The sequence below is a fragment of the Quadrisphaera sp. RL12-1S genome (assembly GCF_014270065.1).
GTDB lineage: Bacteria > Actinomycetota > Actinomycetes > Actinomycetales > Quadrisphaeraceae > Quadrisphaera.
The window spans coordinates 626,566-738,544 of sequence record NZ_JACNME010000001.1 but is presented as its reverse complement, the minus strand read 5'-3'; the positions used below and the strand labels follow the sequence as shown (position 1 = coordinate 738,544).

General features: G+C 75.6%; 107 protein-coding genes, 4 tRNA genes and 2 riboswitches. Of the genes, 71 read left to right on the top strand and 40 right to left on the bottom strand.

Features of this window, described 5'->3' with window-relative positions; genetic code table 11:
- Nucleotides 1-230: 230 nt before the first annotated feature.
- On the bottom strand, nt 231-905 hold the full coding sequence (locus H7K62_RS03530; protein WP_186716326.1) for a TetR/AcrR family transcriptional regulator: 675 nt from the start codon (nt 903-905) through the stop codon (nt 231-233).
- A gap of 186 nt (nt 906-1,091) precedes the next feature.
- Between H7K62_RS03530 and H7K62_RS03525 the strand changes: the two genes are divergently transcribed.
- From H7K62_RS03525 to H7K62_RS03495, 7 genes are all read left to right on the top strand, one after another.
- Nucleotides 1,092-2,879 carry an ABC transporter ATP-binding protein gene (locus tag H7K62_RS03525; RefSeq protein ID WP_222436922.1) on the top strand — a complete coding sequence of 596 codons (1,788 nt, stop codon included), beginning with the start codon at nt 1,092-1,094 and terminating at the stop codon, nt 2,877-2,879.
- A 53-nt stretch (nt 2,880-2,932) separates the two neighbouring features.
- Nucleotides 2,933-4,651 carry an ABC transporter ATP-binding protein gene (locus H7K62_RS03520; protein WP_186716575.1) on the top strand — a complete coding sequence of 573 codons (1,719 nt, stop codon included), beginning with the start codon at nt 2,933-2,935 and terminating at the stop codon, nt 4,649-4,651.
- Between the two features lie 32 nt (nt 4,652-4,683).
- The gene (locus H7K62_RS03515; protein WP_186716322.1) at nt 4,684-5,385 is read left to right on the top strand and encodes an MptD family putative ECF transporter S component; all 702 of its coding nucleotides are present in this window, start codon (nt 4,684-4,686) and stop codon (nt 5,383-5,385) included.
- A 125-nt stretch (nt 5,386-5,510) separates the two neighbouring features.
- The gene (locus H7K62_RS03510; RefSeq protein WP_370591600.1) at nt 5,511-6,245 is read left to right on the top strand and encodes an energy-coupling factor transporter transmembrane component T family protein; all 735 of its coding nucleotides are present in this window, start codon (nt 5,511-5,513) and stop codon (nt 6,243-6,245) included.
- Nucleotides 6,246-6,277: 32 nt separating this feature from the next.
- A complete protein-coding gene (locus H7K62_RS03505; RefSeq protein WP_186716321.1) occupies nt 6,278-7,762 on the top strand; it encodes an ATP-binding cassette domain-containing protein in 1,485 nt (494 codons plus the stop codon).
- On the top strand, nt 7,759-9,036 hold the full coding sequence (locus H7K62_RS03500) for an MFS transporter (RefSeq protein ID WP_186716320.1): 1,278 nt from the start codon (nt 7,759-7,761) through the stop codon (nt 9,034-9,036). Before H7K62_RS03505 ends, H7K62_RS03500 begins: the two co-directional genes overlap by 4 nt.
- A gap of 411 nt (nt 9,037-9,447) precedes the next feature.
- On the top strand, nt 9,448-9,774 hold the full coding sequence (locus tag H7K62_RS03495) for a DUF1905 domain-containing protein (protein WP_186716319.1): 327 nt from the start codon (nt 9,448-9,450) through the stop codon (nt 9,772-9,774).
- A gap of 266 nt (nt 9,775-10,040) precedes the next feature.
- Here H7K62_RS03495 and H7K62_RS03490 read toward each other — a convergent pair whose 3' ends face one another.
- Nucleotides 10,041-10,229, bottom strand: coding sequence for a hypothetical protein (locus tag H7K62_RS03490; protein WP_186716318.1), 189 nt, complete (start codon nt 10,227-10,229; stop codon nt 10,041-10,043).
- Between the two features lie 133 nt (nt 10,230-10,362).
- Nucleotides 10,363-10,944 carry a helix-turn-helix domain-containing protein gene (locus H7K62_RS03485; protein WP_186716317.1) on the bottom strand — a complete coding sequence of 194 codons (582 nt, stop codon included), beginning with the start codon at nt 10,942-10,944 and terminating at the stop codon, nt 10,363-10,365.
- A 46-nt stretch (nt 10,945-10,990) separates the two neighbouring features.
- Here H7K62_RS03485 and H7K62_RS03480 point away from each other — a divergent pair, with 46 nt between their 5' ends.
- From H7K62_RS03480 to H7K62_RS03455, 6 genes are all read left to right on the top strand, one after another.
- Nucleotides 10,991-11,731, top strand: coding sequence for an AzlC family ABC transporter permease (locus H7K62_RS03480; protein WP_222436918.1), 741 nt, complete (start codon nt 10,991-10,993; stop codon nt 11,729-11,731).
- Nucleotides 11,728-12,060, top strand: a complete 333-nt coding sequence (locus tag H7K62_RS03475) for an AzlD domain-containing protein (protein ID WP_186716316.1) — start codon at nt 11,728-11,730, stop codon at nt 12,058-12,060. The genes H7K62_RS03480 and H7K62_RS03475 overlap by 4 nt, the downstream gene beginning before the upstream one ends.
- A 74-nt stretch (nt 12,061-12,134) precedes the next feature.
- Complete coding sequence (locus H7K62_RS21915; protein ID WP_186716308.1) at nt 12,135-13,229, top strand: DNA polymerase domain-containing protein; 1,095 nt, start codon at nt 12,135-12,137, stop codon at nt 13,227-13,229.
- Between the two features lie 113 nt (nt 13,230-13,342).
- Nucleotides 13,343-13,564, top strand: a complete 222-nt coding sequence (locus H7K62_RS03465; protein ID WP_186716306.1) for a DUF6458 family protein — start codon at nt 13,343-13,345, stop codon at nt 13,562-13,564.
- 92 nt (nt 13,565-13,656) lie between these two features.
- The gene (locus tag H7K62_RS03460; RefSeq protein WP_186716304.1) at nt 13,657-14,421 is read left to right on the top strand and encodes a hypothetical protein; all 765 of its coding nucleotides are present in this window, start codon (nt 13,657-13,659) and stop codon (nt 14,419-14,421) included.
- A gap of 39 nt (nt 14,422-14,460) precedes the next feature.
- Nucleotides 14,461-15,642, top strand: a complete 1,182-nt coding sequence (locus H7K62_RS03455) for a carboxylesterase family protein (protein WP_186716302.1) — start codon at nt 14,461-14,463, stop codon at nt 15,640-15,642.
- A 63-nt stretch (nt 15,643-15,705) separates the two neighbouring features.
- On the opposite strand, the gene H7K62_RS03450 is transcribed toward H7K62_RS03455, so the two are convergent.
- Nucleotides 15,706-15,776, bottom strand: a tRNA-Gly gene (locus tag H7K62_RS03450).
- 52 nt (nt 15,777-15,828) lie between these two features.
- Nucleotides 15,829-17,238 (bottom strand): TonB-dependent receptor, encoded by a 1,410-nt coding sequence (locus H7K62_RS03445; protein ID WP_186716300.1) that lies wholly within the window; start codon nt 17,236-17,238, stop codon nt 15,829-15,831.
- Nucleotides 17,239-17,463: 225 nt separating this feature from the next.
- Here H7K62_RS03445 and dcd point away from each other — a divergent pair, with 225 nt between their 5' ends.
- Both dcd and H7K62_RS03435 read left to right on the top strand, forming a co-directional pair.
- Nucleotides 17,464-18,066, top strand: coding sequence for a dCTP deaminase (gene dcd / locus H7K62_RS03440; protein WP_186716298.1), 603 nt, complete (start codon nt 17,464-17,466; stop codon nt 18,064-18,066).
- 14 nt (nt 18,067-18,080) lie between these two features.
- Entirely contained in the window at nt 18,081-19,088 is a 1,008-nt protein-coding gene (locus H7K62_RS03435) for a hypothetical protein (protein ID WP_186716296.1), read from the top strand.
- A 145-nt stretch (nt 19,089-19,233) separates the two neighbouring features.
- Here the strand turns inward: H7K62_RS03435 and H7K62_RS03430 are convergent, their stop codons facing one another.
- A complete protein-coding gene (locus tag H7K62_RS03430) occupies nt 19,234-19,401 on the bottom strand; it encodes a hypothetical protein (protein ID WP_186716294.1) in 168 nt (55 codons plus the stop codon).
- 34 nt (nt 19,402-19,435) lie between these two features.
- Complete coding sequence (locus H7K62_RS03425; protein ID WP_186716292.1) at nt 19,436-19,717, bottom strand: DUF4235 domain-containing protein; 282 nt, start codon at nt 19,715-19,717, stop codon at nt 19,436-19,438.
- A 54-nt stretch (nt 19,718-19,771) separates the two neighbouring features.
- Nucleotides 19,772-19,884: riboswitch (TPP riboswitch) on the top strand.
- 70 nt (nt 19,885-19,954) lie between these two features.
- Between H7K62_RS03425 and H7K62_RS03420 the strand changes: the two genes are divergently transcribed.
- The 9 genes from H7K62_RS03420 to H7K62_RS03380 all read left to right on the top strand — a co-directional run bounded on the left by H7K62_RS03420 (nt 19,955) and on the right by H7K62_RS03380 (nt 29,056).
- Complete coding sequence (locus H7K62_RS03420; RefSeq protein WP_186716290.1) at nt 19,955-20,755, top strand: ECF transporter S component; 801 nt, start codon at nt 19,955-19,957, stop codon at nt 20,753-20,755.
- Between the two features lie 7 nt (nt 20,756-20,762).
- A complete protein-coding gene (locus H7K62_RS03415; protein WP_186716289.1) occupies nt 20,763-22,394 on the top strand; it encodes an ABC transporter ATP-binding protein in 1,632 nt (543 codons plus the stop codon).
- Entirely contained in the window at nt 22,391-23,197 is an 807-nt protein-coding gene (locus H7K62_RS03410; protein WP_222436917.1) for an energy-coupling factor transporter transmembrane component T family protein, read from the top strand. Before H7K62_RS03415 ends, H7K62_RS03410 begins: the two co-directional genes overlap by 4 nt.
- A gap of 189 nt (nt 23,198-23,386) precedes the next feature.
- Complete coding sequence (locus H7K62_RS03405; RefSeq protein WP_186716287.1) at nt 23,387-24,028, top strand: GNAT family N-acetyltransferase; 642 nt, start codon at nt 23,387-23,389, stop codon at nt 24,026-24,028.
- A 170-nt stretch (nt 24,029-24,198) separates the two neighbouring features.
- Nucleotides 24,199-26,073 (top strand): molecular chaperone DnaK, encoded by a 1,875-nt coding sequence (dnaK, locus tag H7K62_RS03400; RefSeq protein WP_186716285.1) that lies wholly within the window; start codon nt 24,199-24,201, stop codon nt 26,071-26,073.
- Nucleotides 26,070-26,705 (top strand): nucleotide exchange factor GrpE, encoded by a 636-nt coding sequence (grpE, locus tag H7K62_RS03395; RefSeq protein WP_186716277.1) that lies wholly within the window; start codon nt 26,070-26,072, stop codon nt 26,703-26,705. Before dnaK ends, grpE begins: the two co-directional genes overlap by 4 nt.
- Before the next feature lie 70 nt (nt 26,706-26,775).
- Nucleotides 26,776-27,831: a DnaJ C-terminal domain-containing protein gene (locus H7K62_RS03390; protein WP_186716268.1), complete on the top strand. Its 1,056-nt coding sequence runs from the start codon at nt 26,776-26,778 to the stop codon at nt 27,829-27,831.
- A 6-nt stretch (nt 27,832-27,837) separates the two neighbouring features.
- A complete protein-coding gene (locus H7K62_RS03385; protein ID WP_370591588.1) occupies nt 27,838-28,305 on the top strand; it encodes a heat shock protein transcriptional repressor HspR in 468 nt (155 codons plus the stop codon).
- 268 nt (nt 28,306-28,573) lie between these two features.
- Entirely contained in the window at nt 28,574-29,056 is a 483-nt protein-coding gene (locus H7K62_RS03380) for a DUF4262 domain-containing protein (RefSeq protein ID WP_186716264.1), read from the top strand.
- Between the two features lie 29 nt (nt 29,057-29,085).
- Here the strand turns inward: H7K62_RS03380 and H7K62_RS03375 are convergent, their stop codons facing one another.
- Entirely contained in the window at nt 29,086-30,030 is a 945-nt protein-coding gene (locus H7K62_RS03375) for an aldo/keto reductase (protein ID WP_186716263.1), read from the bottom strand.
- Between the two features lie 65 nt (nt 30,031-30,095).
- Here H7K62_RS03375 and H7K62_RS03370 point away from each other — a divergent pair, with 65 nt between their 5' ends.
- Complete coding sequence (locus H7K62_RS03370) at nt 30,096-30,881, top strand: isocitrate lyase/PEP mutase family protein (RefSeq protein ID WP_186716255.1); 786 nt, start codon at nt 30,096-30,098, stop codon at nt 30,879-30,881.
- 14 nt (nt 30,882-30,895) lie between these two features.
- Here H7K62_RS03370 and H7K62_RS23475 read toward each other — a convergent pair whose 3' ends face one another.
- Nucleotides 30,896-32,413 carry a diguanylate cyclase domain-containing protein gene (locus tag H7K62_RS23475; RefSeq protein ID WP_186716253.1) on the bottom strand — a complete coding sequence of 506 codons (1,518 nt, stop codon included), beginning with the start codon at nt 32,411-32,413 and terminating at the stop codon, nt 30,896-30,898.
- Between the two features lie 116 nt (nt 32,414-32,529).
- Between H7K62_RS23475 and gndA the strand changes: the two genes are divergently transcribed.
- From gndA to clpB, 3 genes are all read left to right on the top strand, one after another.
- Entirely contained in the window at nt 32,530-34,035 is a 1,506-nt protein-coding gene (gndA, locus tag H7K62_RS03360) for an NADP-dependent phosphogluconate dehydrogenase (protein WP_186716251.1), read from the top strand.
- A 138-nt stretch (nt 34,036-34,173) separates the two neighbouring features.
- Nucleotides 34,174-35,664 (top strand): DUF2786 domain-containing protein, encoded by a 1,491-nt coding sequence (locus tag H7K62_RS23470; protein WP_186716250.1) that lies wholly within the window; start codon nt 34,174-34,176, stop codon nt 35,662-35,664.
- Between the two features lie 111 nt (nt 35,665-35,775).
- The gene (gene clpB, locus H7K62_RS03350) at nt 35,776-38,496 is read left to right on the top strand and encodes an ATP-dependent chaperone ClpB (RefSeq protein ID WP_186716249.1); all 2,721 of its coding nucleotides are present in this window, start codon (nt 35,776-35,778) and stop codon (nt 38,494-38,496) included.
- Between the two features lie 103 nt (nt 38,497-38,599).
- Here the strand turns inward: clpB and H7K62_RS03345 are convergent, their stop codons facing one another.
- The 5 genes from H7K62_RS03345 to H7K62_RS03325 all read right to left on the bottom strand — a co-directional run bounded on the left by H7K62_RS03345 (nt 38,600) and on the right by H7K62_RS03325 (nt 42,858).
- On the bottom strand, nt 38,600-38,965 hold the full coding sequence (locus H7K62_RS03345; protein WP_186716245.1) for a hypothetical protein: 366 nt from the start codon (nt 38,963-38,965) through the stop codon (nt 38,600-38,602).
- The gene (locus H7K62_RS03340; protein WP_186716243.1) at nt 38,962-39,255 is read right to left on the bottom strand and encodes a DUF4190 domain-containing protein; all 294 of its coding nucleotides are present in this window, start codon (nt 39,253-39,255) and stop codon (nt 38,962-38,964) included. The genes H7K62_RS03345 and H7K62_RS03340 overlap by 4 nt, the downstream gene beginning before the upstream one ends.
- Before the next feature lie 142 nt (nt 39,256-39,397).
- Complete coding sequence (locus tag H7K62_RS03335; RefSeq protein ID WP_186716240.1) at nt 39,398-40,498, bottom strand: alpha/beta fold hydrolase; 1,101 nt, start codon at nt 40,496-40,498, stop codon at nt 39,398-39,400.
- 9 nt (nt 40,499-40,507) lie between these two features.
- Nucleotides 40,508-41,308, bottom strand: coding sequence for an exodeoxyribonuclease III (locus H7K62_RS03330; protein ID WP_186716238.1), 801 nt, complete (start codon nt 41,306-41,308; stop codon nt 40,508-40,510).
- 80 nt (nt 41,309-41,388) lie between these two features.
- A complete protein-coding gene (locus H7K62_RS03325) occupies nt 41,389-42,858 on the bottom strand; it encodes a multidrug effflux MFS transporter (protein WP_186716236.1) in 1,470 nt (489 codons plus the stop codon).
- Between the two features lie 238 nt (nt 42,859-43,096).
- Here H7K62_RS03325 and H7K62_RS03320 point away from each other — a divergent pair, with 238 nt between their 5' ends.
- The 3 genes from H7K62_RS03320 to pyrE are packed head-to-tail and all read left to right on the top strand — an operon-like array spanning nt 43,097 to nt 46,749.
- Entirely contained in the window at nt 43,097-43,786 is a 690-nt protein-coding gene (locus tag H7K62_RS03320; RefSeq protein ID WP_186716235.1) for a TetR/AcrR family transcriptional regulator, read from the top strand.
- Nucleotides 43,787-43,799: 13 nt separating this feature from the next.
- Entirely contained in the window at nt 43,800-46,112 is a 2,313-nt protein-coding gene (locus H7K62_RS03315) for an MMPL family transporter (protein WP_186716233.1), read from the top strand.
- Nucleotides 46,113-46,122: 10 nt separating this feature from the next.
- Nucleotides 46,123-46,749, top strand: coding sequence for an orotate phosphoribosyltransferase (gene pyrE / locus H7K62_RS03310; protein ID WP_186716231.1), 627 nt, complete (start codon nt 46,123-46,125; stop codon nt 46,747-46,749).
- Here the strand turns inward: pyrE and H7K62_RS03305 are convergent.
- Complete coding sequence (locus tag H7K62_RS03305) at nt 46,722-47,384, bottom strand: DedA family protein (protein WP_222436916.1); 663 nt, start codon at nt 47,382-47,384, stop codon at nt 46,722-46,724. The two genes, pyrE and H7K62_RS03305, sit on opposite strands and share 28 nt — an antisense overlap.
- A 14-nt stretch (nt 47,385-47,398) precedes the next feature.
- Nucleotides 47,399-48,139 (bottom strand): HAD-IIA family hydrolase, encoded by a 741-nt coding sequence (locus H7K62_RS03300; protein WP_186716569.1) that lies wholly within the window; start codon nt 48,137-48,139, stop codon nt 47,399-47,401.
- A gap of 154 nt (nt 48,140-48,293) precedes the next feature.
- On the opposite strand from H7K62_RS03300, the gene H7K62_RS03295 reads away from it, so the two are divergent.
- From H7K62_RS03295 to fbaA, 4 genes are all read left to right on the top strand, one after another.
- Nucleotides 48,294-48,998, top strand: a complete 705-nt coding sequence (locus H7K62_RS03295) for a TrmH family RNA methyltransferase (protein WP_370591599.1) — start codon at nt 48,294-48,296, stop codon at nt 48,996-48,998.
- A 101-nt stretch (nt 48,999-49,099) separates the two neighbouring features.
- Nucleotides 49,100-49,429, top strand: a complete 330-nt coding sequence (locus tag H7K62_RS03290) for a hypothetical protein (RefSeq protein ID WP_186716227.1) — start codon at nt 49,100-49,102, stop codon at nt 49,427-49,429.
- Nucleotides 49,426-51,114, top strand: coding sequence for a sodium:solute symporter family protein (locus H7K62_RS03285; protein WP_370591587.1), 1,689 nt, complete (start codon nt 49,426-49,428; stop codon nt 51,112-51,114). The genes H7K62_RS03290 and H7K62_RS03285 overlap by 4 nt, the downstream gene beginning before the upstream one ends.
- A 49-nt stretch (nt 51,115-51,163) precedes the next feature.
- Nucleotides 51,164-52,192, top strand: coding sequence for a class II fructose-bisphosphate aldolase (fbaA, locus tag H7K62_RS03280; protein ID WP_186716225.1), 1,029 nt, complete (start codon nt 51,164-51,166; stop codon nt 52,190-52,192).
- Nucleotides 52,193-52,280: 88 nt separating this feature from the next.
- On the opposite strand, the gene H7K62_RS03275 is transcribed toward fbaA, so the two are convergent.
- Both H7K62_RS03275 and H7K62_RS03270 read right to left on the bottom strand, forming a co-directional pair.
- Nucleotides 52,281-52,703: an STAS domain-containing protein gene (locus tag H7K62_RS03275; protein ID WP_222436915.1), complete on the bottom strand. Its 423-nt coding sequence runs from the start codon at nt 52,701-52,703 to the stop codon at nt 52,281-52,283.
- 192 nt (nt 52,704-52,895) lie between these two features.
- Nucleotides 52,896-53,252, bottom strand: coding sequence for an STAS domain-containing protein (locus H7K62_RS03270; protein WP_186716221.1), 357 nt, complete (start codon nt 53,250-53,252; stop codon nt 52,896-52,898).
- Nucleotides 53,253-53,355: 103 nt separating this feature from the next.
- Here H7K62_RS03270 and H7K62_RS03265 point away from each other — a divergent pair, with 103 nt between their 5' ends.
- Nucleotides 53,356-53,829: a DUF3151 domain-containing protein gene (locus tag H7K62_RS03265; RefSeq protein WP_255479312.1), complete on the top strand. Its 474-nt coding sequence runs from the start codon at nt 53,356-53,358 to the stop codon at nt 53,827-53,829.
- Nucleotides 53,826-54,875 (top strand): NAD(P)/FAD-dependent oxidoreductase, encoded by a 1,050-nt coding sequence (locus H7K62_RS03260; RefSeq protein WP_186716213.1) that lies wholly within the window; start codon nt 53,826-53,828, stop codon nt 54,873-54,875. Before H7K62_RS03265 ends, H7K62_RS03260 begins: the two co-directional genes overlap by 4 nt.
- Nucleotides 54,876-54,901: 26 nt before the next feature.
- On the opposite strand, the gene H7K62_RS03255 is transcribed toward H7K62_RS03260, so the two are convergent.
- Nucleotides 54,902-55,870: a diacylglycerol/lipid kinase family protein gene (locus H7K62_RS03255; RefSeq protein ID WP_186716207.1), complete on the bottom strand. Its 969-nt coding sequence runs from the start codon at nt 55,868-55,870 to the stop codon at nt 54,902-54,904.
- A 148-nt stretch (nt 55,871-56,018) separates the two neighbouring features.
- Here H7K62_RS03255 and H7K62_RS03250 point away from each other — a divergent pair, with 148 nt between their 5' ends.
- From H7K62_RS03250 to H7K62_RS03220, 7 genes are all read left to right on the top strand, one after another.
- Entirely contained in the window at nt 56,019-57,308 is a 1,290-nt protein-coding gene (locus H7K62_RS03250) for an adenylosuccinate synthase (protein WP_186716205.1), read from the top strand.
- Nucleotides 57,309-57,313: 5 nt separating this feature from the next.
- Nucleotides 57,314-58,750 carry an aspartate aminotransferase family protein gene (locus tag H7K62_RS03245; protein ID WP_186716203.1) on the top strand — a complete coding sequence of 479 codons (1,437 nt, stop codon included), beginning with the start codon at nt 57,314-57,316 and terminating at the stop codon, nt 58,748-58,750.
- Nucleotides 58,747-60,045, top strand: a complete 1,299-nt coding sequence (gene purD, locus H7K62_RS03240) for a phosphoribosylamine--glycine ligase (protein WP_186716201.1) — start codon at nt 58,747-58,749, stop codon at nt 60,043-60,045. Before H7K62_RS03245 ends, purD begins: the two co-directional genes overlap by 4 nt.
- 181 nt (nt 60,046-60,226) lie before the next feature.
- Nucleotides 60,227-61,081 carry a hypothetical protein gene (locus H7K62_RS03235; protein WP_186716200.1) on the top strand — a complete coding sequence of 285 codons (855 nt, stop codon included), beginning with the start codon at nt 60,227-60,229 and terminating at the stop codon, nt 61,079-61,081.
- The gene (locus tag H7K62_RS03230; protein WP_186716198.1) at nt 61,078-62,187 is read left to right on the top strand and encodes a hypothetical protein; all 1,110 of its coding nucleotides are present in this window, start codon (nt 61,078-61,080) and stop codon (nt 62,185-62,187) included. Before H7K62_RS03235 ends, H7K62_RS03230 begins: the two co-directional genes overlap by 4 nt.
- Nucleotides 62,184-63,125, top strand: a complete 942-nt coding sequence (locus H7K62_RS03225) for a phosphoribosylaminoimidazolesuccinocarboxamide synthase (protein WP_186716196.1) — start codon at nt 62,184-62,186, stop codon at nt 63,123-63,125. The genes H7K62_RS03230 and H7K62_RS03225 overlap by 4 nt, the downstream gene beginning before the upstream one ends.
- Before the next feature lie 54 nt (nt 63,126-63,179).
- A complete protein-coding gene (locus H7K62_RS03220; RefSeq protein WP_186716566.1) occupies nt 63,180-64,646 on the top strand; it encodes a dihydrolipoyl dehydrogenase family protein in 1,467 nt (488 codons plus the stop codon).
- A gap of 35 nt (nt 64,647-64,681) precedes the next feature.
- Here the strand turns inward: H7K62_RS03220 and H7K62_RS03215 are convergent, their stop codons facing one another.
- A complete protein-coding gene (locus tag H7K62_RS03215; protein ID WP_186716194.1) occupies nt 64,682-65,350 on the bottom strand; it encodes an MBL fold metallo-hydrolase in 669 nt (222 codons plus the stop codon).
- A gap of 54 nt (nt 65,351-65,404) precedes the next feature.
- Between H7K62_RS03215 and purS the strand changes: the two genes are divergently transcribed.
- The 10 genes from purS to purM all read left to right on the top strand — a co-directional run bounded on the left by purS (nt 65,405) and on the right by purM (nt 75,354).
- A complete protein-coding gene (gene purS, locus H7K62_RS21900; protein ID WP_186716192.1) occupies nt 65,405-65,680 on the top strand; it encodes a phosphoribosylformylglycinamidine synthase subunit PurS in 276 nt (91 codons plus the stop codon).
- Nucleotides 65,677-66,378, top strand: a complete 702-nt coding sequence (gene purQ / locus H7K62_RS03205) for a phosphoribosylformylglycinamidine synthase subunit PurQ (protein ID WP_186716188.1) — start codon at nt 65,677-65,679, stop codon at nt 66,376-66,378. The genes purS and purQ overlap by 4 nt, the downstream gene beginning before the upstream one ends.
- 64 nt (nt 66,379-66,442) lie before the next feature.
- On the top strand, nt 66,443-67,558 hold the full coding sequence (locus H7K62_RS03200) for a hypothetical protein (RefSeq protein WP_186716187.1): 1,116 nt from the start codon (nt 66,443-66,445) through the stop codon (nt 67,556-67,558).
- Nucleotides 67,555-68,115, top strand: a complete 561-nt coding sequence (locus H7K62_RS03195; RefSeq protein ID WP_370591586.1) for an RNA polymerase sigma factor — start codon at nt 67,555-67,557, stop codon at nt 68,113-68,115. The genes H7K62_RS03200 and H7K62_RS03195 overlap by 4 nt, the downstream gene beginning before the upstream one ends.
- 109 nt (nt 68,116-68,224) lie before the next feature.
- The gene (purL, locus tag H7K62_RS03190) at nt 68,225-70,537 is read left to right on the top strand and encodes a phosphoribosylformylglycinamidine synthase subunit PurL (protein ID WP_186716564.1); all 2,313 of its coding nucleotides are present in this window, start codon (nt 68,225-68,227) and stop codon (nt 70,535-70,537) included.
- A gap of 152 nt (nt 70,538-70,689) precedes the next feature.
- The gene (locus tag H7K62_RS03185; RefSeq protein ID WP_186716186.1) at nt 70,690-71,622 is read left to right on the top strand and encodes a hypothetical protein; all 933 of its coding nucleotides are present in this window, start codon (nt 70,690-70,692) and stop codon (nt 71,620-71,622) included.
- Between the two features lie 116 nt (nt 71,623-71,738).
- On the top strand, nt 71,739-72,116 hold the full coding sequence (locus tag H7K62_RS03180) for a sterol carrier family protein (protein ID WP_186716184.1): 378 nt from the start codon (nt 71,739-71,741) through the stop codon (nt 72,114-72,116).
- Nucleotides 72,113-72,529: a hypothetical protein gene (locus H7K62_RS03175; protein WP_186716182.1), complete on the top strand. Its 417-nt coding sequence runs from the start codon at nt 72,113-72,115 to the stop codon at nt 72,527-72,529. The genes H7K62_RS03180 and H7K62_RS03175 overlap by 4 nt, the downstream gene beginning before the upstream one ends.
- Before the next feature lie 26 nt (nt 72,530-72,555).
- Nucleotides 72,556-74,127: an amidophosphoribosyltransferase gene (purF, locus tag H7K62_RS03170; RefSeq protein ID WP_186716180.1), complete on the top strand. Its 1,572-nt coding sequence runs from the start codon at nt 72,556-72,558 to the stop codon at nt 74,125-74,127.
- 78 nt (nt 74,128-74,205) lie between these two features.
- A complete protein-coding gene (gene purM, locus H7K62_RS03165; protein WP_186716178.1) occupies nt 74,206-75,354 on the top strand; it encodes a phosphoribosylformylglycinamidine cyclo-ligase in 1,149 nt (382 codons plus the stop codon).
- A 40-nt stretch (nt 75,355-75,394) separates the two neighbouring features.
- On the opposite strand, the gene H7K62_RS03160 is transcribed toward purM, so the two are convergent.
- A complete protein-coding gene (locus tag H7K62_RS03160; protein ID WP_186716176.1) occupies nt 75,395-75,598 on the bottom strand; it encodes a DUF3073 domain-containing protein in 204 nt (67 codons plus the stop codon).
- A 549-nt stretch (nt 75,599-76,147) separates the two neighbouring features.
- On the opposite strand from H7K62_RS03160, the gene H7K62_RS03155 reads away from it, so the two are divergent.
- Nucleotides 76,148-76,360, top strand: coding sequence for a BldC family transcriptional regulator (locus H7K62_RS03155; RefSeq protein WP_255479505.1), 213 nt, complete (start codon nt 76,148-76,150; stop codon nt 76,358-76,360).
- Between the two features lie 26 nt (nt 76,361-76,386).
- Here H7K62_RS03155 and H7K62_RS03150 read toward each other — a convergent pair whose 3' ends face one another.
- The 5 genes from H7K62_RS03150 to H7K62_RS03130 all read right to left on the bottom strand — a co-directional run bounded on the left by H7K62_RS03150 (nt 76,387) and on the right by H7K62_RS03130 (nt 79,913).
- A complete protein-coding gene (locus H7K62_RS03150; RefSeq protein ID WP_186716170.1) occupies nt 76,387-78,783 on the bottom strand; it encodes an excinuclease ABC subunit UvrA in 2,397 nt (798 codons plus the stop codon).
- A 49-nt stretch (nt 78,784-78,832) separates the two neighbouring features.
- Nucleotides 78,833-79,456: a DedA family protein gene (locus H7K62_RS03145; RefSeq protein ID WP_186716168.1), complete on the bottom strand. Its 624-nt coding sequence runs from the start codon at nt 79,454-79,456 to the stop codon at nt 78,833-78,835.
- Between the two features lie 160 nt (nt 79,457-79,616).
- Nucleotides 79,617-79,692: transfer RNA gene (locus H7K62_RS03140), tRNA-Phe, on the bottom strand.
- A gap of 35 nt (nt 79,693-79,727) precedes the next feature.
- Nucleotides 79,728-79,804 (bottom strand) — tRNA-Asp (locus H7K62_RS03135).
- Nucleotides 79,805-79,840: 36 nt separating this feature from the next.
- A tRNA-Glu gene (locus tag H7K62_RS03130) sits at nt 79,841-79,913 on the bottom strand.
- A 154-nt stretch (nt 79,914-80,067) separates the two neighbouring features.
- Between H7K62_RS03130 and H7K62_RS03125 the strand changes: the two genes are divergently transcribed.
- Nucleotides 80,068-80,928, top strand: a complete 861-nt coding sequence (locus tag H7K62_RS03125) for an aldo/keto reductase (protein ID WP_186716167.1) — start codon at nt 80,068-80,070, stop codon at nt 80,926-80,928.
- 72 nt (nt 80,929-81,000) lie between these two features.
- Here H7K62_RS03125 and H7K62_RS03120 read toward each other — a convergent pair whose 3' ends face one another.
- Nucleotides 81,001-81,627 carry a TetR/AcrR family transcriptional regulator gene (locus H7K62_RS03120; RefSeq protein WP_370591585.1) on the bottom strand — a complete coding sequence of 209 codons (627 nt, stop codon included), beginning with the start codon at nt 81,625-81,627 and terminating at the stop codon, nt 81,001-81,003.
- A 75-nt stretch (nt 81,628-81,702) separates the two neighbouring features.
- On the opposite strand from H7K62_RS03120, the gene H7K62_RS03115 reads away from it, so the two are divergent.
- The 4 genes from H7K62_RS03115 (at nt 81,703) to H7K62_RS03100 (ending at nt 85,818) form a co-directional block, all read left to right on the top strand.
- Nucleotides 81,703-84,018, top strand: a complete 2,316-nt coding sequence (locus H7K62_RS03115; RefSeq protein ID WP_186716165.1) for a glycoside hydrolase family 3 C-terminal domain-containing protein — start codon at nt 81,703-81,705, stop codon at nt 84,016-84,018.
- A gap of 91 nt (nt 84,019-84,109) precedes the next feature.
- Nucleotides 84,110-84,697: an RNA polymerase sigma factor gene (locus H7K62_RS03110; protein ID WP_186716164.1), complete on the top strand. Its 588-nt coding sequence runs from the start codon at nt 84,110-84,112 to the stop codon at nt 84,695-84,697.
- Nucleotides 84,694-85,326: a hypothetical protein gene (locus H7K62_RS03105; protein ID WP_186716161.1), complete on the top strand. Its 633-nt coding sequence runs from the start codon at nt 84,694-84,696 to the stop codon at nt 85,324-85,326. Before H7K62_RS03110 ends, H7K62_RS03105 begins: the two co-directional genes overlap by 4 nt.
- 147 nt (nt 85,327-85,473) lie before the next feature.
- On the top strand, nt 85,474-85,818 hold the full coding sequence (locus tag H7K62_RS03100) for a metallopeptidase family protein (RefSeq protein WP_186716563.1): 345 nt from the start codon (nt 85,474-85,476) through the stop codon (nt 85,816-85,818).
- A gap of 116 nt (nt 85,819-85,934) precedes the next feature.
- Here the strand turns inward: H7K62_RS03100 and H7K62_RS03095 are convergent, their stop codons facing one another.
- Together H7K62_RS03095 and H7K62_RS03090 are read right to left on the bottom strand one after the other, a co-directional pair.
- Nucleotides 85,935-87,014 carry a DNA topoisomerase IB gene (locus H7K62_RS03095; protein ID WP_186716160.1) on the bottom strand — a complete coding sequence of 360 codons (1,080 nt, stop codon included), beginning with the start codon at nt 87,012-87,014 and terminating at the stop codon, nt 85,935-85,937.
- Between the two features lie 7 nt (nt 87,015-87,021).
- Entirely contained in the window at nt 87,022-87,369 is a 348-nt protein-coding gene (locus H7K62_RS03090) for a DUF3140 domain-containing protein (RefSeq protein WP_186716159.1), read from the bottom strand.
- Nucleotides 87,370-87,467: 98 nt separating this feature from the next.
- Between H7K62_RS03090 and H7K62_RS03085 the strand changes: the two genes are divergently transcribed.
- On the top strand, nt 87,468-87,935 hold the full coding sequence (locus tag H7K62_RS03085; RefSeq protein ID WP_186716158.1) for a hypothetical protein: 468 nt from the start codon (nt 87,468-87,470) through the stop codon (nt 87,933-87,935).
- A 35-nt stretch (nt 87,936-87,970) separates the two neighbouring features.
- On the opposite strand, the gene H7K62_RS03080 is transcribed toward H7K62_RS03085, so the two are convergent.
- On the bottom strand, nt 87,971-88,528 hold the full coding sequence (locus tag H7K62_RS03080; protein ID WP_186716154.1) for a hypothetical protein: 558 nt from the start codon (nt 88,526-88,528) through the stop codon (nt 87,971-87,973).
- A 146-nt stretch (nt 88,529-88,674) separates the two neighbouring features.
- On the opposite strand from H7K62_RS03080, the gene H7K62_RS03075 reads away from it, so the two are divergent.
- Entirely contained in the window at nt 88,675-89,070 is a 396-nt protein-coding gene (locus tag H7K62_RS03075) for a DUF6941 family protein (protein ID WP_186716153.1), read from the top strand.
- A 92-nt stretch (nt 89,071-89,162) separates the two neighbouring features.
- Nucleotides 89,163-90,461 carry a site-specific integrase gene (locus tag H7K62_RS03070; protein ID WP_186716152.1) on the top strand — a complete coding sequence of 433 codons (1,299 nt, stop codon included), beginning with the start codon at nt 89,163-89,165 and terminating at the stop codon, nt 90,459-90,461.
- Here the strand turns inward: H7K62_RS03070 and H7K62_RS03065 are convergent.
- On the bottom strand, nt 90,395-92,644 hold the full coding sequence (locus H7K62_RS03065) for a heavy metal translocating P-type ATPase (protein WP_186716151.1): 2,250 nt from the start codon (nt 92,642-92,644) through the stop codon (nt 90,395-90,397). The genes H7K62_RS03070 and H7K62_RS03065 overlap by 67 nt on opposite strands.
- A 10-nt stretch (nt 92,645-92,654) precedes the next feature.
- Nucleotides 92,655-92,939 carry a DUF1490 family protein gene (locus tag H7K62_RS03060; RefSeq protein ID WP_186716150.1) on the bottom strand — a complete coding sequence of 95 codons (285 nt, stop codon included), beginning with the start codon at nt 92,937-92,939 and terminating at the stop codon, nt 92,655-92,657.
- Between the two features lie 179 nt (nt 92,940-93,118).
- Between H7K62_RS03060 and H7K62_RS03055 the strand changes: the two genes are divergently transcribed.
- Nucleotides 93,119-94,237: a glycosyltransferase family 4 protein gene (locus tag H7K62_RS03055; RefSeq protein WP_370591584.1), complete on the top strand. Its 1,119-nt coding sequence runs from the start codon at nt 93,119-93,121 to the stop codon at nt 94,235-94,237.
- A 34-nt stretch (nt 94,238-94,271) separates the two neighbouring features.
- Here H7K62_RS03055 and H7K62_RS03050 read toward each other — a convergent pair whose 3' ends face one another.
- Nucleotides 94,272-94,577: an STAS domain-containing protein gene (locus H7K62_RS03050; RefSeq protein ID WP_222436913.1), complete on the bottom strand. Its 306-nt coding sequence runs from the start codon at nt 94,575-94,577 to the stop codon at nt 94,272-94,274.
- A 97-nt stretch (nt 94,578-94,674) separates the two neighbouring features.
- On the opposite strand from H7K62_RS03050, the gene H7K62_RS03045 reads away from it, so the two are divergent.
- Nucleotides 94,675-95,673 (top strand): cell wall-binding repeat-containing protein, encoded by a 999-nt coding sequence (locus tag H7K62_RS03045; protein ID WP_186716148.1) that lies wholly within the window; start codon nt 94,675-94,677, stop codon nt 95,671-95,673.
- A gap of 23 nt (nt 95,674-95,696) precedes the next feature.
- Here H7K62_RS03045 and H7K62_RS03040 read toward each other — a convergent pair whose 3' ends face one another.
- Nucleotides 95,697-96,839 carry an aminotransferase class I/II-fold pyridoxal phosphate-dependent enzyme gene (locus tag H7K62_RS03040; protein ID WP_186716560.1) on the bottom strand — a complete coding sequence of 381 codons (1,143 nt, stop codon included), beginning with the start codon at nt 96,837-96,839 and terminating at the stop codon, nt 95,697-95,699.
- A 252-nt stretch (nt 96,840-97,091) separates the two neighbouring features.
- Here H7K62_RS03040 and H7K62_RS21895 point away from each other — a divergent pair, with 252 nt between their 5' ends.
- A complete protein-coding gene (locus H7K62_RS21895; RefSeq protein ID WP_370591583.1) occupies nt 97,092-98,648 on the top strand; it encodes a methyl-accepting chemotaxis protein in 1,557 nt (518 codons plus the stop codon).
- Nucleotides 98,649-98,849: 201 nt separating this feature from the next.
- Here the strand turns inward: H7K62_RS21895 and wecB are convergent, their stop codons facing one another.
- Genes wecB through H7K62_RS03010 form a run of 5 tightly spaced genes read right to left on the bottom strand, consistent with a single transcriptional unit; the run spans nt 98,850 to nt 103,818 of the window.
- Nucleotides 98,850-100,037 carry a non-hydrolyzing UDP-N-acetylglucosamine 2-epimerase gene (wecB, locus tag H7K62_RS03030; RefSeq protein ID WP_222436912.1) on the bottom strand — a complete coding sequence of 396 codons (1,188 nt, stop codon included), beginning with the start codon at nt 100,035-100,037 and terminating at the stop codon, nt 98,850-98,852.
- A complete protein-coding gene (locus H7K62_RS03025) occupies nt 100,034-100,858 on the bottom strand; it encodes a hypothetical protein (protein WP_186716143.1) in 825 nt (274 codons plus the stop codon). Before H7K62_RS03025 ends, wecB begins: the two co-directional genes overlap by 4 nt.
- Complete coding sequence (locus H7K62_RS03020; protein ID WP_186716141.1) at nt 100,855-102,309, bottom strand: glycosyltransferase family 2 protein; 1,455 nt, start codon at nt 102,307-102,309, stop codon at nt 100,855-100,857. Before H7K62_RS03020 ends, H7K62_RS03025 begins: the two co-directional genes overlap by 4 nt.
- The gene (locus H7K62_RS23465) at nt 102,302-102,877 is read right to left on the bottom strand and encodes a hypothetical protein (protein ID WP_186716131.1); all 576 of its coding nucleotides are present in this window, start codon (nt 102,875-102,877) and stop codon (nt 102,302-102,304) included. Before H7K62_RS23465 ends, H7K62_RS03020 begins: the two co-directional genes overlap by 8 nt.
- Complete coding sequence (locus H7K62_RS03010) at nt 102,874-103,818, bottom strand: GAF domain-containing protein (RefSeq protein WP_186716129.1); 945 nt, start codon at nt 103,816-103,818, stop codon at nt 102,874-102,876. Before H7K62_RS03010 ends, H7K62_RS23465 begins: the two co-directional genes overlap by 4 nt.
- Before the next feature lie 231 nt (nt 103,819-104,049).
- A riboswitch (SAM riboswitch) is annotated at nt 104,050-104,160 on the top strand.
- Between the two features lie 115 nt (nt 104,161-104,275).
- On the opposite strand from H7K62_RS03010, the gene H7K62_RS03005 reads away from it, so the two are divergent.
- From H7K62_RS03005 to H7K62_RS02985, 5 genes are all read left to right on the top strand, one after another.
- Complete coding sequence (locus H7K62_RS03005) at nt 104,276-105,280, top strand: MetQ/NlpA family ABC transporter substrate-binding protein (protein ID WP_186716127.1); 1,005 nt, start codon at nt 104,276-104,278, stop codon at nt 105,278-105,280.
- A 2-nt stretch (nt 105,281-105,282) separates the two neighbouring features.
- Nucleotides 105,283-106,359, top strand: a complete 1,077-nt coding sequence (locus tag H7K62_RS03000; RefSeq protein ID WP_370591582.1) for a methionine ABC transporter ATP-binding protein — start codon at nt 105,283-105,285, stop codon at nt 106,357-106,359.
- Between the two features lies 1 nt (nt 106,360).
- Nucleotides 106,361-107,029 (top strand): methionine ABC transporter permease, encoded by a 669-nt coding sequence (locus tag H7K62_RS02995; RefSeq protein WP_370591581.1) that lies wholly within the window; start codon nt 106,361-106,363, stop codon nt 107,027-107,029.
- Between the two features lie 97 nt (nt 107,030-107,126).
- A complete protein-coding gene (locus tag H7K62_RS02990; RefSeq protein WP_186716126.1) occupies nt 107,127-108,146 on the top strand; it encodes an ATP-binding protein in 1,020 nt (339 codons plus the stop codon).
- Nucleotides 108,139-108,909 carry a phosphatase PAP2 family protein gene (locus H7K62_RS02985; RefSeq protein ID WP_186716124.1) on the top strand — a complete coding sequence of 257 codons (771 nt, stop codon included), beginning with the start codon at nt 108,139-108,141 and terminating at the stop codon, nt 108,907-108,909. The genes H7K62_RS02990 and H7K62_RS02985 overlap by 8 nt, the downstream gene beginning before the upstream one ends.
- 103 nt (nt 108,910-109,012) lie before the next feature.
- Here the strand turns inward: H7K62_RS02985 and gcvP are convergent, their stop codons facing one another.
- Nucleotides 109,013-111,925: an aminomethyl-transferring glycine dehydrogenase gene (gcvP, locus tag H7K62_RS02980; RefSeq protein WP_186716122.1), complete on the bottom strand. Its 2,913-nt coding sequence runs from the start codon at nt 111,923-111,925 to the stop codon at nt 109,013-109,015.
- Nucleotides 111,926-111,979 lie beyond the last annotated feature (54 nt).

Below are 111,979 nucleotides of genomic sequence, written 5' to 3'. Positions count from 1 at the left end.
AGTTCGCTGGGGCCTTGCGTGGCCTGCCCGGTGGCCGGCAGCTCTCCCTCGGTGACCGCTGCTGCCTCGCGCTGACCGTGCGCAGCGACCCACCATCAGTTCTCACGGCTGACCGCGTCTGGGTCGAGCTCGACCTGCCTGTCGAGGTCCGGCTGCTCCGGTAGTCGATCGACGACCGAGACGCGCTGGCTCAGTGGGCGAACGTTCGGGAGCCGACACCGGGTCTGTGCTCAGACGCTGCCAGACCCTGGCGGCACCGTCGAAGCCGGGAGCAGGCGCAGCCCGTTGATCGTGGACTCGACCACGAACCGGTAGTACCTCTCTCGCTCAGCCGCGGCGTCGACGCCGGCGAAGGGGCGCACGCCGGCCAACAGGACGCTGGCGCCGGGGCTGCTGGCGCTGTGGCGCTCCAGCTCGGCCATGATCGCAGCGTGGTCACGGGGACCGTCGTCCTCGTGCTGCAGCCGATCGTCTCCCGCTGAGACGGTCATCACCGCGTTGTTGAGGAGCAGCGCGTAGGCCATGGCGGCGTGTTCGCCGAAGCCCGCGCGCTGCAGTGCTGCGACGCCACGGTCGACGACCGGCAGGGCCGCCGGCAGCACCGGCCCGTGCACGATGAGCCACTTCGACACCCCGGGGTGCGTCGTGAAGAGGCCGTAGGAGCCCAGCAGCAAGGAGCGGAAGTACTCCTCCCAGTCCAGGTCTCCTGAGGGCACGCGCATCTGCAGCAGCACCCTCTCCACGACGCGCCGCGCGAGCAGGTCCTTGCCGCCGACGTGGTGGTACAGCACCGACGGCGCGACGTCGAGCCGACGGGCCAGGTCGCGCACGGACCAGCTGTACAGGTGGGAGCTGCGGGTGAGCTCCAGGGCGGCGTCGACGACGGTGTCGGACGTGAGGCCCACGGGGAGGCGGCTGGCTGGGCGACTCGGACGGTCGGGCACGGCGGCGGGCACCTCCTCCTGGCCGGTGCAGTGGAGCGAGTGTGGCTCCTTCTGCGGTGGGCCTTGTGGTGAGGGTCGCCTTACCTCTACGGTCAGTGCCGTTGTAGAACAGTGTTCTACGACGTCCTCATGAGGAAGGAGAGGGGTGTGCTGGCTGTGACAGGACCCGCCCAGCCCGTGGGTGGCGGGCTCTTCCGCGCGGTGCGGGGCCGTGTGCTCGTCGTCGTCACCCTCAGCGTGGTCGGTGCGCTGGCCAGCGTCGTGCCCCTGGTGGGGATCGTCGAGCTGACCAGGGCCCTGTGGCCCGCCACCTCGGGGGGTGCCGTCGACGCCGGACGCGCGTGGGCGGCGGCCGTGGGGGCGGCGCTCGCCCTCGTCGTCGCCGTGGCCGCCAACCTCGGCGCCGTCCTGCTGGCGCACCTGGCCGACAGCGACCTGCAGCTCGACCTGCGCAGGCGGATCGTGCAGCACCTGCGGGCGCTGCCGCTGGGGTGGTTCGACGCCCGGTCGTCGGGCGCCGTGCGCAAGGTCGCCCAGAACGACGTCTCCGCGATCCACCAGCTGACGGCCCACGCCCTGCAGGACGCGGTGACCACCGTCGTGGTGCCGGTCGTGGTGCTGGCCTACCTCTTCGCGGTCGAGTGGCGGATGGCCCTGGCGTGCCTTGCCCTCGTGCTGGTGGCGCTGGTCCTGTTCGCGGGTGTGATGCGCGGCAGCGCGGAGAAGTACGCCCAGTACGACGCCTCCCTCGCCGACCTCAACGCGGCCTCGGTGGAGTACGTCCACGGCATCGCGGTGGTGCGGGCGTTCGGCCAGGCGGGTCGGAGCCACCGCCGCTTCGGCGAGGTCGCTACCCGGTTCGCCGCGTTCTACGGGCAGTGGTCCCGCGAGACGGCGGGCCTCATGGCGCTCCTGGAGGTCCTCACCTCGCCGGTGGTCGTGCTCGCCGTGCTGGGCGCGGTCGGCACCTGGCTCGTCACCTCCGGGGCCGCCAGCCCCCTCGACGTGCTGCCCGCCCTGCTGCTGGGGGCCACCGTGGCGGCGCCGCTGCTCACCCTCGGCTTCTCCGGGCAGTTCCTGCGCAGCGCCGTCCAGGCGCGGGCCTCGCTGCTGGCCTTCCTGAGCACCCCCGTCGTGCCGCAGCCCGAGGCGCCCGTCGCGGCCGACGGGCACGACGTCGAGGTCACCGACCTCAGCTTCAGCTACGAGGGCGAGCACGAGGTGCTCCGCGACGTCGCTCTGCGCTGCCCGGCAGGCACCGTGACCGCGCTCGTGGGCGCCTCCGGCTCGGGCAAGTCGACCCTGGCCCGCCTGCTGCTCCGCTTCTACGACCCCACGGCCGGTGCCGTGGTGCTCGGAGGGGCCGACATCCGCCAGCTCGCCCCGGCCGACCTGTACCGCAGCGTCGCGTTCGTCCTGCAGGACGTCCAGCTGCTGCGCACCAGCATCCGCGACAACATCCGCCTGGCCAGGCCGCACGCCGATGAGGAGGCCGTCGAGCGCGCCGCCCGGCTCGCGCACGTGCACGACCGCATCCAGCGCCTGCCCCGGGGCTACGACTCCGTGGTCGGCGAGGACGCCCACCTCTCCGGCGGAGAGGCCCAGCGCCTGACCATCGCCCGGGCGCTGCTCGCCGACGCGCCGGTGCTCGTGCTGGACGAGGCCACCGCCTTCGCCGACCCCGACTCCGAGGCCGCCGTCCAGGACGCCCTGTCCTCCCTCGCGGCGGGCCGCACCGTGGTCGTCATCGCCCACCGGCTCCACACCGTCGTCGGCGCCGACCAGCTGGTGGTGCTCGACCGGGGGCGTGTCATCGAGCACGGCACCCACTCCGAGCTGGCGGTCGCCGGGGGGCTCTACCAGCAGATGTGGGAGCGCTACGCCGCCGAGGCGCCGGCACCGGCACCTCTCGCGGGTCCGGGGGTCGCGCGGTGACCGGCCAGCTGCTCGCGCTCCTCGATGCGCGCGGGGCCGCCGTGCTGCGCCGCATGGTCGCCTGGGTGGTGGTGGCGGCAGTCCTGCAGGGCCTGGCGTTCCTCGCCCTCGCGCCGCTGCTGGCGGCGCTGCTGCGCGGCGGCCCCGGGGGAGCTGCGGGCCCCTGGGGCGCCAGCGCGTGGCTCGCCGTGGTCGTGGGCCTCGCCGCGGGGTACGCGGTCGCGTTCTGGTGCTCGTCGCGGGCCGGCTCGGCCGTCGCCGAAGAGGTGCTGACGGCGCTGCTGACGCGCATCGGGGACCGGGTCGTCGAGCTGCCCGCCGGCTGGTTCACCACCGACAGGTCCGGCACCGTCGCGGACCTCACCACGCGCGGCGCCGTCTTCGCCGCCTCGGCGCCGTACGGCGTCGTCAGGCCGCTGCTCACCGCCGTCGTCACCCCCACCACCGTGCTGCTCGGGGCGCTGGTCATCGACTGGAGGCTGGGACTGGTGGTGCTCTGCACGGTCCCTGTGCTCTGGATCGTCTACCGCCGGCTGGTGGGGCGGCTCGGGGCCGCCGACGCCGAGCACGTGAGCGCCGTGGCCGAGTCTTCGGCGCGCCTGGTCGAGCTCGCACGGACGCAGTCCGCCCTGCGCGCCGCCGGTGACAGCACCATCGCCCAGCAGCTGGTCGACGACGCGCTGCAGGCCCAGCGCAGCGCCAACCGCCACGTGCACCTCACCGGTGGTGCGGGCATCGGCCTCTTCGGCGCCACCGTCCAGCTGGCCGTGGTCGGGATGCTGCTGCTCGGGACCCAGCTGGCGCTGAGCGGCGAGCTCGCGGTGGAGGAGCTGGTGCCCCTGCTGGTGCTGGCCGTCCGCTTCACCGAGCCCCTGGTCCACTCGGGGGCGCTCGGCGGCGGCGTCCGCGTAGCGGCGAACACCCTGGCGCAGGTGCGCGCCCTGCTCGAAGAGCCGACGCTGCCCGAGCCCGACCGGCCCGCCACCCCGGACGGGTACACCCTGCGCCTCGACGGAGTCACCTTCGCCTACGGCGACGCCGAGCCCGTGCTGCGCGACGTCACCCTGGAGGCCCCGGCGGGGGCGATGACCGCCATCGTCGGGCCGTCCGGCTCCGGAAAGACCACCATCACCCGGCTGATGGCCCGCACCCACGACCCGCAGGCGGGTGTCGTGAGCCTCGGTGGGGTCCCCCTGCCGCAGCTGGGAACCGTGCAGGTGCTCGCCGCTGTGGCCCCCGTGTTCCAGGACGTCTACCTCTTCGACGGGACGGTGCTGGACAACGTCTGGCTCGGCGACCCCGACGCTCCGCGCGAGCGGGTCCTGGACGCTGCCCGGCGCGCCCGCGTCGACGAGGTGGCCGAGCGCCTGCCCCAGGGGTGGGACAGCCGCGTCGGGGAGGGCGGCGCCCTGCTCTCCGGCGGTGAGCGCCAACGCGTCTCCATCGCCCGCGCGCTGCTCAAGGACGCCCCGGTCGTGCTCCTGGACGAGGCCTCCGCGGCCCTCGACGTCACCAACGAGCAGGCCGTGCAGGACGCCGTCGCCGAGCTGCGGCGCTGCCGCACCGTGGTGGTGGTCGCCCACCGCCTGTCGACGATCGCGACCGCCGACCGCATCGTCGTGCTCGATGGTCGCGGCGGCGTCGCCGAGCAGGGCACGCACGCCGAGCTGCTCGCGGCCGGCGGTACGTACGCCCGCTACTGGGCCGAGCGAACCCGTGCGGCGGGCTGGCGCCTCACCACCTCCGCCACCACCTCACCGCCCACCTCCTGACCCGAGCGCCACCACCCCCCGAGAGGTCCTGCATGTCCACGCCCGCCACCCCGCCCAGCACCTCGCCCACGCCGAGCGCCGCAGCCACCCCGTCCGCGGCGCCGGACCGGGCGCGCCGCCGCCCGAGCTTCTCCATGAGTCCCCGAGACCTCGTGGACGTCGGCGTCTTCGCCGCCCTGTACATCGTCGTGATCTTCGCCATCAACATGCTCGGGTACGTCAACCCGCTGGTGATGCTGATGGCGCTGCTGGTCAGCGTCGTCGTCAGCAGCGTGCCCTTCATGCTGCTCGTGGCGCGCACCCGCCACGCCGGCGTGCTGACGCTGTTCGCGGTGCTCGTGGCCGGTCTGCTGCTCGTCCTCGGCCACCCTCCGGTCAGCTTCGCGCTCACCGTCGCCCTCGCCGTGGTCGCCGAGGTGGTCCTGTGGCTGGGCCGCTACCGCTCGCGCGCGGCCAGCGTGATGGCGTGCGGTGTCTTCAGCGCCTGGTTCGCAGGGCCCCTGCTGCCCCTGTTCTACGACCGGCAGGGGTACTTCGCCACGCCCTCGATGCAGGCCATGAGCCCGGACTACCGGGCGGCCATGGATGCGCTGTTCTCGGTTCCGGTCCTGCTCGCCTTCGACGTGCTGGCCTTCGTCTCCGGCCTGCTGGGGGGTCTGCTCGGTCTGGCGCTGCTGCGCAAGCACTTCGTCAAGGCGGGGCTCGCCCCGGCCGGTCCGGCCCCCCGCCCGTGACGTCACCGGTGACGCCCGCGACGGCGGTGCCCGTCACGACGACGACGGCGACAGCGGCCCCGACCGGGACGACGACGGGCTCGACGTCCCAGGCCGCGGTGGCCGCGCCCGGCGCACCGCAGCCGGTGCGCGTCCGGGGCTGGCGGCTCGACCCGCGCACCCGGGTCGCCCTGGTGCTGCTCACCAGCCTCGCGGTGATGAGACCCGGCGGTGAGGTGCACGTGCCCGCCGCCGCGGGGCTGGCGCTCGGACTGGCCGTTGCCAGCCGCGCCTGGCGGCGGCTGCTCGTCGTGGTGGTCGTCCTCGGGGCGCTCACCCTGCTGGTCACCGTGCTCCCGGCGGCAGTGCCCCACCCGGTCACGGCCGCTCTCGCGGTGGCGTCCGCCTTCGCGCTGCGCTTCGCCGTGGTCGCCGGCGTGGCGGCCCACCTCGTGGCCACCACGCCCCCGGGGGAGCTGGTCGCGGGCCTGCGGGCCGCCCGTCTGCCGCGCTCGCTCACGGTGAGCGCCGCCGTCATGCTGCGCTTCCTGCCGGTGGTCGCCGCCGAGGCGGCCGCCGTGGTCGATGCGATGCGGCTGCGCGGGCTGCTCGGCTGGAGGCGCGCGCTGCGCTCCCCGGTCGCCACCTCCGAGCGCTTCGTGGTGCCGCTCGTCGCCTCCAGCCTGCGCGCGGCCGAGGACCTGTCGGCCTCAGCCCTGCTCCGCGGACTCGGCGGCGCCCACCGCCCCACGGCCCTGCGAGCTCCCCGCCTCGGACCGGCCGACGCCCTGTGCGCCGCTGCCGTCGCCGCCCTGGCGCTGTCGAGCGGCCTGGTCGGGGCCCTGGTGGGTGCCTGGTCAGGCTCGGGGACGCTGCGGTGACGGCTTCCGCTGGCGAGCGGCAGGGACGCGAGGTGACGCGCGTCGAGGCTGTCACCTGGACCTACGCCGGCGCCGACGAGCCCTCCCTGCGAGAGGTGGACCTGGTGGTGGCCGCCGGGAGCGTGACCGTCCTGTGCGGTGCCAGCGGCAGCGGCAAGTCGACGCTGCTGCGCCTGCTGAACGGCCTCGTGCCGCACTTCCACGACGGCGAGCTCACCGGAGCGGTGACCGTGGCGGGCCTCGCGACGGCCTGCGCCACCCTCGAGGACGTCGGGCGCTGCACCGGCACCGTGCTCCAGCACCCCCGCCGGCAGTTCTTCACCGATGGCGTCGAGGAGGAGGTGGCCTTCGCCTCCGAGAACGCCGGGGTGCCGCAGCCGGCGCTGGGCCAGCGCGTCTCCGAGGCGGTCCAGGCCCACCGCCTGGAGGCGCTGGTGGAGCGACGCCTGTCCCAGCTCTCGGGGGGGCAGCAGCAGCGGGTGGCCCTGGCCGCCGCTACCGCGCACCGACCGGAGCTGCTCCTGCTGGACGAGCCCTCCTCCAACCTGTCCGCCGAGGGCGTCCAGGCCCTCACCGCCCACCTGCGCCGGGCGAAGGACGCCGGCACCGCCGTCGTGGTGGCCGAGCACCGGCTGCACTACCTGCGGGGCGTCGCCGACCAGGTGGTGGTCCTGCGCGCCGGTGCGGTGCACGCGCGCTGGGAGAAGGAGCGCTTCGGCGCCGTCAGCGACGCCGAGCTGGAGGCGGAGGGACTGCGGGCCGCAGCAGCGCCACCAGCCCCCGTCCTGCGGTCGGTCACCGCCCGTGGACGGAGTGTGGCAGGCAGCCCCACCAGAGCCGGCGACCACGCAGGAGCCACGGACCTCGCCGCGGCAGGTGGCCACCGGCGCGGTCTGGAGCTCCGGGGCATCCGCTGCCGCCGCGCGGGCCGGGAGGTGCTGCACGTGGAGGAGGCACACCTACCCGCGGGCCGGGTGACCGCCGTCCGCGGCGCCAACGGTGCAGGCAAGACCACCCTGGCACGGGTGGTCACCGGGCTGCAGCGCCACCGCGGGCAGGTGCTGCTGGACGGACGGCGGCTCAGCCGTGGCGAGCGCCAGCGCCTGAGCGCCGTGGTGATGCAGGACGTCCAGCGCCAGCTCTTCACCGACTCCGTGCGCGCCGAGCTGGCCCTCGCAGCCACACGTCCCGCCACCCCCGGCGCCCGTCAGGACGCCCCGCGGGTCGCGGGCCTGCTCGCCGACCTCGACCTGGATGCGCTGGCCGAACGCCACCCGCTGTCCCTGTCAGGAGGCCAGCAGCAGCGCCTCGTCGTGGCTGCGGCGCGCCTGGCGGGCGAGCAGGTCGTGGTCTTCGACGAGCCCTCCTCCGGGGTCGACCGCCGGCACCTGCACTCGGTGGCCCGCGTGGTCAGGTCCGTGGCCGCCGACGGCGCCGTCGTCCTGCTCGTGACTCACGACGAGGAGCTGCTCCGCCTGACCGCCGACGTCGAGCTGACCCTGGAGGCGCTGACATGACTGCACCCGGATCGGGCCCCGCGACCGGACCGCGGACGGCACCCGGCGCGGGTCGTGCACCAGCACTCGACGCCGAGACGTCGCCGTCGCCGGCGGTGCGGCTGGTGCTCACCACCGTCTTCCTCGCCTACCTCGCCCAGCTGACGCTGAACCCCGTCCTGGCACCGCTGTCGCGGGAGGTGGGGCTCGCTGAGTGGCAGGTGGGCGCCACCATCAGCACGGCGGCGCTCATGGTGGCCCTGACCAGCAGCGCCTGGGGACGGCGTTCGCAGTCGCGGGGCCGCAAGCCCGTGCTCGCGGCAGCCCTCGGCCTGGGAGCAGCCTCGTCGGCGGCGTTCGCGCTGGCGGTGTGGCTCGGGACGGCGGGGCTGCTGGCCGGCGCCGTCCTGTTCGTCCTGTTCGTCCTGCTGCGCGGGGTGGCCTTCGGTGCCGCCATCGCCGCGGTGGCCCCCACGGCGCAGGCCTTCATCGCCGACGTCACCCACGACGAGGCAGCCCGGGTGAAGGGGATGGCGGGCGTCGGCGCGGTGCAGGGGGTGGCCATGCTCGCCGGCTCCGTGGCCGGCGGGGCGCTGTCGGCGGTGGGGCTGCTGGCGCCCGTCGTCGCGGTGCCGGTGCTGCTGCTCGCTGCCGTGCTGCTCGTGGTCACGCGGATGCCCCGGCAGGAGGCGACAGCGCTCGTCGCGGAGCCGGCGCGGCTGCGCGTGCGCGACCCGCGGGTGCTGCCGTTCCTGGTGGCGGGGTTCGGCATGTTCACCGCGCTGGGCTTCATCCAGGTGGTGACGGGGTTCATCGTGCAGGACCGGCTCGCTCTCGACGCCGCGACCACGGGCCTGGTGACCGGGGGAGTGCTGCTGGCGGCGGGGGTGGGGATGGTGCTCGCCCAGGTGGTGGTGGTCCCGCGCAGCGGGTGGAGGCCGGCGACGCTGCTGCGCGTGGGAGACGCGGTGGCCCTGCTGGGCTACGCGCTGCTGGTCCCCGACCTGGGGCTGGTCGGGATCGTGGTCTCTGTGCTGCTCGTGGGGCTGGGGCTGGGCACGGCGATGCCGGGGTTCACCGCCGGCCCCACGCTGCTGGTCGCGCGCCACGAGCAGGGAGGGGTCGCGGGGCTGGTCGCCGCCACCACGGGACTGACCTTCGTCGTCGCACCGCTGGCGGGCACCACGCTGTACGGGCTGTGGCCACCGCTGGCGCCGCTCGCTGGGGTCGTGGTGATGGCGGCGGTGACGCTGTTCGTCGTCGTGCACCCCAGGTTTCGGGCTCCTCGCAGCTGAGGATCCAGGCGCCGTCGACGTCGTCCACCCACAGGTCGAGGTGGAGCTGCGGCGAAGATCCGCCCGGCCAGCGCGGCCGGACGTGGTCGGGTGCGAGCGGCACGCCGACACGCGCACCGCCATCCACGACGACCACGTGCCAGTCATCGTCCGCCTCGACCGTGCCGCTGAGCAGCCCATCCCGGAGGCCGCTCTCGACAGCCGGGTCGGCGCTCTGGACGACCGCGACCTGGCTCTTGGCGGGCAAGACCACCGTCGCACCACGGCACCGCCGCCAGCGCGCGTGCTTCCACGAGGAAGCCCTCGGTCGCGTCGTCGACAGGTGGCGCGGGTCCACCTCGGTGCAGAACGCTGTCGAGTCGTGCGCGGACCGCTCGCCTCGCGGAGCTGACCGTCAGTAGCCTGCGCGGCGTGGGCACGGTGTTCAGCTCGCGGTTGTTCGAGTGGCGCGGCCCGGCGCCGTTCCACTGGCTGGCGCTGCCCGAGGACGTGTGCGACGCCATCGGCGCTCGATCGGCGCAGGTGACCTACGGATGGGGCGCCGTCCCCGTGACCGCGTGCATCGGGGACACCGAGTGGGAGACCTCGCTGCTGCCCCGCGCCGGGGGGTACCTGCTGCCGGTGAAGAAGGCTGTCCGCGTTGCGGAGGGGTTCGACGACGGCGACAGCGTGACGGTCGCGCTGAGCGTCGCTCCGCGCGGCGGACGAGCTGCGAACGGCACCGGCCCGACCACGTGAGTGGTGCCGACTCGGGCGTGAGGGCCGCGTCCTTCGGCTCCGCACCTGCTCCGTACGGGCTGACGATCCCCGGTCCGCCCACCAGATGGGGATCGTCGACGGTCGGCACCTGCCGGTGCGGGGTCAAGAGCCGTCCGGTTGTGGATCCCTTCTGCGACGAGCGGCGGCCTTGAGTGTCGGGGCGCCGCGACGTGCCTCGAGGCGGACGGCCAGCGGTCCTTCGTGGATCCGTGCGGTGGGACTCCTCCTCCTCCTCTGCACCCGTCCTAGAGCTTGGCGAGCAGCCCGAACCAGAGGTAGTCCAGCGGCACCAGCACCACGGCGGTGACGATCGCGAGCGAAAGGCTCACCGAGACGGCGGCGCGGAACGGGATCCTGGCCAGGCCCATCGCCATCACCACCGGTGGCGCCTGGTAGGGCAGCAGGGGCGTGGAGAACCCCACGACCTGAGCCATCAAGACCGTCAGCAGGGGCAGCCCAGAAGCCGCGGCCTCACGGTGGTCGCCGTGGTGCTCCTGCTCGTGAGGCCCAGGTCGCGCGCCTGACGTGCTCTGCCCGTCGCGCGAGGGGGTCCGCCCGAGGTGTCGGTCAGCGGTACTGGCTGACCATCACCGCCGTGGTGTCCGGCTCGAGCGGGTGGAAGGTGTGCGGCAGGTCGGCCGGGTAGGCGACGTAGTCGCCGGGCGCCAGCTCCACGGGGTCGTCGAGGATCCCCGCGAGCGCGCGCCCGGTGGCGATGACCAGGTGCTCCACCGTTCCGGTGGCGTGCGGCTCGGAGTTGCGGGGAGCGCCCGGCTCAGCCGTGATGCGGTACACGTCGAAGCTGACCCCCGGCGTGCTCGCCGCCAGCAGCGTGGCGCGGAAGTGCGCGCTCTCGGCCGCGAGCGTCGGCCCCTCCCCGGCCCGCAGGACCCGCACGGCGGGGGCGGGCGGGTCCACGAGGGCGGAGAACGGCACGCCGAGCGCCGTCGCGAGCGACCACAGGGTCTCCACGCTCGGGTTGGCCGACCCCGACTCCAGCTGGGACAGCGTCGACTTCGCCACGCCGGCGCGGGTGGCGAGGTCCCCCATGGACAGGCCCGAGCGCTGGCGGTGCTGGCGCAGCGCCGCGGCGATGGCCGCGATCGGTGCGCCTCCCGAGCCCGACGGCTTGTTCGGTCCGTCGGTCATGTGGTTCGCCTTGACGAACGTCGTCCCATGGCTCCATCCTCGCAGAGTGCGTTCGCCACACCGAACAGACGGTCTCGCAGGCCGGATCTCTCCCCGGCTCCGGGACGTCGACAGGACGCTCCTGCGCGACGTCCTGCTGGTCTGCGCCGCCGACGGCGTGGTCGGTCTGTCGTTCGGCGCGGTCGCCGTCGCCTCGGGCACGCCGCTGTGGGTGCCGGTGCTGCTCTCGGTGGTCGTCTTCGCCGGGGCCAGCCAGTTCGTCTTCGTCGCGCTGGTCACCGGGGGCACGTCACCGCTGGTCGCCGCGCTGACCGGCGTGGTGCTCAACGCCCGCATGGTGCCGCTGGGCATGGGCGTGGCCGACGTCGTCCCCCGCTCCGGCTGGCGGCGCCTCGTGGCCGCGCACCTGCTCACCGACGAGTCCGCCGCCTTCACCCTCCCGCGCCGGGACGCCGGCGAGCGCCGCGCGGCGTTCTGGCTGACCGGCGTGGTCCTGTTCGTGCTGTGGAACCTCGGCGTGGTCGTGGGGGCCGTGCTCGGCGGGACGGTGCTGGCCGCGGTCGATCCCCGCACCCTCGGGCTGGACGCCGCCTTCCCCGCGGTGCTCCTGGCGCTGTTGGTGCCGGCGCTGCGCACCGCTGCCGACCGGCGCACCGCGCTCACCGGCGCCGTCGTCGCGGTGGCCGCGGTGCCGCTCCTCCCGGCCGGCCTGCCCGCGGTGGCCGCCGTGCTCGGGGTGCTCGCGGGTCGGTCCCGCCGCCGCGGCGAGCAGGGGAGCGTGCGATGACCTGGGGACCTGAGCACTGGGTGGGCCTGGGGCTGCTGGCGGCCGCCACCTTCGCCCTGCGGCTGCTCGGCCCGTGGCTGGCCGCCCGCGTCGGCGGCGGCGCTCGTGCGGAGAGCACGGACGCGCTGCTCGCCGGGCTGGCCGTCGCGGTGCTGGCCGGCCTGGTGGTCACCCAGGCCCTCTTCGACGGGCGCGAGCCGGCCGGCTGGGCGCGCCCGCTCGGCGTCGTCGTCGCCGGGGTCCTCGTGTGGCGGCGGGCGCCGTTCCTGCTGGTGGCGCTCGCGGCCGCCGCCACCACGGCGCTGCTGCGCCTGCTCGGCCTCCCCTGAGCGGTGCTCCCGGCGTGCCCTCATCGGAGCACCCGGGGGCGCGCCGAGGTGCCGTCGGGGTCCACAGTGCTCGGGTGGCAGCCAAGGCAGCGGCGGAAGAGCTCGACGTCGACGGCGTCGCCGTCAGGTTCACCAGCCCCGACAAGGTCGTCTTCCCGGCGCTCGGCGCCGACGGCGGCACCAAGCGGCACCTCGTGGAGTACTACCGCGCCGTCGCGCAGCGCGGCGAGGACGGCGAGCTCGGCCCGCTGGTGCGCGCCCTGCTCGACAGGCCCACCTACGTGCAGCGCTTCCCCGACGGGGTCGACGGCGAGGAGGTCTACCAGAAGCGCGTCCCGCCGCACGCGCCGTCGTACGTGCGCACCACGCGGGTCACCTTCCCCTCCGGCCGTCACGCCGACGCCATGCGCGTCGACGCCGCCGCCCCCCTGGTCTGGGCCGCGCAGATGTCCACGGTGACGTTCCACCCCTGGCCGACCAGGGCTCGCGACGACGACCCCGACGCGGTCGAGCACCCCGACGAGCTGCGCATCGACCTCGACCCGCAGCCGGGCACCGGCTTCGCCGAGGCCCGCGCCGTCGCCCTGGACGTCGTCCAGCCGCTCCTGGCGGACCTCGGGTACACCGGGTTCCCCAAGACCTCCGGCGGTCGCGGCGTGCACGTCTACGTGCGCATCGAGCCGCGCTGGGAGATCAAGCAGGTCAGGACGGCGGCCATCGCCTTCGCCCGCGAGGTGGAGCGGCGAGCCGGCGGCCGCGTCACCACCGCGTGGTGGAAGGAGCAGCGGACCAGCGCGATCTTCGTCGACTACAACCAGAACGCCCGCGACCACACCATCGCCTCGGCCTACTCGGTGCGCCGCACGCCGCGCGCCACCGTCTCCACCCCGGTGACGTGGGCGGAGCTGGCGGACGTCGAGCCAGACGACCTCACCATGGCCACGGTCCCCGCGCTGCTCGCCCGCCGCGGCGACCCGATGCGGGCCCTCGACGACGCCGCCCACGACCTCACTCCGCTGCTGGAGATGTCCGAGCGCGACGCTGCCGCCGGCGAGGGCGAGATGCCGTTCCCGCCCAACCACCCCAAGCAGGACGGCGAGCCCAAGCGGGTCCAGCCCAGCCGCGACCGCGCCCGCCCCGGCGGTCCCGAGGACCCCTCCCGGAGCTGACCCGGGGCGCGCGACCCGAGGACCGGGTGCGGGCCGGGCGGGCGCAGCGGCCGTCCGGGTGAGGGGGACGACCTCGGCTGGTGACCACGGGCCGTGCTCGCACCATCGACGTCATGGGACTCGGAACGGGCATCTTCCTGCTGGTCGCCGGCGCGGTCCTCGCCTTCGCGGTGCGTGACGGCGTCAGCGCCGTGGACCTCACCGCCGTCGGCTGGATCTGCATGGGCGCGGGCGCGCTGTCGCTGGTCCTGGTCCTCGCGACGGGCCGGCGCCGGGGCCGCGTCACCAGCACCACCTACGTCGAGCGCCACGACGGCGTGCCGCCGGGCGCCTGACGGCTGCTCCCCAGCTCGCGGGCGAGCGGGGCGCAGGCAGCGCCCGTAGCGTGGAGGCCACGCCCACCCGCCCTGCGAGGAGAGTGACCACGATGGGCTTCCTGGACCGCCTGCTCGGCCGCGTGGACCGCTCCGCCAGCCAGCGCCAGGGGGCCGGCTACCCGCCGGCGCCCGGCTACGGCCGGCAGACCGGCTCCGGCCAGCAGCCCGCCTACCGCACCGACTACCCGGCGGGGGGCCAGCCGGTCAGCCAGCAGCAGGCCCCGCAGCGCGCGCCGATGAGCGAGGACGAGCGCGCCGTCGAGCGGTACCGCTACATGCTCCGCACCGCCCCGCCGGAGCAGATCGAGCAGGCGCACGCCGAGGCGTTCGCCAAGCTCACCCCGGCGCAGCGCCAGCAGGTGCTGTCCGAGCTGGGCAGCCAGGTGCCGGCGAGCGAGCGCGCCCGCACCGACGACCCGCGCGACCTGGCCCGCATGGCCACCCGCGCCGAGGTGCGCCAGCCCGGCATCCTCGAGCGGAGCTTCGGCGGAGGGGCGGGCGGCGTCGGAGGCGGCGGCCGTGGGCTGGGCATGGGCGCGGTCATCGGCGGCAGCCTGCTGGCGGGTGTCGCTGGCGCCTTCGTGGGCACGGCCATCGCCGACGCGATGTTCGACGGCTTCGACGACCACGAGTACGCCGAGGGCTTCGCCGACGGCGCCCAGGCCGACATGGCCGCCGACGGCTGGGACCCCGGCTACGACGGCGGTGGGTACGACGACGCCGGCTACGACGGCGGGGGGTTCGACGGCGGTGGCGACTTCGGTGGTGGCGACTTCGGTGGCGGCGACTTCGGTGGCGGCGACTTCGACGTGTGACCCGCCCGGCGCTCACGGCGACGAGGGCAGGATGCGGGCGTGTCCCCGCTGACCCGCTCCGGGCCCGTCCGCTACGCCCGCGCCGAGCGGTTCTCGCCGCCGGAGCCCACGGACCCCCTCCGGCCGGCCCTCACCGACGGCTCGGTCTGCCCCCAGCCCCCCTCCCGCCTGGACGCGGTGATGGGCCCGCCCCACGACCGCCGCCCGCAGGGCGAGGACTGCCTGGCCCTGTCCGTGGTGGCACCGGCGGCCCCCGGGCCGCACCCGGTGCTGGTCTTCTTCCACGGCGGTGGCTTCTCCACGGGGTCCGGCCTCATGTCCTGGTACGACGGCGCTGCGCTGGCCGCCGAGCAGGGCGTGGTGGTGGTGAGCGCCAGCTACCGGGTCGGTCCCCTCGGCTGGCTGCTGCTGGACGGCGTCAGCCCCGGCAACCTGGGACTGCTCGACCAGGTGGCCGCCCTGGAGTGGGTCCGCGACGGCATCAGCGCCTTCGGCGGTGACCCGTCCCGGGTGACGGTGGCCGGGCAGTCCGCCGGAGCGGCGTCCGTGGTGGCCCTGCTGGGACTGCCGCGAGCCCGGGGGCTGTTCCGCCGGGGGATCGTGCAGAGCGCTCCCGCCCTGGCGCCCCTGGAGGGCAGCCGTCGGGACGTCGCGCGGGTGCGGGGTCGCCGCTTCGCGGAGCTGCTGGGCGCTGACCCGCTCACCGCCCCGGTGGAGCAGCTGCTGGCCGCCTTCGGGCGGCTGGCCCGCGAGGGGACGGGCAGCGTCGAGCCGCCGCTGCTGCCCGTCCTCGACGCCGACCCGTTCTCCGCCGCTGACGCCCCCACCGGCGACGTGGACCTCCTGGTGGGGTGGAACCGCGACGAGATGACGGCCTTCGGGCTGCCCCTGGCCGAGGCCGCCGCCCCCTCGCGGGAGCTCTTCGCGTCCTGGGCCGACGGCGTGGAGGTCACCGGCGGCTACCGCCTGGACTGGCGGCCCGAGGGTTCCCCCCTGGGCGCCACCCACTGCCTGGAGCTGCCGCTGCTGCTCGGGGACGAACGCGCCTGGGCGGGTTCTCCGATGCTGGGGAGCACCCCGTGGACGCAGGTGGATGCCGCGGGCCGCCGCCTGCGCGCCGTGTGGGCGGAGTTCGCCAGGACCGGGCGCCTGGTGCCCGACGAGCACCTGCCGGTGACGTGGTGCACCGGCGGTGACCTCGCCGCCCTCGACGCCGGCTGAGACCGCTGCTGGGGACGACGAAGGCCCCCGCCCTGCCGGGCGGGGGCCTTCGTGGTGCTGACGAGCGGACGACGGGAATCGAACCCGCGCTATCAGCTTGGGAAGCTGAAGTTCTACCATTGAACTACGTCCGCGTGGCGCTCCGGAGAACGTCCGGAGCCAGGGTAGCAAGCGCTGGCCGGGGCGTCAGACGCCGTCCCGCTTGTAGCCGAAGAACGACCGCTTGCAGATGAGCTCGGCCACCTCCGTGGGGACCATCTCCTGCCACGTCTCGTCGTGGGCGGCGATCCGCTTGAGCACGTCGCGGGACAGGATCGACAGGTACTCGGGGTTGAAGTCGGCCAGGTGGACGAAGCTGCCGCGGCCGGAGAGGTAGTCGAAGAGCGGCTGCAGCTGCTCACCCACCTGGACGTCCTCGACCGTGACGACGTCGCCGGTCTCGAGGTCGCGCTTGGGGTAGACGAACAGGCGCAGGTCGTTCTTCAGCAGCCGGCCCCAGCTCTCCAGCAGACCGCCCGGCAGGTGCGCGTGCGTCTTCTCGTCGAAGAGCACCTCCAGGCTCGGCAGGCCCATGACCATCCCGATCCGCTCGGAGGTGCGCGCCTGCAGGTAGGCGGCGAGGCGGTGGTAGTCCGCGAAGTTGGAGATCAGCACCGTGCTGCCGGTGGCGGAGAGGAGGTCGGCGCGGGCGAGGAAGTCCCGGCGGTCCACCTTGGAACCGCCGGCGAGCAGGTTGCTCATGGTCAGCTCGGTGAGCGCCAGCACCTCCTTGCCGGCCACGGCCGGGTCCTGCCCGAACGCGCGCCGGGCGCACTCCAGCATGTCGATGTTGACGTGCGTGGGCGGGCGGAAGCTGCCGCGCTCCACCAGCACCGGCCGCTTGCGCAGCGCCTCGGAGGGCTGGAGCACCTCGCGGTCCGCACCGAACATCGCCACGCCGCTCAGCCCCAGGCTGACCAGCTGCAGCGCCATGAGGCGGTTGTCCACGCTGCGGAACTCGATGCCCGAGAACTTGATCATGTCGACCTCGATGCGCCCCGTGTTGAGGCGGTCCAGCAGGCTCGCGACGATCTCGTCGGGCTCGGCGCGCTCGAAGAACGCGGCGTGCAGCAGGTTCACGCCCACGATGCCGAGCGCCTCCTGCTGCTGCGCGGCGTCGTCGTCGAGCATCCGGACGTGCACGACGATCTCGTTGGGCTCGTCCTCGGGGTGCGCCTGGAAGCGCACGCCCATCCAGCCGTGGCACTCGTTGCCGCCGCGGTAGCTGCGGGCCACCACCGTGTCGGCGAAGGCGAAGAAGCAGGTGTCGTCACCGCGCGCCTCGGACAGGCGCTCCACGTTGAGCGTGTACTCGTGGTCGAGCATGGCCTGCAGGCGGCCCAGCGAGACGTAGCGGTCCGAGCGGCCGTAGACGGCGTCGGAGACGGCCATGTCGTACGCCGACATCGTCTTGGCGATCGTCCCGGCCGCCCCGCCGGCGCGGAAGAACCACCGGGCCACCTCCTGGCCCGCGCCGATCTCGGCGATCGTGCCGTACCACCGCGGGTCCAGGTTGATCCGCAGCGCCTTCTGGAGGGTGTCCTCGCCGACGTCCATGCCGCCCATCCCGTCGTCCCGTCCGTCCCCCGCGCCCGGAGGGCGCGGACCTCGCAGCGAGCGGTCACCATCGACACAGCACTTGTCGGCACCGATGATGGCGGGCCCGCGACGCCTGGACCACCCGCCCCGGCAGATCCGGGGTGACGATCTGGCCACCTGACCGTGTCATCGGCGCGTCGGCGGCCCGACTGGAGCCCGCGACCGGCCCACTACCGTGGCCCCGTGCTGCTCTCCGACCGCGACCTCCACGCCGAGGTCGACGCCGGGCGGGTCGTGCTCGAGCCCTGGGACGCCGCGATGGTGCAGCCCTCCAGCATCGACGTGCGCCTCGACCGCTACTTCCGGCTCTTCGACAACCACAAGTACGCGGTCATCGACCCCGCGCAGGAGCAGCCGGAGCTCACGCGACTGGTCGAGGTCGAGCAGGGCGAGGCGTTCGTGCTCCACCCCGGGGAGTTCGTGCTGGCCTCGACGTACGAGGCCGTGACCGTCCCCCACGACCTCGCGTGCCGCGTGGAGGGGAAGAGCTCCTACGGCCGCCTGGGCCTGGTGACCCACTCCACCGCGGGCTTCGTCGACCCCGGCTTCTCCGGCCACATCACCCTCGAGCTCAGCAACGTCGCGACGCTGCCCATCAAGCTGTGGCCGGGCATGAAGATCGGCCAGCTGTGCTTCTTCCGGCTGACCAGCCCGGCCCAGCACCCCTACGGGAGCACGCGGTACGGCTCGCGCTACCAGGGCCAGCGGGGGCCGACGGCGTCCCGCTCCCACCTCAACTTCCAGGTCGCGGACCTCAGCGGGGGCTCCCCCGCCGACGGCGCCTGAGGGCGGGCCCGGTCGTGGCCTCGCTCGTGCTCGGGCGTGACGCCGGACGGGCGCTGGCGGGCCACCACCTGCTGCTCCTGCCCGAGGAGCTGCCGGAGACCGTGGTGCTGGGCCTGGTCCGCGCCCGCCACCCCGACCTCGTGGCCGTCGGGGGCGGCACCTGGCGGCTGGGCCGCTGGACCGTGCTGCGCGGCCCGCTGCTCCTGGACGCCGCCGCCGCGGCCGGCTCGGCGGTGCCCGACCCGTGGCGCTGCGCGTGGGTGGTCGAGTGCCCCGTGGAGCGCGGTGACCCGCCCCTGCCCGGCACCACCGACCGCGAGGGCCTGCACCGCGCCTTCCCCGACGGGCTCCCGGTGATGGCCGAGCGCCGCGCCCTCGACCTCGCCCTGGCCCTCGCGCGCCGCCTCGAGGGTGCGGTCCGCGTGGCTCCGCAGCCCTCGGGCCACGGGTGGGCCCTGCTGCGGCCCGACCCCCTGTCGTGGGTGGACCGGACCGTGCTCAGCCCGAGCTGGGTGGCCCCCGAGGACGCCGTCGACATCGCCCGGCGAGCCGTGCCGGGTGTCGAGCTGGCCGTGGAGGGCGAGGCCTGGGAGGGGCTGACGCCGGAGGCCGTCGCGGCCCTGGAGAGCACCCACGACGACGACGCGCCCGCCCCCGAGGCGCGCGAGGCGCTGCACCGCGCGGCCGACGCCCACGACGCCGCGGTGGCAGCGGGTCAGGACGTGCTGGACGCCTACGCCCTGGTCGTCCCCCTGCCCGGTGGAGGAGTGGTGCAGCTGGAGGTCGCCGGGGTGCACGAACCACCGCCCGTGCTGCACGGCGTCCCCTGGGCGACCTCCGCGGTCACCTACAGCGCCGTGTGGTGGCCCGACGACCCGGCCGCGGCCGAGCACGAGGTGCCCGCTCCGGACGTGCGGCTGGCCCGGGCCCGCGCCGGCGCGGTGGTCGCCGCCCTCACCGACGCGCTCGCCGACGACGTGGGCGGCGTGGTGGTGGACGCCGACGGCTTCCCGCTGGCCTAGCGGCCGGGCTGCAGGCGGTCGTGGTCCCGGGTGCTCTGGTGCCCGGTGGGTGTCCAGGTGCCCGGCGATGGGTCCCCGACCCGGGCACCAAGGCACCCAGCGGGCACCAGTCCACCCGGATCGGTCCGACCGGGGTCCGCCGGAGCTACAGGAGGACGTCCCCCAGCCAGCGCAGCACGGGGCGCAGGAGCAGCGCCAGGACCGGGGCCGCAGCGCCGAGCATGCCGAGCACCACCAGCCCCGCCACGGCGCGGGCCAGCGGCGACGGGCGCCCAGCCCCGGGCTCTCTCAGAGACCTCAGCAGTCCGTCCACGGACCCGTCCCGGAGCTCGGCAGCCCCTGCGCCGTCAGGCGCTGACGTCCTGCATCTTCTTGGGCAGGTGGCCAGCGCTCTTCTCGTAGAACTTGGCGGCCTGGCGGGTGGCGAGCATGCGCACCACGCCCACCAGGGCTCCCGAGACGACCGCCCAGCCCACCGCCTCGGCGAGGGCCACGTGCGGGCTGAGGGGGTTGGCGGGCGGCTGCTTGCCGGTGGCCAGCACCCACAGCTTCTTGACGACGGAGCGTGCGGCCGACTGCGCCGCCAGGCCGCTGCCCGTGCCCAGCACGGTCCACACGAGGTTTCCCACGGGGCCAGCCTCCCAAGCGGGGTGGGCGCCGTCCAGCGGAGGGCGTACCGTTGCGCCATTCGACAGGGGAGCGCTGACCTCGCGGGAAGCGCTGAGAGTGCGGGAGACCGCAGACCCTCGAACCTGATCCGGTTCGCACCGGCGTAGGGAGTCGAGCTTTCTGCCGCACCCGTCCTCGTCCGCACCGGGCGAGACGGGTGGGGCACCCCTCCTCGCGACCCTGCTGGGAGGCACCCGATGAGCACCGCTGAGAAGTCCCTCGACACCGCCGGTCCCGCGCCCGCGCGCCGGGCCGGCGTCGTCCCCACCCTCGTCCTCGCCGTCGTGGTGGTGGCGCTCGCCCTGTGGCTGCGCACCGCCGTCTCCGCGGACCCCGACTCCGGTGGCGCCACGGGGGGGAACCTCGTCGGGGTGCTGACCCTCGTGCTGGGCCTGCTGGCCCTCGTCGGGTGGCGCACCGCGCCGCGCCGCTCGTGGCGGGTGGTCGACATCGTCGTCGCCAGCGTCCTGGGTGTGGCGATCGGTCTGGTCTTCACCGTCTGGAACCTCGGCTGGAACCCGCTGTCCTCCGCTCTGGAGTTCTTCCCGCCGGTCAAGGGGCTCTTCGTCGGTGTGTGGCTGCTCGGTGGCGTGGTGGGGGGGCTGGTGGTCCGCAAGCCCGGTGCCGCGGTGTTCGTCGAGCTGGTGGCCGCTGTGGTCTCCGCCCTCATCGGCAACCAGTGGGGCTTCTCGACCGTCTGGTACGGCCTGCTCCAGGGACTGGGCGCCGAAGTGGTGCTGGCGGTGCTGCTCTACCGCCAGTGGGGTGCCGTCGCGGCCATCGGCGCCGGCATCGGGTCGGGCGTGGTCGTCGGCGTCCTCGACACGGTCCTGTACTACCCGCAGTTCTCCACCGAGCTGAAGCTGGTCTACGGCGCCTGCGCCGTGGTGTCGGGGATCGTCATCGCCGGTCTCGGCGGCTGGGCGCTGACCCGGGCGCTCGCCCGCACCGGGGCCCTGGCGCCGCTGGCCTCCGGCCGCAACGCCCAGCGCGTCTGAGCCGGCCGTGACGTCCGGCCCGCTCCTGCGCGCTCGCGGCTGGGGGTGGCGGTGGAACGCCCGCCGCGCCCACGCCGTGCGCGGCCTCGACCTCGACGTCGAGGCCGGTGAGCGCGTCCTGCTGCTCGGTGCCTCCGGAGCGGGCAAGTCCACGCTGCTCGCGGGCGTCGCCGGGCTGCTGGACGGCGGGCCGGACGGCACCGGCGAGGCCGAGGGCCAGCTGCTCCTGGACGGCGAGCCCGCCGCGCAGGCGCGCCTGCGGGCCGTGGCCGCCGGGGGAGGCAGGGCCCGCACCGGCCTGCTCCTGCAGGACCCGCAGGCCCAGACCGTGCTGGCCCGCGTCGGCGACGACGTCGCCTTCGGCCTGGAGAACCACGGGGTGCCCGCCGGGCGGATCTGGCCCCGGGTCGACGCCGCCCTCGCGGACGTGGGGCTCCACCTGCCGCTGCAGCACTCCACGGCCCGCCTGTCGGGGGGCCAGCGCCAGCGCCTGGCGCTGGCGGGCGTGCTCGCCCTGGAGCCGCAGCTGCTCCTGCTCGACGAGCCCACCGCGATGCTCGACCCCGACGGCGCCGCCCGGCTGCGCGACGTCGTCGCCGAGCGCCTCGCGGCCACCGGCGCGGGCTGCCTCCTGGTCGAGCACCGCGTGGACCTGTGGGTCGACCTCGTCGACCGGGTGGTGGTGCTGGCTCCCGGCGGCGGCGTGCTCGCCGACGGACCGGTGGCCCGGGTGCTGGCGCAGCGCGGCGCCGAGCTGGCCGCCGCGGGCGTGTGGGTGCCGGGGCACCACCCCGTGCTCGTGGGCGCGCGCCGCGCCGGTGCCGCCGCGGTGGGCCTTCCCCTGCTGTCGCTCGACGACGTCGCGGTGGGTCGTCGCGGCGGTGGTGACCCGGTGCTGAGCGGGGTCAGCGCCGTCGTGCGAGCCGGATCGGTCACCGCGGTCCGGGGCGCCAACGGCGCCGGGAAGTCGACCCTGGCCCTGGCGGTCGCCGGTCTCGCGGCCCCGGTGGCCGGGCGGGTCCGGGCCGAGCCGGCGCTGCTCGGGGACCCGCCCCCGGCGTTCCCCCGCGGGCGCTGGCGCGGCCGCCGTCGCGGTGCGACCGCGGACGACCCCGCCGGCTGGGCACCGCGCGACCTCGTCTCCCGCACCGGCTCGGTGTTCCAGGACCCGCGCCACCAGTTCGTCGCGCAGACCGTGGCCGACGAGCTGGCCGTCGGTCCCCGCCGCCTCGGCCTGCCCGAGGCCGAGGTGGCCGCACGGGTCGACGACCTGCTGCGGCGGCTCCGCCTGGACCACCTGGCCCGCGCCAACCCCTTCACGCTGTCCGGCGGTGAGCAGCGCCGCCTCTCCGTGGCCACCGCGCTGGCCACGCGCCCCCGCCTGCTCGTGCTCGACGAGCCCACCTTCGGCCAGGACTCCCGCACCTGGTCGGAGCTCGTGGCCCTGCTGTCCGCCCTGCGCGACGGGGGGACCGCCGTGGTGGCCGCCACCCACGACGTCGCCCTGTGCGAGGCCCTCGCCGACGCCACGTGGTGGGTCGGGGGCGGTCGCCTGCGCGTCGAGCCGCGGGGGGCCCGGTCGGCCGCGCGCGCCGGGGACGTCGACGGCGCCGGCGACGCCGTGGGGCTGCGCCGGTGAGCGCCGGCCTGCTCGACGCGGGCGAGGTCCGCTCCACGCCCCTGAGCCGCGCCAACCCGGTGGCGAAGCTCGCCGTGGCCACGGTGCTCGCCGTCGGCCTGCTGCTGTCGGTGGACGTGGTGACGGCCGGCACCGCCGTGCTGCTGGAGCTGCTGGCCCTGCCGCTGGTGGGCCTGGGCGCGGCCGCGCTGGCGCGGCGCAGCGCCCTGCTGGCGCTGGCCGCGGTGCCGACCGCGGTGCTCACGGCGCTGGTGGGCGTCGACTCCGGGGCGGTGCTCCTGGCCGCCGGGCCGCTGACCGTCACCAGCGGCTCGCTGGAGGCCGGTGCCGCGGTCGGCCTGCGCGTGGTGGCGATCGCCCTGCCGGGCGTCGTCCTGCTGGCGACGACGGACCCCACCGACCTCGGTGACGCCCTCGCGCAGGTGCTCCGCCTGCCCGCCAGGTTCGTGCTGGCGGCCCTGGCGGCGTTCCGCGTGGTGGACGTGCTGGGCGAGGAGTGGCGGCAGCTGGCGCTGGCGCGCCGGGCCCGGGGGCTGGGCGGCGGCGGCCCGGTGGCCGGGGCGCGCGACGTGGCGGGGCGCACGTTCGTGCTGCTCGTCATCGCGGTGCGCCGCGCGACAGTGCTCGCCACGGCCATGGAGGCGCGTGGCTTCGGCGCGGGGCCGGCGGAGCGCCGCACGTGGGCGCGGCCGAGCCGGATGGGCGGGGCGGACTGGCTCGTCGTGGCGGGAGGGGTGCTCCTGGCGGCCCTGGCGACGACGGCGGGCGTGCTCGCCGGGACGTGGCGGCTGCTGCTCACCTGAGACGGCGCGCGGCCCGCAGACGGCCTGCGGACGGCCTGCGGACGGTCGGCGCGGGGTCCGTGACCCGATCGTGGTGGTGCGTGCCCGGGTCGGCGCCGCGCGGCATTACCACGGCCTCCGGGAGCCACGACACACGCGCGTCACAAGCGCGCAACCACCCCGGAAACCTCTCAGGCCAGTCTCCTGCCTGTGAGCGCAGAGACCGTGATGACCCGAGTGCCGACCCTCCGGGCGGCCGCCCCCCTCGCCGCGCCGGAGCAGGCTCCGAGCGCGGCCCTCCTGGCCCAGCCGTGGTCCTTCGTGGCCGCCGGGCAGCGCCTCGTGGTGCGCCCGGCGCGCGTGCAGGACCTGCCGGTGCTGGCCTCGCTGCTGGTGCGCTGCACCCCCACCACCCGGCTCGGCTGGTCCGGCCGCGGCGGCACCGTCATCCCGCTGGTGCAGCAGGAGGCGTGGCTGCGCGAGCCCGGCGCCGTCGTCGTCGAGTCCGCCCCGGGGCGCGCGGTGGCCGTGGGCGCGCTGCGCCCCGCCACGTGCACCGGTGAGGAGGACCCGATCGCGATGGCCGCCGAGGTGCTCGTGCAGGACTCCTGGCAGCACCGCGGCATCGGCTCGACCCTGCTGGCCCACTTCGCGGGCGCGCTGCTCGTGCAGGGCCGCACCGAGCTGCAGGTCCACCCCGACGCCGACCCGGTCGCGGCCCAGGCCCTGCTGTCCGGCCTCGGGGCGCGGGTGCGCGGCCAGCGCCACGCGCACGGCCGGTGCCCCCGCGTCCACGTGCCGCGCACCGCGGTCGACTCCCTCGGCCCGCTGCGGGAGCTCTCCTACCGCTGACGGGCTCCTGAGGCACCCCGCTGGCCCGGCAGCGCCGCCGGGAACAGACGGCACCACCTGAGAGTTGAGTGAGACAGGCTCAAGAACAGCGCCCCCGGTTCGACAGAGCGGGCGGGACGCGCAAGACTTGAGCGGAAGGCACTCAGCAGTCTGCTCTCAGGAGGAACACCATGGCCCGAGCGGTCGGCATCGACCTGGGCACCACCAACTCCGTCGTCGCGGTGCTGGAGGGCGGAGAGCCCACCGTCATCGCGAACGCGGAGGGCGCTCGCACCACGCCGTCCGTCGTCGCGTTCGCCAAGTCAGGCGAGGCGCTGACCGGCGAGATCGCCAAGCGCCAGGCGGTCACGAACGTCGACAGGACCATCTCGTCCGTCAAGCGCCACATGGGCACGGACTGGACGCAGGCCGTCGACGACAAGAAGTACACGGCGCAGGAGATCTCCGCCCGCGTGCTGCAGAAGCTCAAGCGCGACGCCGAGGAGTACCTCGGCGAGCCCGTGACCGACGCCGTCATCACCGTCCCGGCGTACTTCAACGACGCCCAGCGCACGGCCACCAAGGAGGCCGGCGAGATCGCGGGCCTCAACGTGCTCCGCATCATCAACGAGCCCACCGCGGCGGCCCTGGCCTACGGCCTGGACAAGGGCAAGGAGGACGAGCTCATCCTCGTCTTCGACCTCGGCGGCGGCACCTTCGACGTGTCCCTGCTCGAGGTGGGCAAGGACGCCGAGGACGGCTTCTCCACCATCCAGGTGCGCGCCACCTCCGGTGACAACCACCTCGGTGGTGACGACTGGGACGCCGCGATCCGCGACTGGCTGGTCAAGCAGGTCAAGAACAAGGACGGGGTGGACCTGTCCAAGGACAAGATCGCGATGCAGCGCCTCCGCGAGGCTGCTGAGCAGGCCAAGAAGGAGCTCTCGTCCGCGACGAGCACCAACATCAGCCTGCAGTACCTGTCCATGACCGAGAACGGCCCGGTGCACCTCGACGAGAAGCTCACCCGCGCCGCCTTCGAGGACATGACCCGCTCGCTGCTCGAGCGCACCAAGGCCCCGTTCAACGCGGTGATCAAGGACGCTGACGTCAAGCTCAGCGACATCGACCACGTCGTCATGGTCGGCGGCTCGACCCGCATGCCCGCCGTGGGCGAGGTCGTGCGCGAGCTGACCGGTGGCAAGGAGCCCAACCGCGGCGTCAACCCCGACGAGGTCGTGGCCGTGGGCGCCGCCCTGCAGGCCGGCGTGCTGAAGGGCGAGCGCAAGGACGTCCTGCTCATCGACGTCACGCCGCTGAGCCTGGGCATCGAGACCAAGGGCGGGGTGATGACCAAGCTCATCGAGCGCAACACGGCCATCCCGACCAAGCGCTCGGAGGTCTTCACCACCGCTGACGACAACCAGCCGTCCGTGCTCATCCAGGTCTACCAGGGCGAGCGCCAGCTGGTCCGTGACAACAAGGCGCTGGGCACCTTCGACCTCACCGGCATCGCGCCCGCCCCGCGCGGCGTGCCGCAGATCGAGGTCACCTTCGACATCGACGCGAACGGCATCGTCCACGTCTCGGCGAAGGACCGCGGCACCGGCAAGGAGCAGCGCATGACGATCTCCGGGGGCAGCGCGCTGTCCAAGGAGGACATCGAGCGCATGGTCAAGGACGCCGAGGCCCACGCCGAGGAGGATGCCAAGCGCCGCGAGGAGGCCGAGGTCCGCAACTCCGCGGAGCAGCTGGCCTACTCCACCGAGAAGTTCGTCTCCGACAACACCGACAAGCTCCCCGAGGACGGTGTGACCAGGGTCCGCACCGCCATCGCCGAGCTGAAGACGGCGCTCGAGGGCGACGACATCGACGCCGTGAAGGCCAAGCAGGAGGAGCTGGCCAAGGTCAGCCAGGAGCTCGGCTCCGCCCTGTACAGCCAGGAGGACGCCTCGGCGGGCGCTGGTGCCGGCGCAGCCGGTGCGGGTGCCTCGTCGTCGACGTCCGCCGCCGACGACGTGGTGGACGCGGAGGTCGTCGACGACGACACCGAGGGCCGCAAGTGACCGCTGGTCCCCAGCAGCCCGCGCAGCCCGAGGAGCCGGTGGTCGTGCGCGACAAGCGCCGCCTCGACCCGGAGACCGGTGAGGTGCGCACCCCGCCCGGGGACCAGCAGGTCCCCGGCGCGGGGGGCGCCCCCGCCGACCTCGACGGGGACGAGCGCGCGGAGCGCGACGACGAGCAGGGCGTGGCGGACGTGACCGACGAGCTGGCCGCCTCCCTCGCCCTGGCCGAGGAGCGGCTGGGGGACCTCCAGCGGCTCCAGGCGGAGTACGTCAACTACCGGCGCCGGGTCGACCGGGACCGGGACGTCGCCCGCGCCTCGGCCACGACCAGCCTGCTCGAGGCGCTGCTCCCGGTCCTCGACGACGTCGAGCTGGCCCGCCAGCACGGCGACCTCGAGGGAGGCCCGTTCGCGTCCATCAGCGACAAGCTGGAGGCGGCCCTGGGCCGCTTCGGGCTCTCGCGCTACGGGCAGGTCGGCGAGCCGTTCGACCCGTCCGTGCACGAGGCGCTGATGCACGCCGAGAGCGCGGAGGTCACCGAGACCGTCGTGACCACCGTGCTGCAGCCCGGCTACAGGGTGGGGGAGAAGGTGCTGCGGCCCGCACGGGTCGCCGTGACCTCCCCCGCCTGAGACCCCACCAGACCCGACCCGCGCCCCGGAACCCCCGGGGTGCGGGTCGGGGCGTTCCCGGAGGAACCGCATGGCCGGACAGGACTGGCTCGAGAAGGACTTCTACTCCACCCTCGGCGTCGCCAGCGACGCCTCGCAGGACGACGTGCGCAAGGCCTACCGCAAGCTGGCGCGCACGCTCCACCCCGACGCCAACCCCGGCGACGCCTCCGCCGAGGCCCGCTTCAAGGAGGTCGGCGAGGCCTACTCGGTGCTCAACGACCCCGAGCAGCGCCGCCAGTACGACGCCGTGCGCGCCATGGCGGGCGGGCGCGCCCGCTTCTCCTCCGGCGCCGGTGGACCCTCCGGGCCCGGCGGTGCCGCGGGCTTCGAGGACGTCTTCGGTGGCCTCTTCGGCGGCGGTGGCGGCGGTCAGCGCGTCCGGTACGGGAGCCCCGGCGCCGGGGGTCCCGACGTCGAGGACCTGCTGGCCAGCATGTTCGGCGGTGCCGGGCGCGGCGCGCCCGCCGGCTTCCAGGCGCCCGGCACCGGTGGCGCGAGCGGTCGTCGTGGCGGCGGCGTCGACCTCGACGCCGAGACCACCCTCCCCTTCGCCGACGCCGTCGGCGGCGCCACGGTCACCCTCAGCGTGGACGGGCAGCCCCTGACCACGCGCATCCCGCCGGGAGTGCGCGACGGCCAGCGCATCCGACTGCGCGGCAAGGGCCGCCCGGGCCCCCGCGGCGGGGAGCCGGGGGACCTGTTCATCACCGTGCACGTGCAGCCCCACCCCGTCTTCACCCGCGACGGGGACGACCTGCGCGTGACGCTGCCCGTCACCTTCGACGAGGCCGCGCTCGGGGCCGAGGTGAGCGCCCCCACCCTCGACGGCGGTGCGGTGCGCCTCAAGGTGCCGGCCGGCACGCCCTCGGGGCGCACGCTGCGCGTCAAGGGCCGCGGCGTCCGCCGCGGTGAGGCCACCGGGGACCTGCTGGTCACCACCCAGGTGGTGGTGCCGCAGCGCCTCGACGGCGCCGCGCGCGCCGCGGTGGAGGCCTTCCGGGACGCCACCTCCGGCGCTGACGGGACCGACCCCCGCGCGGACCTGCTCGCCCGCGCGCGCGGGGCTGCCCCCGGGGGGAGGTGACGCGTCGTGGACTCCGGTGACCAGCGCTCCGGCCTGCACCCGGACGCCGCCGTCTTCGTCATCTCCGTGGCCGCGGAGCTGGCGGGGATGCACCCGCAGACGCTGCGCCAGTACGACCGGCTGGGCCTCGTCTCGCCGTCCCGCGCCTCCGGCCGCGGGCGGCGGTACTCCCCGCGGGACGTCGTGATGCTGCGCGAGGTGCAGCGCCTCTCCCAGGAGGAGGGCGTCAACCTCGCCGGCATCAAGCGCATCCTCGAGCTGGAGGACCAGGTCAGCGCGCTCCAGGGCCGCGTGGAGGAGCTGACCGCTGAGCTCTCCCGGGTCTACGACGCGCTGCAGAGGTCGCGCCGGGTGTTCGCCGCGGGCCCCGCGGGTGACGTGGTGGCGGTCGAGCGCGGCCAGCGGCCCCAGCGGTCGGCCTCCGCGTTCGGGCGCTCCGGTGCGCTGGTGGTCTGGCGCCCTCCGGCGCGCTGACCTCGTCGCGCCGGTCCCCCCGCGGACGGCCCTTCGCGCTGGTCGGACGCGCTGTCGGACCCCCTCCCTAGCCTGCCGAGCAGTGCCGCTGGGCCGCGTGTTCGCCGGAACGACCTCGACTCTCGAACACGTGTTCTACAGTGGAGTGATCGCACCGTGATGACTGGTGACGTTTGGTCACACACGCCCCAGTCGTCACGACTGTCACACTTGTAATTTATGCTGGGCCCTGCAGGCGAAGACTGAGGAGGCGGCTCCGGTGATGCGCGTGGACCACAGGGTTGTCGAGGTCGTCGAGGCCCTGGACGAGCACCGCCGTCTCATCGACGAGCAGGGCTGGACGGTCGTGTCCGTCGGAGGGGCGGGCCGCCGCGCGCTGCCGTTCTCCCACACCGTCGGCCTCACCCGGCTGGGGCACCCGGAGCTGCTGGTCAGCGGTCGGGCGCCGGCCGAGGCGCGCTACCTGCTCGACGTCCTCGGGGACGAGGTCCTCGCGGGCCGTCGCTTCCACGTCGGCGACCTGCTCCAGCGCGACCCGTGGCCCTCGCTGCGCCTGCTGCGCGTCACCTCGCCCGATGCGCTCGTCGTGGCGCAGGCCGTCGCGGCCGACGACGTCGAGGTGCCGGCGCTCCAGGTGGTCTGGTGCGACGACGCGGGCCGCTGGCCGTGGGACGCCGGGCGTCCCGCCGGAGCCGTGGACCAGCAGCTGTTCGCCCGCGCCCCGAAGGTCGCCGCCCCGCGCCAGCTCTGACCCGGCGCGCAGCCTGGCGCCCGGGGCGCTCAGCCCCAGGGGCGGGCCGACCGCTCCCGCCAGTAGGCGGAGGGCTCCTGGGCGAGCGGCGCGAGCGCCTGCAGGGCGTGGTCGTCGAGGTCGAGGGCCGCCGCCGCTGCGCCGCGGGCCACCTGCTCGGGCGTCACTGCGCCGGACAGCACCACGCCGGCCCACGGCTGCGCCAGGGCTGTGGCCAGCGCCAGCTGGTCCAGCGGCACGTCGACCGCGTGAGCCGCCCGCTCCGCCGCCGCGTCACCTCCCGGCGCCAGCCGGCCGTTGGCCAGCGCCTCCTTGACCACCACGAGCCAGCCCGCGGCCGCGGCCTCCCCCAGCGCGGGGCCGGCTGAGGGCTCCAGAGGGTTCCACGTGCTCTGGACGGCGCTGAAGAGCGGCTCGCCGTCGACGTCCACCTCCAGCGCTGACCGCACCACGTCGGCCTGGTGGGGGCCTGACGTCGACAGGCCGATCCGCAGGCCGCGGTCGCGCTCGGCGGCCAGGGCGCGCAGCAGCGGACCGTCGCGCAGGGCCGGGCTCTCCGGCGTCACGGAGTGCACCTGGTAGAGGGCCAGGTGCCCGCCGAGGAGGCCGCGGGTCAGCGCCAGCTGCTCGGTGAAGGCGCTCAGCGAGTGGTCCTTCACCTCGTGCTGCTCGGCGTCCATCCGCCAGTCGCCCGCGTAGCGGTAGCCCCACTTCGAGGCGACCACCAGGGCCGGGTCTGCCGCGACGTCCGGGCGCGAGGCCAGCCAGTGCGCCAGGAACTCCTCCGCCCGCCCGTAGGAGCGGGCGGCGTCGAGGTGGCGCACCCCGGCGGCCCACGCAGCGTCGAGCACCGCGGCGGCCCGCTGGCGCATCGTCTCGACGGACCTGTCGGCGCCGAGGTCGCCGTCCCGTCCCGCCGTGATGTACGCCGGGCGGCCGAGCGCCGCCAGACCGAGCCCGAGCCGCGCTGCCATGCTCACTTCCTACCTGCCTGGCCCGCCGGTGCACACCCCCGCCGGCGCGGCTAGCGTCCCGGAGCATGACCGACCTCGCCGCCAAGGCCCAGACCCTGCTCGACCTGCACCGCGCACCCGAGCTGCTGGTGCTCGCCAACGCCTGGGACGTCGTGTCCGCTCGCGCGGTCGCCGCCGTCGAGGGCACCCGGGCGATCGCCACCCCCAGCCACGGGATCGCCGCGACGTTCGGCTACGAGGACGGCGAGCAGATCCCGCTCGACCTGCACCTCGACATGGTCGCGCGCATCGCGGCCGACGTCTCCCTGCCGGTGACGATGGACTTCGAGTCGGGCTACGGGGACGCGGGCGAGACCACGCGCCGGGCGATCGCCGCCGGGGCGGTGGGGGGCAACCTCGAGGACGGGCTGCGGCCCCTGGAGGAGTCGGTGGCCGCCGTCGAGGCCAGCCTGCGGGCCGCCCGCGACGCCGGCGTCCCCGGCTTCGTGCTCAACGCCCGCACCGACGCCTTCACCCGGGCCCCCGAGGGCCAGGACCCCGCCGACACGCTCGCCGAGGCGGTCAGGCGCTGCAAGGCCTACCTCGAGGTCGGCGCCCCGGTGGTCTTCGTCCCCCGCGCCGCGCGGCGCGAGCACGTCGAGGCCCTCGTGTCCGAGCTGGGCCGCGGGGTGGTCACCCTGATCTCCATCCCCGGGGTCTCGCTGCCCGCCCGCGAGCTCGAGGCGCTCGGGGTCGCCCGCCTGTCCACCGGGCCCTTCACGCAGCGCGTGGCGCTCACCGCGCTGCAGGACGCCACCGCCGAGCTCCTCGCCGGGGGCGTCCTGCCGCCCGGGACGCGCGCGCTGAACTGACGCCGCCGGCGTCGTCAGGCCTCGTCGACGACGACAGCGCCGTCGAGCGCGTCCCTGTCGACGCCGTCCCCCTCGCTGACCCCAGGTCCGTCCAGGACCTCCCCCTGCCCGGGCCGGCGGTCAGCGGCCCGGCGCCCGGTCCGGCGCCGGTCCGGAGCCGGCACCTCGGTGGCGTCGGCCACGACGACGGCGCCCTCCTGGCCCTTGGCGCGGTACATCGCCTCGTCAGCCCGCTCCTGCAGCCCCACGGCGGTGGAGGCGTGCAGGGGCGCCACCGCCACCCCGGCGCTGGCGCCCACCGACGCCGTGGTGTGGCCCAGGCGGACCGGCAGGCTGAGTGCCACCACGGCCTCGGCGGCGCGCACCCGGGCCGCCTCGCGCCCGGCGCGCGGCACCACGAGGGCGAACTCGTCCCCGCCGAGGCGCACCACCACCTCGCCCTCAGCCGACCCCTCCCTCAGGCGCCGCCCCAGCTCGACCAGCAGCTCGTCGCCGGCGGCGTGGCCGAGCGTGTCGTTGACGGCCTTGAACCTGTCGAGGTCGATGACCACCAGCGCCACCTCCTCCCCGCGCTCCACCCCGCTGAGCGCCTCCCGCAGCGCACGGCGGTTGCCGAGGCCCGTGAGCGCGTCCGTCATGGCCTGCGCCCGGATCGCGTTGAGGACGTCGAGCTGGCGGAACACCACCACGGTCTTGACCGTCATCAGCACGATGGTCACGAGCGCTGCCCACGCGGCGGCGGTGGCCATGGGCGAGACCAGGTGCCAGGCGAGCATGACGATGCTGCCCGCGGTGAGGGCGATGGGCGCGATCGTGACGTCGGAGGTGCTCTCCAGCGCCGTCGACCCCGCCGCGGGGTCGCGCAGCAGCGCAGCCGCCACCAGGCAGCCCGCGGCGCCCACCCGGAGGGCGGTGGCGACGAGCACGGCGCCCCCGGACCCCGCGGACCCGAGCAGCCCGGCGACCTCCGCCCCGAACACCAGCACCGCCGTGGCCGCCAGCGCCCGCATCCGCGGGTCCTGCGGGCGCAGCAGCAGCGTGGAGGTCACCCCGAAGCTGCTCGCGATCTGCGCGGCACCGGTCGGCACCAGCACCGCGGTCGCCCAGGCCACCCCGACCCCCGGCACCGCCACCAGCAGCGGCGTGCCGAACGCCCAGGCCAGTCCCATCCCCATGACGGCGCCGCTGGCCACGTCGAGCCAGCTGCGCGCGGCCGAGGTGACCAACCGCGTCCGCAGCAGCCGCATCTGCACGGCGACCGTCCCGGCGCTGAGCAGCAGCGAGGCGGTGCCGCTGACCACCAGCGGCGCGGCGGGCCCGGCGACCGCTGCCGCGTCGCCCAGGGCAGCGACCGGGAGGAGGACCAGCGCCGCCAGGGCGGCCGTCACGGTCCGGGACGCGACCCGCCCGCGCAGCCGGGCGACGACGAGCAGCGCCGCTGCGGCGCACGCGGCCGCGGCCACCGCCGCGGGGCCCACTGCCCCCACCCAGGCCCCCCGTTCCACGATCTCCCAGGTCTGCCGCGTGATCACCGAGCGCGCGGTGCTGCATCCTCTCAGCCACCGGGCAGCCACCGGGCACCCACGTGGGGGTGGACGCCGCCGGTCCGGGCTGGCGGCTCCGCGAGGGGGACCGGCAGGATCAGGCCATGGCAGACGAGTCCTCCACCCCCTCCACCGGCGCCCGCGCCGACATCGGCGTCACCGGTCTGGCGGTCATGGGTCGCAACCTGGCCCGCAACTTCGCCCGGCACGGCCACGTGACGGCCCTGCACAACCGCACCCAGTCCCGCGTCGACGAGCTGGTCGAGCAGTTCGGCAGCGAGGGCGACTTCGTCGCCTCCACCGACCTGGAGTCCTTCGTGGCCTCCCTCAAGCGGCCCCGCCGCGTTATGATCATGGTGAAGGCCGGGAAGCCCACGGACGCCGTCATCGACGAGCTGGTCCCCCTGCTGGAGGAGGGCGACATCGTCATCGACGGCGGCAACGCCCACTTCGACGACACCCGCCGCCGCGAGCAGGCCCTGCGCGCCAAGGGCCTGCACTTCGTCGGCACCGGCGTCTCCGGTGGCGAGGAGGGCGCCCTGAACGGGCCGAGCATCATGCCCGGGGGGTCGAAGGAGTCCTACGAGGCCCTGGGCCCGATCCTGGAGTCGATCGCCGTCGACGTCGACGGCACCCCCTGCTGCACCTACGTCGGTCCCGACGGCGCGGGCCACTTCGTCAAGATGGTGCACAACGGCATCGAGTACGCCGACATGCAGCTCATCGCCGAGGCCTACGACCTGCTGCGCCAGGGCCTGGGCAAGACCCCCGCCGAGCTGGCCGAGGTGTTCCGGACCTGGAACGAGGGCGACCTGGAGTCCTTCCTCATCGAGATCACCGCCACGGTGCTCGACAAGGTGGACGCGGAGACCGGGAAGGCGCTCGTCGACGTCATCGTCGACGCCGCCGAGCAGAAGGGCACCGGGCGCTGGACGGTGCAGACCGCCCTGGAGCTGGGCGTCCCCGTCACCGGCATCGCCGAGGCCGTGTTCGCCAGGTCGCTGTCCGGCTCGGTGGACCAGCGCCAGGCGGTGCAGGCCGCCGGGTCCCTCACGGGCCCGACCGGCGCCTCGCTGGACGGCGCTGAGGCCGAGGGCTTCGTCGACGCCGTCCGCGACGCGCTGTACGCCTCCAAGGTGGTCGCCTACGCGCAGGGCTTCGACATGATCCAGGCCGGCAGCGACCAGTACGGCTGGGACGTCGACAAGGGCGCCATGGCCACCATCTGGCGCGGCGGCTGCATCATCCGGGCGCAGTTCCTCAACCGGATCAAGGACGCCTACGACAAGGACGCCCACCTGGCGTCGCTGCTCCTGGACGACTACTTCGCCTCGGCCGTGAGCAGCGCCCAGGACTCCTGGCGCCGCGTGGTGGCCACGGCGGTGCGCCTCGGCGTGCCGGTGCCGGGGTTCTCCAGCGCCCTGGCGTACTACGACGGCCTGCGCCGGGAGCGCCTGGGCGCGGCGCTGGTGCAGGGGCAGCGCGACCTGTTCGGCGCGCACACCTACGGCCGCGTCGACAAGCCCGGCACCTACCACACGCTGTGGTCCGGTGACGGCTCCGAGGAGCGCCAGGACAGCGAGGGCCAGGGCAGCCACAACCCCCACTGACGCACGTCAGGTGCCCACAGGCGGGTGCCGCCGGAGCTCTGTCCACAGGGCCCGGCGGCACCCGCCGCCCGCTGTCGGGCGCTCGCCCCAGCCTGGCCGTGAGCGGGTCGGGCGACCCGCAGCGAGGTGGGTGCAGCGGTGGGACAGGTGTACCGGGGTCCGTGGGAGAGCTCGGGGTGCGCGTGCGGGCAGCCGGGGTGCGACGGCTCGCAGGCGAGCCCGGGGTGGCAGGAGCTGCTCGACCAGCTCGACAGTGACCTCCTCGACGACGACGACGACCCGTGGGCCGACGACGAGCTCGACGACGACCTCGGCGACGATCCCGACGACGACGGCGGCTGGGGCGCTGGGCCCGTTGGCCAGGGGCCGCCGCGCACGGCGGAGGAGCTGCTCTGCGACGCGGGGGACGCACTCCGCACGGGCGGCCGGACCACCGCCGCGCAGGTGCTGGCGGCCGGGCGCGAGGACGAGGTGGACCTCGCCGTGAGGGCGCACGTGCTGGCCGCTCTCGAGCGCCGCTGGGACCGGGGCTGGGAACCGGCCGACGTGCTGCGGTGGACGCAGCGGCACCTGGGGCCCGACCGGGTGCACCTGGTGGGCCTCGCCGTCGGCGCCGAGCTGGCGCGCCGGGGCCGCTCGGACCTGCCCCGGCGCTTCCGCCAGCAGCTGGAGGCCGCAGGGGTCGAGGTGCGCGAGTCACCGGTCGGCTTCCTGCGCGCGGCCGGCGCGGACCAGCGCGCGCTGGGCTCCGCGGGGGCGCTGTGGGCACCCGCGTGGGCCGTCGTCGCCGTCCGGGCCCTCGAGCTGGCGCTGGAGCTGGACCGGCAGCCGACGCTGCCGGTCATCGGCGCCCCTCCCGAGGGGTCCCCCTGGACCCGCACCGACACGGCGCTCGACGGGGCGGACCTCCGGGTGCTGGAGCGGGTGCGCCTGCTGCTGGCCAAGGCCGAGTCGACGACCTTCCCCGCCGAGGCCGAGGCGCTCACCGCAGCGGCGCAGAGCCTGGTGACCAGGCACAGCCTCGAGGCTGCGCTCGCGGCGGTGACGCGCTCGGGCGGCAGCGGGGCGCAGGAGTCCCCGAGCGGGGTGCGGATCGGCGTGGACGCTCCCTACGAGGGGCAGAAGGCGGCGCTGCTGGCGGCCGTGGCACGCGCGAACCGGTGCAGCGCGGTGTGGCTGCGCTACGTGGGCGCCTCGTCGGTGGTCGGCTTCGCGGCGGACCTCGCCGCCGTGGAGGTGCTCTTCGCCTCGCTGCTGACCCAGGCCGTCCGCGGGATGACGGCGGCGGGCGCCGACGTGCGCCCCGGGGCGCGCACCCGCCGCCCCGAGTTCCGGCGCGCCTACCTGGAGTCGTTCGCCCGCCGCATCGGCCAGCGCCTCGACGAGGCGGCGCGCGCGGGTGACTCCCAGGTCAGCGACGACCGGCTGCTCCCGGTGCTGCGGGCCCGGACCGCGGCCGTCGACGCCGCGGTGGCGGACGCCTTCCCCGACCTCGTGACCCGCCGTGGCCCGCGGACGCTGGACCGGGCCGGGTGGGCCTCCGGCTGGGCGGCGGCCGAGCTCGCCTCGCTGGACGCGGGGCAGGCCGTCACGGGGAGGGGCGCGCTGCCGAGCGCCGAGGGCGCCTGACGCCCGGCGCACCACCCCTGTTCCCCACCCGCGGCGGACGGGGAACAGGGGTGGTGCGGACGGGGTTGAGTCTCATAGGCTCAAGTCGTTCGCACCACCCTCGGAGGTCCCGTGGAGCTCAAGCTCACCACCAAGAGCCAGGAGGCGCTGGCCGCCGCCGCGTCCGGCGCCGTCGAGGCCGGGCACGCCCACGTGCTGCCCGCCCACCTCGCCCTGGCCCTGCTCGAGCAGGACGGCGTCGCCGCCGCCCTGCTGGCCGCCACCGGCGCCTCGGTGGCCCCCGTGCGCGAGCAGCTGCGCGCCCAGCTCGCCGCCCTGCCCTCGGCGTCCGGCGCCACCGTCGCCACGCCGCAGCTGTCCCGCCCCGCCCTGCAGGCGCTCACCGCTGCCCGCACCGCCAGCGAGGCCCACGGGGACACCTTCGTCTCCGCCGACCACCTGCTGGTCGGGCTGGCCAGCGTCGAGGGGCCGGAGTCCGTCGCTCCGCTCCTGGCCCGCGCCGGCGCCACCCGCGACGCGCTGCTGGCCGCCCTCCCGGGCGTGCGCGGGGGTGCCCAGGTCACCAGCGCCGACCCGGAGGGCACCTTCAAGGCCCTCGAGCAGTACGGGGTGGACCTCACCGCCCGCGCGCGGGAGGGCAAGATCGACCCGGTCATCGGCCGCGACGCCGAGATCCGCCGCGTGGTCCAGGTGCTGGCCCGCCGCACCAAGAACAACCCCGTCCTCATCGGCGAGCCCGGCGTCGGCAAGACCGCCGTGGTCGAGGGCCTGGCGCAGCGCATCGTGGACGGCGACGTCCCGGAGTCCCTGCGAGGGCGCCGCCTCATCAGCCTGGACCTCGGCGCCATGCTCGCCGGCGCCAAGTACCGCGGCGAGTTCGAGGAGCGCCTGAAGTCCGTCCTCGACGAGATCCGCGGCTCGGACGGTGAGGTCATCACCTTCATCGACGAGCTGCACACCGTGGTCGGAGCCGGGGCCTCCGGCGGCGAGGGCGGCCTGGACGCCGGCAACATGCTCAAGCCCATGCTCGCCCGCGGCGAGCTGCGCCTGGTGGGCGCCACCACGCTGAGCGAGTACCGCGAGCGCATCGAGAAGGACGCCGCCCTCGAGCGCCGGTTCCAGCAGGTGTTCGTGGGCGAGCCCAGCGTCCCGGACACCGTGGCCATCCTGCGGGGCCTCAACGAGCGCTACGAGGCCCACCACGGCGTGGAGATCACCGACGCGGCGCTCGTGGCCGCCGCCACCCTCTCGGACCGGTACATCACCGGCCGGCAGCTCCCCGACAAGGCCATCGACCTGGTCGACGAGGCCGCCTCGCGACTGCGCATGGAGATCGACTCCTCCCCCGAGGAGATCGACGCGCTGCGCCGCTCCACCGACCGCCTCCGCATGGAGGAGATGGCTCTGGCCGCCGAGACCGACCCGGCCTCGCTGGACCGGCTGGAGCGGCTGCGCGCCGACCTGGCCGACCGCACCGAGCAGCTGGCCACGCTCACGGCCCGCTGGGAGGCGCAGAAGGCGGGGCTGAACCGCGTCGGCGAGCTCAAGCAGCGCCTGGACGACGCGCGCTCCCGCTTCGAGCGCGCCTACCGCGACGTCGACTACGCCACGGCCTCCCGCATCCAGTACGAGGAGATCCCCTCCCTCGAGCGGGAGCTGGCCGAGGCCCAGGCCGCTGAGGAGGGCGAGGGGCCCGGTGCGACCGGTGAGCCGCTCGTCGGCGAGCGCGTCGGTCCTGACGACATCGCCGCCGTCGTGGCGGCGTGGACGGGCATCCCGGTGGGCCGGCTGCTCGAGGGGGAGACCGCCAAGCTGCTGCGCATGGAGGAGGTGCTCGGGCAGCGCCTCGTCGGCCAGCGCGACGCCGTCCGCGCGGTCTCCGACGCCGTCCGCCGGGCCCGTGCCGGGATCTCCGACCCCGACCGGCCCACCGGCTCCTTCCTCTTCCTCGGTCCCACCGGCGTCGGCAAGACCGAGCTGGCCAAGGCCCTGGCCGACTTCCTCTTCGACGACGAGCGCGCCATGGTCCGCATCGACATGTCGGAGTACGGCGAGAAGCACTCGGTGGCCCGCCTCGTCGGCGCGCCTCCCGGCTACGTCGGGTACGAGTCGGGCGGCCAGCTCACCGAGGCCGTGCGGCGGCGTCCGTACAGCGTGGTGCTCCTCGACGAGGTGGAGAAGGCCCACCCCGAGGTGTTCGACGTGCTGCTGCAGGTCCTCGACGACGGGCGCCTCACGGACGGCCAGGGCCGCACCGTCGACTTCCGCAGCACCATCCTCGTGCTGACCTCCAACCTCGGCAGCCAGTTCCTCGTGGAGCAGTCGCTGAGCGCGCAGCAGCAGCGCGACGGCGTCATGGCCGCCGTGCGGGCGGCGTTCAAGCCGGAGTTCCTCAACCGGCTCGACGAGGTGGTCCTCTTCGACGCGCTGTCCACCGAGGACCTCGCCCGCATCGTGGACCTGCACGTCGAGGCCCTGGCCCACCGCCTGGCCGACCGCCGCCTGCAGCTGCACGTCACCCCCGCGGCGCGCGAGCTCCTCGCGCTGGAGGGCTGGGACCCGGCGTACGGCGCCCGCCCGCTGCGCCGCCTGGTGCAGCGCGAGATCGGCGACGCCCTCGCCCGCGAGCTGCTCTCGGGCGGGGTCCAGGACGGCGACGCCGTGCTGGTGGACGTCTCCTCCGACCCGCTCGGCGCGGGCCGGGACCGCCGGGCGCTGAGCGTGCGGCGGCTGGCGCCCGGCGAGCAGGTCCCCGACGGGGGCGCCGGCGCCGCGGACCCGGGTGCCGGCGCGAGCGGCTCCGGCGAGGTGAGGGCGCTGCCCAGCGCCTGACCACCCCGGTGGGGCAGGACGACGACGGAGGCCGGGCGCCGCACGCGCCCGGCCTCCGTCGTCGTCGGTCCTGCGGCTCGCCGCTGCCGCCTCAGCTGCGGGGTCAGCCGGTGGGCTGGTCGGCGCAGGCCGTGGCGAGGAAGTCCCCCTCGAGCTGGCCGCCGGAGGAGCGCAGCAGGTCCACGGTCTGCCGCAGCGCCTGCTGGAACGCCGGGGCGCCGGCGTACTCCCGCACCAGCGACGCCGAGGCGGCGTCGTCGGCGTAGACCTCACCGAGGCGGGACTCCACACCGCGCTCGCCGAAGGTCGCGCACGCCGTCGCGTCGGTGAACGCCGGTGCGCTGGCCGAGGTGGTGGCCGAGGTCGTCGGCGCACCGCCGGCGCTGCCCGCGGGGGTGCTGCCGCACGCGGCCAGCGCGAGGGCCCCAGCGCCCAGGACCACGGGCCAGGACGGCCGGGGCGGGGTCACGACGACAGGCTGCCCGTGCCGAGGAGCACGGCGAAGAACCCGATGTAGGCGACGACGAGGAGCACCGCGGCGACCATCGAGGCGATGGACACCCACAGGCCGGCGAGCGCCAGGCCGCGGCCGTTCGTGCCGTCCCGCTTGACGTTCTGCAGCCCGATGATGCTGAAGACCAGCCCGAGCAGCGGGAAGACGAAGGCGAACACCAGGCCGAGGACGGCCATGGTGTCCGTGGGCCGCTGGGACACCGGCGGTGGGCCGCCGTAGCCGTAGCCGGTGGGGGGCTGGGACACGCGGGTCCTCCTGGTGGTCCCGGTCGCGGGGACGCCGGGTTCGTGGTCGGTGCAGGTCGGGACGAGCCTGCCGCACCCGTCCCGGCGAGGGGCGCGCACCACGCGGACTCCACCCGATCACCGGCGCGCCGGTCGCCCTCGCTCACCCGAGCAGTGCGCTGACCTCCGCGGCGATCGCGTCGGGGCGCTCCACGAGCATCATGTGCCCCGTCCCCGCCACCACGCGCACCCGCGCCTGCGGCAGCGCCGCGGCGAGGGCCTTCGCGTGGGCCGGCGGCGTCAGCCGGTCGTGGTCGCCCACCACCACGCGCACCGGAGTCCCCGCGGCCGCCAGCAGCGGCAGGGCCGCGCTCTCGTCGTGGGCCATGAGGGCGGAGAACCACTCGCCGGTGGTGCGGCCCGAGACCCGCCCCATCGCGCGCATGGTGTCCGCCACCAGGCGCGGGTCGACCCCGGGCCCGTAGTTGGTGCGCTGCGCCAGCAGGCGCGGCGCCCGCGGCACGAGCACGTCCTGGGGCAGGCGCGCCAGGGCCGCCATGAGCGGCACGAGGGGGCGCCCGGCCGACGACAGGCCCCCCGCGGCCGTGCTCACCAGCACCAGCCCTCGCGTGCGAGGTCCGAGCAGGCCCGGCGCCCGGGCGCTCGCGGACAGCAGCGCCATCCCGCCCATCGAGTGGCCCACCACCACCAGCGGCCCCCCCGGGGCGCACGTGTCGACCACGGCGGCGAGGTCGTCTGCCAGCCGGCTGATCGCCGCCACCGGACGCGAGGCGGGGGCGAGCGGGCCGCGCGCCGCGGAGGAGCCGTGGCCGCGCTGGTCGTAGCGGACCACACGCACGTCCGGGCGCACCTCGGTGAGCGCCGCGACCGCGCGGTCCCACACCACCGCGCTGAGCGTCCACCCGTGCACCAGCACCACCGTGGCCGGCGCAGGACGGCGCCCGGCCAGCCGCTCCCGCCACCGGGGGGCCGGCGGTCGCGCCGGCTCGTGGACGTAGGTGGCCAGCGCGGCGCCGTCGTCCGCGAGCACCCAGCCGTCGGGCTCGCGCGGACCCGCGGCGGGGGCCTCGGCCACCGAGCGGTCGGAGACCTCCTCCGCCCGCAGCGCCGGCGGGCGGCGCTCACGGCCCGCTGACCGCGGGCGCTGGCCCCCCAGGCGGCGCGGCGAGCCGGCGAGACCGGCGTCGCGGGAGCTGCGGCGCGCGACCGGTGCCGGCCGCGGGGAGCGTCGCTCGGCTGCCACCGGCGGAGCTCAGACCAGGTCGACGACGACGGGGGCGTGGTCGGAGGCGCCCTTGCCCTTGCGCTCCTCGCGGTCGACCGACGCCCCGCCCACCCGCGCGGCCAGCGCCGGGGAGCACAGGGCGAAGTCGATCCGCATGCCCTCCCGGCGGGGGAAGCGGAGCTGCTTGTAGTCCCAGTAGGTGTAGGTGCCCGGGCCCGGGGCGTGCGGCCTGACCACGTCCGCGAAGCCGGCGTCCACCACGGCGTAGAACGCGTCCCGCTCGGGCTGCGTGACGTGCGTGGAGCCCTCGAAGGCGCTCATGTCCCAGACGTCGTCGTCCTGGGGGGCCACGTTCCAGTCACCGCAGAGGGCGACCTGCGCCTGCGGGTCGGCGGCCAGCCAGCCGGCTCCGGCGTCGCGCAGCGCCGCCAGCCACTCCAGCTTGTACTGCAGGTGGGGGTCCTCCAGGGAGCGGCCGTTGGGCACGTACAGGCTCCACACGCGCACCCCGCCGCACGTGGCGCCGATGGCCCGCGCCTCGGGCGCGGCCTCGACGTCCGCCGACGACGACCAGCCGGGCTGACCGGGGAAGCCGACCTCGACGTCCTCCAGACCCACCCGCGAGACCACCGCCACGCCGTTCCACTGGCTCAGCCCCACGTGCGCGACCTCGTAGCCGGCCTCCCGGAACGCCTCGTACGGGAACTGGGCGTCCTTGCACTTGGTCTCCTGCAGGGCCACCACGTCGACGTCGCTGCGCTGCAGCCAGGCCACGGCCCGGTCGACCCGGGCGCGCACGGAGTTGACGTTCCAGGTGGCGATCCGCACGGGCGCGACGCTACTGGAGGTCGGCCACCAGGGCAGGCGGGCACCCTGGGCGCCGGGGTGGCCCCGCCGCCCGCCCGGCCTCAGCAGTCGGTGCAGGGGGCGCAGGCCGCACCGGCGGGCTGGGCCGAGGTGGCCCGGCCGCTCTGCCGGCGCTCCTCGTCGCGCCCCGCGGCCGCCAGCTGCGCGGCCTCGACCTCCAGGGCCCGCACGCGCTCGGCCTCCACCACAGCCGCCAGCCGGGCCTCCTCGCCGTGGAGCACGGGCGGGTGCGCCAGCGCGCGCCGGGTGAACGCGCTGTAGACGACCAGCGCCACCAGGAGCGCGCCGGACATGATGAGCGCCATCGAGGTGGCGGGGGGCAGCGGGAGCGCGCCGCCCAGGGGCGCCGCCGCCGCGGCGACCCCGTTCTGGGACGCGCCGAGCAGTGCTGCGGTCGCGCCGGCCGCGGTGGCGTGGCGCTCCAGGGCCAGCACCGGGCTGTTGGGCATCACCAGGCCGATGCAGAACATGGTCGCCCACAGCGGGACCAGCAGGCCCAGGAGGCCGCCGAGACCGCTGGTGGCGCCCACCACGAGCAGCAGGCCGCTGACGGCGCCGCAGCCCAGGCCGGTGACGAGCAGGCCCTGCGAGGAGAAGCGGTGGACCAGGGAGCCGTTGACCTGCGTGCCCAGCACCAGCATCCCGCCTCCGCTGGCGAAGATGACGCCGAAGGCGGCGGCGCTGAGGCCGTACTGCTGCTGGAAGGCGAAGGACGACTGCGCCACGTACCCGAAGATGGCCGACATGGCCATGCCCGCCACCAGCACGAGGCCGATGAGGGCCGGGTCGCGCAGCAGGCCGGCGTAGCCGCGCAGCGCGGGCACCAGGCGGAAGCGGCGGCGCTGGGAGGTGGGGACGGTCTCGGGCAGGAGGATCCCCACGGCCACGCCCAGGGACGCTGAGAGCACCGCCAGCGCCACGAAGACGCCGCGCCAGTCGAACAGCTGCAGCAGCAGACCGCCGACGGTGGGGGCGAACAGCGGGGAGACGCCCACGATGACCATGAGGCGCGCCTGCAGGCGCGCAGCTCCCCGGCCGTCGAACCGGTCGCGCACCACGGCCAGGGCGATGACCGCCGCCGAGGAGGTGCCCAGGCCCTGCAGCACGCGCAGGCCCGCCAGCACCTCGATGGTGGGTGCGGACGCGCAGAGCAGGGAGGCGACCACGTGCAGGCCCAGGCCCACCAGCAGCGGCCGCCGGCGACCCACCGCGTCGGACAGCGGGCCCACCAGGAGCATGCCCAGCGCGACGCCGACCATCGTGCCGGTCAGCGTCAGCTGCACCTGCGAGGCGCTGGCGCCCAGCTCGGACTCCAGGGCGGGGAACGCCGGCAGGTAGAGGTCCACGGTGAAGGCGCCGAGCGCGGCGAGGCTGCCGAGCAGCACCACCCAGGCGGCGCGCCGGCGCAGCGGGAGAGCGGTGAAGTCCCGCTCCGCGGGCGCGGGGGTGCGAGCGCGGTGGGTGTCGGAGGGGGGTGTGGGTGCGGCGGGGGTCGACACGGGAGTCGGCACGGTCCTCATCGGACGTCGGGGTGAGGGGTGGCAGTTGCTCGTGACAACCAGCCAGTTCCCAGTCTCCCACGGGGGACCCCGTTCGTCACGGGAGAAAGCGAACACGTGGTCGGGATGGTGTGCGTGCCCCGTTCCGGACGGAGCCCCGCGCTCGTGCTGCGCCGGCTGGACCGGCGTGGTCTGATGTGGACCGCTGCGGTCCGTCGTGGACCGCTGCGGTCCGGGAGGGGGCGCCGCGGTGAGGCCCACGCGCGAGGAGATCGACGCAGGCATCGTCGAAGCAGCGGCGGCCCTGCTGGCCGAGCACGGCGCCGAGCGCACCTCGCTCCGGGAGATCGCCGAGGCCACCGGCTACTCCAAGACCGGGCTCCTGCACCGCTTCGGGTCCAAGGACGCCCTGCTCGAGGCCGTGGCCGACAGCTGCCTGGGAGAGGTCCGCGCCGTCGCCGACGGCCTCGCCCACCTGCCCGAGGGCGCCGAGCGCGACGCCGCCGCGGCGGCCGCGCTGTCGCGCCTCGCGGTGAGCTCACCCGGGCGGCTCGCCCTGGCCCTCGTCCAGGAGGGTGCCCTCGACGGATCCGGCCTGGGCGACCGCCTCGAGCCGGTCCCCGGCCTCCTGGCGGCCTGCTTCACCACGGCGCCCGTCGGGCGCCCGCCCTGCTCGGCGGCCGCCCCGCACGCCCCGCTGCGCCTCCCCGGTCCCGACGTCGCGGGCACCGGGCTCGAGCGCTCCGCCCGCGTCACCGCGGCGCTGGCGGCGTGCCTCGCCGTGGCCGAGCAGTTCCGCCACCGCGACGCCGTCGAGCTCCAGCCCCTGCTCGAGCGCATCGCCCTCGACGTGCTGCAGCCCGGGTCCGCGGCCGCCGAGGGGCAGCACGACCGACCGGCACCCGCCGGTCACCCCAGCACCCACCACCGCAGCGTCTGAGGAGCACCTCCCCGTGGCGACCTTCCTGCAGCGGCTCGGCCGCGCCTGCTACTCCCGCCGCTGGCTCGTCCTGGCCGTCTGGCTGGTGGTCCTGGTCGCCGTCGGCGGCTCGGCCGCGGCCTTCAGCAAGCCGTTCACCGCCGACGTGACCATCCCGGGACTGGAGTCCACCAAGGCCCTGAGCACGCTGCAGGAGCGCTTCGGCGCCGCAGCGGGCGGGGGCGGCGGCGCCACCGCCCGCGTGGTCGTGGAGCTGCCCCAGGGCCAGGCCCTCACCGACCCCGCGCAGGCGCAGCGCCTCGGGCAGCTGGTGACCGAGCTCGGGAAGCTCCCGCAGGTGCAGGGCGTGTCGAACCCCCTCGACCGGTCGAACCCCACCGTCTCCCCGGACCTGCGCGCCGCCTACGTCGACGTCCGCTACGGGGTGCCGACCGGGGACATCACCGAGGCCTCCCGCACCGCCCTCGTCGACACCGTCGACGGCGCCGCCACCGGCGGCTGGGACGCCGCCGTGGGCGGTCAGGCCGTCACCGACCCCGCCGCGCTGGGCGGCGTCGGGGAGGTCGCCGGCGTCGTCGTGGCGGTGGTCGTGCTGCTCATCACCTACGGCACCCTCGCGGCCGCCGGGCTCAACCTCCTCACCGCGCTCATCGGCGTCGGCGTGGGGGCGCTGGGCATCGTCGCCGCCACCGCGGTCACGGACCTGCAGTCCACCACCACCATCCTCGCGGTCATGCTGGGCCTGGCGGTGGGCATCGACTACGGCCTCTTCCTGCTCTCGCGCCTGCGCCAGGAGCTGGTGGCCGGCCGGTCCGTGCCCGACGCCGTGGGCGCAGCCACCGGCACCGCCGGCAGCGCCGTCGTCACCGCCGGGCTCACCGTGGTCATCGCCCTGGCGGGTCTGTCCGTGGTGGGCATCCCGTTCCTCACCCAGATGGGCATCGCCGCCGCGGCCACCGTGGCGGTGGCCGTCCTCGTGGCGCTCACGCTGCTGCCCGCGCTCGCCGGCGTCCTGGGCCTGCGGCTGCTGGGCCGGCGCCAGCGCCGGCACGTGCAGCGCCTGCGCCAGGCCACCTCGCGGCCCGCCGTCGCCGCCGTCGACGCCGTCGACGCCGTCCCGCCGCACGCCCCCCACGCCCACGCCGCCCGCCGGACGGGACTGCTGCCCGCCTGGGCCCGCTTCGTGACGCGACAGCGGCTGGTGAGCCTGCTCGCCGTCGTCGTCGTCCTCGGGGTGGTGGCGGTGCCGGTCCTCTCCCTGCGCACCACCCTCGGCGACGACAGCACCGCCGAGGAGGGCAGCCAGCAGCGCCGCGCCTTCGACCTCGTGGCCGAGCACTGGGGGCCCGGCGTGGCGGGCCCGCTGCTCGTGCTCGTGGACGGCGGCTCCGACCCCGCCGCCCAGGCCGCCCAGCTGGTGTCCCGCGTGAAGGCGCTGCCCGACGTGGCCGCGTCCCTGCCCGGGGGCGGTGTGGTGGGCCCGGTCCCCTCGCCCGACGGCACCGCGGCGCTGGTGACCGTGGTCCCCGCCAGCGGGCCGTCCACGGAAGCGACCACCCGGCTGGTCTCCGACATCCGCTCGCTGCCGTCGACGGGCGACGGCGCCGTCAGCGTCACCGGCTCCACCGCGGTGAGCGTGGACATCTCCGACAAGCTGAACGGCGCCCTGCCGGTCTACCTCGCCGTGGTGGTGGGGCTGGCCCTGGTGCTGCTCCTGCTCGTCTTCCGGTCGGTGCTCGTACCGGTCACCGCCGTGCTCGGCTTCCTGCTGACCGTCGGCGCGGCCCTCGGGGCCACCGTGGCCATCTTCGAGTGGGGCTGGCTGCAGCAGCTGGTCAACGCGAACGGCGAGGCGCCGATCATCTCCTTCGCGCCCATCCTCGTGGTGGGCATCCTCTTCGGCCTGGCGATGGACTACCAGATCTTCATCGTCAGCCGCATCCACGAGGCGCACGCGCGGGGCGAGGAGACCACGGCCGCCGTCGTCAGCGGCTTCGGGAAGGCCGCTCCGGTGGTGGTGGCCGCCGCCACGATCATGCTGTCGGTCTTCGGCGGCTTCGTGCCCGAGGGCAACGCCACCATCAAGCCGATCGCCTTCGCCCTCGCGGTCGGCGTGCTCTTCGACGCCGTGCTGGTGCGGATGGTGCTCATCCCTGCCGTGCTCGCCCTGCTCGGGCCCGCCGCCTGGTGGCTGCCGCGCTGGCTGCGGTGGCTGCCCGAGCTCGACGTCGAGGGGCGCGCCGTGGAGGCCTCCCTCGCCGCCGCCGGGTCGCCGGGCCGGCACGGGTCGCGCCCGGAGGAGCGCGCAGGTCAGGCGGCTCACTAGCCTGCGCGCTGTGACCAGCGACCCCACCAGCGCGTCCAGCGGCCCCGCCGCCACCGCCTCCAGCCCCGCCACCACCGGCGGCGCCCGCGAGCGCCTCCTGCAGCTCATCTCCGACCTCGCCGTGGTGCGGGGCCGGGTGACGCTCTCCTCCGGCGCCGAGGCCGACTACTACGTCGACCTGCGCCGCGTGACCCTCCACCACGAGGCCGCGCCGCTGGTCGGGGAGGTCCTGCTCGACCTGCTGGCAGAGCAGGTCCCCGGCGGCCTCGCCGGCGTCGACGCCGTCGGCGGCCTGACCATGGGCGCCGACCCGGTGGCCTGCGCGCTCCTGCACGCGGCGCGCTCCCGGGGCACGGTCCCGCTCGACGCCTTCGTGGTGCGCAAGGAGGCCAAGGCCCACGGCCTGCAGCGCCGCGTGGAGGGGCCCGACGTGGCCGGACGCCGCGTCGTGGCCGTGGAGGACACCTCCACCACCGGCGGCTCCGTGCTCACCGCCGTCACCGCGCTGCGCGAGGCCGGTGCGGAGGTGGTGGCCGTGGCGGTGATCCTCGACCGGGCGACCGGCGCCAAGGAGGTCGTCGAGGCGCAGGGACTGCCCTACCTGACCGCCTACTCCGTGGACGAGCTCGGCCTCTGACCGCCGCGCCCGCCGTCGTCGTCAGGCTCCTCGCCCGGGGCGTGACCGCGGCGGCGGGCCAGCCGCCGCCGGACCGCCGCGACCACCGGCACCACCACGGACAGCGCCACCGCCGTGCCGGCCACCGCGTAGGCGGCCGTCTTCAGCCACGGCACCGTCGCCGCGAAGTAGCCCAGCACGATGAGACCGGCCCCCCACACCAGCGCCCCCGCCAGCGTGGCGGCGAGGAAGTGCGAGTACCGCATGCGCGAGACGCCGGCGAGCACCGGCACGAAGGTGCGCGCCCAGGGGACGAAGCGGGCCACCACCAGCGCCACCGGACCGAACCGCTCGTAGAAGGCCTCCGCGCGCGCCAGGTGCGCCAGCACCTTCGGGGGCCGTCTCTCCAGCCACGGCCGTCCGTAGCGGGCGCCGGTCCAGTAGCCGACGGCGTTGCCGGCGGTCGCGGCCACCGCCGTGCCCCCGGCCAGCAGCCACAGGCTCACGCCGGGCGACGCCTGGGCCACCAGGCCCGCGGTGAACAGGACCGTGTCGCCGGGCATCCAAAAGGCCACGAGCACCCCGGACTCGACGAAGACGAGGCCCCACACCACCGCGTAGAGGGCGCCGGCGGACAGCTCGGTGAGGTCGGGCACGGCGGGGTCCCGTCTCAGACGAGGTCGACGACGTCCGCGATCGACTCGACGATCCGGTGCGGTCGGAACGGGTAGCGCTCCACGTCGGCGCGGGAGGTGGACCCGGTGAGCACGAGGATCGTCTCCAAGCCCGCCTCGATGCCGGCGACGACGTCGGTGTCCATCCGGTCGCCGATCATCACGGTGCTCTCGGAGTGCGCGTCGATGGCGTTGAGCGCCGAGCGGAACATCATGGGGTTGGGCTTGCCCACGTAGTACGGCTCCCGGCCCGTGATCTTGGTGATCATGGCGGCCACGGCGCCCGTGGCGGGCAGCTTGCCCTCCAGCGACGGACCGGAGGCGTCGGGGTTGGTGGCGATGAAGCGCGCGCCGCCCTCGATGAGCCGCACCGCGCGGGTGATCGCCGAGAAGGAGTACGTGCGCGTCTCGCCGAGCACCACGTAGTCGGGGTCGGTCTCGGTGAGCGTGTACCCGGCCTCGTGCAGGGCCGTGGTCAGCCCGGCCTCGCCGATGACGTACGCCGACCCGCCGGGGTTCTGCTCCGCCAGGAACTGCGCCGTGGCCAGGGCCGAGGTCCAGATCGCCTCTTCCGGCACGTCGAGGCCGGACGCGTGCAGCCGCGCCCGCAGGTCCCGCGGGGTGTAGATCGAGTTGTTGGTGAGCACGAGGAAGCGGCGCCCGCGCTCCACCAGCCGCGCCAGGAAGTCGCTCGCGCCCGGGATGGCCGATCCCTCGTGCACGAGGACGCCGTCCATGTCGGTCAGCCACGTCACCGGGGCCGCGCGCTCGCTCACCTCCCCAGCCTAGGGCGGGGTCGCCGGGGGGCGCGCGGCGCGCGCGGTCCGCCAGGGGCCACGACGACGACCGGCGCGGGGGAGGCGCAGTCGGGCGCGGCAGGCTGGCGGCGTGGTGGAGCGGACTGCGGCGGGGAGCCCCGAGGGCGACGACGACGGCGGCGGACGCGCACGCGTGGTGGGGGTGGGTCCCTGGGAGGTCGAGCGCGACGGTCCGGTGCCGGAGGACCCCCGGCTCGACCCGCGCCTGCTGCGCGAGGGCGACCGCCGCAACGTGGTGGACCGGTACCGCTACTGGAGCGAGACAGCCATCCGCGCCGACCTCGCCGAGCGCCGCGCGCGGGACTGGCCCGGCGCCGAGCTGCACGTGGCCGTGGAGGGCTTCCAGCACGACATGAACGTCGGCTCGGTGGCGCGCACGGCCAACGCGGCCGGCGCCGCCGGCTTCCACGTGGTGGCCGACCGCCGCTGGAACCGGCGCGGGGCCATGGCCACGGACAGGTACCTGGCCGTGCACCACCACGCGAGCTCGGCCGACCTCCTGTCGTGGGCGCGTGAGCGGGAGCTGTCGGTGGTGGGCCTCGACAACACCCCCGGCGCGGTGCCCCTGGAGACCAGCGACCTGCCCGCGCGGTGCCTGCTCGTGGTGGGCTCGGAGGGGCCTGGCCTGTCCGCCGAGGTCGTGGGGGCCAGCGCCCTGCTGGTGGAGATCGCGCAGTTCGGCTCCACGCGGTCGATGAACGCCGGGGCCGCCGCGGCCGTGGCGGTGCACGCGTGGCTGCGCCGCCACGCCTTCGGCCAGGTGCCGCCGACCGGGTGAGTCCCCCGCGGGGGTCTCCTCCGATTTGCGGTCCCGAGGCAACGGTGTGAGCGTTCACAGCGGCCTGCACCACGGGCGGTGCGGGCCGTGAGGAGCGCCACGTGCCACAGACACCCGACCAGCGTGATGGCCGGCCGCAGAAGAAGCGGCTGGCGGACCTGGCCTTCGACATCCGCTCGGTGATCGGCGCCCTGTTCGTCGTCTACGGGCTCGTGTGCCTCGTCTGGGGCCTGGTCTCGTTCCCCGCGGCCGCCGCGCAGAAGACCGGGGGCGTGAACCTCAACCTCTGGGCGGGCCTGGGCATGCTCGTCATGGGCGCCGCCTTCCTGGCCTGGGTGGTCGCGCGCCCGCTGACCCAGGACGACCCCGCCGTCCGCGAGGCCCTCCAGGCTGCCGGTGACGACGCCGACGACGAGGCGGGACCGCGGTGAGCGCCGTCCTGGCCGCCGGCACCACCGGCGCCACGCGCATCGACGCCGGCGCGGGCGACTACGTGCTGGTGGCCCTGTACTTCGTCGTCGTCCTGGGGATCGGCCTGCTCGCCCGCCGGCGGATCTCCTCCAGCCTCGACTTCCTGCTCTCGGGCCGCTCGCTGCCCGCGTGGGTCACGGGCCTGGCGTTCGTGTCCGCCAACCTCGGCGCCATCGAGCTGCTCGGGCAGGCCGCCAACGGCGCGCAGTTCGGCGAGCAGGCGTTCCACTACTACTGGATCGGCGCCATCCCGGCCATGGTCTTCCTGGCCCTGGTGATGATGCCCTTCTACTACGGCTCGAAGGTCCGCAGCGTGCCCGAGTTCCTCGGCCGCCGCTTCGACGCCAAGACCCAGCGCCTGCAGGGCCTGCTGTTCGCCCTCGCCTCCGTGCTGCTGGCCGGCGTCAACCTCTACGCCATGGCCATCGTGGTCAACGCGCTGCTCGGCCTGCCCACGTGGCTCGCCATCGTGCTCGCCGGCGTCATCGTGCTGGCCTACACCTTCCTCGGGGGCCTGTCGGCGGCCATCTACAACGAGGTGCTCCAGTTCTTCGTCATCGTCGCCACGATGGTCCCGCTGACGCTCGTCGGCCTGCACCGCGTGGGCGGCTGGGGCGGCCTGGTCAGCAAGCTCACCGACCAGGGCAGCGGCTCCATGCTGCAGGCGTTCCCCGGCAGCGACCTCACCGGCATCACCAACGGGGTGGGGTCGACCATCGGGGTGGTGCTGGGCCTGGGGTTCGTCACGTCGTTCGGGTACTGGACCACCAACTTCACCGAGGTGCAGCGGGCGTTCTCGGCCCGCAGCGCCTCCGCCGCGCAGCGCACGCCGCTCATCGCGGCGTTCCCCAAGGTGCTCATCGCCCTGGTCATCATCATCCCGGGCATGATCGCCGCGGTCCTCGTGCCGGGCATCGCCGCCCTCAAGACGGGCGGGTCCAGCGGCGCCACCTACAACGACGCCGTGCCGCTGCTCCTCGACGAGCTGCTGCCCAACGGCTTCCTCGGCGTGGCCCTCGCGGGCCTGCTCGCCGCCTTCATGGCCGGCATGGCCGCCAACGTCAGCTCGTTCAACACCGTGGTCACCTACGACCTGTGGCAGGACTGGGTGCGCCCCGGCCGGGACGACGCGCACTACCTGCGGGTGGGCCGCGCCGTCACCGTCATCGGCACCGCGCTGGCCATCGGCACGGCGTTCATCGCGGCCGGCTTCACCAACATCATGGACTACATCCAGACCCTGTTCTCCTTCTTCAACGTGCCCCTGTTCGCGGTGTTCGTGCTCGGGCTGTTCTGGAAGCGCATGACGGGCTCGGCCGGCTTCTGGGGGCTGGTCAGCGGCACGCTCGGCGCCGTCGTCGTCTTCGTCCTCAACCAGACCGGCGCGCTGGCCCTGTCGGGGCAGGGGTCGAGCTTCCTGGGCGGCGGTGTCGCGACCGTCGTCGCGGTGCTCGTGGGGTGGCTGGTGTCGAAGGCGGGCCGTCCCAAGCCGGAGTCCGAGCTGCGCGGCCTGGTCTGGTCGCTCACGCCGGCCTCCGAGCGCGCGGTGCCCCGCGAGCCGGGCGTGCTGCGCTCGCCCGTGGTGCTCTCGGTGTCCGTCCTCGCGCTGGCCGGAGCGGGGTACGTGGTGTTCGCCGTGGTCTGACCCGGTGGGAGGATCGGCCGCGAAGAACCCGACGAGGAGGGACCCACGCATGCCCATCGCCACTCCCGAGGTCTACGCGGAGATGCTGGAGAAGGCCAAGGCCGGCTCCTTCGCCTACCCGGCGATCAACATCACCAGCTCGTCCACCATCACCGCGGCCATCCAGGGCTTCGCCGAGGCCGGCAGCGACGGCATCATCCAGGTCTCCACCGGCGGCGCTGAGTACGCCTCCGGCTCGACCGTCAAGGACATGGTCCGCGGCGCGGAGGCCCTGGCCGAGTACGCCCACCACGTGGCCAAGGGCTACGGCGTCAACATCGCCCTGCACACCGACCACTGCCCGGCCGACAAGCTGGACAAGTACGTGCGCCCGCTGCTCGCCATCAGCGAGGAGCGCGTGAAGAACGGCCGCGACCCGCTGTTCCAGTCGCACATGTTCGACGGCTCCGCCGTCCCGCTGGACGAGAACCTGTCCATCGCCGCCGAGCTGCTCGAGCGCTCGTCGGCGGCCAAGGTCATCCTCGAGATCGAGGTCGGCGTGGTCGGCGGCGAGGAGGACGGCGTCGCCAACGAGATCAACGACCAGCTGTACTCCACCCCCGAGGACGCCATCGCCACCGCGAAGGCCCTCGGCGTGGGCGAGAAGGGCTACTACCTGACCGCCCTGACCTTCGGCAACGTGCACGGCGTCTACAAGCCGGGCAACGTCAAGCTCAAGCCCGAGGTGCTCAAGGCCGCCCAGGACGCCGTCTCGAAGGAGTTCGGCGGCGGCGACAAGCCCTTCGCGCTGGTCTTCCACGGCGGCTCCGGCTCCACCGCGGAGGAGATCGGCCAGGCCGTCGACTTCGGCGTCGTGAAGATGAACATCGACACCGACACGCAGTACGCCTACACGCGCCCCGTCGCCGACTTCATGCTGAAGAACTACGACGGCGTGCTCAAGGTCGACGGCGAGGTCGGCAACAAGAAGCAGTACGACCCGCGCGCCTGGGGCAAGATCGCCGAGGCCGGTATGGCCGCCCGCGTCAAGGAGGCCTGCGAGCACCTGCGCTCCGCGGGCACCTCGCTCAACGGCTGACGCACCCGCCCACGTCGAAGGCCCCCCGGCAGCTGCCGGGGGGCCTTCCTCATGCGTCGTGGTGCTCGGTCGCGCAGACCGGGACGCGTCAGGCGACGAGACCGCCGCCCGGGCCGTCGCTCCCGTCGTCGCTGCCGTCGTCACTGCCGTCCGGCAGCGTGTGGTCGATGCCCGGGTCGTCCTCGACCACGCGCAGGACCTGGCTGATGCTCGTGACCTGGATGAGGAACCTCACCAGATCGGGCGGGCGGATCAGCACGAGCTTGGACGGGCTGCGCGAGGCGAGCCGCGCGAGGAACGCCACCCCCGTGGAGTCCATGAACGTCACGTTGCGGACGTCCACCTCGACCGGCAGCCCGGACGCCTCGGCGTCCGCCGACGCCTCCAGCAGCTCGTGCCCGAGCTCGGCGTCGACCTCGCCCGTCAGCACCACGCGCGTCTTGCGACTGCCGAGGATGACGTGGACCGAACCGGGCTCGCTCCCGTCCTGCGTCTGCTCCGGACCTGCCACCCGCACCCCACCTCCACGCTCGTGGTCACCGCTCCCCGTCCGCGGCGGCCGCTGCACCCGCTGTCTGGAGCGCGCGCGGCTCCCCGGACGATACGGGGTGACCGGCCGTCGGCGGCAGCGGCCCGCCAGCCGCGTCCGCGAGCAGCGCCCGGACGGAGGATCCGACAGCGGTGCCGCTGCGCGGCCGACGCGTCAGGCGGACGGGCTCCGCCACGGTCCGGGGCTGGACGCCGGAGCGCAGCGGTGCTCGGCGTCCACCTCGTAGGAGTCCAGGGCCCCGCACAGCTCCAGCACGAACCCCACCCGCTCGTCAGCTCCGCGCAGCACGGCGCGGGCGCCCGACCGCTTGGCCGTCTCGGCCAGCGCGATGAGGAAGGCCGCTCCGGCCGAGTCCACGAAGGCCACCGAGCACAGGTCGACCACCACCTCGGCCACGTCGGGCGCGGCGGCCCTCGCGGTGAGCTCGGGGAAGCGCGCGCGCTCGGCGAGGTCGAGGTCGCCCTCGGCGCTGACGGTCAGCGTCGTCTCCGTGACGGTGGCCTCGATCACGGACAGCGACGGTAGCCGACCGCAGCGCAGTCGTCGCAGGGCCGGGTCCTCCCCGCACGGGTCCCGCACTGCCGGTCCGGCCGCGCGGCGGCAGGATGCAGTCATGTCCTCCCCGATGTCCCTGCCGACCCCCGGTGCCCCGGGGAGCCACGGCGGAGCCGTGCCGGGCCCGCCGCCCACGCTGCTCCCCGACGACGGGCCGGAAGCGGCAGCTGCGGCTCTGCTGCGGGACGAGGTCGACCCCGCCGACGTCGCCGCCGCCCACCCCGCCGCGAGCCTGGCGTGGTCGGTGCTGGCCACCCGCGCCTTCGCGGCCGGGCGGACGGTGGAGGCCTACGCCTACGCCCGCACCGGCTACCACCGCGGTCTGGACGCCCTGCGGAGGTCCGGCTGGCGCGGGGCCGGGCCGGTGCCGTGGCACCACGAGCCCAACCGCGGGTTCCTGCGGTCGCTGGCCGTCCTGGGCCGGGCCGCGGGCGCCATCGGCGAGGACGACGAGGCCTCGCGCTGCACGCAGTTCCTCAGCGCCTGCGACCCCGACGCCGCGGACCGCCTCGCGGGGGACCTGCTCCCGTGACCGCGTCGAGCGCGGCCGGTCGCGGACGCCCCGCCAGGGTCGTGGTCGTGGGCGCGGGCATCTCCGGCGTCGCGTGCGCGCAGGCGCTGGGCGCCGCGGGCGTCGAGGTCCGCGTCGTCGACAGGGGCCGACGCCTCGGTGGCCGCCTCGGCGTGCGCCGGGTGGACCTGGCCGACGGCTCGCAGCACCTGGTCGACACCGGGGCCGCCTACTTCACGGTCTCCGACCCCGACTTCGCCGCCCTGGCCGCCGGCTGGAGCACCGACGGCCTCGCCCGTCCCTGGACCGACACCCTCGGCCTGCTCGGGCCGGACGGCCCCCGGGGTTCCACCACCGGCCCGCAGCGCTGGAGCGCACCCGCCGGGCTGCGCTCCCTGGTGGACCGGCTCGCCGAGGGTCTCGACACCAGCTCACAGCGCGCGGTCCGCTCGGTGGGCGTGGTCGACGGCCTGCCCGCCGTGGACGGCGAGGCGGTGGACGCCGTCGTGCTGGCCATGCCGGACCCGCAGGCCGGCCGGGTGCTCGACGTGGAGGCCTCGCCCGGCCTCGCCAGCGCGCGCCGGGTGCTCTCGCGCCCGTGGAACGCCGTGATCACCGTCTACGCCGCGTGGGACGCCGCGTGGTGGCCCACCCTCGACGCCGGCTTCGTGGCGGACGACGACCTCGTGTCCCTGCTCGCCGACGACGGGTCGCGCCGCGGTGACGGCGCGCCCGTGCTCGTGGCCCACACCACCGCCGACGCCGCGCGCGGGGCCCTCGGAGACCCCGAGTCCCTCGTCGCGCCCGTGCTCGCGCGCCTGCCGCACCTCCTGGGCGTGCCCGCGGGCGAGGTGCCGCCGCCGCGGTCGGCCGCGTCCCACCGGTGGTCGTTCGCGGCGCCGACGCAGGTGCACGACGGGCCGCACCTCCTCACCGCCGTGGCTGGCGGGCTCCTCGGCGTCTGCGGCGACGCGTGGGCGGCCACGCCCAGCGGCAAGCCGCGCGTGGAGCAGGCCTGGCGCTCAGGGCGCGACCTCGGGCGGGAGCTGGCCGAGCGGCTCGCCTGACCCGCTGGCCCGCGACCCGCTGCCGCTCAGCGGGGTACGAGCACCTGCCAGGCGTCACCCACGCAGCGCCAGCGCCAGCGGGTGCGGGGCTCCGTCAGGTCGCCGTCGGCGTTGACCTCGAAAGGACGGCCGTCCACGGCCTCCACCAGCACGTCCGCGCCGCGCCGCGCGGCGGTGTCCCGGCGCTCGACGTGCTGGCCGCGGACCATGGCCGCCGCGAAGCCCGCTCGGGCCAACGGCCCCGTGGCGGCCGAGACCACCACGTCGACGAGGCCGTCGTGCGGCGTGGCCGCGGGTGACAGCCGCGCGCCGCCGCCCACCGTGCTGCCGAGGTTGACCGCCACCAGGAGCACGCCCTCGTGCCCGTCGTGGACCTCCTCGCCGTCCACCACCACGCGCAGGTGCCACGGTCTGGCCGCGACCCCCGCGGCCACGGCTCCCGCGGGGTAGGCCAGAGCCCTGAGCACCTTCTTGGCCTTCTGCGCGCGCTTCGAGGCGGAGACGCCGATGCCGGCGTGGACGGCGTTGACCACCACCCCGCCGGTCCGCCCGTGATCGTCGACCGACTCCACCAGCTCCACCGGCGAGGGGCGACCCTCCAGGGCGGTCCGCGCCGCCAGCGCCGCGTCGCCCACCTGCAGCCCGAGGCTGCGGGCCAGGTCGTTGCCGGTGCCCAGCGGCACCACGCCGACCGGCCCGACCGACCGCAGGCGCTGCAGCCCGCCCAGGGCGTGCAGCGCGCCGATCGCCGCGTGCACGGACCCGTCGCCGCCCAGCACCACCAGCCGGCGTCCGCCGAGCCCCGCCAGCGCCCGGCGCAGGTCCTCGGGGCCCTGCGTGCGCGCCACCTCCAGACCCCCCGGGGGCAGCGAGGCGCCCAGCACGGCGAGGGCGTCGCGCGCTGCGGGCGTCCGCGCCGACCCGGCACCGGAGTTCACCACCGCCAGGGCCGCGCGGACGGCCTCCGCCGGTCGGTCGGGCGCGTGGCTGCTCACGGGGCCAGGGTCGCAGCACCCCCCGGATCTGCCAGCGGACCTGCGTCCGGACCGGCACCAGGGGCCCCGACGGCGGATTCGGGCGGCGGGCTCCTCACCCGCTAGCCTCGGGAGGTAATGACTCCGAGACCCGCAGGAGGGTCCGCTCATGCCCGCGATCGTGCTCATCGGGGCCCAGTGGGGAGACGAGGGCAAGGGCAAGGCCACTGACGTCCTCGGCTCCCGCGTCGAGGCCGTCGTGAAGTTCAACGGTGGCAACAACGCCGGCCACACCGTCGTCGTCGGTGACGAGAAGTACGCCCTGCACCTGCTCCCCTCCGGCATCCTCACCCCCGGGGTGACCCCGGTCATCGGCAACGGCGTGGTCATCGACCCGTCGGTCCTCTTCGAGGAGCTCGAGGGCCTCACGGCGCGGGGCGTCGACTGCTCCAAGCTGCTGGTCTCGGCCAGCGCGCACCTCATCGCGCCCTACCACCGCACCGTGGACCGGGTCACCGAGCGGTTCCTCGGCGTCCGCCGCATCGGGACCACCGGCCGCGGCATCGGCCCGGCCTACGCCGACAAGGTCAACCGCATCGGCCTGCGCGTGCAGGACCTCTTCGACGAGAAGATCCTCGCCCAGAAGGTCGAGGGAGCCCTGGAGACCCGCAACCAGCTGCTGGTGAAGGTGTTCAACCGCCGCGCCATCACGGTGGACGAGGTGGTCGAGGAGCTGCTGTCCTACGCCGACCGGCTGCGCCCGATGGTGCGCGACACCGGTCTGGAGCTGACCCGCATGCTCGACGCCGGGCAGACCGTGCTCTTCGAGGGCGGCCAGGCCACGATGCTCGACATCGACCACGGCACGTACCCGTTCGTCACGTCCTCCAACGCCACCGCCGGGGGCGCCTGCACCGGGTCGGGCATCCCGCCGAACCGGGTGGACCGGATCGTGGGCGTCGCGAAGGCCTACATCACCCGCGTCGGCGAGGGGCCCTTCCCCACCGAGCTGCACGACGAGGTCGGCGAGGGCCTGCGCCGCGCCGGCGGCGAGTTCGGCACCACCACCGGCCGCCCGCGCCGCACCGGCTGGTACGACGCGCTCATCGCCCGCTACGCCTCGCGGGTCAACGGCCTCACCGACCTGGTGCTCACCAAGCTCGACGTGCTCACCGGCTACGAGCGCATCCCGGTCTGCACCGCGTACGAGGTCGACGGCGTCAAGCACACCGAGATCCCCCTCACCCAGACCGACTTCCACCACGCGACGCCGGTCTACGAAGAGTTCGAGGGCTGGACCGAGGACATCAGCGGCGCCCGCGAGTTCTCCGACCTGCCCAAGGCCGCCCAGGAGTACGTGCTCGCGCTGGAGGAGCTCTCCGGCGTGCGCATCAGCGCGGTGGGCGTCGGGCCCGACCGCGACCAGATCGTCGTCCGCACCGACCTGCTGGAGGGCTGAGCCAGATGCCGAGCACCGCCGTCACCACCCCGGCGCCGACGGGCGGGACCGGCTCGTCGGCGGCGAGCGTCGTCCCGCCGTCGCGCCCGGTGGACGCCGCCGCCGTCGCCCGCACCCGCGAGCTCGACAGCGCGCACGTCTTCCACTCGTGGTCGGCGCAGAAGCTCATCTCGCCGATGGTCGTCACCGGCGCCGAGGGCTCCTGGGTGTACGACGCCGAGGGCCGGCCGCTGCTCGACTTCTCCAGCCAGCTGGTGTTCACCAACGTCGGGCACGGGCACCCGAAGGTGGTCGCGGCGATCGGCGAGCAGGCAGCGAGGCTCGCCACCGTGGCCCCGCAGCACGCCGTCGACGTGCGCGGCGAGGCCGCGCGCCTCATCACCTCCCACCTGCCGGGCAGCCGCCTGAACAAGGTGTTCTTCACCACCGGCGGTGCCGAGGCCAACGAGAACGCCGTGCGCGCGGCCCGCCAGCACACCGGGCGCCGCAAGGTGCTGGCCCGCTACCGCAGCTACCACGGCAACACCCAGACGGCGATCCACCTCACCGGGGACCCGCGGCGCTGGGCGAACGACTCCGGCGCGGAGGGGGTCGTCCACTTCTTCGGCCCGTACCTGTACCGGTCGGTGTTCCACTCCACCACCGAGGCGGAGGAGTGCCAGCGGGCGCTGGAGCACCTCGAGCAGGTCATCGCCCTCGAGGGGCCGAGCACCATCGCGGCGCTCGTCCTGGAGTCCGTGCCGGGTACCGCGGGGATCATGGTCCCGCCGCCGGGCTACCTCGCCGGGGTGCGGGAGATCACCCGTCGCCACGGCATCGTGCTCGTGCTCGACGAGGTCATGGCCGGCTTCGGGCGCACGGGCACGTGGTTCGGGTACGACGTGCACGGTGACGGCGAGCGCATCGACCCCGACCTCGTGACCATCGCCAAGGGCGTCAACTCCGGCTACGTCCCGCTGGGTGCCGTGGTGCTGTCCGACGAGGTCGCCGCCACCTTCGACGAGCGCGCCTTCCCCGGCGGCCTGACCTACTCCGGCCACCCCCTGGCGTGCGCCGCGTCCGTGGCGACCATCCGCGCCATGGAGGACGAGCGCCTGGTGGAGCACGCCCACCACCTCGGCGAGGACGTCATCGGCCCCGCGCTGCGCGAGATCGCCGACCGGCACGACGTCGTCGGCGAGGTCCGCGGCACCGGCGTGTTCTGGGCCGTGGAGCTGGTGAAGAGCCGGGAGACCCGCGAGCCCGTGGTGCCCGCCGGCGCCACCGGGGCGGCCAACGCCCCGATGGCCGCGTTCACGAAGGCGTGCCTGTCCCGCGGCCTCCTGCCGTTCGTCAACGGCAACCGCACCCACGTGGTGCCCCCCTGCACGACCAGCGACGACGAGGCCCGCTGGGGCCTGGCCCAGCTCGACGCCGCCCTCGGCGAGGCGTTCGGCTCGTGAAGGTCCTCGTCATCGGCTCGGGCGCGCGCGAGCACGCCCTGGCCCGGTCCCTGGCCTCCGACGAGGCCGTCACCGCCGTCTGGGTGGCCCCCGGCGGGCCCGGCCCGGCCGCGGAGCCCGGCGTGCTCGGCTGCCTCCCGGTGGACCCGTGCGACGGCGACGCCGTCACCGCGCTGGCCCAGGAGCTGGGCGTGGACCTCGTCGTCGTCGGCCCTGAGGCGCCGCTCGTGGCGGGCGTCGCCGACGCCGTCCGCGCCGCCGGGATCGCCTGCTTCGGGCCGTCGGCCGACGCCGCGGAGCTCGAGGGCAGCAAGGCCTTCGCCAAGCAGGTGATGGCCGCCGCGGGTGTCCCCACGGCCATGGCCCGGGTCTGCACGACCGTGGAGGAGGTCGCCGAGGCGCTGGACCTGTTCGGCGCCCCGCACGTGGTCAAGGACGACGGCCTGGCGGCTGGCAAGGGCGTCGTCGTGACGTCCTCGCGCGAGGAGGCCCTCGAGCACGCCGCGGCCTGCCTGTCCCGCGACGGCGCGCAGGTGGTGGTCGAGGACTTCCTCGACGGGCCCGAGGTGTCCCTGTTCGTGCTCTCCGACGGCACCACGGTGGTGCCGCTGGCCCCCGCGCAGGACTTCAAGCGCGCCCTCGACGGTGACGAGGGCCCCAACACCGGCGGCATGGGCGCCTACTCGCCGCTGCCCTGGGCCCCGGAGGGCCTCGTCGAGGAGGTGGTGGAGCGGGTCGCGCAGCCCGTCGTCGACGAGATGCGCCGCCGCGGCACCCCGTTCGCCGGCGTTCTGTACTGCGGGCTCGCCCTGACGTCCCGCGGCGTGCGCGTGGTGGAGTTCAACGCCCGCTTCGGGGACCCCGAGACCCAGGTCGTGCTCGCGCGGCTGCGCACGCCGCTGGGTGCGCTGCTCCGGGCCTGCGCCACGGGTCGGCTGGCCGAGCACCTCGCCGACGTCGGCCCGCTGCGCTGGTCGCGCGGCGCCGCCGTCGTCGTCGTCCTGGCCGCGCCCGGGTACCCGGTGTCCGCGAGGACGGGGGGCGCGCTGACCGGGGCGGAGGCGGGGACCTCCGGTGAGGCCGCCTGGGTGCTCCACGCGGGCACCGCGCTCGACGCCGGCGGCCAGCTGGTCTCGGCCGGTGGCCGGGTGCTGTCGGTGGTCGGCTCCGGCGCCGACCTCGCCGCAGCGCGCACCGCCGCCTACGACCGGCTGCAGGGCGTCTCGCTCGAGGGCGGCCAGTGGCGCACCGACATCGCCGCCGCCGCTGCCGAGGGCGCCCTGACCGTCGGCTGACGCCGGCCCGCCGCGCCGGCAGGACCGACGCAGCCCTCCCGACGATCATGCGCCTGAGCGTCACGTCGCAGCTCTCGCCGCGGAGGTCGTGGCGCTCAGCTGCATGATCGTGGATGGTGGCCGCTGGGGTCGGGAGAGCACCGCGGTAGCAGGACGGACCGCCGCGGGGTGATGATGCGCTGTGGCCGCCAGCGCAGGCGAGGTCGAGCTCGTCGACCTGTCCGCGGCCGACGACGAGCCCGGACCGCCCCGGGGTCCCCGCCGCCGGGTCCGCGCCCGCACCGCTGCCCTGGTCGCCGTGCTCGTCGTGGTGGGGTCGGTGGCCGCGGGCGCGTGGCAGCACCGCTCCGCCGTCGCCGCGCAGCGCGCCGCCGCCGCGGCCGCCGCGCAGGAGCAGCGCTGGGACGAGGGCCGGGCGCGCGCGAACGCCCTCGAGCAGCGGCTGTGGCAGGTCAGGTCCGCCAGCCGGGCCGTCACCGCCGCCGTGACCCCCACCCCGCTCCCGACCTCCACCGGCCCCGAGGCAGGTCCGGAGTCCACCGCCGGTCCCCCGGCCACCGACGGCGGTCCCGTGTGGGGGCCCGCCGACCTCGGGCCGCAGGCCGCCCGCGCCGACGACCCGCTCGACCTGCAGGTCGTGGGCGTCTGGCCCCAGGCCCCGGGCACGTCAGCGGTGTCAGCGGTGTCAGCGGGGCAGCGCATCGGCTACCGGCTCATCACCGGGCTCCCCGAGAGCAGCGGGAAGACCCCCTGCCAGGTCCCCGCCGTGCGGATCACCGACTGGAGCTGGGAGGACGGCGGTGACGCCGCGCTCGCCTGCCGCGTCCTGGCCGCGGGCGCCCGGGGCACGGCCGCGCGCGAGGGCAGCTCCGGCACCGGTACCGGGGCGAAGCAGGTGCGGGAAGTGGTGCTGGTCAGCGGCGGTCGCGCGGCCTCGGTGGCCGTCTGGAGCACCGGGGGCGCACCGCTGCCGCTCGACGGCCCGGCCCTCGGCGCCGCCGCCGCGGCCCTCCTGACCTCGACGGGCTCGTCATGAGCCGCCCGGGCTCGCGACGCGGCACCGTCCACCTCGACGACAGCTCCGACCTCGACCGCGACCTCGACGACGACCTCGACGACGACCTCGACGACGACCTCGACGACGAGCGGGACGCGGTCGGACCCGTCGTCCCCGGGACGAAACCCCGCGGTCGCCGCCGGCGCCTCCTGCTGGCCGCTGCCGCCAGCGCGGCCGTCGTCGTCGTCGCCCTGTCCCTCGTCCGGCACGAGCAGCAGCGCGAGCAGCTCCTGGCCGCCGCCCAGAACGCCGCCCAGGCGGCGAGGGCCGACGCGCAGTCGGCCGCCTGGCGGGAGGAGCAGCGCCGCTCCGCCGACCACGCCCGCCACGAGCTCGACGCGCTCCTGCTGCTCCCGGAGGACCTCGCCTTCCAGCAGCAGGTCATGGCCAAGGCTCTCGCCGGCGCCGCGCCGCGGCTGCCCGACCTGGACTGGTCCACCGCCACCACCCGGACGGTCCGCACCACCGCGCAGCGCACGGGGGACGGCGAGCCCCGGCTGCTGGACTCCCAGCGGACGGCCCAGCCCACCGCCAGCGACGACGGCGACGGCGGCGAGGTCGTCCCCGGCACCGCGGTGACCGTGCCGGCGGTGGCGGGGACGCAGGTGGTGGGCCTGGCGGTGGGCAGCGCGCCGGTCTCCACGGTCGCCTGGCGCATCACCACGCCGCTGACGACGCCGGAGGTCACCGACCCGTGCGCCGTCGCCGGGGCGGTCGCGGTGCCCGACGGCCACGACGGCTCGGCGGTGCCCGCCTGCACGGTGCGCACCGTCACCAGCCCGTCCGGGGAGCAGCAGGCGGTGGCGCTGCGGTCCTGGGAGCGGCTGCTCAGCGCACCGGGCGAGCAGGGGGGCGGTGCGCCCGCCCGGGTGGTCACCATCCACCAGGCGGTCCTGGTGGTGGAGCAGCGGTGGACGTTCTCCGTCGCCTCGACGGCCGTCGGCGCGGCCGGCACCCCCGCGTCGGTGCCCCTGCTCAGCGTGGACCAGGCCGACCTGGCGGTGCGCTGGGCGGCGGACGCCGTCCGCGGTCTGCCCACCCCCGCGCCGCTGAGCGGGACGCCCCTGCCAGGGTTTGACGGGTGACCACGCTCCCCGGCGACGCCGCACCCGACCCGCAGCCCGAGGTGCCGGGCTGGCGACCGCTGCACGCCGGCAAGGTGCGCCAGCTCTACACCTCCACCGACGACCCGTCGCTGCTGCTGCTCGTCGCCAGCGACCGCATCAGCGCCTACGACCACGTGCTGGCCACGCCCATTCCCGACAAGGGCGCGCTGCTGACCGCGCTGAGCCTGTGGTGGTTCGAGCAGCTGGAGGGCTGGGGCCTGGTGCGCCACCACGTGGTGGGCGCCGGCCCCGAGCACGGCGTCCCGGCGCGGTTCGCGGGCCGGGCCACGGTGGCGCGGCGCCTCGACATGCTCCCGGTGGAGTGCATCGCCCGCGGGTACCTCACCGGCTCCGGGCTGGCGGAGTACCGGGCCACCGGCTCGCTCGCCGGCGTCGAGCTGCCGCCGGGCCTCGACGACGGCGACCGGCTGCGCAGCCCCCTGTTCACCCCCACCACCAAGGCGGCGGTGGGCCTGCACGACGAGCCGGTCGACGAGGCGGGTGTCGCGGCGCTCGTGGGCGCCGAGCGCGGGGCGCAGCTGCGCGACGTGACGGTGGAGCTGTACAGCCGCGGCGCCGCCGTGGCCGCCGAGCGCGGCGTGCTGCTGGCCGACACCAAGGTGGAGTTCGGCCTGGACCCGGACGGCGACCCGGCCGACCCCGCCTCCCTGGTCCTGGGGGACGAGCTGCTCACCCCCGACTCCTCCCGCTTCTGGCCCGCCGACGGGTGGCAGCCCGGTCGCGCCCAGCCCAGCTTCGACAAGCAGTACGTCAGGGACTGGCTGACCTCGCCCGCGTCCGGGTGGTCGCGCACCTCCGCCGAGCCGCCCCCGGCGCTGCCGGACGAGGTGGTCGAGCGCACCCGCGCCCGCTACGTCGAGGCGTACGAGCGGCTCACCGGGCGCCGCTGGCAGTAGTCGCGACCATCAGGCACCGTGGGAGGCGTGCCCACGCCCTCGCACACCCACGACCTGCACCCCTCCGACGAGGGGACGACGGCGGCCGCCGACGTCCCTGAGGCCGACGTCGTCGTCATCGGCGGCGGCCCGGTCGGGGAGAACGCCGCCGCCCGCGCCGTACGCGGCGGGCTGAGCGCCGTCCTCGTCGAGTCCGAGCTGCTCGGCGGGGAGTGCTCCTACTGGGCGTGCATGCCGTCCAAGGCGCTCATCCGCCCGACGCAGGCGCTCGCCGCGGCGCGCCGCCTGCCGGGGGCGAAGGAGGCGGTGGCCGGCGACGTCGACGTCGCCGCCGTGCTGGCCCGCCGCGACTCCTTCACCTCGGGGTGGGACGACGGCTCGCAGGTGGAGTGGGCCGCCGGCGCCGACATCACCGCGGTCCGCGGCCACGGCCGCCTCGCGGGGGAGAAGCGCGTCGAGGTGACGGCCCCGGACGGCTCGACGACGACGATCACCGCCCGCCGCGCCGTGGTCGTCGCCACCGGCTCGACGCCGTCCCTGCCGCCGGTGGACGGGCTCCAGGACACCCCCCGCTGGGGCAGCCGGGAGGCCACCAGCGCCACCGAGGTGCCCGCCAGCCTGCTGGTGCTCGGTGCCGGCGTGGTGGGCTGCGAGCTGGCCCAGGCCTTCGCCCGGCTCGGGTCGCGGGTCACGCTCGTGGCGTCCTCGACGCTGCTCGCGAAGTCCGAGGCGAAGGCCGGCGAGCTGGTGGCGGACGCGCTCCGCGAGGACGGCGTGGACGTGCGGCTGCACGCCCGGGCCTCCTCCGTGAGCCGCGACGGGGACTCAGGGCCGGTGACGCTGGTGCTGGCCGACGGCACGTCCCTCACCGCCGACGAGCTGCTCGTCGCCACCGGCCGCCGTCCGGCGGTGGGCGACGTGGGGCTCGACACCGTGGGGCTGCCCACCGACGCCGCCCTCGCCGTCGACACCACCGGCGCCGCCACGGGCCTGGAGCAGGGCTCCGAGCCGTGGCTGTACGGCGCCGGGGACGTCACCGGCGACGCGCCGCTGACGCACATGGGCAAGTACGCGGCCCGCGCCGTCGGGGACGTCATCGCCGCCCGGGCGAAGGGCGAGCAGGTGCGCGACGGCGCCTGGGGCGCGCACGCCACCACCGCCCAGCAGCGCGCCGTCACGCAGGTGACCTTCACCGACCCCGAGGTGACGTCGGTGGGCCTCACCGCCGCCCAGGCCGAGGATGCGGGGCTGCGCACGCGCGTGGTGGACCTCGACCTCGCCGTGGCGGGCTCGGCGCTGCACGCCGACGGGTACACCGGCTGGGCGCGGATGGTGGTCGACGAGGACCGCCGCGTGGTGGTCGGGGTGACCTTCGTCGGGCAGGACACCGCCGAGCTGCTGCACTCGGCGACCGTCGCGGTGGTCGGGGAGGTGCCGCTGGAGCGCCTCTGGCACGCCGTGCCCTCCTACCCGACGATCAGCGAGGTCTGGCTGCGCCTGCTGGAGTCCTACGGCCTCTGACCCCACCCTCGCCCATGATCACGAGGGGGTGGGGATCAGAACTCGTGGACGCCCCGGCCGCCGTCGTCGCGGATGTCGACGTCGGAGCACAGGCGGCCGATGTTGGCCAGGTAGCCCTTGCGGCCCGTCGCCGACAGCAGCGCGTCGTGCACTGGCACCGCCGCCGTGGTGGGCGCGACCGCGCGCAGGAAGTCGACGGTCATCGCCGACGTCGCCCACGGCGCGTTGAGCGGCAGCGCCAGCACGTCGACCCCCTCGGGGGTGGTGTCGTAGGCGTCGCCGGGCACGAACAGCACCGGCTCGCCGGGGGCGCTGAGGACCAGGCCGGTGTTGCCCACCCGCGGCACGTCCGGGTGGATGAGCGCGTGCTGCCCGCCGACGGCGCGCACGGTCAGCGCCCCGAGCTGCAGCGCCTCACCCGGGTGGAAGGCCGCCAGGTCCACGTCCCCGTCCGCCCCCAGCCGGGAGCCCTCCAGGGACGCGGCCGTCTCGGGCTCGGCGCGCAGCAGCGCGCCGTCGTTGCCCTCCAGCAGCGCCGGGAGCTTCTCGACGTCCACGTGGTCGGGGTGGGCGTGGGTGACCAGCACGGCGTCGAGGCCGTCCAGCTCCTCCCACCCCGCGGAGAACGTGCCGGGGTCCACCAGCACGCGCGTGCCGGCGGCCTCCACGAGCAGGCAGGCGTGTCCGAGGTGCGAGATGCGCATGCCTGCATCGTGGACCGACGGAGCACCCGCCGCGACCCTCTAGGCTGCTCACCCGTGGGACGCGTGCTGGTCCAGGTGATGCCGAAGCCCGAGATCCTCGACCCCCAGGGGAAGGCCGTGGCGGCTGCGCTGCCGCGCCTCGGCCTGGCCGGGTTCGTGGACGTGCGGCAGGGCAAGCGGTTCGAGCTGGTGGTCGAGGGGCCGGTGACGCCGGAGGTCCTCGCGCAGGCCCGCAAGGCCGCCGAGCAGCTCCTCGCCAACCCCGTCATCGAGGACGTCGTCTCCGTGGTCGACGCCGACGCCGAGGTCCCCGCCGGAGCCTCCGCGTGAAGATCGGCGTCGTCACCTTCCCGGGCTCCCTGGACGACCGCGACGCCTCGCGCGCCGTCGTCCGCGGCGGCGGTGAGGCGGTCTCGCTGTGGCACGCCGTCGCCGACCTGCGCGGTGTCGACGCCGTCGTCCTGCCGGGCGGCTTCTCCTACGGCGACTACCTGCGCGCCGGCGCCATCGCGAGCATCGCGCCCGTCATGGGCTCCGTGGTCGAGGCGGCGCGTGGCGGCATGCCCGTCCTCGGCATCTGCAACGGGTTCCAGGTGCTCTGCGAGGCCGGGCTGCTCCCGGGCGCGCTGGTCCGCAACGACGTGCGCACCTTCGTCTGCCGCGACCAGCGCCTGCGCGTCGAGGACGCCTCCACCGCGTGGACCTCGGCGTACGAGCAGGGCCAGGAGATCGTCGTCCCGCTGAAGAACGGCGAGGGCGGTTACAACGCCGACCAGCGCACCCTCGACGAGCTCGAGGGCGAGGGCCGCGTGGTCTTCCGCTACCTGGGCGGCAACCCCAACGGCTCGCAGCGCGACATCGCCGGGGTCCGCGACGCCTCCGGGCGAGTGGTGGGCCTCATGCCGCACCCCGAGCACGCCACCGAGGCCGGCTACGGGCCCACCGAGCACCGGGGCGGCGCCAGCGGCGACGGCACCGACGGCCTGGGCTTCTTCACCTCGGTGCTCCAGGCGCTCGCGAGCGCCTGAGCGCCCGTCCGGGTGAGCACCCGCCCCGCTGCCACGCCAGCGGCGGCGGCGGCGTCCTAGAGCCGTGGACCGACCGACCGACCTGACCGGGCGCACCGGAGGGGAACCCGACGAGGGCCCCGACGGCGACGTCGTCCGGGCCTTCCGCGCCGCCCTCGGCGACCTCGGCTCGCCGCCGTCCTCCGGCGGCAGCAGGACGGGGACGACGACGAGCGCAGCGGGACGGGCGCGGCCGGGCCGGCCGTCGGCGCTGCTGTCCGCGGTGGAGCGCCGGGCCGGCCAGCTCCAGCGGCGCCGCCAGGCGGCGGTGCTCGGCGGGACCGCGGCGGCCGCCGCCGTCGCGGTCTTCGTCGGGAGCCTCGTGCTGCCCGGCCTCAACCTGTCGCTGGGGGCGTTGGGCGGCAGCTCCGCCGGTGGCTCGGCGGCGTCGAGCGCCGAGGGCGGGGACTCGGGCGGTTCGGGCGGTGCAGCGCCCGCCGCCAGCGCGAGCGCTGCGGACGGCGGGACGACGACGTTCCAGGACGGCACCACCGACCGCTCCGGCACGGCGAACTCGGCCGCGGCGGGGGTCCCGACGCTCAGCGAGGCGTCGATGCTCACCGCCGCGGACCTCATCGGCGCCTTCGCCGTCCCCGTCCGGGAGTCAGCACCCGCGCCCGAGCCCCCGTCGGAGTCGGAGTCCAACCCCAGGCTGACGCTCGGGGCGTGCGTCGACGGGAACGCTGGGTCCGTGGAGGCGCTGCAGCTGTGGCGGGTCGACCTCAACGCTGCGCCGTCGGCGTCGGCGGCGGAGCCGCCCGGCGTGGTCGAGCGCGTCGCCGTCGTCGGCGACCCCTCGCAGGCGTCGGGCGCTGTCGAGGCGGTCCGCGCCGACCTGGCCAGCTGCTCGGGCCGGGGGCTGGAGGGCACCGGGCCCACCACGGCGCTCGACGCCGCCGGCGTGACCCCCGACGGCGGTCGGGCCCTCGTCCTGGCCTCGACCTCGGGGCAGGGCGCACCGACGCTGAGGGTGCTGGTGGCGCTGGGCAGCGAGCTCGTCCAGGTCGACGCGACGTCCGACGCCGCCTCGGCCCAGGCCGCCTACGCCGCCCTCGCCCCCGCCGTCCGCACGGCGGTGGCGCGCGCCACCGGCGGCGGCGCGTCCTTCGCCGCGCCGCTGCCGTCGGCGGGGGCGCCGTGAGCATCGCCACGCTGCTGCGCCGGCCCCGCACCTCCCAGGCGTGGGGCTTCGAGGACCTCGTGGCCACCCGCAGCGGCCCGCTGCTGTCCATGGCCCGCGGACTGGTGCGCTCCGAGGCCGACGCGGAGGACCTCGTGCAGGAGGTGCTCGCCAAGGCCCTGGTCAGCTGGGAGAAGGTCAGCGCAGCCGCCGACCCCGCGGCCTACGTCAACCGGATGCTCGTCAACCAGGCGATGAGCTTCTGGCGGCGCGCCTCCACGCGGCGGGAGCGCACCACCGAGCCTGAGGAGCTGCCCGAGCCGGTGGCCGGCGGCGTGGACGACGGCGCAGCGCAGCGCGGTGACCGCGACGCCCTGCTCACGGCCCTGCGCCGCCTGCCGCCGCGGCACCGGGCCGTGCTCGTGCTGCGCTACTACGAGCAGCTGCCCGACGCCGAGATCGCCGACCTGCTGGGCATGGCGCAGGCCACCGTCCGCAGCAGCGCCGCCCGCGGGCTGGCGGCGCTGCGGCGCGACGGCGTCCTCACCGACGGGTCGGTGAGCCGCTCGGAGGGCTGACCCCGTCGAGCGAGGCAGCACCGGCGGCCGCAGCGGCGTCGTCGTCGTCCTCCTGACCTGCGGGGTTCGGAGGTGTCCGTGCAGGTCACTACGCTCTGGGCACGTGAGCCTGCTCGACACCGTGGACCACGCCGCAGCGACGCCCGACCACGAGCTGCCCTACGGCGAGCTCGGGCTCAAGGACGACGAGTTCGAGCGGATCTGCACGATCCTCGGGCGCCGTCCCACCGCGTGCGAGCTGGCGATGTACTCGGTCATGTGGAGCGAGCACTGCTCCTACAAGTCCTCCAAGACGCACCTGCGCCAGTTCGGCGTCAAGACCACCGACGCGATGCGCGAGAAGCTGCTCGTGGGCATCGGGGAGAACGCCGGCGTCGTGGACATCGGCGACGGCTGGGCGGTGACGTTCAAGGTCGAGAGCCACAACCACCCCAGCTACGTCGAGCCCCACCAGGGCGCCGCCACGGGCGTCGGCGGCATCGTCCGCGACATCCTCGCCATGGGCGCGCGCCCAGTGGCCGTCATGGACTCGCTGCGCTTCGGCGCCCTCGACCACCCCGACACCGCCCGCGTGGTGCCCGGCGTCGTCGCCGGGGTGGGCGGGTACGGCAACTGCCTGGGCCTGCCCAACGTCGGCGGCGAGGTCATCTTCGACCCGGTCTACCAGGGCAACCCGCTGGTCAACGCGCTGTGCGTGGGCACCATGCGCCACGAGGACATCCACCTGGCCAACGCCACCGGCGAGGGCAACCTCGTGGTGCTCTTCGGCTCCCGCACCGGAGGTGACGGCATCGGCGGCGTCTCGGTGCTGGCCTCGGAGACGTTCGACGGCACCCCCGGCGACGGCGGCCCCGCCAAGCGCCCCGCCGTGCAGGTGGGCGACCCGTTCGCCGAGAAGCTGCTCATCGAGTGCTGCCTCGAGCTGTTCCACGCCGGCGTGGTGGCCGGCATCCAGGACCTCGGCGGGGCCGGTCTCTCGTGCGCCACCTCCGAGCTCGCCTCCGCGGGCGACGGCGGCATGGCCGTCCGCCTCGACGCGGTGCCGCTGCGCGACTCCTCGCTGCGCCCGGAGGAGGTGCTCATGAGCGAGTCGCAGGAGCGGATGATGGCCGTGGTCGAGCCGCACCACCTCGACGCCTTCCTGGCCATCACCTCCAAGTGGGAGGTCGAGGCCACCGTGATCGGCGAGGTGACCGGCACCGGGCGCCTGCAGATCACCTGGAACGGCGAGACCGTCGTCGACGTCCCGCCGCGCACGGTCGCCCACGAGGGCCCCGTCTACGTGCGCCCGTGGGCCCGGCCCGCCGACATGGACGTGCTCGCCGCCGACCCGGCCGAGGCGCTGGAGCGCCCCACCACCGGCGAGGAGCTGCGCGGGCAGGTCCTGCAGCTGGCCGGCTCCGCCAACCTCTGCAGCCGCGCCTGGATCACCGACCAGTACGACCGGTACGTGCTCGGCAACACCGCCCTGGCCATGCCGGACGACGCCGGCGTGGTGCGCGTCGACGAGGAGAGCGGGCTCGGCGTGGCCGTCTCCCTGGACGCCAACGGCCGCTTCGCCCACCTCGACCCGCGGGTCGGTGCGCAGCTCGCGCTCGCGGAGTCCTACCGCAACGTCGCCACCGCGGGCGCGGTGCCGCTGGCCGTGACCGACTGCCTCAACTTCGGCTCCCCGGAGGACCCGGGCGTGATGTGGCAGTTCTCCGAGGCCGTCACCGGCCTCGCGGACGCCTGCGCGGAGCTCGGCGTGCCGGTGACCGGCGGCAACGTCAGCTTCTACAACCAGACCGGGAGCGAGCCGATCCACCCGACGCCGGTCGTCGGCGTCCTCGGCGTCCTCGACGACGTCGCCCGCCGGACGCCGTCCGGCTGGGCCGAGGCCGGCCAGCAGATCTACCTGCTGGGCACCACCCGCGAGGAGCTCTCCGGGTCGGAGTGGGCGTGGGAGGTGCACGGACACCTGGGCGGCACCCCGCCGACCGTGGACCTCGAGCACGAGAAGGTGCTCGCGTCCGTGCTGGTCAACTCCTCCCGCGACGGCCTCGTCGACGCCGCGCACGACCTGTCCGAGGGCGGGCTGTCCCAGGCGCTGGTCGAGGGCTGCCTGCGCCGCGGCGTCGGCGCCCGGGTCTGGCTGGGAGAGCTGTGCGAGCGCGACGGCGTCGACGCCGCCACCGCGCTGTTCAGCGAGTCGGCAGGCCGCGTCGTCGTCGCCGTCCCCCGCGAGGAGGAGGTGCGCTTCACCGACATGTGCACCGCCCGCGGGATCGCCCACCTGCGCATCGGCGTGACCGACGGCGTGGAGGCCGACGGCGAGGAGGCGGTGCTCGACGTCGCCGCGGACGCGCCGCTGTTCTCGGTGCCGCTGCCTGAGCTGCGCGCCGTGCACACGCGGACCCTCCCCGAGGTCTTCGGCTCCTGACCCCTCCCGTCCGTGATCATGGGCGTTGTGCGCACACCCCGCCGTGATCATGGGCGTTGTGCGCACCACGGCCGTTGGGTGCGCCAGCATCGAACGCCTGTTCCTGTGGATGGCGCCAGCGGGGTGATCCACATCCGGGCCACGCTGCGGGGGTGCCACCGCGCCTGCGTCCCGACGTCGACGTCCTGCCCGCCTTCGCCCTCCGCGACCTGAAGGACCTCGGGCTCGACCGCCGGTGGCTCGCCGCCGCCGTCGCGACCGGCGACGTGGTCGAGGTGGTGCGGGGTGCCTACGTGCCAGCCGTCCGGCTGGGTGACCCGCTCGCCGTGGCCCGTGCGGCGGCCCTCGTGCTGCCGCCGCACGTCGTCGCGTGCCGCGGTCTGGCAGCGATGATCCACGGCGTCGACCCGCGTGGCCCCGGACGCGACGACAGCCCGCTCGGCGTCCAGGGACTCGTGCCGGCCGCGAACCGCACGCCGCGCTGGCGAGGGGTCTCGATCTTCGAGGCTCCGCTGCCGGACGGTGACGTGATGGACGTCGGCGGCGTCTTGGTCACCACGCCGGAGCGCACCGCTCTGGACTGCGCGCGCTACCTGTCCCCGCCGATGGCGCTGGCGGTGCTGGACCGGATGGCGCGGCAGGGGCTGGTCGACCGCGAGGTGCTGCTGCTGCGGATCGAGGAGTTCCGCGGTGACCGCGGCGTGGGCCAGGCGCGGTACCTCATCGTCCACATCGAGCCCGACACCGAGTCCTACGGGGAGTCGTGGCTGCGCCTGCGCGTGGTCGACGCGGGGTTCCCGCGGCCGGAGCCGCAGATCTGGGTGCCCGAGCCCCGTCCGGGCGCCGACCGGCTGGACATGGGCTGGCCCCAGGTCAGGAAGGGCGTCGAGTACGACGGTGAGGAGTTCCACGGTCCCGAGCAGGAGTCGGCCGACGAGCTCCGGCGGCTGCGCCTCGAGCAGGACTTCGGCTGGCGGTTCCTCTCCGCCCGCAAGGGCGCCGTGCTCGGGCCGTCGATGCGGCTGGAGGCCGAGATCGGTGAGCTGCTCGGGCTCGCTCCGCGCATCCGCCGGCGTGCGTGGTGATCGCGTGCGGGGGGTCGTGTGCACAACGCCCATGATCACGGTGGGGTGTGCGCACGACGCCCATGATCACGGTGGGACGGGGTGAGGGGACGAGCGGGCGGTGAGACAGTGGGGGCGTGCCAGCCCGCCGACGCACCGACCCCGCGGCCGGCCGCGAGGCGCTGGACCGCTGGCGGTCCGACCCCGCAGCCGCCGACAGGACGACGACGGCCACCGCCGTCCGCTCCACGCTCGAGGACCTCGCCGAGCGCGCCCCCGGCCACAGCGTCGAGGTGCGCGTGGCCCCGTTCGGCGTGGTGCAGTGCGTCGAGGGCCCGCGCCACACCCGCGGGACGCCCCCCAACGTGGTCGAGACCGACGCCGCCACCTGGCTCTCGCTGGCCACCGGCGACCTGCGCTGGGCCGAGGCGGTCGGCGCCGGCCGGGTGCGGGCCAGCGGCTCGCGGGCCGACCTGTCGGACCTCCTCCCCCTGGCGCCGGCGGGTGCCGCGTGAGCACCCCCGACGAGCGGTCCGGCGGCCCGGACCAGCGCTCCGGCCAGCACTCTGGCCAGCACTCCGAGCAGCACCCCGAGGGGCACCCCGACCAGCTGCACCGCCCTGAGCCGCCGCGCCGCGTGCTCATCAACCGCTCGCCCCGGTACGGCGTCTTCATCGGCGGTGGTGTCGCCGTGGGCGCGGTGGTGGCGCTGGGCCTGACGTTCAGCGAGCCCGCCACCCAGTACGGCTACGCCTCCACGCTGGGGTACCTGGTGGTGGCCTTCGGCTTCGTCGGAGCGCTGGTCGGCGGGGTCGCGGCGGTGGTCGCCGGAGCTGTGCTGGAGCGCCAGCAGAAGCGCCAGGAGGTCCGCGAGCAGGGCCGTCAGCAGGGCCGTCAGCAGGACGGTGCTTCCCGCCGGTCCGAGTAGCGCCCGCTCTGTGGGAGCATGGTCGCGTGGCTCGCCCCGACGGTCGACTCAGCCACGACGTCCTCCCCGGCGAGAAGGGGCCGCAGGACGCCTGCGGCGTCTTCGGCGTCTGGGCCCCGGGAGAAGACGTCGCGCGGCTCACCTACTTCGGCCTCTACGCGCTGCAGCACCGCGGCCAGGAGAGCGCCGGCATCGCCACCAGCAGTGGCGAGCAGATCCTCGTCTACAAGGACATGGGCCTCGTCTCCCAGGTCTTCGACGAGGCGTCGCTGGAGGCGCTGAAGGGCTCGGTGGCGATCGGCCACACGCGGTACTCCACCACCGGCGCCAGCCGGTGGGAGAACGCGCAGCCCACCCTCGGCGCCACCGCCGCCGGCACCGTGGCGCTGGCCCACAACGGCAACCTCACCAACACCTCCCAGCTGCGCCGCCTGGTGGCCGAGCGCGCCGAGGCCCGGGGCGAGCCGGAGGCCGGCGAGGTCGCCCGCGGCAACACCACGGACACCGCGCTCGTGACGGCGCTGCTGGCCGGAGACCCCGACCGCACCCTCGAGGCGACCGCCCTGGAGGTGCTGCCGCAGCTCAAGGGAGCCTTCTCGCTCGTCTTCATGGACGAGACCACGCTGTACGCCGCCCGTGACCCGCACGGGGTGCGCCCCCTGGTGCTGGGACGGCTGGAGCGCGGGTGGGTGGTGGCCAGCGAGACCGCCGCCCTCGACATCGTGGGCGCCTCCTTCGTCCGCGAGGTGGAGCCGGGCGAGCTGGTGGCCGTCGACGCCGACGGCCTGCGGTTCTCCCGCTTCGCCGAGGCCACGCCCCGCGGCTGCGTCTTCGAGTACGTCTACCTCGCCCGCCCCGACACCTCCATCGCCGGGCGCGGCGTGCACGAGGCGCGCGTGGAGATGGGCCGGCGCCTGGCCGCCGAGCACCCCGTCGAGGCCGACCTCGTCATCCCCACCCCGGAGTCGGGCACGCCCGCGGCCATCGGGTACGCGCAGGCCTCGGGCATCCCCTACGGCCAGGGCCTGGTGAAGAACGCCTACGTCGGGCGCACGTTCATCCAGCCCAACCAGACGATCCGGCAGCTGGGCATCCGCCTCAAGCTCAACCCGCTGCGCGACGTCATCGCCGGCAAGCGCCTCGTGGTCATCGACGACTCGATCGTCCGCGGCAACACCCAGCGCGCCCTCGTCCGGATGCTCCGCGAGGCGGGGGCCGCCGAGGTGCACGTGCGCATCTCCTCCCCGCCCGTGCAGTGGCCGTGCTTCTACGGCATCGACTTCGCCACCCGCGCCGAGCTCATCGCCTCCGGCCTCGGGGTGGAGGAGGTCCGGCACAGCCTGGGCGCTGACAGCCTCGGGCACATCTCCCTCGACGGGATGGTCGCGGCGAGCGGCCAGCCGCGCGAGCGCCTCTGCACCGCCTGCTTCACCGGCAGCTACCCCGCCGGCGTGCCCGACGAGGGGCGTCCGGTCGCCAGGGGCGCCGGCACCGAGCCCGCGCAGGGCGAGCCCGCCGCTCCGGGGGAGGGCGTGCCCCTCGGCGTCGCCATCGACCGCGGCGACCTCGGACGCCCGGAGCACGCCGCCCAGCAGTGAGCCGACAGCTCACCGACAGGTCCGCCGCCGCCGTCCGCACCGCAGACCCACGAGCCCGTCCTGGAGCCTGACCCCGCCATGAGCACCTCCACCCCGTCCGCCACCACGACGACGACGGCGGCCCCGTCCCCCGCGCCGGGCGCGTACGCCGCCGCCGGCGTCGACGTCGAGGCCGGTGACCGCGCCGTCGTCCTCATGAAGGAGGCGGTGGCCCGCACCCACGGGCCGCAGGTGCTCGGCGGCGCGGGCGGTTTCGCCGGCCTGTTCGACGCCAGCGCGCTGCTCGGCCACCGGCGGCCGCTCCTGGCCACCAGCACCGACGGCGTGGGGACCAAGGTGGCGGTCGCCCAGGCCCTGGACCTGCACGGGACCGTCGGGCAGGACCTGGTGGCGATGGTCGTGGACGACCTCGTGGTCTGCGGTGCCCGCCCGCTGTTCATGACCGACTACATCGCCTGCGGCCGCGTGGTGCCCGAGCGGATCGCCGCCGTGGTCGGTGGCATCGCGAGGGCGTGCGAGGAGGTCGGCGCCGCGCTCGTCGGCGGTGAGACCGCGGAGCACCCCGGTCTGCTGGGCCCCGACGAGTACGACGTGGCCGGTGCCGCGACCGGCGTGGTGGACGCCGACGCGCTGCTCGGCCCGGACCGCGTCCGCTCGGGCGACGTGGTGGTGGCCATGGCCAGCTCGGGCCTGCACTCCAACGGCTACTCCCTCGTCCGCCGCCTGCTGGCCGACGCCGGCTGGGGCTACGAGCGCCACGTCGAGGACCTGGGGCGCACCGTCGGCGAGGAGCTGCTCGAGCCGACCGCCCTCTACACCCGGCCGTGCCTGGGGCTGGCCGACGCGCTGGGGGACAGCCTGCACGCGTTCTCGCACGTCACCGGCGGCGGCCTGGCCGCCAACCTGGCGCGCGTGCTGCCCCCCCACCTCGACGCCGAGGTCGACAGGTCGACGTGGGCGCTGCCCCCGGTCTTCCGGGTGCTGGCCGACCTCGGCCGCGTGAGCCGCGAGGACGCGGAGATCACCTGGAACCAGGGCGTGGGCATGCTGGCGCTGGTGGCCCCCGACGCAGCGGACGCCGCGGTGCGGGAGCTGGGCTCCCGAGGCGTGCGGGCGTGGGTCGCGGGGGCGGTGTCGGACACCGATGAAGACGCGACCGCCACCGTCCGCGGCTCGAAGGGCGTGGACGGTGGCGGTGCGCGCCTGGTGGGTGACCACTCCGCGTGAGCGGGTGGTCGGGTCGGGTCCGTGAGGACCCAGACCGGGCTCAGCGCGAGCGCGGAGCCCAGTCGTCGTACGGGTCGTACTCGTCACCCTCGTCCTTGTCGGACGAGGGCTCGCGGTTCGCCCACACGGGCGGGGCAGTGCCCCCGAGCTCTCGCTGCAGAGCGGAGAGGTCGGTGTTCGGGCTGGAGTACTTCAGCTCCCGAGCGACCTTCGTCTGCTTGGCCTTCTGACGGCCGCGCCCCATGGCGTCGACCCCCTTATGCGTCGTGCCGGGGCAGGCCCATGGGGCGGCCCCGGAGCTACCGGCTCTCGATGTGGCCACGATACAGGTTCAGAGCGCGCAGACCGCATCGGACGGGGCCAGCGCGGCTCGTCCGACGCCCGGACGGCGCATCGCGGTCGCCTTCCGGAGCCCCTCCGCCGTCCGCCCGGCCACTGCCCGGCCACTGCCGGACCTGTCCCGACCTGCCCGAACAGTCCCTGCACGCCCGCTGCGAGCAGTCCTGGGGGGTTCGGGGGACCAGGCGGGAGTGGTCCGGGTGGGACCCGTCCCCGTCACCCCGCGGTAGCCCTCGGCCCACCGCGCGATGGTCCTAACGGGCTATGGCGGTACGGGTCGGACATGTCGGACGATCCTCCTACGCCGTCCGCGGTGCACCCCCTGCAGCGGTGCCGGCCGGCGACAGGAGACGCCATGACGACGATCCAGACCTCTTCCCCCGAGGGTCTCGCCACCGACGCCGCCGCGACCACCGCGCCCGCCACGACGACGGCACCCGCCGCAGCGCAGGCGCTGCTCACGCCGTCCGAGGTCGCCGCCCTCTTCCGGGTGGACCCCAAGACCGTGACGCGCTGGGCCAAGGCCGGCAAGCTCACCTCGATCCGCACCCTCGGCGGGCACCGCCGCTACCGCTCCGCCGAGGTCATGGCGCTGCTGGAGCAGGTGGCCCCCGCCGAGGCGTCCCTGCCGTCCCCCCGGACCTCCGGGGACGACGCCACCGCCTGAGCGCGCTCAGGCGCCCACGAGCGCCCTCAGGCGCCCACGTAGTCAGCGAGGTGCTGCCCGGTCAGCGTGGACCGGGCGGCCACCAGCTGCGCGGGCGTCCCCTCGAAGACCACCCGGCCGCCCTCGTGACCGGCGCCGGGGCCCAGGTCGATGATCCAGTCGGCGTGGGCCAGCACCGCCTGGTGGTGCTCGATGACCACCACCGAGCGGCCGGAGTCCACCAGGCGGTCGAGCAGGGCCAGCAGCTGGGCGACGTCGGCCAGGTGCAGCCCCGTGGTCGGCTCGTCCAGCACGTAGGTGCTGCCCGTCTCGCCCAGGTGCACGGCCAGCTTCAGCCGCTGGCGCTCTCCGCCCGACAGCGTGGTCAGCGGCTGCCCGAGCGCCAGGTACCCCAGGCCCACGTCCACCAGCCGGGTCAGCACCGCGGCCGCCGCCGGCACCCGTGAGGCACCCGTGGAGAAGAAGGCCAGCGCGTCGGAGACCGGCATCGCCAGCACCTCGCCGATGTCTCGGCCGCCGCCGGCGCGCGCGCCGCCGAGCGTCATCTCCAGCACCTCGGCCTGGAAGCGGCGACCCTCGCACGCCTCGCACGGCGTCGACACGGTGCCCGAGGTGGGGAGGTCGGTGAAGAGCACGCCCGCTCCGCTGCACGCCGGGCAGGCCCCCTCGGAGTTGGGGCTGAACAGCGCCGGCTTCACGCCGTTGGCCTTGGCGAACGCCTTGCGCACCGGCTCCAGCAGCCCGGTGTACGTGGCGGGGTTGGAGCGCCGCGAACCACGGATCGCGCCCTGGTCGACCGTGACCACGCCCTCGCGCGGGGACAGGGACCCGCGCACGAGCGAGCTCTTGCCGGACCCGGCCACGCCCGTCACCACGCACAGCACCCCGAGCGGCACGTCGACGTCCACGCCCTGCAGGTTGTGGGTGCTGGCGCCGCGGACCTCGATCGCCCCGGTGGGCGTCCTCGTCGTCGTCCTGAGGCGGGTGCGGTCGTCGAGGTGGCGGCCCGTGAGGGTGCCGCTGGCCCGCAGCTGCTCGACCGTGCCCTCGAAGACCACCCGCCCGCCGGCCTCGCCGGCGCCCGGCCCGATGTCGACCACGTGGTCGGCCACCGCGATGACCTCCGGCTTGTGCTCCACCACGAGCACGGTGTTGCCCTTGTCGCGCAGCTGCAGCAGCAGCTCGTTCATGCGCCCGACGTCGTGGGGGTGCAGCCCCACGGTGGGCTCGTCGAAGACGTACGTGACGTCGGTGAGCGCCGACCCCAGGTGCCGCACCAGCTTGACGCGCTGGGCCTCGCCGCCCGACAGGGTGCCGGAGGACCTGTCCAGGCCGAGGTAGCCCAGCCCGATGCGCGTGAACGCGTCCAGGACGCCCTGCAGGCCCTCCAGCAGCGGGGCGACGGTCCGCGAGGAGGGGTCCTCCCGGAGCTCGCGCACCCAGGTGGCCACGTCGCTGACCTGCAGCGCGCAGACGTCGGCGATGGACAGCCCGGCGATCTTCGAGGAGCGCGCCAGGTCGTTGAGCCGGGTGCCGCCGCAGTCGGGGCACGGCGTGAACGTCACCGCGCGGTCCACGAAGGCCCGCACGTGCGGCTGCATGCCCTCGACGTCCTTGGACAGGAACGACTTCTGGATGGAGGGGATGAGCCCGGTGAAGGTGAGGTTGACGCCCTCGACCCTGACCTTCGTGGGCTCGGAGTGCAGCAGCGCGTGCAGCTGCTCGGGGGTGAAGTCCCGGACGGGCGTGTCGGTGGGGAACAGCCCGACGCCGCGGAAGATGCGGCCGTACCACCCGTCCATCGAGTAGCCGGGGATGGTGAGGGCGCCCTCGTCGATGCTCTTGGAGTCGTCGAAGAGCGCGGCGAGGTCGAAGCCGCTGACGGTGCCCCGGCCCTCGCAGCGCACGCACATGCCGCCGACCACGGTGAAGCTCTTGCGCTCGACGCTCCTGCCGTCGGCCTTCTCCACGGTGACGGCGCCCTTCATGCTCGCCGTGGCGGTGTTGAAGGAGAAGGCGAGCGGGGAGCCGATGTGCGGCCGCCCGAGCCGGCTGAAGAGGATGCGCAGCAGCGCGTTGACGTCCGTGGCGGTGCCGAGGGTGGAGCGCGGGTTGGTGCCCAGGCGCTCCTGGTCGACGACGATCGCCGTGGTCAGGCCCTCGAGGACGTCGACGTCGGGGCGGGCCTGGCTGGGCATGAAGCCCTGCAGGAACGCCGGGTAGGTCTCGTTGAGGAGCCGCTGGCTCTCCGCGGCGATGGTCGCGAACACCAGCGAGCTCTTGCCGGACCCCGAGACGCCCGTGAACACCGTCAGGCGGCGCTTCGGCAGCTCGACGGTGACGTCGCGCAGGTTGTTCTCCCGCGCACCCACCACGCGGATGCGGTCGTGGCAGTCCGCGCGAGGAGGCGGCGTCGCACTCATGGCGTCATCCTGCAGCCGCCCGCCGACAGCGGGGCGGCCCCGCGCGCGCCTACCGCTCGGACGGGCGCCTGCGGGCCTTCAGCAGCTCCAGCCCCACGGGCACCAGGGAGACCACCACGACGACGGCGATGATCGGCAGCACGTACTGCTCGATGCCGGGGATGCGCGTGCCCAGCAGGTAGCCGACCAGGATCACCCCGACCGACCACACCAGCCCGCCCACCACCTGCCAGAGGGAGAAGAGCCCTGCCGGCACGTGCACCGCGCCCGCCAGCGGGTTCATGAGCGTGCGGACCACCGGGATGAAGCGGGCCAGCACGATCGCCTTGCGGTGCCCGTAGCGGTCCAGCACCCCCTGCGCGCGCAGCGCGGCGGCGCGCACCCGCGGCCGGTCGGGGCGGTGCAGCAGCGGCGGCCCCGCCCGGCGCCCGATGAGGTAGCCCGTCTGGGCCCCCAGCAGGGCTCCGGCGGCTGCGGCGACCAGCGCCGACGTCAGCGGCAGGTGCGCGGCGCTGGTGGCCGGCGTCGCGGCGAGGATGCCGGCGCTGAACAGCAGCGAGTCACCGGGCAGGAAGAAGCCGACGAGCAGGCCCGTCTCGGCGAAGAGGACCACGAACAGGCCCACCGCCCCGAAGGAGCCCAGCAGCTGCTGGGGGTCGAGCAGGTTTCCCACGTCGTGTCGCACGTCCTCTCGTCGGCGCCGGACGGGTCGCTCCCGGGCTGCCGGCGCCAGACACGCTCGCACCGATCACCCGGCGCCGCCCGCCGGAGCGCACCGCGGACGACGAAGGCCCTGACCGGCGGGGTCCGCGCGGGTCAGGGCCTCGGGGTGCTGGTGGCCAGGAGCGGGGTCGAACCGCTGACCTTCCGATTTTCAGTCGGACGCTCTACCAACTGAGCTACCTGGCCGGGCAGGCCATCTCTGGTACCTGCTCGGGTCTTGCTGGCGACCCCGACGGGACTTGAACCCGCGACCTCCGCCGTGACAGGGCGGCGCGCTAACCAACTGCGCTACGGGGCCATCGAGGCTCGCACCTCGGTGACTCAGGACGTGCTGTACCCCCAACGGGATTCGAACCCGTGCTGCCGCCGTGAAAGGGCGGTGTCCTAGGCCACTAGACGATGAGGGCGAGCCCTCGAGTCGAGCGTCCTAGGTCTCACGCGGACGTTGACCGTCGAGGACGTGGATGAGCATAGCGGGTGTCTGGAGTGGGTACGGCACTCGGGTGAGCGCGCCGCCTCGGCGCGCCCAGCACCACCCGCTCGACCAGGAGGACTGCACCTGTGAAGACCCGCGCGATCGGCGACCGCACCGTCTCGGAGATCGGCCTCGGCGGCATGCCCATGTCCATCGAGGGGCGCCCGGACCGCGAGCGGTCGATCGCCACCATCCACGCCTCCCTCGAGGCGGGCGTGACGTTCATCGACACCGCCGACGCCTACCACCTGCACGGCAACGAGGTGGGTCACAACGAGGAGCTCATCGCCGAGGCGCTGCGCTCCTGGGGCGGTGACGCGAGCGGCGTGCTCGTGGCCACCAAGGGCGGGCACCTGCGCCCCGGTGACGGCTCCTGGACCCAGGACGGCCGGCCCGAGCACCTCAAGGAGGCCGCGAAGGCCTCGGCGAAGCGGCTCGGCGTGGAGGCGATCGGCCTGTACCAGTTCCACCGCCCCGACCCGTCGGTGCCGTACGCGGACTCGGTGGGCGCGCTCGTGGAGCTGCTGGACGAGGGCGTCATCCAGATGGCCGGCATCTCCAACGCCGACCCGGCCCAGATCCGCGAGGCCAACGAGGTGCTCGGCGGGCGCCTGGTGAGCGTCCAGAACCAGTTCTCCCCGGCCTTCCGCTCCTCCCTGCCGGAGCTGCAGCTGTGCAACGAGCTGGGTGTCGCCTTCCTGCCGTGGAGCCCGCTGGGCGGCATCTCCAGCGCGTCGGAGCTGGGCGGCTCCCACGCGGCGTTCAAGGAGGTCGCCGACGAGCGCGGGGTGAGCCCGCAGCAAGTGGCCCTCTCGTGGGAGCTGTCCCTCGGTGACGTCGTCATCCCGATCCCGGGCTCCAGCCGTCCGGAGACGGCGCGCGCCTCGGCCGAGGCCTCCGAGCTGGTGCTCACCGCGGACGAGGTCAACCGCCTCTCCGCGGCCTGACCACCCCGTCCGTGGTCATGGGCGTCCGCCACCTCCCGTGGTGGCTGGCGCCCATGATCGCGGTGGGGGGCGTCAGAGGGGGTGCGTGAGCAGGGTGTCGAGGTGTGCCCTCAGGGCGGCGGGCATGTCCGTGGGGGTCGGGCCGTCCCGGTCCAGCAGCCACTGCACCTGCAGGCCGTCCATCACGGCGACGACGACGGGCGCGTGCACCGCGGGGTCGACGCCGGGGCGCAGGTCGCCGTCCTCGGCGGCCTCGCGCAGGGACCGCTCCAGGTTGGCGCGGGTGGCGGTGTAGCGGTCGGCGAAGTACCGGTGGGCCGGGTGGTCCGGAGCGGTGGACTCCGCCGAGAGCACGCAGTAGAGCTCGACCTCGCCGGGCTCGGCCGCGTTCGCGGCGACGATCTCCACGAGCGCCCGCAGGGCGGCGGTCCCGCGCGCCCGGATGACGCCGAAGCGCTCCTCCGAGACGGCGTCGCGCCGCACGAGCACCGCCTCCAGCAGCGCCTCCTTGGTGGGGAAGTGGTGCAGCAGGCCCGGGTGGGAGATGCCGCAGCGGGCGGCGATCTCCCGCAGCGAGGCCGAGCGGTAGCCGACCTCGCCGAAGAGCGCCCGCGCGGTGTCGAGGATCTCCTCGCGCCTCAGGCGGCCCTTGGCGTAGCCGCGCAGCGGCTCCTGGCCGGTGGTGGGCGTGCTGGTCACGCCCGCCATGGTGACAGGTCGATCTCCACGGCCCACATGCTTACCAAGCGGTCGGCTTTGTCGTAGGCTCCGCGCATGACCACCACCGACGCTGGTTCGGCCGCCCTCGACGTCGAGACCGTCCTCGCCTCCCTCACCCTCGAGGAGCGAGCGTCCCTGCTCGACGGTTCCGACTTCTGGCACACCCAGGGCCTGTCCGGACGTGGGGTGCCCGCCGTCATGGTCACCGACGGTCCGCACGGGCTGCGCAAGCAGCCGGCCGACGGCGACCACCTCGGCCTGGGCGGGTCCGTGCCCGCCACCTGCTTCCCCCCGGCCGCCGGGCTGGCGTCGTCCTGGGACGTCGACCTCCTTCACCGCGTGGGCACCGCCCTGGGCGAGGAGTGCCGCGCCGAGGGCGTCGCCGTCCTGCTCGGCCCCGGGGTCAACATGAAGCGCACCCCGCTGTGCGGTCGCAACTTCGAGTACTTCTCCGAAGACCCGGTGCTCGCCGGAGACCTCGCCGCCGCCCTCGTGCGCGGCGTGCAGTCCCAGGGCGTGGGCACCTCGCTGAAGCACTTCGCCGCCAACAACCAGGAGACGCACCGCATGAGCGTCTCCGCCGAGGTGGACGAGCGGACCCTCCGCGAGGTCTACCTCACCGCCTTCGAGCGCGTGGTCCGCACCGCCCAGCCGTGGACGGTCATGTGCTCCTACAACCGCGTCAACGGCGTCTACGCCAGCCAGGACCCGTGGCTGCTGACGCAGGTGCTGCGCGAGGAGTGGGGGTTCGAGGGGCTGGTGGTCTCCGACTGGGGTGCCGTCGACGACCGCCCCACCGGCGTGGCCGCCGGGCTGGACCTGGAGATGCCGTCGTCGTCCGGGGCGTCCACCGCGAAGGTGCTCGCCGCCGTGCGCGAGGGCCGCCTGTCCGAGGAGGACGTCGACCGCGCCGCGCGCCGCGTGCTGGAGCTCGTGGCCAAGGCGCAGCCGGGCCTCGCCGAACCCCGAGCCTACGACGCCGCAGCGCACCACGCCCTCGCCCGCGAGGCCGCGCAGCGCAGCGCCGTGCTCCTGAGGAACGACCCCGTCTCCGCCCGCGGCGGGAAGCCGCTGCTGCCGCTGGACCTGACGGGCCCCGGTGTCGTCGCCGTCGTCGGGGAGATGGCCCGCACGCCGCGCTACCAGGGCGCCGGCAGCTCCCAGGTGGTGCCCACGCAGCTCGACGACGCGCTCACCGCCCTGCGCGCGGGCCTGGCCGGCACCGACGTGCGCTTCGCTGCCGGGTACCCGCTGGAGGGCTCGCCCGTCGCCGGCCTCTCCGCGGCAGACCTCACCGAGGAGGCCGTGGCCGCTGCGCGCGCGGCCGACGTCGTCCTGGTGTTCCTGGGGCTGCCCGGCTCCTACGAGTCGGAGGGCTTCGACAGGACCCACCTCGACCTGCCCGCCGAGCAGCTCGCGCTGCTGGACGCCGTGCTCGCGGTGAACGAGAGCGTCGTCGTCGTGCTCTCCAACGGCTCCGCGGTGAGGCTGCACCCGTGGGCCGACCGCGTGCCGGCGCTGCTCGAGGGCTGGCTGCTGGGGCAGGCGGGTGGCTCTGCGGTCGCCGACCTGCTGCTGGGCGTCGTCAGCCCGAGCGGGAAGCTCGCCGAGACGCTCCCGCTGCGCCTGGAGGACACCCCGGCGTTCACCGGCTTCCCCGGGGAGGGTGGCGTGGTCCGGTACGGCGAGGGCGTCTTCATCGGCTACCGCTGGTACGACACGCGCGAGGCACCCGTGTCCTTCCCCTTCGGGCACGGGCTGACCTACACGACGTTCGAGCACGCAGACCTGTCGGTGGAGGTCACGGGCTCCGGCGCGGACGCCGGGCTGAGCGTCACGCTGACGGTGACCAACACCGGCCGCCACGCCGCCGCCGAGGTGGTGCAGGCCTACGTGGCCGACCCGGAGGCGTCGGTGGCCCGCCCGGACTCCGAGCTGAAGGCCTTCGCGCGCGTCGAGCTGGAGCCGGGGCAGTCGCGGACGGTGGCGTTCGAGCTGGACGCCCGGGCGCTGTCGTACTGGAGCCCGGTGCAGCGGCGCTGGGTGGTGGAGGGCGGTGCGTTCGAGGTGCGGGTGGGAGCGTCCTCGCGCGACGTGAGGCTGCGCGAGACCGTGCAGGTGGACGGCGAGGACCTCACCCTGCCGGTGGCCGTCGACGACGAGATCTCCACCTGGCTCGGCCACCCCGTGGCGGGGCCGGCGCTGCGGGCGGTGTTGGAGCGCTCCGGTGGCGGTTTCGCCGGCATGGTCGACGACCCGACGCACGGCGAGATGTTCCGCGCGATCCCGCTGGTCCGGATGGCGCGCTTCCCCGGCTTTCCCGCCACCGAGGACGAGCTGGCCGAGATCGCCACCCGCGCGAACGCCTGACCCCCCTTCCCGAGCGTGATCATGGGCGTCGTGCGCACCGGCGGCGGTGAAAGGACCGCCTGGGTGCTGGACATGGACCAGGGTGGGGTCCATGGTCGGCGACGAAGGCGACGACGCCCAGCGGCGCGCCCGCTTCGAGGCGCTCGCGGCTGACGTGCTCGAGCCGGTGCGGCGCTACCTCACCCGCCGCGCCGGCGCGGCGCTGGCCGACGACGTCCTGTCCGACGTGCTCCTCGTGCTCTGGCGACGCCTGGACGACGTCCCCGCGCCGCCCGAGGCGCTGCCGTGGACCTACGGCGTGGCGCGCGGCTGCCTGGCCAACGCCGAGCGCTCCGCCCGGCGGCAGCGGCTGCTCGCGGCGCGCGTCGCCGTCGTCGACCCACCGCGCGACGTCACGGCGGTCTGGACCGGGGACGACGACGCGCGCCCCGACCCCGGCCCGGTGCGGGCCGCACTGGCGTCGCTCGCGGGCAGCAGGCCGGCGTCGGCGGAGGTGCTGCGGCTGTGGGCGTGGGAGGAGCTGGCGCCCGCGCAGATCGCCGTGGTGCTCGGGGTGACGCCCAACGCCGTGAGCATCCGGCTGCACCGCGCGAAGAAGGAGCTGGCCGCCGAGCTGGACCGGCTGCGAAAGGACGGCGCCGGTGCCGGACAGGTGGGGGCAGGAGGCGAGGCACGGTGAACGACGACGAGCTGCGCGCAGCGCTGCGCGGCGCCGACCCCGCGGCCGGCCTCCCACCCGCCGACCCGGCCCGGGTCGCCGACCTGCTGGAGGCCGCCGTGAGCACCACCCGCCCCACCCCCGACGTGACCGCTGGAGCCGCCGAGGGAGGCGGGCGGGCTGCGGACGCCGGCGCTCGCCGTCGTCGTCCGTGGGTGGTGGCGCTGGCGGTCGCGGCGGCAGCCGCCGCGGTGGCCGCCGTCGCCGTGCCCGTGGTGGGGTCGCTGGAACCCGAGCCGGTGACGACCACGCTGACCGCCGAGCCCTTCGACCCGGCCACCGCCTCGTGCCCGGGGGTCGCGGTCAGCCTCACGCAGGTGGACACCGCCTTCGCAGGACGCGTGGCCTCGGTGGACGGGACCCGCGTCGTGCTCGACGTGGAGCGCGTCTACCGGGGGGAGCCGGGCGAGCGGGTGGTGGTCGACGCGCCGCAGCAGGACGGGACGTCGGCCGCGCTGGTCGGGGGCTTCGGCTTCGAGGTCGGTGGGGAGTACCTGGTGGCCGCCGGAGCTGGTCGCGTCGCGGTGTGCGGGGCGTCGGGGCCTGCGGACCCGGCGCTGCAGGCGGAGTACGACCGCGCTTTCGGCTGATCCCGCGTCCCGCCCAGCATGCAGAACTCGCCTGGAAGCGCCTCCAGGAGCGTTCCCGATGACTTCTGCATGCTCGGCGGGACGGTGTGAGTGCTCTGGCGGCACCGGTCCCAGCACCCGTGCGAGGGTGGGCCGGTGCCCGTGGAGATGAGCGAGGAGGAGTTCGAGGACGCCGTCGCCGACGGCCTCGACGCCCTGCCGGAGGAGCTCACGCGGATGATGAGCAACGTCGTGGTGCTCGTCGAGGACGAGCCGCCCGAGGGCGAGGACGAGATCCTCGGCCTCTACGAGGGCATCCCCCTCACCGAGCGCGACTCCGGCTGGGACGCCGGCGCGCTGCCGGACCGGATCCTCGTCTTCCGCGGGCCGACGCTGCGCGCGTGCGAGACGCGCGAGGAGGTGGTGGAGGAGGTCGCCGTCACCGTGGTCCACGAGGTCGGGCACCACTTCGGCATCAGCGACGAGCGCCTCCACGAGCTCGGCTGGGCGTGACGGCACCGCTCACCGGCCCACTGGGTGGATCCGCTCCACTCCCTGGTTGGCACGGGGTGGCCCCGGTCCAGCAGGAGTGGCCCAGGGCCACCCCGTGCCAGCCAGGAAGGACGGGGTCAGCGCCGCTTCGCGCGGCTCGCGGCCTGGCCCGGGTGGCGCAGCAGGTCGAGCACGGCCCGCTCCACCGCACCGTGCGTGCCGGGCTCTCCGAAGGCCGCGCCCTCACCGAGGTCGGCCAGCGCCGGCTCGATCGTGGTGCCGTCCTCGAAGAGGTCCACCACCCGCGGGTCGACGTAGGAGGCCCGCGCCACGGCCGGGGTGTTGCCGAGGTACTGCGACACCTCCCGCACAGCCCGGGCCACGGCCCGCTGCCGCGCCGTCGGCGACTCCGCCGCGTGCGTCGAGACCGCTAGGGCCACCGCTGCCAGCACGGTGGCGTGCCAGGTGCGGAAGTCCTTCGCGGAGACGTCCTCGCCCCCGAACGCGGCCTTGACGTACTCGTTGATGTCGCCGCTGGTGACGTCGTGCCAGCCGGCGGCGTCCTTCCACGCCAGCAGGTCGTCCCCGCCGCCGCGGCGCCGCTTCATCACCCCGACCGCCTCGTGCACCGAGGCGTCCACCAGCCGCAGCAGCCGCCGCTTGCCGTGCTTGGCGGTGTAGTCGAACACCACGGCCCCGTCGGCCAGGCGCACGTGCTGCTTCTCGATGGTGGCCAGGCCGTAGGACTGCCCGCTCTCCACGTACCCCTCGCCGCCGATGCGGAAGAAGCCCAGGTCCAGCAGCCGGAAGGCGCAGCCCAGCGCCCGCTCGCGCGGCATCCCGGAGCGCGCCAGGTCCGCCGCCGCCCGCGAGCGCGCCGCGGGCAGCCGCTCCGCCACCTGCAGCACCCGCTCGAACTTGGCGCGGTCGCGCTGGAGGCGCCACTGCGGGTGGTAGAGGTACTGGCGCCGGCCGGCCTCGTCGGTGCCGACCGCCTGGATGTGGCCCTGCGGCTGCGGGCAGATCCACACGTCCTTCCACGCCGGCGGGATGACGAGCGCCCGGCAGCGGTCCCCGTCCGCCGCGGACAGGCGCCGCCCGGCGCCGTCCAGGTAGGTGAAGCCGCTCCCGGTGCGGCGCCGGGTCCAGCCGGGGGCCTGCGGCGAGACGGTGAGGAGCTCCAGCTCCTCCACCTCGACGGCGACGGCGACGCTCATGCGCCGGTCACCCGTCGAGGGGGTCGTGGCCCCAGTTCATGAGGGAGTAGCGCCAGCGGCTGTGCTCGACGTCGTCGTCAGGACCGCCCTGCGCCCGGTGCCGCTCCACGTAGCCGACCACCTTGCGCATGTGGGCGACGTCGTCGTCGGTGAGGTCGTCCTTCTTCGTGCGCAGCAGCTCCACGATCCGCCGGCCCGAGGCGTGCCCGGTCGACTCCCCGGACCCCCCGGACCTCTGCCCGACCTCCTGGGACTCGTCGGTCTCGAGCCACTCCTCGAGCTCCTTCGCCGTCATGGTCACGGCGCTCTTCCAGTCGTCCCAGACCTCGTCGAGCCCCTCGGCGCGCTTCGTCACCCGCCGATGGTCTGCCGGGCGGCGCCGTCCCGCACCTCCGCGGGGCCGCCCCACCCCGCTCGGCGCAGCGGGCGTCCGCGGGGCGGGCGGAGCGCGGCATGCTGTGCCTCGTGCTGGTCACCAACCACGTCCTGGCGGGAGCCGTGCTCGGAGCAGGCCCGCTCGCGGAGCGGCCCGTCCAGGCCTTCGCCACGGGGGTGGTGTCGCACTTCGTGCTCGACCAGGTGCCGCACTGGGGTGACGACCGCCGCTGGGTGTTCCTCGTCACCGCCGTCTGCGACGGCCTGGCGGGGCTGACGGCCATCGCGCTCGTGGCGCGCGCGAGCCGGCGCCAGCGTCCCGCGGTGCTGCTGTCCGCCCTCGCCGGCATGGCGGGCGGTGCGTTCCCGGACCTGGACAAGCCCAGCGAGCTGTTCTTCGGCCGCTCACCGTTCCCGGCCCGCCTCGACGCCTTCCACGCCCGCATCCAGCGCGAGAGCCCGCGGCGGATGCCCCAGGAGCTGGTGGTCGCCGCGGGCCTGGGTGCGCTGGTGGCGATGCTCCTGCGCGGACCCCGCCGGGGCTGAGCCCCGCCGGGCCCGGCCCGGCAGGACGACGGCGGTCAGCTCTGCGCGAGCTCGGCCACCGCGGCGGCGCGCTCGGGGCTGCCCGGCTGGGTGGACTCCAGCAGGCGCTGCAGGTGCGCCAGCGAGCGCGAGGCCTGCGACCGCAGCGAGGGGCCGCCCACGAGGGGCAGGTGCGCCGCCGCGTGCTCGGCGGTGCTGCGCACGGAGGTGCTCTCCGGGGCGATCCTCAGCGTCACCTCGGTGTGGTTGGCGCCGGGCAGGCTGTGCACCTCGGCCTCGAAGTGGCCGGTGCCCTCGACGTCCCACTCGAAGCGGTCCAGGACGGCGCCCTGGAGGCCACCGGTCAGGCCGGGCAGGCCTCCGTGGTCGTGCAGGTGCGTGGCGACCTCGCCGGCGGGGCGGGCGATGGCCACCGTCTGCACGACCGTCCACTCGGGGCCCGGCTCGCCGACGCGCCCGATCGGGGTGGTGGGGCGCTCGGCGCCCTGGCCCGCTCCTGACGACCGCCGGGAGCGCAGCAGCAGCCACGCGGAGGCACCGGCCAGGCCGGCGAACAGCACGAGGGGCAGGGAGGAGCGCCGGTCGTTGTCCACGCGCTGATGATGGCGCTGCGGGGGCCGCTCGGCCACTGCGAGGAGATCGTCTCGCCCGGTCGGACGCCCCCGGACGCCCCCGGACGCCACCGGCCGCCACCGGGCACCTGCGGGCCGCACGACCCGCCGACGGGCAGGATGGGCCCGTGGCCGAGCTCGACTACGCCCTGCTGGCGGACTACGCGCGCGTCGACGCCGACGGCACGCTGACGGCCGTCGGCGCCCACCGCACCGTCATCGCCGTTCCGCGGCTGCCGGCCCAGCAGGTGCTGGCGGCCGCCGGCCGGCTGTGGATGGGGCGGTGGGAGCCCGCCGCGTGGCTGGAGCTGTCCGCGCGCACCCCGGAGGGGGACGTCGGCACCATCTCGGCCTGGGAGGTCAGCCCCGGGCTGGAGCAGCAGGACGCGTCAGGTCCGGTGTCGGCGTGCTTCGCGGTGGCGGTGGTGGCGCCGCTGAGCAGCACCGGCCCTCACGCCCTGGTGCTGTCCGTGAACGACGCGGTGGTGGCCGAGCTGCCGTTCGGCGTCGTCGTCGAGGTCTGAGCCGGTCCGGCGAGGTGGGCGCGGCCCGCGCCCACAACCCCGTCTGGTGAAAAGCACCACGCCGCCCGACCCCGCGGTCTAGCGTCCTCGACGTGGGACGACCCGCCCTGGCGACAGGGGCCGCAGGCCAGGTGAGCACGCACGTCGAGACCCTCGACCCGCTCACCGGGAGGTGGGTGCGCGCCGCGAGCGCGCACGGCATGGGGCGCAGCCGGTGGGTCGCCCGCTGCCGCGTCAGCGGTGCGGACGGCGAGTCCCGCCAGGTGCGCGCCACCGGCGCGACGCAGCGCGACGCCGAGGCGGCGCTGGCCGACAACCTGGCCCGGCGCGCCCGCGCCGAGGCGGCCGCGGCGGCGGCCGCGGACGACCGCGTCACCACGGTCGCCGACACCGCCGCCACGTGGCTGGACGTGCTCGCCGCCACCGGCGCCCGCCCGGGCACCCGGGACCTGTACCGCCGCTCCGTGGTGGCGCACCTGGTGCCGCGGCTGGGGATGCTCAAGGTGCGGCACCTGTCCGCCTCCGTGGCCGAGCGCTGGCTCGCCGAGGTGGCGGACCGCTCCGGTCCGGCGGCGGCGCGCACGGCGCGCAACTGCCTGCGCGGCGTCGTGGACGTGGCGCTGGCCAAGGGCGTGCTCGACGCCGACCCGCTGCAGGGGGTGGAGCTGCCCGTCACCGCGGCGCCGGCCGCCGCACCGGTGCTGACGGTCGCGGAGGCCGCGCACCTGCTGGTGGTGGCCGCGGCGGACGCCGACGCGGTGCGCCACGGGCTGGCCGACCTGGTGGCCGTGCTCCTGGGGACCGGCGCCCGCCTCGGGGAGGCCCTGGCGCTGCGCTGGGCCGACGTCGACGTCACCGAGGGGGCGGCCCACGTGCGCGTCGCCGCGCGCCTCGACAGGGCCTCGGGCCGCTCCACGGAGGTGCGCCGCACCTCCGACGTCCGCGTCGTCCCCGTCACCGACTCCCTCGCGGCGCTGCTGCGGGCGCGCCGCCAGCGGCCCAGCGCCGACGTCGGCGAGGCCGCACTGGTCTTCCCCACCTCCCGGGGCACCGCCGCCGACCCGGCCGCCACCACCCGGCGCCTGCGCGCTCTCTTCGACGCCGCCGGCCTGCCCGACGTCACGTCCCACGCGCTGCGCGCCACCCGCGCCCAGCGCCTGCTGGACGCCGGCACGGACCCCGCCGAGGTGGCGCGCCTGCTCGGCACCTCCCGCCTGCGCGCGGGAGGGGTGCACACCACCGGAGCGGTGCCCGCGGTGGTCCCGGCCGCCCTCATCCCGCGCCAGCGCCACGCCGAGGCGCCGGCGCAGGACCAGCAGCAGGGTCAGGACGTCGAGGCCGACCTCACCCCGGCGTCCGGCTTCGCGGACGCGGGGGCGTCCAGCCGGTAGCGCACGAGGCGCGCCGAGTTCACCGCCACGAACACCGACGAGGCGTTGTGGGCCACGGCCGCCAGCACCGGTGACAGCGCACCCGCCGCGCCGAGCGCCAGTCCCACGCCGTTGACGGCGATCGAGGCCCCGTAGTTCTGGCGGATGAGGCGCAGCGTGCGGTCGCCGAGGTCGCGCAGGTGCAGGAGCCGGCGCAGGTCGTCGCCGACCAGTGCGACGTCGGCGGTCTCCACCGCGACGTCGGTGCCGGACAGGCCCATGGCGATGCCGAGGTCGGCCAGGGCCAGCGCGGGGGCGTCGTTGGTGCCGTCCCCGACGACGGCGACGACGTGCCCGGCCGCCTGGAGCTCGCGCACGACGTCCTGCTTCTCCTCGGGCATGACCTGGGAGCGGAACTCGGTGATCCCCAGCTCCGCCGCCACGGCGGCGGCGGTGGCGGGGTGGTCGCCGGTGAGCATGACGATGCGCCGCACACCGGAGGCGCGCAGCGCGTCGAGCACCTCGCGGGCCTCGGGGCGCACCTGGTCGCGCAGGCTCACCAGGCCGGTGAGGACGCCGTCGACGGCGAGCAGGAGCGGCGTCTCCGCCTGCGCCTGCAGCCGGTCCACCCAGTCGCGGGCGCGCGCGTCCACCTCGACGCCCTCGCGGTCCATGAGCCCGGGGCTGCCGACCAGCAGCACGCGCCCGCTCGCCATCACCCGCATGCCCAGGCCGAGGATCGCCTCGCACTCGTCGTGGGTGGGGATGACGAGGTGGCGCTCCTCGCCCGCCCTGATGACCGCCTGGGCCAGCGGGTGCTTGGAGTGCACCTCGGAGTTGGCGGCCTCGACGAGCACCTGCTCGGGGGTCCAGTCCTCGCGGAAGGACAGGACGTTGGTGACCACGGGGCGGCCCACGGTGAGGGTGCCGGTCTTGTCGAAGACGAACGCGTCGACGCGGCCGGCGGCCTCCAGGTGGGAGCCGCCCTTCATGAGGATGCCCCGGCGGGCGCCGTTGCCGATGGCCGCGCTGATGGCCGTCGGCGTGGCCAGCCCGACCGCGCAGGGGCAGGCGATGAGGAGCATGGTCATGGCGCGGCGGACGTCCCGCGTCACCACGAGCACACCGAGCGCCAGCGCGAAGGACGCGGGCACGAAGCGGCGGCTGAACGCGTCACCGACGGTCTGCACGGGCGCGCGGTCGGCCTGGGCGTCCTCGACCCGGGCGATGATGCGGCCCACGGCGGTGTCGGAGCCGGTGGCCGTGGCGCGGACCACGAGCCGTCCCCGCAGCACCACGCTGCCGGCGAGCACAGCGTCTCCGACGGTGCGCTGCACCGGGAGGTTCTCGCCGGTCAGGGCGGCCTGGTCCACCACCGCCTCGCCCTCGACGACCTCGCCGTCGACGGCGAGGGTCGACTGGTCGTGGGCGACGACGAGGTCGCCGACGCGCAGCTCCTCCAGCGGCACCTTCACCTCGACGGTGCTGCGGACCGTCCGCGGGCCCCCGGCCGTGCTGACGGTCTCGGTCACCTCGCGCTGCACCCACGCCTCGGTCTGGGCGCCGGTGAGCAGGTCGGCGATGGCGCGACGGGTGCGCCGCAGCGTGAGGTCCTGCAGGTACTCGCCGATGTTGAGCAGCCACAGCACGGTCAGGGCGACGACGTTCTCGCGCAGCAGGAGGCTCGCGACGGTGGCGGCGGTGACGAGGACGTCGGTGCCGAGGCCCTTGCCGGAGCCGATGGACCGCAGCGCGCCCCGCAGGAACGGGTAGCCGGAGAAGATCGTCACACCGGTGGCGACGGTCCGGGAGGCCGGACCGAGCAGCGGCGGCCTGCCGAAGGCGTACCTGCGCAGGCCGAGCAGCGCCAGGGCCACGCCGCCCACGATGATCCGCGCGACCTCGCCGTTGCCGACGTCGGCGGAGCGCGGCGTGCGCGAGGCGACCGCCCCGGCGTCGACCCGGGCGGCCGAGGCGACGGCGGCGCGCAGCGCCTGCAGGGTGGTCCGGTCTCGGTCGCAGTGGACGACGACGGCGCCGGTGACGGGGTGGGCGCGCACGAGGTGCACGCCGTCGAGGTCGTCCACGGCGTCCTCGGCGGCCACCGCGCGGGCCGCCTGGCCGCGCAGCCAGTCCGCCTGCAGCCGGACGCGACCGCCGGCGTCGGCGACCACCCGGACGTCGACGACCCGGTCTCCGGTCATGCCGGGCGGCTCAGTGGTCGTGGTCGTGGTCGTGGCCCGCCGCGGGGGTGCGCGGCACGGGCGCGGCCTCACCGAGCTCGGCGTGGGCCTGGGCGACCACGTCTCCGGTGGCCAGGCGCAGCTTCTCCACGCCCACCTCCGCGGCGCGGCCGGCGCGGATGCCCAGCTTGGCCGTGCCGACCGCGCTGCGGCGCAGCGCCGTGCCCCCGCGGCCGTCGGACAGGGCCTTGACGATGCCGGCGGAAGCGGCGGCGGTCAGCAGGAGCCGACCGAGGGGAGCGACGACAGCGACCACGGGGGCCTCCTGGTGGGGGTCTCTCGACGGAGCAACGGGCAAGGACGATAACCGCTCTCACGGAAGCGCGATCACCGGGTCCATGATCCCCCATGCCGCGCCCGATGGTCACCGGGGCGTCGGCCGCTGGACACCCGCGGATGACCCGCCGGACGGCGAGGCCGCCGACAGTGGGCCGCGTGAGGGTCGCGATCGTCACCGACTCGTTCCTGCCGGCGATGAACGGCGTGGTGCGCTCCGTGCTGCGGGTGCTGGAGCACCTCGAGCGCGAGGGCCACTCCGCCCTCGTCGTCTGCGCCAGCCCCGGAGCCCCGCGCAGCGTGCACGGCGCGATGGTGGTGGACGTCCCCTCGCTCGGGCTGCCCGGCTACACCGAGGTGCGCGTCCCGCTGCCGTCGGCCACGCGGCTGCGCGCGGTGCTGGCGGCCTTCGCCCCCGACGTCGTCCACCTCGCCTCGCCCTTCGGCCTGGGAGGCACCGCCGCCCGCGCCGCCAACGGGCTCGGCCTGCCCGTGGTGGCGGTCTTCCAGACGGACGTGGCCGGATTCGCCAGCCGGTACCCCCTCACGGCCAGGGTGCACACCGCCCAGGAGGCCGCGTGGTGGCGCGTGGAGGCCATCCACCGCCGCGCCGAGCTGACGCTGGCCCCCACCGCCACCGTCGCCGAGCAGCTGCGGTCGCGGGGCATCCCCCGCACCCGCGTGTGGGCCCGCGGCGTGGACGACCTCTTCGACCCCGCCCGCCGCGACCCGGCGCTGCGCGCGCAGCTGGCCCCGCACGGCGAGGTGCTGGTGGGCTACGTGGGGCGCGTCGCGCCGGAGAAGCGGCTGGAGGACCTCGCCGTCCTGTCGGGGGTCCCCGGCACGCGGCTCGTGGTGGTGGGGGACGGACCCTCCCGGCCACGCCTGCAGGCCCAGCTGCCCGGGGCGGCGTTCCTCGGCCAGCTGTCGGGGGAGCGCCTCGCGGCCGCCGTCGCCAGCCTCGACGTGTTCGTCCACACCGGGGAGCACGAGACGTTCTGCCAGGCGGCGCAGGAGGCGCTGGCCAGCGGGGTGCCCGTGGTGGCGCCCGCGGCGGGCGGCCTGCGCGACCTCGTGGACCCCAGCCGGACCGGCTGGCTCTACGCGCCCGGAGACCTCGCCGGTCTGCGCGCTCACGTCGCCGACCTCGCCGGCGACGCCGCCAAGCGCCGCGCACTGGGGGAGGCAGCCCGCGAGCGCACCCGCGGGCGCACGTGGAGCGCCCTGTGCGAGCAGCTGCTCGAGCACTACCGCGACGCCGCCGCCGTCAGCGTCTGAGGGGCCGCCGCCGCGCTCCTCCCCGCGGAGGACGTCAGAGGTCGAGCACGTGGTGGGCGCCCATCACCACGAGCATCTGCCGCGCCGTGCCGTGCAGGCCCTCCAGGCGCAGCCGGTGCGGGCGCACCTGCCGCGACAGGCCGATGAGGAAGCCGAGCCCGGCCGAGTCGACGAAGTCGACCGCGTGCAGGTCCACCACGCGCACGCCGGCCAGCTGCTCGGGGGCGAGGCGGTGCCCGGCCACCGCGTAGACGTCGATGTCTCCCCGCAGCACCAGCCGGCTCGCGTCGTCGGGGTCGAGCGCCATGCCCGCTGGCCGGGGCGTCTCGTCAGCGGGCACCCGGCCATGCTGGCCCACCGCCCGCCGCCCCGCACAGCCACCCCCGCCCCGGCGCGTCCCGACGCCCGCGACCCGGGCCCTGTGCCACGGTGGACGGGTGGGCGCGGCTGTGGTGCGGCGGGCCGCCGCTGCCGCGGTGGCCTGCACGGTGACCCTCGGTGCGCTCGCCGCCTCCGTGGTCGTCCCGCCCCCGGCGCAGGCCGCCACCACGGCGGTGCGGTGGTGGGGCGCCGACCGGTACGCCACCGCCGCGGCGGTCTCCCGGGAGGCCTTCCCGAAGGGCGCCCACGACGTGGTGGTGGTGAGCGGCGCGCGCTTCCCCGACGCCCTCGCCGCCGCGCCGCTGGCCGCGCAGCTCGGCGGACCGGTGCTCACCGTGCCGCCGGGTCCGCTGCCCGCCGTCGTCCGCACCGAGCTGGAGCGGCTCTCCCCCGCGGTGGTGCACGTGGTGGGCGGCTCCTCCGCCGTCGGGGACGACGTGGTGCGCCAGCTGGCGCCGCTGGCCTCCGGGGGTGTCCAGCGCGTGCAGGGGGCCGACCGCTACGAGACCGCGGCCGCGGTGGCCACCACCGCGTTCCCCAGCGCCTCGGAGGTGGTGCTGGCGTCCGGTCAGGACTTCCCCGACGCCCTCGCGGCCGGGTCGGCGGGAGCAGCGCTCGGCTCCCCGCTGCTCCTCACCGAGCGCGGCACCCTGCCCGCGGCCACGCGGGAGGTGCTCACCGCGCTGGCGCCGGCGCGCATCACGCTCGTGGGGGGCCCCGCCGTGGTGACCCCCGACGTCCAGCAGCAGCTGCGCGCGCTGCTGCCCGGCACGGTGGTGGTGCGGCTCTCCGGGGACGACAGGTACGCGACGGCCGCAGCCGTCGCGCGCGACACCTGGGAGACGGTGCCCTCGCCGCTGCTGGCCAGCGGGGAGGGGTTCCCCGACGCCCTGGCGGGCGCCGCGCTGGGCGCCCCGCTGCTGCTCACCCGCCGCGACTGCCTGCCGTCCGCCACCGCCAGGGCCTTCACCGACCTCAGCGTGCAGGACGTCACCGGCCTGGGCGGCGCGGCCGTGCTCTCCGACGCCGCGCTGGGCTCCACCCCCTGCCCCTGACGCACCCGACCCGGCCCGCTGGATCAGGACGACGACGACGACCGCAGCCGCGCGGTGAAGCGCTGCAGGCGGGCCAGGCCCTCCGCCAGCTCCTCACGGGAGGCCGCGTAGGACAGGCGCACGTGCGTGTCGGCGGTGGTGGCACCGAAGTCGCGCCCGGGGGTCAGCGCCACGTGCTCCTCGGCCAGCAGCCGCTCGCACAGCTCCCAGGCCCCCAGGCCGGTGCCCGACACGTCCACGTAGGCGTAGAAGGCGCCGTCCGGGGGCACCGGCACCTCCAGCCCCGCGGCAGCGAGGCCCTCCAGCACCAGCGCCCGGCGCTGGAGCAGGTCGAGCCGGCGCCGCTCCACCAGCTCCAGCGACGCCGGCGTGAAGGCCGCCAGGGCGGCGTGCTGCGCCGGCGCGGAGGCGCAGATGAAGAAGTTGGAGGCCATCCGCTCCACGGCCTCCACGGCGCGCTCGGGGACCACGCACCAGCCGAGCCGCCACCCCGTCATGCCGGTGTGCTTGGAGAAGCTGCCGATGACCACGGCGTCGTCGTCCAGGGCCAGCGCGCTGCGCGGCGGGGCGCCGTCCACCGGGTCGGCCAGGTCGAGGTAGATCTCGTCCACCACCCGCCAGGCGCCGCGCTCGCGCGCCAGCCGGCACACCGCCTCCAGCTCCGCCTGCGGCACCGTGGTGCCCGTCGGGTTGGACGGGGTGGCCACGAGCACCGCCCGGGTCGCCGGCGTCCACGCGGCCTCCACGGCGGCCGCGGACAGCTGGTAGCGGGTGGCGGGCGTGGTGGCCACCTCCACCGCGCGCCCGCCGAGCGCCCTGACGATCTGCCGGTTGCACGGGTAGGACGGGTCGGCCATGAGGACGTCGTCCCCGGGGTCGACCACGAGCGCGGTGACCAGCACCAGCGCGGCCGAGGCGCCGGAGGTCACCACCACCCGGCGCGGGTCGAGGTCCACCCCGTGGCGCTCGCGGTAGCGCTGGGCGATCGCGCCGCGCAGCTCCGGCAGGCCCAGCGCCGGCGTGTACGGCAGCGGCCGCCCGTCGGTCACCGCGTGCAGGGCCTCCAGCACGGCGGGCGGAGCGCCCTCGTCGGGCTCGCCGAGGCTGAGCGCCACCACGCGGTGGCCCTGCGCCCGCAGCTCGGCGGCCCGGGCGGCGAAGGCCATCGCGTGGAAGGGCTCCACGGCGAGGGCGCGCCGAGAGGGGCTGGGCTCCGGGCTGGGTCCCGGGCTGGGCGGGGTCAGCGGTGCGGCCACCACCCGAGGCTGCCACTGCGCCGCGGGGGTCACCCCCCGGGGCCGTCCGCAGCCGACTGCCCATGACTCGTGTCCGGACGACCGTCGACGACGGGCCCCGAGCACCCGATGGGACGAGCACCCGGGCCGCGCCCGCGCCCGGGGCGTCGAGGGGAGACGGACGTGTGGGGACGACGGGGGGCGACGGCGGTGGCCGTGCCGCAGCCGCAGGACGTGGAGGCGCTGGAAGCGGTGCTCACCGCGCTGGAGGCGCCGGTGGGTGACGAGCTGGAGGTGCAGCGCCGCATCTCGCTGGTCCTGGCAGAGAGGCTCGGCTGCACCTTCGCCGCCGTGTGGATGCCCGACGCGACGGGCGAGTTCGTGCTGCGCTCGGTCAGCGGCCCGCTGGTGCCGAGGGTCCAGGGCGCTGCCGCGCTGGGGCTGCGGGCCTCCTCCTTCGCGGGGCCTGAGCACCTGCGCGTCATGGCGGTGACGCACCCCGTGCGGCTGCCGCTGGCTGCCGGCACCAGCCTCGCCGCCCAGCGCTGCGAGGCGTTCGCGCGCGCCGGTGCGCCGGAGGGGGCGCTGCTCCCGGTCGTCGAGGACGGCCGCACGACCGCCCTCCACGAGCTGCGCGGCACCGTGCCGCTGCCGTTCTTCGACGGCCGCGAGGACAAGTGGGCCACCATCTCCCGCATCGCGGCCCACGTGGTCAGCGCCGTCAGGGCCCGCCGGGCCACGGCGCAGGTGCTGCAGGACCGCGAGGCCGTCACCACGGTCGTCACCCAGGTCAACGCCGCCGGCACCCGCGAGCGCGTGCTCAGCTGCGCCCTGGACTCGGTGCGCACGGCGTTCGGCTGGGCCTACGGGTCCTTCTGGGCCATGGACCCCGTCTCCCGCGAGCTGCGCTTCGCCCAGGAGTCGGGGTCGGCGGGGGAGGAGTTCCGGCGCGTCACCCTGGCCGCCTCCTTCGCCGAGGGCGTCGGGCTGTCGGGCCGCGCCTGGCGCGCCCGGGACCTCGTGGCCGTGGAGGACCTCGGCGAGCTCACGGACTGCGTGCGCGCCCCGGCCGCCCAGCGCGCGGGTGTGAGGTCCGGGGTGTGCTTCCCGGTGCTCGTGGGCGGTGAGGTGGTCGGCACGATGGACTTCTTCACCACCGTCACCACCGCCCTGTCCGACTCGCGCGCCGCGGCGCTGCGGCAGGTGGCGGAGCTGGTGACGCAGCGCCTGGAGTCGCTGCAGCGCTCCGAGGACGACGTGCGCGCCGCCGGCGCGCTCTTCGACACCGTGGCGCGGCTGCGGACGGCGTCCGACGACGCCACCCGGGTGGGAGAGGCGGGTGCGGCGCAGGCCCGCGCGGTGGAGGTGGAGGTGCAGGCGCTGAGCGCGGCGTCCGCCGCGATCGGCGACATCATCAAGGTGATCTCCTCGATCGCCGCGCAGACCAACCTCCTGGCCCTCAACGCCACCATCGAGGCCGCGCGCGCAGGGGAGTCCGGTCGCGGCTTCGCGGTGGTGGCGGGCGAGGTCAAGGAGCTGGCGCGGGCCACCGCCCAGGCCACCGAGGAGGTGGCGCAGCGCATCGGCGACATCCAGCGCTCGTCGACGACCGTGGCGCAGGGCGTCACCGCTGCCGCGGCGACGATCGGGCAGCTGGACGCGGTCCAGGCGCGCACGGCCGACGTGCTCGCCGAGCAGGCGGCCATGGCCAGCGCCTTCCGGGGTGGCGCCTCCCGCTGACGCGCGGCGACGGACCGCGAGGGCCGCTCCCCGCCCGGGGAGCGGCCCTCGTCGTCGTCCCCACCCTCCTCCCCCCGTCCGTCCGCACCCTCTGGGGCTCGTACGACCAGGAGGGGCGAGGGGAGCAGGAGGACGACGACGAGGGCCGCCCGGCGGGTGCCGGGCGGCCCTCGTGCGCGGGGCGGGGACGCGGGGACGGCGTCAGCGGCGCTGCGGCTGCTCCGCACCGCCGGGGCGGCCACCCGCTGCGAGGAGCAGCTCCTCGAAGGGGCGCAGCGGGCCGGCGAGCGGACCGGTGGTGCCCAGCGCGAGGTCGGCGATGCGCTCGCTCGCCCGCCCGTCGCCGTACGGGCTCGGGGCGGTGGCCAGCCGGGCGAGGTGCTCCGGCCGCAGCAGCTCGGCCGCGGCCCGGGCGACGCCGGCGGGGCTGGACAGGCGGCAGAACCCGGCGTCCACGCTCTCCGGGCGCTCGGTGGTGGAGCGCACCACCACCATGGGCCGGCGCAGCACGGTCACCTCCTCCTGGAGGCCGCCGGAGTCCGACACCACGAGCACCGCCCGCTCGGCCAGCGCCAGGAACGCCGCGTGGTCGACGGGCTCGACCAGGTGCACCGACGCGGGCACCGGGACGCCCCACGCGGTGATCCGCGCGGAGGTGCGGGGGTGGGCGGGCAGCACCACGGGCGCCGGCAGGTCTCCCAGCGCGGCGAGCAGCGCGGCCAGGGCGGCCGGGTCGTCGGTGTTCTCCGCGCGGTGCACGGTCGCCAGCACGACGTCGTGGTGCTCGAGCCCCGCCCGGCGCAGCACCTCCTGGGCCGCCGCCGGGCCGTCAGGAGCGCGCAGCGAGGCGCGCACCGCCTCCACCACCGGGTTGCCGGTCACGTGCACCGCGTGCGGGTCGGCGCCGGCTCGCAGCAGGTTCGCGGCGCTGGCGGCGGTGGGGGCGCAGTGGACGTCGGCGAGGGCACCGATGAGCAGGCGGTTGACCTCCTCGGGCATCCCGCGGTCGCCGGAGCGCAGCCCGGCCTCCACGTGCACGACCGGCAGCCCCAGGTAGTGCGCGGCCTGGGCCCCGGCGTTGGCGCTGTTGGTGTCTCCCTGGACCAGGACGGCGGAGGGCGCGAGCTCGCGCAGCTGGGCGCTCAGGCCCACGACCATCGCGGCCACCTGCTCCCCGCGGGCGAGCCCGGCCAGCTCGGCGGCGGGCGCCGCGACGTCGGTGAGCCCGCAGGCCTCCACGAACGAGCCGGCGAGGGCCCTGTCGTAGTGCTGGCCCGTGAGCAGGGTCCGGGCCCGCGCACCGCGGGCGGTGAGCTCGTGGACCACCGGCGCCATCTTGATGATCTCCGGTCGGGTGCCCATGACGACGGCGACGGTCTGCGGGGTCACGCGGGTCCTCCGGGGGTCGGGGCGGTCCGCGCCTGGCGCAGGGCCCGGCGGACGGCCCCCGCGACGACGGCACCACCGGCCAGGGCGATGGGCAGCCCCTCCGCGGGCACCGCGGGGGTCGGGACGACGACCGCGTTGCGGCCGCACGTGACGGCCCCCACGCGCACCGCGGTGGTGCCCGAGAGCAGGCCCAGCTGCAGCGCGGTCGTGGACACCGGTCCGGCCGTCGCCTGGGTGCCGGTGGAGCCGGTGCTGACGGAGACCAGCCCGAGCAGGGTGCCGCTGGTGCCGGCGCCCACGGCGGCGGTCGCGCCGAGGGGGCCGGTGAGCTGGCCGCCGACCACGGTCGTCCTCGTGGTGGACGTGCCGGTGCTGCTGGCGGTGCAGCTGGAGACGATCGCGTCGGCGGTCAGCACCAGCGTCGAGGTCAGGGCGACCCGCACGCCGCCGCTCCCGGCGCTCACCGCGCACGCACCGCCCGGGCCGACCACCACGGAGCCTCCGCTGCCGACCAGCCCCGCGCAGGACCCGGACAGGCCGGTGGCGAAGGCGCGCACGTCGGCCACGGCCACCCCGGCCGTGACCACGCCCTGCCCGCCCAGCACGCCGGCGGGAACGCTTCCCCGGTCGTCGGAGGTGCCGTCGCTGGACGCGGACGCCGACGCCGCGGAGACGGTCGCCCCCACCGCCGTGGTCACCGACAGCGGGCTCGCGGAGGCGGTGGACGTGTCGGCCCGGGCCGCGCCCACCGGCACCGCCACCAGGGCAGCGGCCAGCAGTGCGGTCCCCGCCGTCGTCCTCCTCCAGCCGGTGGTGCTCATCGCTGGCCTCCTGCCGTGCTCTCGGTGCTCTCGGTGCTCTCGGGGGTCCGGGGGCGGGGGAGGGCTGTCCTCGCCGCGGGCGCCACCGGTGCGGCGGGCGGCCCGGTGCGCCGCGCCGTCTTCTTCCAGTCGGTGCGCCCGCGCAGGGTGCGCCAGAAGGCCCACCACACGGCCACCTGCAGCAGGTAGGCGTACGCCGCGTTGGCCACCGAGAGCAGCGCCGCGCGGCGCCGCGTGACGTGCCCGCCGGTGGCCTCCCGGTACAGCGGGCCCCACATGACGTGCGGCACGAGGCCGAAGAGGACGGCCAGCGGCAGCAGCCCCCAGGCGCCGCTGAGCCACCAGCCGGCGGGTCCTCCGGCCGTGGCCAGCGCGTAGTGCACGTCCACGGCGATCGCCGCGGGGAACACCAGGGCGCCGACCAGCTGGGTCCACGGCACCGACAGGTAGTAGGTGATCTCGAGCGCCGCGGTCAGCGGGACGTGCGGCGAGGTGACCACCTGCCACCAGTACCTGGCGCACTGCATCCCGCCCTGGGCCCACCGGCTGCGCTGGCGCAGCAGCGGCTTGACGGTCCGCAGCCCGGTCTGGGCCACGAACGCGTCACCGCAGTACTCGGTGCGCCCGCCGGTGAGCAGCACGTGCAGTCCCAGCTCGAAGTCCTCCAGCAGGGAGCCGTGCCAGGGCACGTCGTGCTCGGCGGCGATCCGGTCCAGCGCTGACAGCCGCGTGAACTGGCCGTTGCCGCCCATGCCCACGCTGCCGGTGGTGCGGCGCAGGGTCTGCATGGCCGCGATGGGGCCCGAGAACTCCAGGTCCTGCAGCTGCACCAGCAGCGGGTCGTCGCCGGGCGCGCGGGCGGTCACCAGGCGCAGCGGGCAGGTGCTCGTCAGCGCGTCGACGTCCTCGACCACGCGCACCAGCACCTGCACCGCCGAGACGGAGGGGTCACCGAAGAGCGTGGGGCCGCACACGGTGGCCAGGCACGAGCGGTCGAGGCGGGCATCCGCGTCCACCACCCCCACCACCACGCGCGTCCGGTCCGCGCCGGCGCCGAGCGAGGCGTCGATGGCGCGCCACGCGGCGTTGAGCGCGGCGCCCTTGCCCTGGCGAGCCTCGGGGAGGCGCCGGGTGACCACGCGGACCCGGGGGTGGGTGCGGGCGAGCTGGGCGAGCAGCTCCCCGGTGGCGTCGGCGGAGGCGTCGTCGACGCACCACACGACCGCGTCGGGGAAGGTCGTCACGAGGTGCTCGACGGTGCCGGTGACCACGTCCTCCTCGTCCAGGCAGGGGACCACGAGGTGGAAGGCGTGGTCGGCGCGCGCCGCGGGGAGGTGGGTGCCCCGCCGCGCGAAGCGGTGGGTGATGAGCCCGACGTAGGCGAGGAAGGCCACGCACAGCAGGAACGCGGCGGTGTTGAGGAGCGCGAGCCAGGAGCGGGGGTCATCCACGGCGCACGCCCCGGGCGCCGCGGGTGACCAGGGCCAGGAAGAGCAGAGCGGCGCTCACCACGCCGACGGTGCTGATCGTGGTGCCGACCAGCACGTGCGTGGCGGAGTAGCCGCGCTCCAGCCCGAGCGCGCGGATCCCGGTCAGGATGACCAGCAGCCGCACCTGGTTGGTGAGGGCGACGACGGCGACGGCGACGGCGAGGGCGGTCAGCGTGCGGGGCGCGGAGGCGCGCTGGAGCGTGAGCACGGCGCCGGCCGCCAGCAGGAACGGCACCAGGAGGAACGCGACGGTGCAGCCCAGGGTGATGCTGTAGCCGACGGCGCGGCCGTCCAGGTCGAACGTCACGGCCGTGCCGACGCGCTGCACGTCGTGGGTGCCCACGGCGCGCGCCACGAGCGCGGAGGCGCTGGCCTCCGCGAGCCGCAGCCAGCCGCCGCCGCCCACCACGGCGGCGACGGCCGCGAGCGCCGCGACGGCGACGGCGGGGCGTGCCAGGCCGAGGTCGAGGTCGGGGTCCGGGGCGAGGTCCGCCAGCGGACCGGGCTCGGCCGCGGTGGGGGTGCTCACCGGGCGTCCCGGTGCCGCGCGGACAGCAGGTCGTCCTCGGCGGCCACCCACACGTCCGCCAGCGCCGCCTGGCCGTGGCGGACCGCGCTGCCGGCCCGCACCTGCGGGGCGGCGGTGCGGAGCTGCTCGACCACCCGCGCCGAGACCGCCAGCGGCCCCTGCTCGCCGGCGCTGGTGGACAGGACGCCGAACTGGCGCGCCCCGGTGCGGGCCACCACCCCGGCGGGCCCCGCGGCCTCGGCCAGCGCGCCCGCGAGGCGCCGCAGCGCCCGGGTGGAGCTCACCGTGCCGACGTCCACCACGGTCACCGCGGCGGGCTCGGCGAGGCCGCGGGCCCGGTCGTCCTCGCGCTGCAGGAGCGCCCCCCACGAGCGGCGGTCGGGCAGGCGGGTCAGGTGGTCGCGGCTGGCGGGGCGGGAGGCCCAGTCCTGCTCGCGCTCCTGGCCCGTGCGGTGCAGCTCCCGGCCCAGGGTGGTGCCGAGGAAGGCGGCGTTGCGGGTGACGCGCGCCCGCAGCGCGTCGTCGTCGGTGGCGGGCGTGCGGGACCAGCCGCACAGGCTGCCGACCACCCGGCCCCCGTCGAGCAGCGGCGCGCCGACGTAGGCGCGCACGCCCAAGCGCTCGGCCTTGGCGCGCAGCTCGGGGTCGCGGCGCCGGCGCAGGTCCCCGGCGAGGGCCGCCTCGGGGCCCCGCTGCAGGGAGGCGCACAGCGTGTCCTGCCAGGGGTGCTCGGTGCCCACCGCCGCGACGACGTCGCCGCTGCCGGCGAGCGCGGTCCACCCGCCCGCCACGACCCGCGCGACGCCCCACATCTCGAAGCTGGCCCCGGCGTCGGCGGCGAGCCCGCCGAGGGTGAAGTCCGCGCAGCGCGCCCACAGGGCGCCCTCCCCAGACGACAGCTGCACCGACAGCGCGGCGCCGTGATCGACCAGCGTGGTCATGGTCCCTCCCCGGGGGTCCTGGACCGGTCACCGCCGCGCCTGCTGCAGCGGTGCCGGTCCTGGGGTGTCGGTCGGCGCCGCGGCCGGCGAGAGGGCTCTGCCCATGACGCGCCGGCCCCGTGAGGGTGAGGGCTTCTCGCGCTGCCAGCGCTGCGCCGCCGGTCACGGAGAGGTCACAGAACCAGCCCCCGGTTTGACGGCGGCTGGACGCCCTTCGTACCGTCGTCCTCAGGTCACGAGTGACAGCGACAAGCCCTGGCTGGCTGTCCGGCAACCCTCCTCCGCGGCGGGGTGCTCCAGGTGACGACCCGGTCGTGCAGCCCTGCACGGCAAGAGCGGACCACCTCCGAGGAGCTGTCGTGCCACCGCCCGCGCTGTGCCGGCGCCGCTGACCGCCACCTCCGTCCCGCCGCGCCCGCTCGCGACACCCACCCCCGCACGAGTCCCGGGAGCGACCATGTCCAGCACCGACCCCAGCGCCACGCCCAGCGGCGGCCCCGTCCTGCCCCCCAAGCCGAAGCGCAGCGTGCCGGTGGTCGCGGTCGTCGTGGCCGTCGTCCTGCTCCTCGTGGTGGTCGGCGGCGGCGCGTGGCTGCTGGGCAGCCGCAGCGGTGGTGGCGGCGGCGCTGCCGCCGCCAGCGGCACCGCCTCCAGCCAGGGCTACAAGCCCGAGGTGAAGATCGGCGTCTCCGACAGCTCCCTGCCGTACTGGAAGACCTACACCGAGCTGGCGAAGAGCCAGCTGGGCGTCACGGTGGACCTGGTCAACTTCTCGGACTACAGCCTGCCCAACCCGGCGCTGGTCCAGGGCGAGACCGACCTCAACCAGTTCCAGCACATCCAGTACCTGGCCAACTACGACGTCACCTCCGGTGACGACCTCGAGCCCATCGGCGCCACCGCCGTCTACCCGCTGCCGCTGTACTCCACGTCCGTCAAGGACGCGGCCTCCCTGCCCGCCGACGCCGTGGTGGCCATCCCCAACGACGCCATCAACGAGGCCCGCGCCCTGCTCCTGCTCCAGCAGGCCGGTCTGGTGCAGCTCGAGGGCGGCGGCTCGGCGTTCTCCACCACCGACGACATCACCAGCTCGAAGGTCAAGGTGACGCCGGTGTCCGCCGACCAGACCGCCGGAGCGCTCCAGAGCGGCTCCGCCGCCGCCGCCGTGGTCAACAACAACTACGCCGTCAAGGCCGGTCTCACGCAGGCCCAGATCATCGTCGCCGACGACCCGGCCTCGGCCGCCGCGGCGCCCTACGTCAACGTCTTCGTGACGCGTGCCGCCGACAAGGACGACAAGACCTACCTGGCGCTCGCGAAGCTCTGGCACGACCCGGCCGTCCAGGCCGTGTTCGCCAAGGACTACCCCAGCGCCGTCGTCGTCGACAAGTCCGCGGCCGACCTCCAGGCCGACCTCGCCAAGGTCGAGCAGGACGCGAAGGCCGCGAAGGCCGCCGGCTGACCGTGTCCGCCTCGTCCACCGCCTCGCCGGCACCCTCCGGGTCCCGGATCTCCGGTGACGCCCTCGTCGAGCTCGAGGGCGTCACCAAGCGCTTCGACCGCGGCGGCAGCACCGTCACCGCCGTCGACGGCGTCAGCCTCACCGTCGCGCGCGGGGAGGTGCTCGCCGTCATCGGCTACTCCGGCGCCGGCAAGTCCACGCTCGTGCGCCTGGTCAACGCCCTGGAGCAGCCGACCTCCGGCAGCGTGCGCGTGGCGGGCCAGGACCTCACGCGCCTGGGCGAGAAGGAGCTGCGCGCAGCCCGCGCCGGCATCGGGATGATCTTCCAGCAGTTCAACCTGCTGAGCTCGCGCACCGTGGCCGGCAACGTGGCGTACCCGCTGAAGGTGGCCGGGGTCGCCAAGGCCGAGCGCGAGAGGCGCACTGCCGAGCTGCTCGACTTCGTCGGGCTGCTCGAGCGCGCGCACGCGCACCCCGAGCAGCTCTCCGGAGGGCAGAAGCAGCGCGTGGGCATCGCCAGGGCGCTGGCCACCAGCCCGCCGCTGCTCCTGGCCGACGAGGCCACCAGCGCCCTGGACCCGGAGACCACCGAGGAGGTGCTCACCCTGCTGCGGCGGGTGAACACCGAGCTGGGCGTGACCATCGTGCTCATCACGCACGAGATGGAGGCCGTGCGCCGCGTGGCCGACCGGGTGGCGGTCATGGAGGGCGGTCGCGTGGTGGAGGTGGGGGACGTCTACGACGTCTTCACCGCCCCGAAGACCCCTGCCGCGCAGCGCTTCGTGCGCTCCGCCACCCACGACCGGCCCTCGCGCGAGGCCCTCGCCCGGCTGCGCGAGCACCACCCCGGTCGGCTCGTCACCGTGCGCATCACGGACCGTCCCGGCCTGCAGCAGCTGGTCGACGGCGCGTTCCGCGACGCCGGCGTGGTCGCGGAGCTGGTCTTCGGCGGGGTCGGTGAGGTGCGCGAGCGCCGCGCCGGCTCCCTCACCTACGAGCTGACGGGCGACGACGACGCCGTGCGGCGGGCCCTGGCCGCGCTGCGCGGGCGCGACGTCGTCGTGGACGAGGAGGACTGAGGTGGACTTCTTCGCGGGCTTCCTCGACAGCACGGACGTCTACGTCAGGGCCATCGGGCAGACGCTGCTCATCGTCAGCGTGGCCATGGCCGTGTCGGGGGTCGTCGGGCTGGTGCTCGGGGTGGCGCTGTACGCCACCCGCCCCGGCAACCTCTTCAGCAACCGCCTCGTCTTCGCCGTCATCGGCCTCCTGGTCAACATCATCAGGCCCATCCCCTTCGTCATCTTCCTGCTGGCCGTCGGACCGCTGCAGCGGCTCGTGGTCGGCACGACGCTGGGCACGGGCGCCGTGACCTTCGCCATCGCGCTGGCCGCGGGCTTCGCCGTCGCGCGGATCGTCGAGCAGTCGCTCGTGGGCGTGGACCCGGGCGTCGTGGAGGCGGCGCGCTCGATGGGGGCCTCGCGCAGCGCGATCCTCTTCGGCGTGGTGGTCCGGGAGGGCCTCGGGCCGCTGGTCCTGGGCTACACCTTCATCTTCGTGGGGATCGTCGACATGTCGGCCCAGGCCGGTCTCGTCGGTGGCGGCGGCTTGGGGGACTATGCGATCTCCTACGGCTCGCAGCAGTACGACTGGGGCATCGTCTACGCCGCCCTGGTGGCCATCGTCGCGATCGTCGTGCTGGGGCAGCTCCTCGGCAACCGGCTGGCGCGCGCCGTCATGCGCCGCTGAGCGCACGCGGACCCCGCCGCGTCGCCTACCCTCGGAGCCGGCCGCCGAGCACGCTGACGGCCGGGCTCGAGAGCGGAGACCTGTGGACGGGCGAGCGGTGTCCACGCAAGACCTGCCGGCGGTGCGCAGCTCGCTGGCCACCACGTCGTACCCGCCGGAGGTGGCCTCGGTCCGCGCCGCGCGGCGCTTCGTCGTGGACGTGCTCTCCTCCAGCGGGCTCGCACCGGTCGCCGACGACGCCGGCCTCGTGGTCTCGGAGCTGGCGTCGAACGCCGTCCTGCACGCCCGCAGCGCCTTCGACGTCGTCGTCCAGCGGATCGACGCGGGGGTGCGCGTCAGCGTCCGCGACGCGTCGACCACCATGCCCGTGCTGGTGGCCCCCAGCGCCTCCGCGATGAGCGGCCGGGGCCTCGCGCTGGTGGAGCGGCTCGTGGCCCGGTGGGGGGCCGGGCCATCCCGGGGGGCGGGCAAGAGCGTCTGGTTCGAGATCGACGAGCACCCCGCCAGCGACCCCGTCCCCGACGTGGCGGACCTCAGCGTGGAGCAGCTGCTCGCCGCCTGGAGCGACGAGGTCGGCTCCGACGACCCCTCCCGGGAGCTGGTGGTCCCGGGGCCCGCCGCCGGCTCCACGCGGGAGGTGGTGCTGCCGCTCATCGACGCCGCCGACCTGCTGTCGACCAAGGAGCACATGGACGACGTCCTGCGCGAGCTGCAGCTGGTGCTCCTGGCCCGTGCCGACGGTGCCGACGGTGCCGACGCTGCCGACGCTGCCGACGCTGCCGAGCCGAGCGCGGGGGACCCCGCGAGGGTCTCGGCCGCGGGCCTGGAGGTCGCCCGCCGCCTCGACCGGGCGGCGCGGGACTTCGACGACGTGCGGCGGCAGGTGCGCCACCAGGTGAGCCGCGCCGTCGCGGCCGGGGAGGAGCGGGTGGCCGTGGTGCTCCAGCTGCCGCCCGGCACGGCGGAGCGGGCGCAGGCCTACCGGGACGCCGTGGAGGCCGCCGAGCGGCTGACCGAGCTCGACGGGACGCTGCTCAGCGTCTCCCGGCCCTCCCCCCTGCAGCGCGCAGTGCGCCGCGCCTACCTCGACGAGGTCATCGCTGCGACCCGTGACTGAGCCGCCCCGCGCCGCCCGGCGGGGCCGACGACCCGCGCTGTGGGTCGAGGCGCTGCTGGTGGTCGCCTTCCTGCTGGCCTACGAGTCGGTCCAGCGCCTCGCGGGGGACGACGTCTCCGGGGCCTACGCCCACGCCCGGACGCTGCTGGCGCTGGAGCAGTCGGTGGGCCTGGCGCCCGAGCTGCTGCTCGACCGGGCGACCGCGGCCTCACCGCTGCTGTCGGTGCTCTCCTCCGCCTGGTACTCCGCGCTGCACTACACGGTCACGCCCGCGGTGCTCGCGCTGGCGTACTGGCGGCTGCCCGAGCGCTACCGGGCGGTGCGCAACGCGTTCTTCGCCACCACCGCCGCGGCCCTGGTGGGGTACTTCCTCCTGCCCACCGCCCCGCCCCGGCTGCTGCCGGGGTACGTCGACGTGGTCTCGGACACCGCGGGCACGGGGTGGTGGTCCGCGTCCCCGCCGATCGGCACCAGCGGCGTGGACCAGCTCGCGGCGATGCCGTCGATGCACGTCGGGTGGGCCCTGTGGAGCTCCCTCGCGCTGGTGCTGGTGGTGCGGCGCCGCTGGCTGCGCCTGCTGGTGCTGGCCTACCCGGCCGTCACCGCGGTCGTCGTGCTGGCCACCGGCAACCACTGGCTGCTCGACGTGGTGGCCGGCGGCGGGCTGGCCGCGCTCTCGTGGCGGGCGCTGGTCGCGCGCCAGCCGGCGCGCGAGCGCGCCGCGGACGCGGACCGCGTCGACCTCGTCTCCGAGCCCGGCTGACGGCCGCCCCGCTCGTCGTCGTCCCCCCGCCGCCCCGCCCCTCCTCGCACGTGCCGCTGGCAGTGCGAGCAGGGACGGGGCGGGGGCGCCGCGTCGGAGCGGGTCAGGCGCCGGCGCCCTCGAAGGCCTCCACCGGCGGGCACGAGCAGACCAGGTTGCGGTCGCCGAAGCTGCCGTCGATGCGGCCGACCGGCGGCCAGTACTTGTCAGGGTCGGGGCCGGCGGGGAACGCCGCCAGCTGCGCGCTGTAGGGCAGCTCGCCCGACAGCGCCCGCTCGGCGGTGTGCGGCGCCCCGCGCAGCGGAGAGGCGGCCAGCTCCCACTCGCCGTCGGCCACCCGCTGCGCCTCGGCGCGGATGGCGAGCATCGCCTCGACGAACCTGTCGACCTCGGGCAGGTCCTCGCTCTCGGTGGGCTCCACCATGAGGGTCCCGGCCACCGGGAAGCTCGTGGTGGGGGCGTGGAAGCCGTAGTCGATGAGGCGCTTGGCCACGTCGTCCACGGTCACGCCGGTGGCCTTGGTGAGCGGGCGCAGGTCGAGGATGCACTCGTGGGCCACGAGCCCGCCGTCGCCGGTGTAGAGCACCGGGTAGGCCTCGCGCAGGCGCGCCGCCACGTAGTTGGCCGACAGCACCGCGGTGGCCGTGGCCTGCGCCAGGCCGGCCCCGCCCATGAGCCGCAGGTAGGCGTACGAGATGGGCAGGATGCCCGCCGAGCCGTGCGGCGCGGCGGCGATGGCGCCGGTCCCCCCGGCCGCCGAGCGGCGGGCGGGGTCGGGGTGCGCGGCGTGGGTGGGCAGGAACGGCGCGAGGTGCGCGCGCACGGCCACCGGGCCCACGCCGGGCCCGCCGCCGCCGTGGGGGATGCAGAAGGTCTTGTGCAGGTTGAGGTGGGACACGTCACCGCCGAACTCCCCGGGCTTGGCGTACCCGAGGAGGGCGTTGAAGTTGGCGCCGTCCACGTAGACCTGACCGCCCGCCTCGTGCACCAGCGAGCACACCTCGGTGATGCCGGGCTCGTAGACGCCGTGGGTGGAGGGGTACGTCACCATGATCGCGGCGAGGTCGTCGCGGTGCGCCTGGCACTGGGCGCGCAGGTCGTCCAGGTCCACGGAGCCGTCGGGCGCCGAGGCGACCACCACCACCCGCATGCCCGCCATGACGGCGGAGGCCGCGTTGGTGCCGTGCGCCGAGCTGGGGATGAGGCAGACGTCGCGGCGCTCGTCACCGCGGGAGCGGTGGTAGCTGCGGATCGCCACCAGTCCGGCCAGCTCGCCCTGGGAGCCGGCGTTCGGCTGCACCGAGACGCTGTCGTACCCGGTGACCTCGGCCAGCCACGCCTCGAGGCGCTCCACCAGCACGCGGTAGCCCTCGGCGTCCTCCGCGGGGGCGAAGGGGTGCAGGTCGGCGAAGCCCGGCAGGCTGATGGGCTCCATCTCGGCGGTGGCGTTGAGCTTCATGGTGCACGAGCCGAGCGGGATCATGCCGCGGTCGAGGGCGTAGTCGCGCCGCGACAGGCGGTGCAGGTAGCGCAGCAGCGCCGTCTCGGAGCGGTGCTGGTGGAACACCGGGTGCTCCAGGTACGGCGTGGTGCGCAGCAGGTCGCGCGGCAGCGCGTCGGGGGTGCGCACGTCGAGGTCGGCCAGGGCCCGCTCGCCGACCGCGGAGGCGTCCAGGCCGAAGGCGCCCAGCACCCGGCCGACCACCTCCAGGTCGGTGCGCTCGGAGCAGGAGACGCCCACGTGGTCGGCGTCGGCCAGGCGCAGGTGCACCCCCGCCTCGCGCGCCGCCGCCACCACCTGCGCCGCGCGTCCGGGGACGCGGGCCAGGACGGTGTCGAAGAAGCGCTCGTGCACCACCTCGACGCCGCCCTCGCGCAGGGCAGCGGCCAGCACGGCGGCGGTGCGGTGGGTGCGCTGCGCGATCGCCCGCAGCCCGTCGGGGCCGTGGTGGACGGCGTACATCGACGCCACCACGGCGAGCAGCACCTGGGCGGTGCAGATGTTGCTGGTGGCGCGGTCCCGGCGGATGTGCTGCTCGCGGGTCTGCAGCGCCAGGCGGTAGGCGCGCTGCCCGGTCGCGTCGACCGAGACGCCCACCAGGCGGCCGGGCAGGTTGCGCTCCAGGCCCTTCGCCACCGCCATGTACGCGGCGTGCGGGCCGCCGTAGAACAGCGGCACGCCGAAGCGCTGCGTGCTGCCCACCACCACGTCGGCACCCAGGGCCCCCGGGGCCTCCAGCAGGGTCAGGGCCAGCACGTCAGCGGCCACCACGAGCCGCCCGCCGCGCTCGCGCACCTGCTCGGCCAGGCCCCGCAGCGCGGGGACGCGCCCGGAGGTGCCCGGGTACTGCACCAGCACGCCGGAGACGCGCTCGGGCACCCCGTCCGCGGCGGCGAGCCCGGAGGACAGGTCGGTCACGACCACCTCGACGCCCATCGCGGCGGCGCGGGTGCGGACCACCTCGACCGTCTGCGGCAGCACGTCGACGTCGACGACGAACGGCCCGGTGGCGCCCTTGTCGGCGCGCCGCACCAGCGTCATCGCCTCGGCGGCGGCGGTGCCCTCGTCGAGCAGCGAGGCTCCCGCCACCGGCAGGCCGGTGAGGTCGCACACCAGGGTCTGGAAGTTCAGCAGCGCCTCGAGGCGGCCCTGGGAGATCTCCGGCTGGTAGGGCGTGTACGCCGTGTACCAGGACGGGTTCTCCAGCACGTTGCGGCGGATGACCGGCGGCGTGGTGGTGCCGTGGTAGCCCAGGCCGATCATCGGCTCGAGCGGGCGGTTGCGGCCGGCCAGCTCGGCCAGCTCGGTCGCCACCTGGCGCTCCGTGCGCGCCTCGAAGAGGTCCAGCGGGCCGGACGTGCGGATGCCGGCGGGCACGGCCGCGTCCATGAGCTCGGCCAGCGAGCCGTGGCCGACGACGGCGAGCATCGCGGCCACCTGGTCGGCGTCGGGCCCGACGTGGCGGGCGAGGAAGGCGTCCTCACCGAGCTCGGCGAGGGTGGAGTGGTCGGACACGAGGGGCTCCCGGGTGCTGCGCAGCGGTGCCTCCCCCTCAGTCGCCCGCCGGTG

Excerpts from the sequence above, each read along its gene's own strand:
- H7K62_RS03520 (WP_186716575.1), top strand. The coding sequence starts at position 2,933 with ATGGTCGCCTGGGTGGTGGTGGCGGCAGTCCTGCAGGGCCTGGCGTTC.
- H7K62_RS03515 (WP_186716322.1), top strand. The coding sequence starts at position 4,684 with ATGTCCACGCCCGCCACCCCGCCCAGCACCTCGCCCACGCCGAGCGCC.
- H7K62_RS03500 (WP_186716320.1), top strand. The coding sequence starts at position 7,759 with ATGACTGCACCCGGATCGGGCCCCGCGACCGGACCGCGGACGGCACCC.
- H7K62_RS03490 (WP_186716318.1), bottom strand. The coding sequence starts at position 10,229 with ATGGCTCAGGTCGTGGGGTTCTCCACGCCCCTGCTGCCCTACCAGGCG.
- H7K62_RS03485 (WP_186716317.1), bottom strand. The coding sequence starts at position 10,944 with ATGACCGACGGACCGAACAAGCCGTCGGGCTCGGGAGGCGCACCGATC.
- H7K62_RS03475 (WP_186716316.1), top strand. The coding sequence starts at position 11,728 with ATGACCTGGGGACCTGAGCACTGGGTGGGCCTGGGGCTGCTGGCGGCC.
- H7K62_RS03465 (WP_186716306.1), top strand. The coding sequence starts at position 13,343 with ATGGGACTCGGAACGGGCATCTTCCTGCTGGTCGCCGGCGCGGTCCTC.
- H7K62_RS03460 (WP_186716304.1), top strand. The coding sequence starts at position 13,657 with ATGGGCTTCCTGGACCGCCTGCTCGGCCGCGTGGACCGCTCCGCCAGC.
- H7K62_RS03445 (WP_186716300.1), bottom strand. The coding sequence starts at position 17,238 with ATGGACGTCGGCGAGGACACCCTCCAGAAGGCGCTGCGGATCAACCTG.
- H7K62_RS03420 (WP_186716290.1), top strand. The coding sequence starts at position 19,955 with ATGAGCACCGCTGAGAAGTCCCTCGACACCGCCGGTCCCGCGCCCGCG.
- dnaK (WP_186716285.1), top strand. The coding sequence starts at position 24,199 with ATGGCCCGAGCGGTCGGCATCGACCTGGGCACCACCAACTCCGTCGTC.
- H7K62_RS03390 (WP_186716268.1), top strand. The coding sequence starts at position 26,776 with ATGGCCGGACAGGACTGGCTCGAGAAGGACTTCTACTCCACCCTCGGC.
- H7K62_RS03375 (WP_186716263.1), bottom strand. The coding sequence starts at position 30,030 with ATGGCAGCGCGGCTCGGGCTCGGTCTGGCGGCGCTCGGCCGCCCGGCG.
- H7K62_RS03370 (WP_186716255.1), top strand. The coding sequence starts at position 30,096 with ATGACCGACCTCGCCGCCAAGGCCCAGACCCTGCTCGACCTGCACCGC.
- gndA (WP_186716251.1), top strand. The coding sequence starts at position 32,530 with ATGGCAGACGAGTCCTCCACCCCCTCCACCGGCGCCCGCGCCGACATC.
- H7K62_RS03300 (WP_186716569.1), bottom strand. The coding sequence starts at position 48,139 with ATGGACGGCGTCCTCGTGCACGAGGGATCGGCCATCCCGGGCGCGAGC.
- fbaA (WP_186716225.1), top strand. The coding sequence starts at position 51,164 with ATGCCCATCGCCACTCCCGAGGTCTACGCGGAGATGCTGGAGAAGGCC.
- H7K62_RS03265 (WP_255479312.1), top strand. The coding sequence starts at position 53,356 with ATGTCCTCCCCGATGTCCCTGCCGACCCCCGGTGCCCCGGGGAGCCAC.
- H7K62_RS03250 (WP_186716205.1), top strand. The coding sequence starts at position 56,019 with ATGCCCGCGATCGTGCTCATCGGGGCCCAGTGGGGAGACGAGGGCAAG.
- H7K62_RS03245 (WP_186716203.1), top strand. The coding sequence starts at position 57,314 with ATGCCGAGCACCGCCGTCACCACCCCGGCGCCGACGGGCGGGACCGGC.
- H7K62_RS03230 (WP_186716198.1), top strand. The coding sequence starts at position 61,078 with ATGAGCCGCCCGGGCTCGCGACGCGGCACCGTCCACCTCGACGACAGC.
- H7K62_RS03215 (WP_186716194.1), bottom strand. The coding sequence starts at position 65,350 with ATGCGCATCTCGCACCTCGGACACGCCTGCCTGCTCGTGGAGGCCGCC.
- purM (WP_186716178.1), top strand. The coding sequence starts at position 74,206 with ATGAGCACCTCCACCCCGTCCGCCACCACGACGACGACGGCGGCCCCG.
- H7K62_RS03160 (WP_186716176.1), bottom strand. The coding sequence starts at position 75,598 with ATGGGGCGCGGCCGTCAGAAGGCCAAGCAGACGAAGGTCGCTCGGGAG.
- H7K62_RS03150 (WP_186716170.1), bottom strand. The coding sequence starts at position 78,783 with ATGAGTGCGACGCCGCCTCCTCGCGCGGACTGCCACGACCGCATCCGC.
- H7K62_RS03115 (WP_186716165.1), top strand. The coding sequence starts at position 81,703 with ATGACCACCACCGACGCTGGTTCGGCCGCCCTCGACGTCGAGACCGTC.
- H7K62_RS03110 (WP_186716164.1), top strand. The coding sequence starts at position 84,110 with ATGGTCGGCGACGAAGGCGACGACGCCCAGCGGCGCGCCCGCTTCGAG.
- H7K62_RS03100 (WP_186716563.1), top strand. The coding sequence starts at position 85,474 with ATGAGCGAGGAGGAGTTCGAGGACGCCGTCGCCGACGGCCTCGACGCC.
- H7K62_RS03095 (WP_186716160.1), bottom strand. The coding sequence starts at position 87,014 with ATGAGCGTCGCCGTCGCCGTCGAGGTGGAGGAGCTGGAGCTCCTCACC.
- H7K62_RS03085 (WP_186716158.1), top strand. The coding sequence starts at position 87,468 with ATGCTGTGCCTCGTGCTGGTCACCAACCACGTCCTGGCGGGAGCCGTG.
- H7K62_RS03065 (WP_186716151.1), bottom strand. The coding sequence starts at position 92,644 with ATGACCGGAGACCGGGTCGTCGACGTCCGGGTGGTCGCCGACGCCGGC.
- H7K62_RS03040 (WP_186716560.1), bottom strand. The coding sequence starts at position 96,839 with ATGGCCTTCGCCGCCCGGGCCGCCGAGCTGCGGGCGCAGGGCCACCGC.
- H7K62_RS03025 (WP_186716143.1), bottom strand. The coding sequence starts at position 100,858 with ATGAGCACCACCGGCTGGAGGAGGACGACGGCGGGGACCGCACTGCTG.
- H7K62_RS03010 (WP_186716129.1), bottom strand. The coding sequence starts at position 103,818 with ATGACCACGCTGGTCGATCACGGCGCCGCGCTGTCGGTGCAGCTGTCG.
- H7K62_RS03005 (WP_186716127.1), top strand. The coding sequence starts at position 104,276 with ATGTCCAGCACCGACCCCAGCGCCACGCCCAGCGGCGGCCCCGTCCTG.